This window comes from Nocardia sp. NPDC003999, from assembly GCF_053604885.1.
This window is the reverse complement of record NZ_JBSGIB010000001.1, coordinates 710,948-826,290: the sequence shown is the minus strand read 5'-3', so window position 1 is coordinate 826,290 and position 115,343 is coordinate 710,948. Positions and strand designations below refer to the sequence as shown.

Genomic DNA, 115,343 nt, shown 5'->3' with positions numbered 1-115,343 from the left:
CCGTTGTCAGCCCGGGCGGTGCCTGCGCGGTCGTTGTGTGGATGCCGAGAACGTGCGCCGGGAACCTGCCGCCGAGGACCGTGGTGATCACACCTCCCCAGTCGCCGCCGTGGGCTGCGAACTTGCTGTAGCCGAGCCTCTCCATGAGTTGCACCCATGCGGCCGCGATCTTTTCGGTTCCCCACCCGGTGGTGGCCGGTTTGTCGCTGTAACCAAAGCCTGGTAGCGATGGGGCCACGACGTGGAACGCCGGCGTGTCCGCGTCTTTCGGATCTGCCAGCTCGTCTACTACATCGATGAACTCGGCAATGCTGCCCGGCCAGCCGTGCGTCAAGATCAGGGGAGTGGCATCTGCGCGCTCGGATCGGCGGTGCAGGAAGTGGATTCCCAGATCGTCGATGGTCGTGCGGAACTGGCCGATCCGGTTGAGGCGCGCTTCGAACGACCGCCAGTCGTACCCGGTGCGCCAGTAGTTCACGACGTCGACGAGATCGGCGAGCGGAACGCCCTGTTCCCATCTGCGAGGGTCGGGGGCGGCGCGATAGACCGTCTCGGCTTCCGGTAGCCGCGCTGTGGCCAGTCGCGCGCGTAGATCGTCGAGGACGGCGTCGGTCGCGTGGGCTTCGAATGCTTGCACGTCGACGGGGTCGCGGGTGAAGACCGGATCGAGGTGGCCAAGTGCAGGCATGAGACCTCCTGTTCATCGCGGAACCGGCTTCGGCCTATCGAGAACCGGCTAAGACGGTTCTAGCATGGCTCCGCATCGGCCGGCAACCAGCTAAGGTGGTTCCATGCCTGCTGGGCTCCCTGACTTTCGCCTCGGTAACGTGCTAGCGACCAGCTTCACGGGGACTCTGTCCGAGCGCCATGGCGACCGTGTGGAACGCATTCCCACGCCGCAGCGACTCGTCGACTGGCTGGTCGTGTACGGCCTGGCCGTGGACTCCTGCACTACCGCCCAGCTGGAACTCGCCTGGGAACTGCGGGAATCGATTCACGCCGTCGCGACAGCGGCCGCGCTCGGAGACGCTCTTCCCGCACCTGCTGTCCAAGTCATCAATGACAGCAGCATTCGGGGTCGGGCGGCGGCCGTTCTGACATCCGAGGGCAGGCGTCAATGGCGACTCGGCTCCGCTTCCTGCGTAGAAGATGCCCTAGGCGTGATCGCCGCCGATGCGATCAGCATCGTCGCGGGCGAACGGAACGGAAGACTGGCCTTGTGTGCCTCGCCAACCTGCCGAGCGGCCTTCTTCGACACCAGCCAAAGCCGCACCCGCAAATGGTGTGACATGAACACGTGCGGGAATCGTCAGAAGAAGGCGCGTTTCAATGCCAATCAGCGCAAGGGGCTCCAAGGCTGACTGCAGTCGGCCATAGTATGACTTGAATCGAGAGCGGATCTCCGGCGCGGTGCGGGCCGGTTTCGCACCGTCTCCGGCCGAGTGGAGCACCTCCGCTACATCCTGGCGTCCCATGCCGGCGACTTCGAATCTCGAACCATAGTTTATGGTTCGGTACTCCGCCATAATGGCCGCGCCCGGCATTCCCACCACTGGAGCCAGTCGTTGCGGTGGCGATGAGACACTCTGACGGTGAGCGAGAAACCCGTCGGCGAGATGTCCAGCAGCACATTCGATTACGACGACGAATTGCCGCGACTCCCCATCCCGACGTTGGAGGAGACGTGCGAACGGTTTCTCGAGCGATGTTCGCCGTTGCTGACCGACGAGCAACTGATGGTCACGACAGCGGCCGTGGATCAATTCCTTGCGTTGGACAGTCCGGCCCGGACGTGGCAGGCCGAGATAGAGCGATTCGATCGGACGCCGGGCGTCCACAGTTGGCTCGACGCCTTTTGGAGATCTCGCCATCTCGGCTACCGCGACAGTATCGCGCTCAGTGCGAATTCCTTCTTCTTGCTCACGGACTCGGAGCACGGTCAACTCGAACGCGCCGCCGAACTGATCGCGCGCGCCACCGCGTACAAACTCGAACTCGACGCCGAGATGATTTCGCCCGTGATTCTTCGCGGCCGTCCGGTGTCCATGCACCAGAACAGGTGTCTGTTCTCTACCACCAGAATCCCCGGCATCGAATTCGACGCCGTGCGCTCCGCTCACAGTGCCGGAGAACCAGGCTCGTCAACGGTCCGGCACATCGTCGTCCATTTCCGTCGTCAGGCGTTCCGAATGGATGTCCTCGCAGCGGACGGTACCCCACATCGCATCGAGGATCTGATCGCCGGGCTGGATGCGATCAGGGGAGCCGATCCGGCCGCGGAGCCGTCGCCGGGAGCGCTGACAACACAACCGCGCGCGGCATGGGCGAGGGCCCGCCAGGCTCTCCTCGAAGATCCGGACAACGCCGCCGCGCTGGAGACGATCGAGACGGCACTGTTCTGCGTCGCGCTCGAGGACTTCGCGCCCCGAGACGAACACTCGGCCTGTAACGCGCTCCTGCATGGTGACGGCGAGAACCGCTGGTACGACAAGGCGTTGACATTCATCGTGTTCGCCGATGGTCGCGCGGGCGTCAACATCGAGGAGTCCGGCCTGGACGGAACCACGGTTGCCGGCTTCTGCGACGCGATTCTGGCGAATGCGCCAGCCATCTCGGCGGACCGGCCCGGCCGAGCGCCCGAGATATCGCCCATCGAATTCCGTTTCGATGAGGACCTGCGGCACGAGATCCGGCAAGCCGCCGCCGACTTCGGCAAACAGGCGGGCGAGATCGCCACGGAGGTGGTGACATTCGACGACTTCGGCTCGGACACGGCCAAACGTCTCGGAATATCGCCGGATGCGTTGGTGCAAGTGGCTTACCAACTGGCTCATCAACGGTCCAGGGGATTCCTCGGCAGCACCTACGAATCCGTAGCCGTGCGGCATTACCGCCACGGCCGCACCGAAGCGCTCCGGGCGGTCACCCCCGAAGTCGTTCGTTTCGTGGCATTGATGAACGACTCGACCGCTACGCACACCGCTCGCGCCGAAGCGCTACGTGCCGCGGCGGGAGCACACGTCGCCAACACCAGAGAATGCCAGGCGGGGCGTGCTCCCGAACGGCATCTCGTGGAGCTACAGCGAATTCAGCGTCAGCACGGCGAAAAGCCGCTCGCGATCTACGAATCTCCCGGCTGGCGGATTCTGCGTGACGACTATCTCAGTACCAGTGCTGTGTCGTCGGTCAATGTTCGGTTCTTCGGTTTCGGGCCGCCGACCGCCGATTGCATCGGGATCGGCTATATCCTGCAGCCCGGCAGCTTCGGCGTACACCTGAGCGGTTCCAAAGGCATCGAACAACACATGCTCGAATTCGCACACGCCCTCTCTGTCGCCATCCCGGAGTTGTGCGCCCTGCTCGAGACGACATCCGTCGGCTAGCTTTGCGTATCGATGACTGCTCGTCCGATCGCCAGGAGTAGACATTCCACCCGAAAGTGAGTGGGAGTGAAAGCCTACCGAGAGCTTCTGGCAAATCGGACAGTATGCAATATGGTGCTGATCAGTCTGCTGTTCCGGACTGTTCTCAACTCCCAATCCCTGCTGTTGGTAATGCATGTGCGGCACACGTTGCATCTTTCCTACGGTGCTGCGGGCTTGTTGAGCACTGTGGTCTACCTGTGCATGGCCGGAACCGAGCTGCGGCGCGGCCCGCGTCTCGATCGATTGGGCTTGCGCCCCACCATGGCTCCATCGATCCTGGTAAACGGGATCTGCTGGCTCATCGCGCCATTCGCTCCGTTTCCGGTGTTGCTGTTGCTCGCGGCGTTGGCGGGATGGTTCGAAATACCGGTCATCAATGTCGCGAAACAGGCCATTACGGTCGCCACGACCGAACGGGAGCGAAGGCCGGCGCTCGCCGCGTACGAGGTGACCGCGGACGTGTCGCTGTTGGTCGGGCCGCCGCTGGGCGTCGCGGTGATGAATATCTGGGACACGGCGATGGTGCTGCTCGTGGTCCGGTTGGTGGCCGTGGGTTGCGGTGTCCTGTTGCTGAGACGGAACCCACCGCTGCGAACCGAGACGAGCGAAGTGTCACGGCGGGTCCCACGGCGATCCTGGTTGCAGACCGGCTTCGTGACAGCATGTGTCGGATACGCCGCGGCCGCCGCCGTCCTCTGTGCGGAGGAACTGAGTGTCATCACGGCCATGCACGACTTCCATGCCAAGCATGCGATCGGACTTGTGCTGGCCATCGGCGCAGCCGGTGCGGTGGCCGGTGGGTACGGGTACGGCGCGATCTCCAGAACCATCTCGCCATACGTTCTGCTGGTCGGACTCGGAATCGGCGTGTCGCTCTGCGCCCTCGCGGTCGGGCCGGTTTCGCTGGCCATAGCCGTTTTCGCGGTCGGCGTGCTGGCCGGTGCTGTTTTCCCGGCCTGTACCGATCGGATGAGTGCTGCTGCTTCTGAGGACGCGCTCGGAGAGGCCCTCGGCTTTCATTTCAGTCTGATGTGGGTCGGCGTAGCCATGGGAAGTATCGGGGCGAGTCAGTCCGTCGACTTCGCCGGTTCGTCAGGAGGCATCCTGGCCGCAGCCACGATCGGTATCGGCGCCGGAATCGGGCTGGGCCGAATCGCGGCTCGCGCCGGCCCCATTCCCGGCGCGCCCGGCCCAGTGAATCGAGCGTTCATCGTCACCGCGACCAGGCGGATACTGGATATCGCGCAGATCACCCTTGCTCGAAATACCGATGGTTCACTCGACGTCCGACTCGGCGGAATTTACGCCTTCGAGAAGAAGGTGAAGCAGCCGGTTACCGGACAGTGCAACGGAACCGAATCCTCAGCCGTATCGTCAATAGATTCCGAGGCTGCCGACCCGGGTCGAACCGGAATGCGACAATTCCCGACGCCTTGGACCGAAACTCCTTCATCTCCTCAGCGAAAAGGCTCACCGTGGAGCCGGCCACCCGCTTGAACTCCGCGGTTTCGTCAACTGCTGTGGCTGCCCGGCTATCGCATCAGCATGTAACTAGTATTTCGGAGGTCGACCAACCGTGACACTTATCCGTACGCACAGTTCGAATCATCCGAATCCGCTCGGGCGCACAACCAGCACCACCTACGAGAGGCGTAGTCTCGATCGCGCCGTAAACCTATCGGATGCGCATTGCCGTCAACCGCTGACGCCCTCCCAGATCGAAATTGTCGAACGATTTCCAGAGCTGTTCCACGAGGCGCGAAATCAATCGCAGTCCGAGCTGGAAGAGGCGTTCCTCACCGCCTTTCTGCGCCTGGCGGGCGAGCCGATGCATCAGGATGCATCCAGATATATGCTGTCGTATTCCGCATCATCCGCGATAACAATGGTGGTGAGTTACTGCGCTCGCGCGGGAAAGCGAGTCGCCTTGATCGAGCCGGTGTTCGACAATATCTCCTCGATTTTGCGCCGAGAGAATGTCCAGCTCGTGCCGCTGCTGGAACAGGATTGCACCGTCGAAGACCTGCCTGCGGCGATGGCTCGGCTCGATCCTGCGGTGGTCTGGCTGGTCTCGCCGAACAACCCCACCGGATGGACGCTGTCCGAACCGGGGTTCAGAACGTTGGTGCAGTGTTGCGTCGACCGTCGTTGCACCCTGGTTCTGGACTCGTCTTTTCGATTCTTCTCACCTCTGCCGAGCGGTTGGTCGCAGTACGAGGTCCTGGAGGAATCAGGAGTCTCCTATATTGTGCTCGAAGACACGGGCAAGACCTGGTCCACCAGCGAGATGAAAGTCGGATTGACGGTATGCAGTCCGGATATGTACGCAGATATGTACCGACTGCACGACGATCTGCTGCAGAGTGTCTCTCCTTTCCATCTCCGGGTGCTGACAGAATTCATCGAGGACAGTTCGAAGCATGGCATCGAACACAGCATCCTTCCTTCCGTGCTGGAAAATCGGGCTATCCTCCGCTCGATTCTCGCGGACGGGGGATTGGAATTCGTCACCGAATCGCGATCGCCCGTCTCGGTGGACTGGCTCCGGCTCCCCGAGGGACTCGAGTGTGAGAATTTCGTCCATGAGGCGATCTGGGAGGGAGTGCACGTGCTACCCGGAACGAACTTCTTCTGGAATCAGCCGGAGCGCGGGAGAAAGTTCGTCCGCGTCGCCTTGGCTCGCGATCCGCAACTGATGTCGGAGGGTGCGCAGTTGCTGCGAGACACCGCAGTCCGGCTCGCCGCGAAGGACGCATGACCGTGCGCGGTCGATCGAGCCGTTATCGCGCCTTGCTCACCGGGGCTGAATTGAAGGCAGCCGAGATCGAATGGCTTCGTCAGCGGAATATCGAGGTAGAAGTCTGCCGTCACGACCTGTCCGAAGTCGAATTGGCGCGCGCTCTGCTGGGCAAGGACGCATACATTCTCGGTGGTGTAGAGCGTGCGACCGCTGCCGCGTTGTCCACTGCCGACGACCTCAAAGTCATAGCGTTCATGGGTGTCGGGTATCACGCCTACATCGATACCGCAGCAGCGACCGCGGCGGGAATCGCGGTGACCAACGCGCCCGGAGCCAACGCACGCGCGGTCGCGGAATTCGCGATCGGTCTCATGCTCGATGCCTGGCGCGGCATCACAGACCTGACAATGGAAACGAAGGCCGGTCGATGGCCCGAGACCCGGGCACGCGACCTTTATGGGAAGACGCTGGGCATTGTGGGAATGGGGACCATCGGCACCATCGTTGCCCGGATAGCGGTCGGCGGGTTCGGGATGCGAGTGGTCTACGTGAGTCGAACAGCCAAACCGGAACTGGAAGGAGACATCGCCGCTCGCCGGGTCGAGCTACCCGAGCTGCTCGCCGAGTCCGATGTCATCAGTCTCCATGCTCCATACGGCCCGCAGACAGCCCGGATGATCGGCGAAGCACAACTCGCTGCCGTCAAGCCCGGCGCGATTCTGATCAACACTTCCGAAGCGGAGCTCGTAGATCCGGCGCCGTTGCGAACCGCGTTGCTCGACGGTCGCCTCGCGGCCGCTGCCATGGACGGCTACTACGTCGTGCCCGCGCCCTCCGACCAGAACGATCCCTTCGGGTTGATCGCGTTGGGCAACGACAAGCTTCTCGTCACGCCGCACGCGGCCGGCGCTACCGAGGAGTCCTACCGCGCGATGCTCGCGGCTAATGCCGAGTCGGTCGAGAACATCCTCGAAACAGGAGAAGACCCACGAGTCGTAAACCCTGGCTTCCGCGATCATGCCCGTTGGCTGCCGGTGCGCCACCGCCGCTAGGACGTCGGCACAGCCGTCGGACGGATCCATCATCGACGTGTTGCAGCACACCCCGCCCCTTGCACCCGGGTGGCTGGCGGGCGAAGCGCGCACCGCGGGGCATCCTGCCGCCGCGATGGACAGGTGCTTTCTCCACGGACTTGGGTATCCGGTCGGTGTCCTGCGGCGGTCTCCGTCGTACTACCTGGGACGGAGGAGCAGCATGACTCACACGACTCACACCGGGCTTTCCGGCACCGCCGGTCGCGTCGCCCAGAACAGCGTGTTCGCGCGGTTCGCCCGCGCGGGCTACGTCATGTCCGGCCTCGTGCATCTGCTGATCGGCTACATCGCCATCCGGCTGGCGTTCGGTGGCGGCGGGAGCGCCGATCAATCCGGGGCGATGGCCGAATTGGCCGATAAGCCGGGCGGGGTGTTCACTCTGTGGGTTGGTGTGGTCGCGTTCGTGATGATGGCACTGTGGCGGCTGGTGGAGGCGGTTTTCGGCAGCGCGTCGAAGCCGGGCGCCGACAGCTGGAAGTCCCAAGTCTTCGATCGGGTCAAAGCGCTCTCGCTGTGCGCTGTCTATCTCGCGTTCGCCGTGACCGCGTTCCGTTTCGCCAAGGGCAGCGGGCAACCGAGTAGCAGTCAGAGTGTGGGGCTCACGGCGCGCCTGATGCAGAACACGGCGGGGACGATCGCTCTTGTCGTGGGTGGGCTGGTCATCATCGCGGTCGGCGGCTACCACGTGCACAAAGGCGCCACGCAGAACTTTCTCGACGATCTGAGCGGACACCCGAGTGCTTTCGTGCGGCGGCTCGGCACGGTGGGTTACATCGCGAAGGGGCTGGCCGTCGCCGCGGTCGGGTTGCTGGTGATCCTCGCCGCGACCGAATCCGACCCGAACAAGTCCGCAGGACTGGACGGAGCCATCAAGACGCTCGGCGCGCAGCCCTTCGGTGTGGTTCTGCTCCTGGTCGCCGGCCTCGGCATCATCACCTACGGTCTCTACAGCTTCGTCATGGCTCGCAGCGCCAAGATGTAGCGCCTACCGCTCGGCGGTCAGAAGCCTTGGTTGCCGCCACAGCTCGTCGAGCTCCTCGGGCAGATCCGGGACCGATCGCCCGTAGGACGCGGCGAGTTCGCTCGGACTCTCGCTCCGCACCGACCAGCCGTGTCCGGTCAGCCACCGGGCGGGATCGGCTCGCTCGTCGTCGTAGAACAACTCGGCCGGGTCGATGTCGCCGAACGGGTTGCAGCGGTCGAAATACTTCTTCTCGATGTTCGCGAAGCGCTTGACGTCGGTTCCCGCCACGAAGCTCTCCACGGCCAGCTCGCTGCCAGGGGTGGACCAGCCGTCGATGTGCTCGAAGAGCTTGTCCTGCGCGGCCCCGGGTAGATAGGGCAGCAGGCCCTCGGCGGACCATGCGGTCGGTTCGCCGGGTTCGAAACCCGCGCTGCGCAGCGCGGCAGGCCAGTCCTCGCGCAGGTCGACGGCCACCGGGCGACGATCCGCCTTCGGCCGCGCGCCGTTCTCGGTGAGGACTTTCTCCTTGAATTCCAGAACTTTGGGCTGGTCGATCTCGAACACCGTGGTACCCGCGGGCCAGTCGAGGCGGTATGCCCGCGCGTCCAATCCGGCGGCGACGATAACGGCTTGCCGAACGCCCCGCGCCGCGGCCGACGAGAAGAAGTCGTCGAAGAACTTCGTGCGGAAGCCCATGAACCCGGGTACCAGCGGGATGTCGTCCAGTTGGGAAGGGTCCGCCAACAGTCCGTTGAAATGTCGATGGCCCGAGGCCGCGACGAACAGGGGCGCGTAATCGTCCCGGATCAACGGATCGGGAGCGGATGTCTCCAGCGCCCGGAACGTCGCGACGCCCAATGCGGTGAGTCCGACACTACTGACGATGTCCCATACGTCTCCCTCGGTGCGCATAGGTCAGCCCACCACGGCGGTCTCGTGCTCCAGCACTTCGCTGGCCGCGCGTTCGCCCGAGCGAATGGCCCCGTCGATCCAGCCGCACATGACCGCCGAACTCTCGGTGCCCGCCCAGTGGACGCGGCCACACGGCTCGCGCAGAGCGTGGCCGAATTGGGTGAGCACACCGGTGGGCGCGTGGCTGAGCATCCCGCCGCCGGAATAGCGCTCGGCGCTCCAGTCCTGCTCGATGTAGTCGACGGGTGAGCCGGCCTGCCGGCCGAATCGCTCGACGAGTGCGTCGAGGATCGCGATGCGGCGCTCCGCGTCGTCGAGTCGGGCCAGCTGCCGTGCGATCGGTCCCTCGATGATGACGCACAGGACTCCGGGCCGCCCGGTGTCCGTGCACGCGTCGACGGTGATCGTCGCGGGCGAACCCGGCGCGGCGGACTGTCCCGACAGCCCGTCACCGCGCCAGAACGGCTCGTCGTACACCACGGAGACCTTGATGATCGAACCGCTCGGCATGCGCTGATGCAGGAAAGCGCGATCGGCGGGCAGCATCGGCCGGTACGAGATCTGGCCGGCGATAGCGAGGGGAACGGTGACGATCGCCCGGCGCGCGCGCAGCCGGAGGTCGGTCGCGCGGACGGTCACCCCCGAGTCGTCCTGATGGATGCAGCGGACCGGCTGCGAGAGGTGGATCGCATCGCCGAGCTCGGCCGCCATCGGACGGTAGATCGCGCCCATGCCGCCGACCGGCCGCGCGTCCTGCGCCGCGTCTTTGACGCCGAGGACGAAGCTCGGCCCGCCACCCGAGGCCATCTGGTACAGGACGAACAGCAACGAGACCTCCGAAGCCGCCGAGGTGTAGCAGCCCGCGATGGCGGTCTCGAGCAGATCGTGCGCGGGCTTGGAAAGGACATTGGCTTCCAGCCAGTGCGCCAGGCTTACCTGATCCCATTTGTCGGCTTTCTTCGCCGCCCACGGCGCTTCCAGCGGAACCGACTTGCACATATGTCCCAGCTCGAGGAATACCGCGCCGAGGTTCATCGACGCCCACGGGCTCATCGTCCACGGGATCGTGCCCGTGTAGCGGTGCTGCTTGCCGTCGACGACCATCATGGCCTCGCCGTCGGTGTACTGCTTGTAGCTCGGTACGCCGAACTCGGTCATCAGCGCTTGGATGCGGTCCTGTCCCGGCCCGATCCAGGCGCCGCCGCGATCGATCCACGACCCGTCGTCGCGTACCTGGGTGAAGGTGCGGCCGCCGAGCCGGTCCCTGGCTTCCAGCAGCGCCACCGACCGACCCATCTGTTTCAGCCGCAGCGCGGCCGTCAATCCCGCGAATCCCCCGCCGATTACGCAAAAGTCGACGTCTGTCATGGCGTGCCGTCCTCGGGTTGCAGTTTCGCGCACGGCCGCCGTGCTACTGCGCTCGACCGGCGCACTCGACACAGCGGGTGCGATTCGCCTTCGATCAGGTCAACGCGTCGAATATCGGGGCAATTCTATAGCAACTTGCAGTGAGGGGTCATCTCGAGTCGTTTCCGGTGCAGAGGGCGTGCGAGCTGCTTAGGCTCACGAATCTTGCTGCCCGATCGCCTGGAGCCTCCTCGATGACGACGTCCCCGCCCTCCGCACACAGCCGCGCACCGCACGGTTCGCCGATCGACACCGACGGCCCGCGGATTCCTTTGTTCGCCGCGGAATTCGCCGCGGACCCGCACAGCGCCTATCGCGAGATGCGGGAGCGTTACGGATCGCTGGCGCCGGTGGAATTGGCCCCGGGTGTACCTGCCACCTTGGTGCTCGGGTATCACACCGCCGTGCGGATCTTGAACGATCCGGAGCACTTTCCGGCCGACCCCCGCACGTGGCAGCAGGACATCGCCGCCGACTGCCCGGTGCTGCCGATGATGCAGTGGCGGCCGAACGCGTTGCGCAACGCCGGAGCCGAGCATGCCCGCTATCGGCAGGCCAACGTCGCGGGTCTGGCCAAGGTCGACCTGTACGGCTTGCACGACACCGTGGCGCAGCTGGCGACACCGTTGATCAATTCGTTCTGCGCGGACGGGTCGGCGGATATCGTGCGCCAGTACGCTTTTCCGCTCGCTTTCGCGGTGCTGAACGCCATGCTGGGTTGCCCGGCCGAGATCGCGCAGCGCGCCGCGACCGGTATGGCCGCGATCTTCGAGGGCATCGACGCGGAACGCGGGAACAAGATGCTGACCGATTCGCTGGCCGAGTTGACGGTACTGAAGCGGGCCGATCCAGGCGACGACATCACCACGCGCATGCTCAGGCACCCATCCGGGCTGAACGACACCGAGATGGTCCACCAGCTGGGCACGCTCTACGGCGCGGGCATCGAGCCGCAGCAGAATCTGATCGTCAACACCCTGCTGCTGATTCTCACCGACGAGCGGTTCGGCGGCAGCGTGCTCGGTGGCAGTCTGTCGACCCGGGACGCGCTCGACGAGGTGCTGTTCAACGACCCGCCGATGGCGAATTTCTGCTTCAGCTTCCCGAAGCAGCCGATCCTGATCGACGACGTCTGGTTGCCTGCCCATCAGCCGGTCGTGATCAGCATGGCCGCCTGCAACACCGATCCGGCGATCCGCGCCGAACGCTACGCGGGCAACCGCGCCCATCTCGCGTTCGGCGGCGGGCCGCACGCGTGTCCGGCGAACTCGCTGGCTTACCTGATCGCCCAGGACGCGATCGATCAACTGCTGGACGCGCTGCCGGAGCTACGTCTCGCGGTGCCGGTGGACGAGCTGACCTGGCGTCCCGGTCCGTTCCATCGAGCGCTGACCGCCTTGCCGGTCGTATTCCCTGAGTCGCAGGCGCTGCCGCTGCCGTAGTACCCGGGCCGGGTCGGAAACGCGAAAGCCGGATCGCTGACCATCTCGGTGACGTGCACGGTGGGCCGATATCCGAGCTACTACCCGGACACCGCGCTGGGGGGCATGGTCGCCGCGGTCGGCGGGCTGGTCTGTCAGGCCCGGGTACCTGTTCGCGCCGAGGCGTACGGGCGACGGGTGTGCTTCGGTGCGCGGGTCGGAGTTACCCGGCATCCGCGAGCAGCCGGTAACGGATCTCCAGCCCGTCCAACAGGGATTCCAGACCGACTTCGAAGGCGTCCCGATCGATTCTCTGCTGCCGCTCGGCCAGCAGGTGCGCCTCGTTCAGGTGCGGATAGGCGTCGGCGTATACCGCGACGTCGGAAGGGAAGCCCGCGGCGAACGATCCAAGCGACGCTCCGGTGAGGAAGTAGCGCATGGTCGTGCCGACCGTGGTGGCCTCGCGGCGCGGCCAGCCCGCCGCGACGAGGCCGCCGAAGACCGCGTCGGCCATCCGCAACGCGTTGGGGCGATGACCGGGACCGCTCGCCAAGGCGGGAACGATGTGCGGGTGTGCCGCCATGGCGGTGCGGTAGGAACGGGCCCAATCGCGCAGTGCCGAGCGCCAGTCCCGATCCTCGGCCGACAATCCCTCGAACATCGCGATGTCGACTTCGCCGAGGACGGCGTCCACGACGGCATCGATCAGGTCGTCCTTGGTGCGGACGTGGTTGTACAGCGAGGGGCCCTGCACACCCAGCTCGGTGGCCAGGCGCCGCGTGGAGACAGCGGCCAGACCCTCGGCGTCGACCAGGGTGAGGGCGGTGTCGATGATGCGATCGCGGGTCAGCAGCGGTCGGCGTGGTCGTGCCATGAGCTCTCCTTTCGGTCCTCGCATTCTCGCAGGCGCGGGACACGATACTTGCGCCGCTAGTTTCGGTGCCCTACGGTGAGCGGAAAACTTGCGGTGCTAGTTTTGGAGAGCGATGTCGAGATTCACCAGGCGGTCGGCATGAACGCGACACTGTCGGTAGCCAGCATTCCGGCCGAGCAGGCCAGACGGCGCCCTGACCGGGTCGCCCTGATCGACGGGGCGCGGCGGATCACTTTCGCCGAGTTGTGGCTTCGGGCGCGGGCCCAGGCCGCGGCCTTGATCGGGCTCGGTGTGCGGCCTGGTGACCGGGTGGCGCTCATGTGCCCGAATGTCGTCGACTTCCCGGTCGCCTACTACGGAATCCTCGCCGCGGGAGCGGTGGTGGTGCCGGTGCACCCGTTGTCCACGTCCGCCGAGGCCGAATACATGCTGCGCGACAGCGCGGCGCGGCTTCTGCTGTGCCATCCGGTTTTCGCCGAAGCGGGCCATCCGGCGGCCGCCGCCGTCGGCCTTCCCTGCCGTGCGCCGGATTCCCTTGTCGCGGAACCGATCGCCTCGTTCGTCTCGCGACAACCCGCGGACCCCGCGGTCGTGTTCTACACCAGCGGCACCTCCGGCAGGCCGAAAGGCGCCGAGTTGAGTCACCTGAACCTGGTGATGAACGCGACGGTCAACGCCTTCGACGCGAACGACGTACGCGCCGACGACGTGGCACTGGGCGCGTTGCCGTTGTCGCACGTGTTCAGCCAGACGGTCTCGATGAACTCGATCTGGCGCGCGGGCGCGGCGCTGGTGCTGATGCCGCGCTTCGAGCCGGCCGAGGCCATCCGGCTCATGGTCGAGCACGGCGTCAACACTTTCCACGGTGTGCCGACGATGTACGTCCGGTTGATATCCGCCGCACGCGAGCGGACGAGCCTGCCGCGGCTGCGGCTGTGCATCTCCGGTGGCGCGTCGCTGCCGCAGCCGGTGCTGGAGGCGTTCGAGGAGACGTTCGGCGCGCGAATCCTGGAAGGCTATGGCTTGTCGGAGACCTCGCCGACCGCGGCGGTCAACCAGCCGATATTCGGTTCTCGGGTGGGTACCGTCGGGCATCCGGTCTGGGGTGTCGAGGTGGAGATCGCCGATCCCGCCCTGGCCGAGCGGATCGCGTTGCTGCCGGCCGGGGAACTCGGCGAAGTGGTGATTCGCGGTCACAATCTGTTCAACGGGTACACGGGCAATCCGGATGCCACGGCGGCGGTGGTGGTCGACGGCTGGTTTCGCACCGGAGATCTCGGCGTGAAGGACACCGACGGTTATCTGCGGATCGTCGACCGGATCAAGGAGATGATCATCCGCGGCGGGTACAACGTGTATCCCAGCGAGGTGGAGGCGGCGCTGCTGCGGCATCCGGGTGTCGCCGCCGTCGCGGTCATCGGCATCCCGGACGAGGTCTTCGGTGAGGAGATCTGCGCGGTCGTAGTGCCTTCCGGGCCGATCACCGCCGAGGACGTGCTCGCCTTCGGACGTGAGCACCTGGCCAAGCACAAATCCCCGCGCCGAGTGGAATTCGTCGCGGAACTGCCGCTCGGGCCCAGTCACAAAATCATGAAACGAAAATTGAAAGAACAGTTCGCCGCCCGCTGACCTCAGGTGGGCCGATTCCGGCCACGCGGCGGAATTTTTTGTATCCGGAGCCCAATTATGTCCGGCAACTTATGTGTCGAGCGCAGTGACAGTGCTCCGCAGCTGCTTCAGGATGAAAGTGTTCGTATCAAGAGAATGCGAACACATCTATGGAAGGCTTTGCAATGAAGCACAGGATTCGTCGCGGTCTGCTCGGTGTGGTTGTCGTGGCACTTTCCATGAGCGTGGGAGCGGGTGCGGTACACGCCGAACTCGAAACGCCTACCGTGGAGCAGCAACTCGTCGACGAACTGAACGCGGGCCTCTCGCCCACGCCGGACGGCAGGCAGCCCAAGGCGATCGTCGACTCGGGCAGCAGTTCCGGTTCCGCCTCGCGCAGTTTCGCCTCCGCCGCGGTCGGCGAAGGGCCGGAGATGCCTGCCTACCTGGCCGCCTTCCTGCACGGAGTCGGTCATCCCGACGCATCTCCGCCGGGAGCGAATCGGCCGGACTGCACGCCTTCGGCCGCGCACCCGCGGCCGGTCGTCCTCGTCCACGGAACCTGGCTCAACGCCTATGACTCCTTCGCGTACCTGTCACCGCGGCTGGCACGGGCCGGTTATTGCGTCTACGCCTTCAATTACGGCCGCTCCGGCGTGCTGGAAGGCGGTGGTATCGGTCCGATCCTGCCGGGCCGGTACGGCGTCGGTCCGATGGAGGATTCCGCGCGACAGTTGCGCGATTTCGTCGAGCAGGTGCGCGCCGCGACCGGTGCGGATCGGGTGGATCTCGTCGCGCATTCTCAGGGCGGGCCGGTGTCGAGCCAATACCTGAAATTCGAAGGCGGCGCCGAAAAAGTCGGCAAGCTCGTCACGTTCGGCGCCACCCATCACGGCACCTCGTTGTTGGGAATGGCTACTTTGGGGCGGCTGATCACCAATCTAGGCGTCAACATTCTGGGATTCTATGAACCGGTCATCGGTCAGGCCAATATTCAGCAGGCGGTGGGCTCGGCGTTCTACGCGAAGCTGAACGAACACGGTGACACCGTCCCCGGTGTCGAGTACACCTCGGTCGGCACCAGTCACGACGAGATCTCCAACCCGTACGAATGGACCTTCCTGACTCCGGGGCCGGACGCGACCGTGCACAACATCACCCTGCAGGACGGCTGCGCCCAGGATCTGTCCGATCATCTGACGATCATGTACTCCCCGCGTGCGGCCTCGATCGCACTGCGTGCGCTCGACCAGGAGGCGAACTCGCCGCTGGATTGCGCGTTCAATCCATGGATGATCGGCGGAGCGGATCACTGATCAGCCATGCGCAATGATGGTGTCTCGTGGCGGATTACATGGCGGTCTTCGATCGGGTCAGGGGTTCTCTGCTGGGCGGAGCGGTGGGTGACGCGCTCGGCTGGCCGGTCGAATTCCTACGGCTGGAACAGATTCGGCAGCGGTACGGCTACGAAGGCGTGACGGGCTTCTTACCCCAGCACGCCCAGGACGCGCCGCAACAGATCACCGACGACACTCAGATGACACTGTTCACCGCGGAGGGACTGTTGCGCTCGGGGCCCGGCGCCGATCCGGTGCCGGCCTTGCGCCGAGCCTATCTGCGCTGGTTGCAGACTCAGCGGCAGGAGGCGCCCGCGCCACACGTCGACGGGTGGCTGGCGAGTCTGCCCTTCCTGTACGCGGTGCGGGCGCCCGGGAACGCGTGCATGTCCGGCCTGGGACAGCAGTCCCGCGGATATCTCGCACCGGTCGCGTTCGGTGCGAGCGGGCCGGTGAATCCGCATTCGAAGGGGTGTGGCACGGTCATGCGGTCGGCGCCCTTCGGATTGTCCGGGATGGGGCCCGATCTCGCGTTCACCACCGCCGCCCGGGCCGCGCAGCTGACCCACGGGCACCCCACGGGATATCTCGCCGCGGGGGCGTTCGCGGCACTGGTCGATCGGGTCGTGAGCGGAACCGAACTGCCGATCGCGTTACGGGAGACGATCACCCAGCTCGCCGCCGTCCCTTCGAGTGCGGAGACGGTGGCGGCGCTGACCCGAGCCGCGGAATTGTCCGAGCATCCGGTCTCCGCCGAACAGGTCGAGCACGTGGGGGAGGGGTGGGTCGCCGAGGAATGCCTGGCCATCGCGGTGTACTGCGCCTTGTACGCGGCCAGGACCGGAGATGCCCGCGGCGCGCTGCTGCTGGCGGTGAACCACTCCGGCGATTCCGATTCCACGGGCGCGGTGGCGGGAAACCTGGTCGGCGCCGTCCACGGTGTCTCCGGACTGCCGATGGAGTGGGTTGCGGCGGTCGAGGGACGCGACGTGCTGGTGCAGGTCGCCGACGACCTCGTCATGAATTTCGGGCTCGGCGACCGGTCCGGACTCGCCGCCCGCTATCCCATCGACGAAGGCCTGTGAGCACCCCGCGTACCTGACCGCGAGGACGCGGCGCTCACTCGCCCTTCACGGTCCGGCCGATCGCGCGCACACATCGAGCACGCGGCCGCGCAGCCACCGATGAGCCGGGTCCGCGTCGAGCCGGACGTGCCACAACAACGACACGGTCACCTCCGGAGCGCGGAACGGCAGATCGAACGAGTGCATGCCCTGCCGCAGGATCACGGTGTGCTGCTGCGGGACCGTCGCGACCAGGTCCGAGGCCCTCGCCAGCGCCAAGGCCGCGCCGAAGCCGTCCACGACGGTGACGACGTCGCGCCGGTGGCCGGTCGGGTGTAGCGCCTGGTCCACCAGTCCCTCGCCCATGCCGCGCCGGGAGACGTGCACGTGCCGTGCGGCGGCGTATCGGGCCGCGGTGATCTTCCCCGCACGGAGCGGATGTTCGGCACGCACCACCCCGATGAAGCGGTCGGTGAACAGCGGTCGGCTCACGATGTCGGGCGGCAGCGCGCGCTCGATGACTCCCGTCTCCAGGTCGATGGTGCCGTCTCGCAAGGGATCGGTGTCCTTCTTCGTCTTCCGCACGAACCGCAGTCGCACCTCCGGCGCCGCGTGGCCGATCTCGGCCACCAGTTCGGGTCCGAACCGCTCCACGAACCCGTCGCTGCTGCGCACGGTGAACGTTCTCGAAAGCTCGGCCGGGTCGAGGTGATCGGCGGGCCGCAACACCTCTTCGGCCTCCCGGACCAGGCCGCGCACGCGGTCGCGCAGCTCCACGGCGCGTGGCGTGGGCACCAGCCCCCGGCCCGCCCGTACCAGCAGCGGATCGCCGGTGGCCCGGCGCAATCGCGCGAGCTGACGGCTCATCGCCGAAGGGCTGAGCGCGAGCCGCTCGCCTGCTCGCGTCACGCTGCCCTCCTCGAGTAGAACGTCCAAGGTGAGCAGCAGATTCAGATCGGGCCGCGCCATGGGCACACGATCTCACAGTGCTCCTGGGATATGGCGTTCAGTGCACAGATGAGTTTCCATCTTTGCGTCTTCCGCCAGGTGATAGCGGGGCCTAGCGTCCAGAGCGTCATCCATATCGAAGAGGTCGTCTTGAAATCAGCAGAACCCCGTCTACGGACGTCGTACGCCCGTCGTCCCACCTTGCCTCGGACGCTGCTCGCGCTGTCGTTGTCCATGCTGTTGCCCTCGCTGAGCATCAGCATCGCGAATGTCGCCCTACCGACCATGGCGGTGGCGTTCGACGCCTCCTTCCACCAGGTGCAGTGGGTCGTGATCGCCTACCTGCTGGCCACCACGACACTGGTCGTCGGCGCGGGCCGTCTCGGCGACGTCGCAGGCCGGCGCCGCCTGCTGCTCGGCGGTATCGGGGTGTTCACGGTCGCGACCATGTTGTGCGGTCTGGCTCCGGATCTCGTCTTCCTGGCCGCTGCCCGCGCGCTGCAAGGAGCGGGCGCCGCATGCATGATGGCGCTGACGATGGCCTTCGTCGGCGAGACCGTGCCGAAGCACCGCACCGGCAGCGTCATGGGACTGCTCGGGACGATGTCGGCGGTCGGGACCGCGCTGGGTCCCTCGCTCGGTGGAGTGCTCATCGCGGCCTGCGGCTGGCGTGCGATCTTCGTCGCCGTCGCGCCGCTCGGGTTGCTCACCCTGGTCCTGGCCAGGCGCCTGCCGACCGGCGCCGCACCGGAAATCGGAAGCGCGCGTTCGCGTTTCGACATCTCGGGTACAGTGCTGCTGGCGCTCGCGCTCGGCGCCTACGCCCTGGCCATGACGATCGAAGGAAACGCGGTCGGCCCGCTCGGTATCGGATTGCTGCTCGTCGCCGGAACGTGCCTCGCGTTGTTCGTCCGCACCGAAACCCGCGTTTCCGCGCCGCTGCTCAGGCTCGGGATGCTCCGCGATCCGCTCCTGACCGCGGGCCTGACGACCAGTGCGCTGGTCTCGACCGTCATGATGACCACGCTCGTCGTGGGTCCCTTCCACCTCGCCCGCGCTCTGCACCTCGATCCGGCCGCGGTCGGTCTGGTGATGTCGGCCGGTCCCGCGGTGTCGGCCCTCACCGGCGTGCCCGCGGGACGCGCTACGGATCGCTTCGGAGCGAGGACCATGGTGAGCGTCGGGTTGGGCGGTGTCATCGGCGGCACCGCCGCGCTCGCGCTGCTGCCCGCGAGCGCCGGGGTCATCGGCTACGTGCTGCCACTGGTGGTCACCACCCTGGGCTACGCCCTGTTCCAAGCGGCCAACAACACCGCGGTCATGCGAGACGTCGACCCGCGACAGCGGGGCCTCGTCTCGGGCATGCTGAACCTTTCTCGCAATCTGGGTCTCGTCACCGGTGCGTCGGTCATGGGCGCGGTCTTCGCTCTCGCGGCGGGAACCGGCGACGTCATCGGCGCCGCGCCGGAGCAGGTGGCCCGGGGAACACACGCGACCTTCGCCGTCGCCGCGCTGCTCGCCACTGCCGGTCTGGCGATCGTGACAGGCCTTGGACTCACCCGCTCGAAAGCGTGAATTCCGGCGCGCGTGACGAAGAGGCGTGCACCCGGCACGGAGGCGCCCGCCGCGGTCACGAAGGCGACCTCCGGCGGCCGAATCCTCACGCGGCGAGAGCGTGCGCCAGGTGCGGCCACGACTCGTGGAGGTCGGTCTCGAACAACCCCCAGGTGTGCGAGCCTTCCGCGCGATTCACGTGGACAGCGGACAGCCCGAGCTCGTCGAGACGATCGGCGAAGGCCGCCGTGCAGGAGCTGGCGATCGCCTCGATGGGGGGAAAGGGCAGGCCGCCTCGATCGATGGCACCGGGAGTGCCGGAGGCGGCGGACAAGTAGATGGTCTTCCCGGCCAGAGCGGGCGCGTTGGCGAAAGCGTCGTGCGCTCGCCAGATCACGTCGCCCGGAGCGCCCCACATGTTCGCCGGATTGCCCCCGCCACGGATGACCTGGGCGCTCACCATGGCCGCGCCGACGGCGTCCGCGGCCCATGGGCATCCGCTGTAGGCCGCCACCGCGTCGTACACGTCGGGCGCCTGGATCGCGAGGTCGACCGCGGATCCGGCGCTCATCGACACCCCCGCGATCGCGTTGCGCCCGGTCGTGCCGAGTTCGGCGTCGAGCGTCGCCGGAAGCTCACGCGTGAGATAGGTCTGCCATCGGTTGCGCCCGACCGCCGGATCATCGGCGCGCCAGTCGGTGTACATGCTGTAGGCGCCGCCGACCGGCATCACCACGTTGATGTGCTTGTCCGCGAAGAACTCCCGGACGTCCGTATCGTCCCACCAGGAGATTCCGTCGACGCCGCCGCCGATACCGGTGAGCAGGTACAACGTCGGCGCGGGTGCGCCGCCCGCCGCCCGGATCACCCGGTTGGTGACCACTTTGTCCATCGACGGCGAGTAGACATCGATCTGGGACACCGATCCGCCGAGCGGGGCCTCCCCCACCACGCGCGCCCGCGCGGACTCGGCTTCGGCGGGACGAGCGGAGAAGGAGGACACCGCGACAACTGTCGCCAGCGCGCTGACGAGCGCGCCCAAATACCTAGAAGCACTCACGATTCCGTTGTACCCGGCCGCGCGTGGATCATTCGGCGAAATCGATCCATTTGGAAGGATTGCCTGCGCGAAAGCCACGCTCGAGCAGCATGTTTCGTTCCGGTGCTGCGTCGGGCGGTCGAACGACCGCTCACTCGTGGCGATTCCGGGAAGGCGTGTACCGGAGCTGGAGCCCATGTCATGGCGGTCAGGGCCGGTTCATCTCCGCACGATCGCGTTCGAAGGCGGAGCGCTCGGGCCGTGAGGATCACGGTAAGGGCTGGAGCCGGCAAGCGCACTTCGATCGAGGGCGTTCATCTGACCGGCCTGTCGATGGTCGTCATGCCGCTCACTGTTTCGAAATCACCGCGGTATGGGCGATTCGGTCACCGGTCGCTCGTCGCGGGAAGCGCAGCATCCCGGCGGCCCACAAGGCGACGCCGATGTACAGTGCCTGCTCCGGAACGCGCTCCCACAGTGGCGGTGCGGGTGCGTCGTTGAACGGGATGCCGGAGAGCGCCACGTAGATGTTGGCGGGCAGCATCACGACGAACAGGGCGGTCAGCCCGAGACCGGCGGCGCGGCGAGTGCGGGCGAGGAAGAGGCCCGCCGCGCCGAGTAGTTCCAGTACGCCGGTGAGGTAGACCATCGCGCCGGGGAACGGGACGAACGGCGGCACCATCGGGAGCAGATCGGCGTGGGTCGGAACGGGGGTGTCCGCGAACGACTCCGGCAGGAAATGCGTTGTGCCGGTCATGATCAGCATCACGCCCAGCGCATAGGCGGCGCAGGTGGGCCATGCGGCGAACCGGCGCGCGCCGAGGGCACCCGCAACGCGCAGCGACAAAAGGGTGGTGAACAGAACGATGAGGGTTTCCATCATGCCTCCATGGGGACGGTCCGGCCGGGCGCCGGTGTCGTGGTGAATCGGATGAGCAGGTAGAGCAGCACGCCGATCGGCGCGAACAGGATGGTGAGGACGAGCAGGGGGCTGATCAGCAGCGGCGTGTGGCCGCGCGCGCGACTGTCCAGGTAGATCCAGCGCCCGAGGAACAGGTCGAAGGCCACGAAGTGCGCCCATGCCGCCGCGGCCCCCGACCCCTGGCCCAGTATTTCTCGCAGCCCGGCGAGTTCCGGATCGACGAGCGCCGCTGCGAACGAGCCGAACTCGGGCAAGACCAGCGCCGCGTAGACGAGCAGTGGAGGCAGGCAGATGAGCGGTGAGGCGACGATCGCGCTGGTCCGTCGCCATCCCGGGGCCAGGATCATCAGTGCCCAGAAGGGGGTCGCGAACCAAAAAGTGATGTCGAACAGCAGCTCCGTCATAGTCCCGCTCCTATCGGGACGCGTTGCACGACAAACTTTTTCGTCCGCAGCGCGACAGCGGCCGACAGGGCGGCTCCGAGGGCGATGGCGGCGAGAGCCAGCAGGGTGGCGACGTCGGGATGGACCACCGATTGTCCACGCAGCGCCTGCCAGGTCAGCACCGCGAGCAGTGCGGCGTAGGCCGCCGCGGCGATCACGACGAGCGTTCGCCTGGTGGCCGCCGAGCGCATGGCCGGAATCCGGCGCGACCCGTACTCCACGGCGAGTAGAACCAGCGGAAACACCTGCAACGCATGCATTCCGAGGAAATGCGGGACACGCAGATCGCCTCCGGCCGTGCTCCAGCCGAGGATGGGCAAGCCGGGTCCGCCGTCGGCGAGCCCGACGGTGTGGGCGCCCCTGATCGCGCTGCCCGCCGCCCGTTGTTCGGCAGTCGGCGGCACCATCAGCATCCCCAGCGCGGCGCCCGCGAGCGAGAGCGCGGCGCCGTAACGGATCGCCGCGTTGCGGGCGGGGTCAGCCGTCGGATCGGCGAACAACGCCGCCGAGGCGACCAAGGTGGCGATCCAGACCACCACGATGGACGACCCCATGATCTCCCACAGTGCCGCGTTGAGCGGCGTCGTGAAATTGAAGTGGCTGGTGGTGCCGCGCACGATCTGCGTGGTGATGACGATGAGCTCCACCGCGAGGCCCAGCGCCGCCACCGTCCCCGCCCACCAGGCGACGCGCTGCCATCTGGTGAGCTGGGCAAGCAGCCACGCCCAGGTCAGGGCATAGATCAGCACCGAAAACGCGAACTTGGCGGACTTGGCCCAGATCGGCAACCCGGTCGAGGTGCGGTCGTCGATGATCATGCCCCCGATCGACCAGGCGACCAGGAGCGCCATGGCGACGGCGAGAAGCATCAGTGGCCGATGCCAGGAGAGTGCGGGGAATCGCTGGGAGAAGGCGGTCACGGGGAGACCTTTCGGGAACTTGAAGTATCGATAGTTGTACTATCAGCAGATATTATGGATAGCTGTACTATCGACTGTCAATACGTCGACCGAGCCGAGGAGTCCGATGCGGATCGCCGAACTCAGCCGCGCCAGCGGCGTTGCTCCCGCGACGATCAAGTACTACGTGCGCGAGGGGCTTCTGCCCTCCGGCGTGCGGACCCATCGCAATCAGGCCGAATACAGCGATGCCCACGTCAGCAGACTGCGGCTGATCCGGGCGCTGGTGGATATCGGCGGCGTGTCCATCGAAGCGGCGAAGGAACTGCTCGCGGCGCTCGACAGCGGCAGCCTGTCCGCGCGGGACGCGCTGGGCCACGTCCAGTACGCGCTGGGCGGCCGGAGGTCGCAGGTCGGTGAGGAGCAGCGGGAAGCCGCCGCCGAGGATGTCGCGGCACTGCTGGACCGGCGCGGCTGGCGGATCGATGACGACAGCCCGGCCCGCGACACCCTCATCGATGTCTGCGCCGCGCTGCGTCTGCTCGGCCACGGTGACGTGGTCGCCGCGATGGACGACTACGCGGGTGCCAGCGAGGCCATCGCCGCCACCGACATCGCCCTGGTCCGCAACGAACCGGTCCTCGAGCGGATGACCGAAACCGCCATTGTCGGAACGATTCTGGGCGACACGCTGCTCGCCGCGCTGCGCAGGCTGGCGCAGGAGCATCTGTCCAGCACGCTGCTGTCGGCGGACGACGCCGCGGATCGCGCCTCCGGCGAGGTTTAGCCCGCCCCTCGCGCGGCATGCCGGAAACAGGACCATCCAGAGGCGAAAGGAGAGCGGCTCATGACCGATCAACTGAATGGGACGCGCGTGCTGATCATCACCTCGAATACGGGAGTGGAGCGGGACGAACTGCTGGTGCCGCGCGACGAACTCCGCAAGCGCGGGGCGCGCGTCACCCATGCCGCACCGAAGCGCGAGGAGGTGCAGACCTACCTGCACGACACGGAGAAAGACACCGTCGTGCAACCGGATGCGTCGGTGCACGAGGTCTCTGTCGACGATTTCGACGTGCTGGTCGTCCCCGGCGGCACGGTGAACGCGGACAAGCTGCGGGTCACCGACCGGGCGATCGAACTGGCCAAGGAGTTCGCAGGCGCGGGCAAGCCGATCGCCGCGATCTGCCATGGCCCCTGGCTGCTCGTGAACGCCGAACTGGTCCGCGGCAAGACGCTGACCTCCTACTTCTCGCTGCGGACCGACATCGTCAACGCGGGCGGCGAGTGGGTCGACGAAGCGGCGGTCCGCTCCGTCGAGGGCGGGTGGACCTTGCTCACTTCGCGCAACCCGGGTGACCTATCCGATTTCGTGCACGCGATCACGCGCGAAGTGGTCCCTGCCTCGCGCTGACCTCTGTGGGGCTCGATTCAGTTGCCAGGCAATGATTTTCGCGGATCGAGCGTAATTCCCAGATCGCGCAGCCGGTTGTCGATGAGCAGCCAGCACTCGGTGGTCAGGCGGTCGACCAGGGCGGCTTCGGTGGTGTCGTGGTGTTCCAGCCACCACCGCACCGAGGCATCCACCAAGCCGAGCAGGGCGACCACCACCCGGTCCGCGGCCAGTGGGTCGGCCCCGAATTCCGGCAGGTAGCGGGTCGCGGCGGCGGAGATCTCGGCGGCGAACGCGCTGCCGCCGACGCGCGGTTCGTTGCGGCCGCGCCGGTAGTCGCGTCCGACCAGGAAGCGATAGAGATTGGGATGCTCGGCGGCCCACCGCACGTGCTGGGTCAAGGGTGCACGGATGATGTCCAGCGGCGTGCCGTCCACCGCCAGGCGCGCGCGAATCCGTTCGGTCAGATCGTGGTGCGCGTGCCGGGCGACCGCGAGGTCGAGTTCCTCTTTGCTGGCGAAATGCCGGTAGACGTGCGTGCGGGCCAGTCCGGCGCGGTCGGCGATCCGGCCGGTCAGCGCGTGCGGGCCGTCTTCCTCGATCGCCGCGATCGCGGCTGTCACGATGGCCCGGCGGCGTTCGTCGCGGCCGGGCCGATCACTGGTGGAACGCCGCGCGTCGGCGGTGTCCACCCAAGGTCGTCGTGCCACGCGGCTCAGCGTATCGGCAGGCGAATCGGGTGGTACACCTTGTACCCGGCAGTTCCGTGGTACACACTGTACCCGTAACTGTCGGTATCAGACTTTCGCAAGGACACCCGATGACGACCTACCGGTCCGCCTGGCTCGACGACGACCTGGACGCCCTGCGCGAGCTCGCCCGCTCGTTCTTCGCGAAGGAGTTGGCGCCGAACATCGACAAGTTCATCGAGCAGCACCACGTCGACCGCGACTTCTGGAACAAGGCGGGCGCGCTCGGCCTGCTGTGCGCATCGATCCCGGAGGAGTACGGCGGTGGCGGCGGCACCTTCGCGCACGAGGCCGTGCTGATCGAGGAGCAGGCAAAGGCGTTCGACACCTCCTGGGGCGCCACCCTGCACAGCGGCATCGTCGCGCATTACCTGCTGCACTACGGCACCGAAGAACAGAAGCGGAAGTGGCTGCCCAAGATGGCCACCGGCGAGGTCGTCGGCGCGATCGCCATGACCGAGCCCGGCACGGGATCGGACCTGCAGAGCGTCAAGACCAAGGCGATCCGCGAGGGCGACGAGTACGTGGTGAACGGCTCCAAGACCTTCATCACCAACGGCAGCCAGGCCGATCTCATCATCGTGGTCGCCAAGACCGACACCAGCGAGGGCGCCAGTGGCATCTCGCTGATCCTGGTCGAGGCCGACCGGCCGGGCTTCCGCCGCGGCCGAGTGCTGGACAAGGTAGGGCAGAAGGGGCAGGACACCTCCGAGCTGTTCTTCGAGGACGTCCGGGTCCCGGTGTCGAACCTGCTGGGCACGCAGGAAGGACAGGGCTTCGTCCAGTTGATGCAGCAGCTTCCGCAGGAGCGGCTGATCATCGCCGTCGGATCGGTGGCAGGGATGGAGGCCGCGCTCGAGGTCACGCTGCGCTACACCAAGGAGCGGCACGCCTTCGGCAAGCCGCTGTTCGCCTTCCAGAACACCAAGTTCACCCTCGCGGAGGCGGCCACCGAGACCCGGGTGGCCCGGGTGTTCCTGGACGACTGCATCGTGCGGCATCTACGTGGGGAATTGGACATCCCGACCGTCGCCATGGCCAAGTGGTGGACCACCGATCGCGCGATGTCGGTGGCCGACGAGTGCCTCCAACTGCACGGCGGCTACGGCTATATGAGCGAATACCCGATCTCGCGGATGTGGACCGACAGCCGTGTCCAGAAGATCTACGGCGGCACCAACGAGATCATGAAAGAGATCATCGCCCGCAGTCTGTGAGCCGAGCGGCCGACTGTGTTGGCAAACTGCCAACACCCTGTCGGGCCGCGCCGGTCAGGGCCTACGCTTCGGTGACGTCCACCGAGGTGGCCGTGGCAGAGACAACGAGGTGCCGGCCACCTCCAGCGTGAAGGGACGGTTGCGATGAGCGACGTCGAGACTCCTCCGTTCAAGGACATCGTCAACGGGGCACTGGAATTCACCATCCCGATCGCGCACAAAATGGGTGTGCAGGCGGTGGAGGTGCGGCGCGGTTTCGCGGCGACCTCGGTGCCCGTCGAGGGCAACGGCAACCACTTCGGCGTGATGTACGCGGGAGTGCTGTTCACCGTGGCCGAGATCCTCGGCGGCGCGATCGCGGTCGCCACATTCGACAACTCGGCGTTCTATCCGCTGGTGAAGGATCTGCACGTCTTCTTCCGCAAGCCGGCCAAGACGGATGTGCGCGCGGAGGCGACGTTGTCGGAGGAGGAGATCACGCGCGTCGGCGCGGAGGCGGCGGCGAACGGCAAATCCGACTTCACGCTGCGATCCGTGGTCACCGACGCCGACGGCGTTGTGGTGGCGGAGACCGAAGGCCTCTACCAATTGCGGGCGCACGGCAAGTAGCCTGCCTCGGCGCCGGAGCGGGGCGTTCGGCACGCATCCGGCGCCGGTCGGCCGCGCGCTGTGGCGAGCCGGCGGGGGGCCGACGACGGTGTCCGGCCAGGTCGCCGTGCCCGCGCCGAGATCACGGACCGGTCGCGGGGCACCGGTTCGGCCGCGGCGTCACGCGGATATCTCCGGTTCTTCGATTTGGTAACGGCTCGGTAGCTGATGCCCTGAGTGGCGGCGGGCGAGGCCGGGGTATGCCTACTACCGCAAGTCGTGGACCTGCGAAAATGCGATCCGCTTCACCATATCGCAGTGATCTCGGCCACATAACGAAGCCATAACAGCGGATCTGTATCGGTCGATTTTTCGCGATCGACCTGGGTGAACGGCGCGAAGTCTCGACCAAGGGTCAAACCTATGTCGACGTTATTCGAGCGTGATCTGTCGCGACATCTCCGCTAACGTCGGTCACGGCTCGGGGCAACACCGAGATCGAGCTCGAATCGCAGAACGCCGGAAACCCTGTCCCGCGATTCGAGTGTCCACGAACTTCCCTGGGGACAGGGGCGCGGCGAATTCGCCGAGCCGGTGGGCGCAGGCGGGAAATCTCATGTCGCAAAACCGTAAATTCACCACTCGTGTTCTCGGCTTCACCGCGGCTGTCGGCGCCTTCGTCGCCGTGCCGTTCGGCCTGTCCACCGCGACCGCTTCGGCCCACAACTGGGACGCCGTCGCGCAGTGCGAGAGCAGTGGCAACTGGTCCACCAACACCGGTAACGGCTTCTCGGGCGGCCTGCAGTTCACCCAGAGCACCTGGGAGGCCAACGGCGGCAGCGGCAGCCCGTCCAACGCCAGCCGTGACGAGCAGATCCGCGTCGCGGAGAACGTCCTCGCGACCCAGGGTCCGGGCGCCTGGCCCGTGTGCGGCTCTTACCTCTGATGCGTCGCCGGCGCCTACCGCGAATTCGCGGTAGGCGCCGAGCTATTTACCGGCAGTAATAAATTTCGCGAAATGTCGGTTTATTCGGACAATCGCATCGGTAATTCGATATCCGATCATCCGGTCCGAATTAGGATTCACCGAACGCCGATTCGCCCGCTCTCCAGGGGTCGGATCCACGCGCCAGTCGCTGTCAGGTAACGGTGCTCAGGCCCGCCACAGTTGATCACCGGCGCGCGACAGGACGATGTTCGGCACCACCGCGTTACGCGACAGCCGCGTGACCGCCAGGACCATCTCGGCGATGTCACCGGTGGTGAGCATGGCCGATCGGTCCAGGACAGCACGCTTCCACGCGGTCATGTCGGTGTCGACGTAGCCAGGGGACACCGCCGTCGCGCTGACGCCGTTCGCGGATTCCTCCAGCGATACCGTCTCGCACAGCGAGATGAGCGCCGCTTTGGTGGCCCCGTAGGCGGCGAGGCCCGCTTCTCCGGCGACGCCGGTGATCGAAGCGAGCGCGACGATCTTCGCGCCGCGCTCCCGATCGTCGGCCGCGCTCTTGCGCAGCAGCGGCAACGCGGCCTGGACGAGCGTCAGCGGCGCGCGAAAGTTCACGTCCAGCATGCGTTCGTACGCCTTCGCGGGCAGGTCCGCCACGGCGCCCGCCGTGCCGGTGCCCGCGCTCAGCACCAGCGCGTTCATGCCGCCGAACCGTTCCTCATGCGCCTTGACCAGGGCGCGCACCTGGTCGAGGTCGTTCATCTGCGTGACCACCGGCTGCACCTCGGCTCCCGTTTCCGCGCGCACGCGGGCCGCGGTCTGCTCGAGCGTGTCGAGCGTGCGCGCGGCGAGGGTCAGGTGATAACCCTCGCCCGCCAGGCGGCGCGCCACCTCGGCGCCGATGCCGCGTGACCCTCCGGTGATCAGTGCGGTGCGGACGCTCATCCGAGGCGTTCGATGATCGTCGCGTTGGCCAGGCCGCCCGCCTCGCACATCGTCTGCAGGCCGTAGCGGCCGCCGGTCTGCTCCAGGTGGTTGACCAGCGTCGCCAGGATGCGGGTGCCGGAGGCGCCCAGCGGGTGGCCGAGGGCGATCGCGCCGCCGCGGGGGTTCAGCTTGGCCGGATCGGCGTTCAACTCGTGCTGCCAGACCAGGGGCACGGGTGCGAACGCTTCGTTCACCTCGTAGGCGTCGATGTCATCGATGCTCAGCCCGGCGCGATCCAGCACCTTGCGGGTGGCCGGGATCACGGCTGTGAGCATGAGCAGGGGGTCGTCGCCCACCACGGCGAACGAGTGGAACCGGGCGCGCGGACGAAGGCCCAGTTTCGTGGCGGCCTCCTCGCTCATGATCAGTGCGGCGGAGGCGCCGTCGGTCAGCGGCGAGGAGTTGCCCGGCGTGATCGACCACTCGATCTCGGGGAAGCGCGCGGTGTACTGGTCGTCGACGAAGGCGGGCCGCAACTTCGCCAGACTCTCGCCGGTGGTGGCGGGCCGGATCGTCTCGTCGGCCGTCAGGGCGCCCGCCGCGACCAGTTCGTTGTCGAAGCCGCCCCGCGCCGCGGTGTCGGCGGCGAGCCGATGCGAACGAGCCGCGAACTCGTCGAGCGCGACGCGGTCGAACTTCCACCGGGCGGCGATCACCTCGGCCGCGATGCCCTGCTGGATGAGGCCGTCCGGATAGCGGTGGGCGAGCGGACCGCGGTTGGCGTCCTTGCCCTGGCCGTTGGAGAACATCGGCGCCCGGCTCATGGATTCGACACCACACGCGATCGCGACGTCGTAGGCGCCCGCGATGACACCCTGCGCCGCGAAGTGCGCGGCCTGCTGGCTGGACCCGCACTGCCGGTCCACCGTGGTAGCGGGCACCGAATCCGGGAATCCGGCGGCCAGCGCTGCGGTCCTGCTGATGTTGAACGCCTGCTCCCCGCTCTGCGTGACGCATCCGCCGACCACGTCGTCCACCACGGCGGGATCGAGGTCGTTGCGGGCGACGAGTTCGGCGAGCACACCCGCGAGCAGGGTGGCCGGATGTACGTCCGACAGGCCGCCGCCTGCTTTGCCCTTACCGGACGGTGTACGGACGACATCGACGACGACGGCGGACCTCATGGCCATCTCCGATCAGTTAAGTTAACTGGCATTCGCAGTTAAGTTAACATAGATTCTCCGTCGTGGGCCATGGCGTGCCCAACGGTCTGGCCGCGATCGACCGCAGGGAGTCCCCGTGCCTAGGCCTTGGCCTCACCGGGCGGCCTGCCCGGATACAGGCGCTGAATCGTCAGCGCGGCCGCCAGCAGCCGGGAGTCGTGCGGGTCGGTGGGATCGACGCCCGTGAGTTCGGCGATGCGGCGCAGGCGATAGCTGAACGTGTTGGGATGCACGTGGATCTCGGCGGCCGCGGCCTTACGGTCCGAGCCGTGGCGCAGGTGCGCGTCGAGGGCTTCCATCAGGTGCGGGCTGTCCAGGATCGGGGCGATCCGCTCGGCCAGCCGGGTGCGGGCGGTGCCCGGCCTGGTGAGCTGGTACTCCAACAGCAGATCGTCGAGTTGGTAGACGCCCGCCGGACGGCCGAGCAGGCGCGCGAGTTCGGCGAGGTCGGTGGCTTCCTTCGCGGTGTGCGGAATGGCGTCCTTCGGCACGGACGGATACTCGGCGAGGAATACCGGAACCCCGAAGTTCTCGGCCAGCTCGGTGGCAAGCCCGGTGTGGCGCGCGTCGTCGAGTTCGGCGTCGGAACCGCTGGGCAGCAACGCGATTCCGCTCCAGCCGTCGAAGGTGGCCAGCGCCGTGGTGCCCGCGAGGGCGTCCAGAGCACGGTGCAGCAGGCGGATGCGGCGACGTCCGACGAGTGTGGCGACCTTGCTCGGCTGATCGTCGGGCCGGATGTGGATGGCGAGCACGGTGTAGTGCTCCGCGAGGGCGGTGTCAGCCCGCGCCGCCAGCTCCGCCGCGGGGAACCCGTTCAGCAGCGCCGAGCACAGCGCCCGGCGCGCCTCCCGTTCGGCGTTGTAGATGGACTGCTCGACCTCGGTGTAGGTCTCCACGACCGTGATGTTGATCTGCATGAGCAGGTCGAGCAGTCGGCTGCCGACCAGCACGAGGTCGTCGAGCTCCTCGCGGGAGGCCAGCGCGGCCGCCTCGTGGAGCACCGACTGCGCGGAGCCGTGAATGGCCTCGATCAGCACGGGCAGGGGGAACCGGTCCTCGGCGTGCCGCTCGGCCACCGGGGCGACGAACGTCGCGACTTCGGCCTTGGTGAAGCTGCGCTGTTCACCGATCGCCTGGAGCACGGCGCGGCCGCACGCGTAGATCGCCGGAAGCACCTCGGCGGTGAAATGCCCCTCGGGCAGATCGGCGGCGGGCGAGGTGGTGCCGAGGCCTGCGGCGAGCATGCGCTCGGCGATCTGCGGCCAGCGGGTGAGCAACCGGGCGACGAGCGGAGCGTCTCCGGCCACCGGGGACAACGCGACGGACATGGGCCGATTGTTTCCGACCACAGGAAACCGCGGCAAGGTCGCGGGCCCAGTCGCGCGAATTTTGGCTTCGGGGCCAACATTCCAGACGGAATCTTCTCCTCGGCGTGCAGTGACACCGCCCCGGCGCGAGTCATACATTCGGAAAGCGGCTCGCATCTATGTCCCCGATCACATTCGAATCCGAATGTGGCGTAGGAAACATTCTGTAGCGGTGTTCGATTCACCGCCGGGCCGCCTGTGGTTCGGCGTGAATGGAAGTGAACTCGATGTTGGCAATGATGCACAACGCTCGACGGGCGATTCTCGGGGCCGCGGTGATCGCGGGCGTGACGATGGCCACGGCACTCGGCAACGGACCGGCGCACGCGCGGGAGGAGATCGAACCGACCCAGCAGGCCCTGGCCGATTACATCAGCGCGGGCCTGGCGCCCGCCCCGGACGGCAGGCAACCGCGCGCGATCGTGGACAGCGGCAGCTCGTCGGGATGGCCGACCAGCGTCGCTTCCGACGCGTTCGGTGAAGGCCCGGAGATGTCGGCGTATCTGGCGGCCTTCGCCTACGGCCTGACCCACCCGGACGCCGCCCCGCCCGGCGGCAACCGCTGGAACTGCACCCCCACCGCCGAACACCCGCGACCGGTGGTGCTGCTGCACGGCACCTGGCTCAACGCCTACGACACCTTCTCCTACTTGTCCCCGCGCCTGGCCCGCGCCGGTTTCTGCGTGTTCGCCTTCAATTTCGGGCGTTCCGGCATCCTGGAGGGCGGCGGTCTCGGCCCGATCCTGCCGGGGCGCTTCGGCGTGGGCCGGATGGAGGATTCGGCCGTGCAGTTGCGCGATTTCGTCGACCGGGTCCTGGCCGCGACCGGTGCGCAGGCCGTCGACATCGTCGGTCACTCGCAAGGCGGGACGGTCGCCGACCATTATCTGAAGTTCGAGGGCGGCCAGGGCAAAGTGGGCAAATTGGTGAGCCTGGGAGCGACACACCACGGCACGTCGCTGATGGGTATCGCCACGCTGGGCCGGATCATCAACAATCTGGGCGTCAACATTCTCGGGTTCTACGAGCCGCTGGTCGGACTCGCGAATATCCAGCAAGCGGTGGGCTCGCCGTTCTACGCCAGTCTGAACGCCCAGGGCGACACGGTGCCCGGAGTCGCCTACACGGCGGTCGGCTCGCGGCACGACGAGGTGACCAACCCTTATCAATGGACGTTCCTGCAAGCGGGGCCGGACGCGACGGTCGACAACGTCACGCTGCAAGACGGGTGCGAGCAGGACATGTCCGACCACCTGACGATGATGTATTCGCCGCGGGCGGCGTCGATCGTCCTGCACGCGCTCGACCCGGTCGCCCAGCCGTCGCTGGAATGCACTTTCAATCCGTGGATGGTCGGCGGCAACGGCAGCTGGTGAGCCGCTGTCACTGCATCGGCACGAGAATCCGCGCGCGTCTAATTGGTACCCGGGACAATTCTTTTCCGGGCGCGACCTTGGTTGGGTGAATATGGGCGATCCGGCGCGAGATGCCCGCGATCACGGCCGTGCCGTCGAAAGGAAGAACCGGATGAGTGTGCAACTCGAATGGGATGGCGGTACAGTGCCGCCCGATCCGGCCCCGTTCGCGCAGCGGCCGATACTGCCCGAAGACGATCCGTTCTACGTCCCACCGCCCGCGGTCGGGCGGTTGCGTCCCGGCGCGATCGTTCGCGCGCGTGCGGTGCGGATCGGCTTCTTCGGTCTTGTGCCCCAGCGCATCTCGGCCTGGCAACTGCTCTATCGGACGTGTGATCTGAACGGGGTGCCCGAGGTCGCGGTGACCACCGTGCTGTTGCCGTGGGGCGCGGATCCGGCCGAGCCGCGCCCGCTGGTGTCGTTCCAGTGCGCGATCGACGCGGTGGCCTCGAAATGTCTTCCGTCCTATTCGCTCCGGCGCGGCGCACGGGCGGCGGGGTCGATTCCCCAGCTGGAGCTGCCGCTGATCGCCAGCGCCCTGGCGAGGGGCTGGGCGGTGTCGGTGCCGGATCACGGTGGAACCGCGGGCCGGTTCGGCGTGGCCAGGGAGCCGGGATATCGCGCGCTGGACGCGGTGCGCGCCGCGCACGCCTTCGTTCCGCTGGGACTGGACCCGACCACACCCGTGGCGCTGTGGGGCTATTCGGGCGGGGGATTGGCCACGGCCTGGGCCGCGGAAATGGCCGCCGAATACGCGCCCGAGCTGAATATCGTCGGCGCGGTCGCCGGGTCGCCGGTGGGGGATCCGGCCGCCGCGTTCGTCCGGCTCAACGGCACCCTCTTCGCGGGATTCGCGGCCGTCTTCACCGCCGGGCTGCGCCGCGGCTACCCGGATCTGGACCGCATGCTGCGCGCGCATCTGGACGCGCGATATCTCGGCTGGCTGGCCGAGACCGAGACCACCGCGACGTTCCCGCTGCTGTATCGCTTCGCCCGGCGCGACATCGACAAACACAGTGACGCGGGACTGGCCGCCATGCTCGAGCAGGACGGGCTGCGGCGGATCCTCGACGACATCCACCCCGGCGGCCGAGCGCCCGCGATGCCCATGCTCGTGCTGCAGGGCGTGCACGACGAGGTGATCGCGACCGCCGACGTGGACGGCCACGTCGCGCGCTACGTCGCGGCGGGCGTCCACGTGCGCTACTTGCGCGATCGGCTCAGCACCCATCTGCTGCTGCAATTCCTGGCGCTGCCGGTCATGGTCGACTGGCTCGCCGGTCGCTTCGCCGGTCGTGAGCTGCCCGCGGCCGGTACGCAGACGCGTTGGTCGCTCGCCTTCGCCGGTCCGGCGCTGCGCGGCCACCTGCGATTCGCGGCCTTGCTCGTGCGCATGTGGCTCGGACGGCCGATCCGCGCACCGCGCCCGCCCGCGCTGTCGCGTCCCGGCCCGCGCCGCCTGTCGGTCTTTTCCGCGGCGCTCCGCAATCCGTTGTCCTGATCTTGCTCGGCCACCACCGAGACGTTGCTGAGCTGGCCTGATCGCACACCGTTACGCGCCGGGAACGAGATTCCGGTGTCACGTCACAAAGGTGTCCGTTTTGCTCTAGCGTGAGCACGGTTGGTGCCGAGAGGGGTCGTGGATGCGTAGCGGGATGCTGAGTGTGGCGCAATTGCGGGACCAGGTCGATACGGGTGAGATCGACACGGTGCTGGTCGCCATGACCGACATGCAGGGGCGACTGCAAGGGAAGCGCTGCGCGGCACGCTATTTCCTGGACGAGGTGCTCGAGCACGCCACCGAGGCCTGCGGCTACCTGCTCGCGGTGGACGTGGACATGACGACCGTCGACGGATACGCCCTCTCGTCCTGGGAGACCGGGTACGGAGACGTCGTGCTGCGGCCGGATCTGCGCACGCTGCGGACGGCCCCGTGGTGGCCGGGCACCGCGCTGGTGCTCTGCGACGTCGAGCACGTGGCGCCGGAAGGGCGGGCGGTCGCGGCTTCACCGCGCCAGGTGCTGCGCAAACAGTTGGACCGCTTGAGCGAGCGCGGCCTGCGCGCGTTCGTCGGGACCGAACTCGAGTTCCTGGTGTTCGACGACAGCTACGAGGCGGCCTGGAACGCGGGGTACCGCGGGCTGACGCCGGCCAATCAGTACAACGTCGACTACTCGATGCTCGGCACCGGGCGGATCGAGCCGTTGTTGCGCCGTATCCGCAAGGAGATGGACGGCGCGGGGATGTATGTCGAGTCGGCCAAAGGCGAGTGCAACCCCGGCCAGCACGAGATCGCGTTCCGGTACGACGAAGCTCTGGTCACCTGCGACAACCACAGTATCTACAAGACCGGTGCGAAGGAGATCGCGGCGCAGGAAGGGCGCAGCCTCACCTTCATGGCGAAATACAATGAGCGGGAAGGCAATTCCTGCCATATTCATTTGAGCCTGCGCGGCGAGGCCGGCGAGCCGGTCTTCGCGGGGGACGGCGCGGACGGCATGTCGCCGTTGATGCGGCACTTCATCGCGGGCCAGCTGGACTGCATGCGCGAGTTCACCTACCTGCTCGCGCCGAACATCAACTCCTACAAGCGATTCGTCGCGGGCAGCTTCGCGCCGACCGCGATCGCGTGGGGCCGGGACAACCGGACCTGCGCCATCCGCGTGGTCGGCGAGGACCATGGGCTGCGCTTCGAGAACCGGGTGCCCGGCGGTGACGTGAACCCGTACCTGGCCGTGGCCGCGCTGATCGCAGCGGGACTGCACGGCATCGACCGGCGGCTGCCGCTCGAGCCGGAATTCCACGGCAACGCCTATCACTCCGAGCGCCCCCGTGTGCCGCGTACGCTGCGCGAAGCGGCCCAGCTGTTCGGCGACAGCGCGGTGGCCCGCGCGGCCTTCGGTGATGATGTAGTTGAGCACTATCGCAACGCGGCGCGGGTCGAACTGGACGCCTACGACGCCGCGGTCACCGACTGGGAGCGTATCCGTGGTTTCGAACGACTCTGAGGTCGCGGGAGCCCGTCCCGTGATCGGCCTGCCCACCTATGTGGAGCAGGCCCGCTTCAACGCGTGGGATCTGCCGTGCGCGGTGCTGCCGCACGCCTACGTCGAGATGGTGGCCGCCGCGGGTGGCATCCCGGTGCTGTTGCCGCCCGCCGGCGTCGCGCGTCCCGAGCTGGTGCGACGGCTCGACGGGTTGGTGCTGACCGGCGGCGCGGACGTCGATCCAGCGCGCTACGGCGGCCCTGCCGCCGGAATCCCCGGCTACACCAGGCCGGACCGGGACGAGTCGGAGTTCGGCCTGTTCGAGCTGGCCAGAGCCGCGGGCATGCCGATTCTCGCGGTGTGCCGCGGGCTGCAACTGGCGAACGTGGCGCTCGGCGGCACGCTGATCCCGCATCTGCCCGATGTGGTCGGACACGAGGAGCACTCCGGCGTCGAGGGCGGGTTCACCGCGACCCGGGTGCTGACCATCGCGGGCAGCCGGGTCGCGCGGCTGGCCGGTCCGGAGGTGAAGGTGAACTGCCACCATCACCAGGCCGTCGATCGGCTCGCCGAGGGCCTGACCGCCACCGCGTACGCCGCGGACGGCACGATCGAGGCCGCGGAGTCCACCGACGGGTCGTTCCTGGTCGGCGTGCAGTGGCATCCGGAGGCCGACGCCACCGATCGCGGGCTGGTGCGGGCGCTGGCCGAGGCGGCGGACACCTATCGAAGGGAGCGGGACTCGTGACGACAGCGCAGGTGCTCAACCCGGCGACCGAACAGGTGGTCACCACCGTCGAGCTCGTCGGCGAAGCCGAGACCGATGCCGCCGTCGCCGCGGCGCAGCGCGCGGCGGCCGGGTGGCGCGAGGTGGCGCCCGGCGATCGGGCGAGATTGCTGCGCCGGTTCGCCGAGGCGGTCGACGCGGATGTGGAGCAGCTCGCCCGGCTCGAGGTCGCCAACGCGGGGCACACCATCGGCAACGCGCGTTGGGAGGCGGGCAACGTCCGCGACGTGCTGCACTACGCGGCCGGAATGCCGGAACGGTTGCTGGGCAGTCAGATTCCGGTCGCGGGTGGAGTCGACATCACCTTCCACGAACCGCTCGGCGTGGTCGGCGTGATCGTGCCGTGGAATTTCCCGATGCCGATCGCGGCCTGGGGTTTCGCGCCCGCGCTCGCCGCGGGCAACACCGTGGTGCTCAAACCCGCCGAGCTGACGCCGCTGACCGCGCTGCGACTCGGTGAACTGGCGCTCGAGGCGGGCCTGCCCGAGGGTGTGTTCCAGGTGCTGCCCGGCAAGGGGTCGGTGGTGGGAGAGCGCTTCGTCACCCACCCGGCCGTCCGCAAGGTGGTGTTCACCGGTTCCACGGAGGTGGGCACGCGGATCATGGCGGGCTGCGCTCGGCAGGTGAAGCGGGTGACGCTGGAACTCGGCGGCAAGAGCGCGAACGTCGTGTTCGCCGACGCCGACCTGGAACAGGCGGCGGCGACCGCGCCCTACGGCGTCTTCGACAACGCCGGGCAGGACTGCTGCGCCCGCTCCCGGATCCTTGTGCAGCGCAGTGTGTTCGACCGGTTCCTGGAGTTGCTGGAACCCGCTGTGCAGGGGGTGCGCGTCGGCGACCCGTCCGACGAATCCACCGAGATGGGCCCGCTGATCTCGGCCGCGCACCGGGAGCGAGTGGCCGAGTTCGTGCAACCCTCGACCAAGGTCGCGTTCACCGGAAGCGCGCCCGACGGTCCCGGATTCTGGTATCCGCCGACCGTGGTGCTGCCCGGCGCGCCCACCGACCGGGTGCTCACCGACGAGGTGTTCGGGCCGGTGGTCGCGGTGGTCCCGTTCGAAGACGAGGCCGACGCGCTGCGCATCGCCAACGACACGAATTACGGCCTCTCCGGTTCGATCTGGACCCGCGACGTCGGCCGCGCGCTGCGCGTGGCCCGCGGTGTGGAGGCGGGCAACCTGTCGGTGAACTCGCATTCGTCCGTGCGGTACTGGACGCCGTTCGGCGGCTTCAAGCAGTCCGGGCTCGGGCGCGAACTCGGCCCGGACGCCGCGCTCGCCTTCACCGAGACCAAGAACGTCTTCCTCGCCACGTAGTGACACCCGCACATCCGACAGGAGATACGTTGCAGCGCTTACAGGATCGAGTCGCCGTCGTCACCGGCGGCGGGAGCGGTATCGGTCTGGCCACGGTCCGTCGCTTCGCGGCGGAGGGGGCGAAGGTGGTGGTCGCTGACATCGACGCCGGGACCGGCGAGGCGGCCGCCAAGGAGGTCGGCGGCCGGTACGTGCACGTGGACGTCACCGACGAAGACCAGGTCAAGGCCCTTTTCCAGACCGCGGTCGACACCTACGGCGGGCTGGACATCGCGTTCAACAACGCGGGCATCTCCCCGCCGGAGGACGATTCGATCCTGACCACCGGCATCGACGCGTGGCGGCGGGTTCAGGAGGTCAACCTGACCTCCGTGTACCTGTGCAGCAAGTACGCCATCGAGCACATGCTCGAGCGCGGCAAAGGATCGGTGATCAACACCGCCTCGTTCGTCGCGGTCATGGGTGCGGCGACCTCGCAGATCTCCTACACCGCCTCCAAGGGCGGCGTACTGGCGATGAGCCGCGAACTCGGCGTGCAGTTCGCCCGCGACGGCATTCGGGTGAACGCCCTGTGCCCCGGGCCGGTGAACACCCCGCTACTCCAGGAACTGTTCGCCAAGGACCCGGAGCGCGCCGCCCGCCGCCTGGTGCACGTGCCGCTCGGCCGGTTCGCCGAACCGGAGGAGATCGCCGCTGCCGTGGCCTTCCTCGCCAGCGACGATTCCTCGTTCATCACCGCGTCCCAGTTCCTGGTGGACGGCGGCATCGCGGGCGCCTACGTGACGCCGCTGTAGGACCTACTTCGGCGCGCCCAATCGTGCGCCGCCGTCGACGCGCACCACGATTCCGGTCGTGAACGCGTTGTCCACCAGGAATTCGATCGCGTGGGCCACGTCGTCGGCGGTGCCGACCCGCCCCACCGGCGTGGTCGCGGCGATCTGGTCGAAGACCTCGGTGCGCGCGCCGTCGGGCAGGAAGCTCCACCATTCGGTGTCGATCACGCCGGGGGACACCGCGTTCACGCGCAATGGCGCGAGCTCGACCGCCAGCACCGGAACCATCGCCTCCACACCGGCATTGACCGCCGCCAGCGCCGCGGTGGCGGGCATCGAGCCGCCCGCCGAGGCCGCCGACACCAGGGTGATCGAACCGCCCTCGTTCAGGTGCGGCAGCGCGGCTTGCATCGCGGCGGTGTGCGGGAGCAGTTTGCCCTCGACGTGGCGGCGCAGATGCTCGAGTTCGAGCTCACGGAACGGCGTCGTGCCCGACGGTCCGGTCACGGTCACCACCACATGGTCGATCGGCCCGATCTCCGCGAAGAATCGGGTCAGTTCCGCCTCGTCACGCGCGTCCACGGTACGGCCGGTGACGTTCTCGCCGAGATCGGCCAATGCGGCCTCGAGCCTGCCCTTGTCGCGACCCGCGACGATCACCTCGTGCCCGTGGTCGGCGAGCCTGCGCGCCGCGGCCAGGCCGATGCCCGATGTACCGCCCACGATGACGACCCGGTTGCCCACAACATCCTCCTGATTTTCGAAGCTCTGTGTCTCGAAATATAAACGAGGCATGGTGTCTTGTAAAGTGTCGGCATGACCGGAACCCGTGGCCGCCCGCGCAGCGAGGAAACCAGGCGCGCCATCCTGCGCGCCGCGCTGGAACTGTGTGAACGGGACGGCTACCAAGACCTGACCATCAAGGCCATCGCCGACGCCGCGGGCGCGGGCAGGCAGACGGTGTATCGCTGGTGGCCGGACAAGGCCGCGGTGCTCATGGAGGCGCTGGCCGGGCTCGTCGAGGAGAACCCGGCATTGCGTGTGCGCGCCGAGTCCGCCGACGTGCTCGCCGAGGTCGAAGGCTTGCTCACCGCGACCTACGAGCTCACGCGCGAGCTGACGGGGCAGGCTCTGGTGGGACTGATGGCCGACGCGCAACGCGATCCGGCGCTGTCCGAGCGATTGCAGGACGCCGTGATCGGCCCGCGTCGTGAGGTGTTGCGCACGCTGCTGCGACGAGGTGTGGACAGTGGTCGGTTCACCGGGGCGGTGTCGTTGGACCTCGTGGTCGATTTCGCTTTCGGAGTGATGTGGTACCGCCTGCTCGGGCGGCACGCTCCGGTCGACGGGGCGTTGGCGAGGGAAGTCGCCGCGGGTATCGCCGCCATGCTCGGGCCGAAGTGAGCGCGAGCGCCGTCGTATCGCGACCGTCGTGGAGGCGGTGACCGGTGCGACTCGAGTGCATATGTGACTGGCATCACAATTGCTAGTTGAGTCGCAGGTCAGCGCAGATGTGTTCGCCCTCTTCCTGTTACGTGACTGTTTGCCCGGGGCGAATCCTGGGTATCGGTCTGTTTCGTGCCACACCTTCGGTTCTCGCGGCCGGAGGTGGAACGAACCGAGGTCCGTGACGGACTGGAGAGGACGTGCACGTGACCGATCGAACTTCCGAGAGTTTCCCGCTGCGACGTTCCGTCGCGGCCTCCGCCATGGGCAACGCGACCGAATGGTTCGACTACGGCGTCTACGCGGCCACCGCGACGTATCTGACCGATGCCTTCTTCCCCGGGGAACTGGGCACACTCGGCACCATGCTCGGCTTCGCCATCTCGTTCGTGCTCCGGCCGCTCGGCGGCATGGTGTGGGGCCCGCTCGGTGACCGCATCGGCCGTAAAGCCGTGCTGGCCACCACGATCCTGCTCATGGCCGCCGCCACCGGCGCCATCGGCGTGTTGCCCACCCACGCGTCCGTCGGCGTGCTGGCGCCCATCCTGCTGATTCTGCTCCGCGTGGTGCAGGGCTTCTCGACCGGCGGCGAATACGGCGGCGCGGCAACGTATCTCGCCGAGTGCGCGTCCGACCGCAAACGCGGATTCCTCGGCAGTTTCCTCGAATTCGGCACGCTCGCGGGCTTCGTCGGCGGCTCCGCGACGGTGCTGGCCTGCCAGCTCGCGCTCGGTTCGGACACCATGCACGACTGGGGCTGGCGCATCCCGTTCCTGATCGCCGTCCCGCTCGGCCTGACCGGCTGGTACCTGCGGGCCCGGCTCGACGAGAGCCCGGTGTTCACCGAGGTCGCCGAGCACAAGCGCCCGCCAGGCGGTCTGCGTGAAGTGGTGACCACCTACCGGCGCGAGACGCTGACGCTGGCCGGACTGGTGGTCGCGCTCAACGTGGTCAATTACACGCTGCTGACCTATCAGCCCACCTATCTGCAGAAAACGATCGGCTTGGGCGAATCGGCCACCACCGCGATGATGCTGCTCGGTCAGTTGGTGATGATGCTGGTGCTGCCGTTCTTCGGCCGGCTGTCCGACAACGTCGGCCGCCGTCCGATGTGGTTGTTCTCGCTGACCGGTCTCAGCGTGCTCGCGGTGCCGATGTACTGGCTGATGGGCCAGGGCACGGTATGGGCGATCTTCGGCTTCATCGTGCTCGGACTGTTGTACCTGCCGCAGTTGTCCACCATCAGCTCCACCTTCCCCGCGATCTTCCCGACCCATGTCCGGTACGCGGGCTTCGCGCTGGCCTACAACGTCTCCACCGCGATCTTCGGCGGCACCGCCCCGCTGATCAACGAGGCCGTCATCGAGGCAACCGGTTGGTCGCTGTTCCCCGCCGTCTACATGGTCGGCGCTTCCCTGATCGGCCTGGTCGCCTGGAACTACCTGCGCGAAACCGCCGGAACCTCGCTGCGCGGCACCGAAGTTCCCGACGCGGGTGAGTCGAGTCCGGACCCGAATCCTGACCTCCCCGCCCAGCCCGCGTTCTGAATCACGGCGTCGAAACATCCGGTGGGAGTGTGCGCGGTCGTATCGGCCACCTGAATGCCGAGCCGCCACGAGCCTGTGCGTCGATCGATGACGGAACATCGTTGATCTCAGCGGACACCGCCCGCCAAGTCGGCGAGACGTTCGTACATCAGGGCCAGATCGCGCTGGTAGCCGAGATCGGATGGCGCCGAGCGCACCAGATGGTCGGCGACAGCGAGTCCGCGGCGGAAATGCTGGGCCGCGCCGGCGATATCGCCGGTGTCGCGAGCGAGGCTGCCCAGTTTGTCGCAGCAGGACAGCAGATCGCGGCGATAGCCGAGGTTGCCCGGGTCGGCGGCCGACAGTTCCTCGGCGATCTCGGCCGAGCGGTTGTACCAGTCCCGCGCGGCATGGTGGTCGCCGCTCGCTCGCGAGAGAGTGCCGAGGCGGTCGTAAGTGACCGAGAGGTCGCGGCGGTAAGACGGGTTGGACGGCTGAGAGTCCACCAGAGCGAGATCGATGGTCATGGCGTTCCGGTACGCGCGATCGGCTTCGGCGAGGTCGTTCCGTGCACGGGCATGGTCGCCGAACCGGTGGTAGCAGAACGAGAGATCTCTGCGGTAGGTGCTGTTGTCCGGCGCGGATTCGACCAGGCTCGCGGCGACCGCGATGGCGTGCTCGTACAGTCGCGTCGCCTCTCCGTGATCTCCCTGGGCGGCTACGACTCTGCCGAGCGCGTTGTAGGCCAGCAGCAGATCACGCCGATACCGAAGGTTCACCGGGTCGGCGGCCGACAGTTTCTCCGCATAAATCAGGGCAGGCCTGCAGTGGGTGGCCGCGCCGTCGTAGTCGCCCTGATCCATCGCCAACGAGCCCAGCGCATCGTGGACGACCAAGAGGTCGCGACGATATCGGAGATTGCCAGGTGCGCCAGCGGCCAGTTCCTCCGTGCCCTCCAGCGCACGTCGGTAGAACCGGGCGGCTTCGCCGAAATCGCGCCATTCTCTGGCGATGTCGCCGAGCACATTGCACGTGACGACGAGGTCGCGGCGGTACTGCGGATTGGTGGGGTCGGCGGCGAGGAGTTCCTGTGTGAGAGCGAGGGCGCGATGATAGTGCCGGATGGCCTCGTGTGGATCGCCGTTCGCGCGGATCGCCCCGCCGAGCCGGTCTACGGTGATCGAGAGGTCGCGTCGGTATCCGAGGTTCGAGGGTTCGGCAGCGACGAGCGCTTCGGCGATCCCCATCGAGCGCCGGTACAGGCGGATCGCTTCGTCCAGATCTCCTCGAGTCCGGGCCATTTCGGCGAGCTTGTCGTAGCCGATCGAAAGATCCCGCTGGTACTGGAGGTTGTCCGGATCGGCATCGACCAGTTCTCGCGCCATGCTGATCGCGAGCTGGTAGCGCCGAGCGGCCTCATCGAGGTCGCCGGTGGCCGACGCCAGATCGCCCAGCTTGTTGTAGGACACCGAGAGATCGCGTCGATAGAGCGTATTCCCCGGGTCGGCCGCGGCGAGTTCCTCGGTGAGGAGGAGCGTGACCCCGTAGTGGCGCGCGGCTTTGTCGGCATCGCCCGCGGCGTGGGCGATGTCGCCGATCGTCTCGTTCACGACAGCGAGATCGCGGCGATACACGCGGTTCGCGGGTTCGGCCTCCGCGAGTTCTTCGACGATGGCGAGCGCGCAGTAGTGCAGTCTGGTCGCCGTGTCGACCGCGCCCGCTTTCCGTTCCAGATCGGCCAGTTTGCCGTACGACACCGACAGATCGCGGCGGTAACCGGAGTCGGCCGGTTGCGCGGTGGCGACACGTTCCCCGATGGCGACGGAGCGTCGGTACAGGCGTCCGGCTTCGGCCGCCCCGCTCGCGAGCGGGGTGAGTTCACCGTCGGAATCGCGCTCCTCGGCGAGGGGGCTGTCGAGGTCGTCATCGAGACCGAGGAGGAACGCGCGGCGGTACAGTCGCCCGGCTGCCCGCGTGTCGCCTGCGGCACGGAGACGATCGCCGATCTCGATCAAGGAGAGCGTCAGCTGTCGCGTGCTCCCGGAGTTCGACCCGTCGGCCGGGCTATTCGGTATCGAGCTGAGGAGGAGATGGGTGATCGAGCCGGGAAGCCGGACTTCCGGGTCGCCCTTCGAGGAATCCGCGATGTATTCGGCCAACCGGCGATGATGAGCGGCGACATACTTCGCGCAGGCGGAGGCGATGTATTCGTCTGTCGTGCGGAGCCGGGAGAGGATTTCGAAGCATCGCTCGCGCTGGCGGAGAGAAGCGCTGTGCACGCCGTCGGCCAGCAGCCGTACCCCGGCGTCTGTTTCCGCGCGCAGCGCCTGACCGACGAGCGCGTCGCCGAGCGGGCCGGGCGAGGGATCGAGATACCGCTCGCTCGGGAACTGGGACCGCAGCCACTGGACGAGCGCCACCCGGTCGGCGGCGGTATCGGGTCCATTCCCGAAGACGACTGTCATCAGCTGTTCCGCCTCGGCGGAATCATCCGCGCCGAACAAGGTCGCCACTGCGACGGCACGGCGCAGGTCGGCTTCGGGAACTCCGTCCGGAGCGGTCTCCTGCCACTCGCGAAACGGATCGATCGCTTCCGCGGAGCTCTGCGGGCGGGGCGTCGGAGCCGGTCCGGTGCCTTCGAGCGTTTGATCTTCGAACATGCGATCCCCCAATGGATTTCGTGGGCGAAAGAGCGCCGATCCTGGTGCTCAGGCTAACAGCGGGGTCCGACAGGTTCGGGCTCGTCGTTGTATGGGATCGCGTCGTGGTCGAGCGTCGTGGATGTGGGACTCGGTCACGCCGAGGAGGGTGACTCGTCGTCCTCCGGCCAATCGTCCTCGATGACCAGCGTCCCGTCGCGCAGCGCGGTCGCGTACTGGTCGGCGACCAGGTCGGCGGGGTAGGTCGGCCAATAGGAGACCGCGCCGGTGGGCTTGTCGATGACGCAGACGGAGCCGCCGACGATCACCGGCGGACTGTCCGGGTCGACGTGCGGCGAGCGGGGGAAGGTGGCGACGGCGACGAAGCAGGTGTCGAACTCCGCTAGCTGATAGGTGATGCCTCGATCGGCGTAATCGCCGTTGGTGAGATGCCGCTCGGCGATCCGGTGTGCCTCGGTCGGGTCCACCGGTGTGGTCGCGTCGGTGGGGTAGGCGTGGATGTCCATGTGTCGATGGCAGCGGGGGTGTGGCCGCCTGCTCCTTCCGGGTCTCTGGATAGCACGATGGCGGCTCGGCGCAAGCCGGTTTGCGGTCAGTCGAAATGGATGGTGGACAGCATCTTGCGGGCCAGGATCTCTGGATCGGAGTCGGTGGCCAGTGCTGAATTATGCAGTGCGCCTTCGCGCCACAGCGAAGCGAAGCCGTGCACCAGCGACCACGCGGCGAGTCGGGTCGACAACTGACGGTCCTGACTGTGGCTCGGCTGGATGCTCGAAACGCCGGAGCGCAGCGCCGACCCGGATCGTTCTCGCGCGGCGCGCAGAGTCTCGTTCTCCGCGTGGAGAAGGCTGTGCCGGAACATCACGTCGAAGTGTCCCGGATGCTCGCGCGCGAAGCGAATGTAGGCCACCGCGACCTCGCGAAAGTCCGAACCGGCCTGCGCGAGCTGTTCGGCCAGCAGTTCGAATCCCTCGGTGGCCAACGCGGTGAGCAGTCCTGCTCGATCACCGAAGTGGTGGGCGGGCGCGGCGTGCGAGACGCCCGCGTGCCGGGCCAGGTTGCGCAGGGAGAGCGCGTCGACGCCGTCGGCGGCGATCCGTTCGGCGGCGGCGGTGAGCAGTGCCGCGCGGAGATCTCCGTGGTGATAACCGTCCTTCGCCATACCTCGATGGTGACCCATCATCTAGACATTGACAAGTTCATGACCGCAGCCGTATCTTTCCACTGTCAAGATTTGCTCTTCGATCCACAGGAGATCCCGATGGCACCGCTGGTCGTCCTCGTCGCCGTCACCGCACTCGCCCGGCTCATCGGCTGGCTCACCGGCAACGGCTGGCTCGATTCGTGGGCGCACGCGACCGCGCTCGGGCTGGCCGCGATGCTCGCGCTCACATCGAGCGCGCACTTCCTCCAGCCGCGCCGCGACGCTCTGGTCGCCATGGTGCCGCCCCGGCTGCCGAACGCCCCGGCGCTGGTGACGTCGACCGGTGTGCTGGAACTGGCGGGTGCGGTCGGCGTCCTCATTCCCGCGACCGCCGACCTGGCCGCGGCCTGCCTGATCGCGCTGCTGGTGGCGCTGTTCCCGGCGAACGTCCGCGCCGCCCGCGCCGAACTGGGCATCAAGACCATGCCGCTGCCGCTGAGGGCGCTGGTTCAGGTCCTGTTCATCGCGGCCTGCGTGGTCATAATCGTCGGCTGAGAACGGCGAAAGGCCCGCTCACGCATCGCAATCGATGGGTGAGCGGGCCTTTGCCGGGTCGGCGTTCAGCTGCCCCGCAATGCCTTGGCTATGGTGCGGCGCATGAACGGCCGCGCGATGTCCTCGGGCAGGTTCGCCCAGGCCAGGAAGAACCGCGTGAGCGGGTCGAGCGCGATGTGGTGGCGGCCGCGTTCCAGGCCGCGTACGGCGGCCTCGGCGACGCGCTCGGCAGGCATCGGCTCGATCGACCCGGTGATCGCCTTGGTCTCGACCGGCTTACGGTTGTTCTCCATGGCCAGCCCCGGTGTGTCGGTGTCGGCCGGATAGATCACCGTGACGTCCACGCCTTTCGGCTCCACTTCGTAGCGCAGGCACAACGCCAGCTGCCGGATGCTCGCCTTGGTCGGTCCGTAGGCGGTATACCCGGTGATGCCGAGAAACGCCGACGTGGAGCTGACCAACAGGATCTTTCCCCTGGACCGCTCCACCATGCCGGGCAGCACCCGCCGCACCGCGTGCACCGCACCGAGATAGTTCGCCGACATCTGCGCCTCGAACTCGTCGGGCCGCACTTCGAGGAACCGCCCGGGCAGCGCGAGACCGGCGCAGCAGGCGATGACCTCGCACGGTCCGTTGCGCTGCTCCAGTTCCGTGATGGCCGAGGCGAGTTGCTCCGCGCTCGTGACGTCCGCGGCGGCCCAGTCCGCGCCCAGTCGTTTCGCGGTGTCGCGCAGCGGAAGCTTCCGCCGCGCGATGAGCGAGACCTGCGCCCCACGCCCCGCGAAGGCCTCCGCCACCGCGGCGCCGATCCCTTCCGATCCTCCGGTGACGACGACGTGCTTGCCGACCCAGTCCTTGACCCGTGCCATCGCGGCGACTCAGGCTCGACTGGCGGTGACGATGTCGGCGATCCGGTCCCGCCACAGCAGATAGGTGGCGGAGCTGCCGTCGTCGGGCAGATCATCGAGCGAACTCTCGATCAGCGCGTCGGTCTTCGCCACGGTGGTCCCGCAGAAGACCTGCGCCGCCGCTTCGCTGTGCTCGTTGACGCTGTTGGTCTGCTGCCGGATGCGGGCGACCATGGCCGAGCCCAGCGACAGCTGCGGCCGGAACTCGCCGGCCACGTCCCAGAGTTCCTCCATCGCAGCCGATTCCACGCCGCCCGCGAAGGTGACGGCGATGCCGACGCCGCTCCACAGATCGGCGTGCCGTTTCGGCTCGAACTCGCCGATCAGCCGCACGACACCGGCCGGGCTGCCGCCGCCGATGAACCACAGCGCGCGGCCCATGCCCTGGTCCGCGATGCGCTTCAGGTTGTCGCGGTCGCCGAGCCAGCCGGGGTAGCGGGTCTCGACGTGCTTGTCCCGCACGTAGCGCTGCATCTGGAAGAACGCCTTGTAGAAGCCGTAGCCGTCGATGGCGAGCCAGCGGAACAGCGGGTGCTGCGGGAACAGCTTCTTCCACCGGAACTTCGGGATCTTCGCCATGGCGAGGCCGACGCCGACGTACATGGTCAGCGCGTATTCGCTGGCCGGGCCGTCGATCAGGTCGGCGGCGCGCCGGCCGGGCGAGAGCGAGTCGACAGCGGTGAGGCCGACTGCCGCGCCCTCGTAGGCGAACCCGCGGTACTTCGGCGGCACCCGCAAGAGGGTGGCGATCAGCTCGTCGTTGTCGGAGCTGCGGACCGCGGAGTCGATGCCGCCGACCAAATGCATCGTCACCTGCTCGAGTTCGAGCGCCGTGTGCTGGTCGGGCTGCTCGAACCCGCTGAGCACCTGGCGGACACTGGCCGGACTGGGGACGAACAGGGCCGCGCGCAGCGGACCCAACGGCGAGGGCATGGGGTTCTCCAATCGTCGGAGGAGTGGGGGATCGTCACAGGATCAAGCGACGGAAGCCGCCGTCGAAGAAGGTCAGCGTTCCCGTGGCGGCCAGTTCGGCGTCGCGTTCGGCGTGTACGACCTCGCCGACGACGATGCTGTGGTCGCCGCTGTCGAATACGGCGTCGAGCTTGCACTCCAAGCCCGCGGCCGCGTGCGCCAGCATCGGCGCCGCGGTGTGCGGTCCGGGGAACCACTCGACCTGGTCGAATTGCGCGCTGCCGTCGGGGCGCGCCGAGTCGGCGAAATACCGGGCCACCGGCTCCTGGTCCGCCGAAAGCACCGAAACGGCGAACGCGCCCGCCTCGTGGATCGCCCGGTGCAGGCGCGCCGTATGGGCGACGCACACCAGGATCAGCGGGGGATCCAGCGAGACGGACGTGAACGCGTTGGCGGTCATGCCGTGCGGCCGTGGCCACCCGGTGGTGACCACGGTGACACCGGTGGTGAACGCGCCGAGCACGCGGCGCAGCTCGGCGCGGTCGGTCATGAGCGGGCGGCCTCCTTCTCCGGTTCGGGTTCACCCGCGATGTCGGCCTCCAGGTCGTCGGCCACCACGGGCTGCTCCGCCGCTTCCGGCGCGGCGCCCCGTTGCCGCCACCATTCGGCGATGCCGCGCACCCACCAGTAGACGCCGCGCGCGCCGCAGACGATGACCAGCGCGATGAACAACCCGTAGGAGATGTGCAGCGCGGTGACCACGCCGTACATGATGCCGACCGAGGCGCCGAACATGATCTGCTGCTTCTTGCCCGACGGGGTGGTGCCCGGGTCGGTGACCATGTAGTTGGTGAACAGGACGAACGCCAGACCGGTCATCATGCTCAGGCCGGCCAGGATCGAGATGTTCGGTTCGATGAGCCCGCGCACGATGGCCTGCAGCGCGAACGCGCCCACCCACGCCATGATCAGCGGCATCTTCAGCGTCAGCTTGGCGTTGAGCATGGTGCCGGTCGTGAGCAGGCCGAGCACGATGAGCGCGTCCGCCGGTCCGGTGATGTATTCGGTGAAGTGGTACGGCGGTGCGACCGCGATCATCGGGAACACCAGGAAGCACACCACGACACCGAAGTTCGACGGGTTCATGAAGTGGCGCATCTTGCCGTTGATCTTGGCGCGCAGCACCCACTTCGTGCCGACCGCGACCACGATGCCGAAGATCACCGGCCACAGCTTGTCGTGCGCGAAGGTCAGGAAGTTGAACGCCAAGCCGGTGATGTGCGCGGGCAACAGGAATTCGAACAACCCACGCGGTCCGCGGCCGCGGAAGGCGGGCGCACGCTTGTACGCCCAGGCCGCCAGGACCTCCAGCCCGATTTCGGTGGTGTAGGCGGTGGCCAGTGCGATGAACGGCCAGAGGAACGGCTGCTCGAAGCCGAGCAGCGGGAACCCGATCAGGTTGAAGATCGTGATCGAGATGGCGAAGTTGCGCAGCGCCAGGTAGCGCGGATCCTTCGTCGCCGCGGGCTTTTCCATCCATTCCTTGGCGAATTCGGTGCCCGAGCGCTGCATCGACGAGATGCGTTCGGCGGTGGTCGTCGGTGCGGCCGTGCCGTTGCTTTCGGGAGCGGCGCCGTTGCCGTTGGCCGCGCCGTTGCCGTTGGCCGCCGATGTTTCGTGATGACCGTTCGAGGCGGCTTTCGCCTCGCCCGGATCCTTGTTGTCGTTGTCGCTCATCGCTGCTTGACCTCCTGCGCGTCCGAGGCGAGGTTCACGGTGTGCCAGCCCGGCGCGAGCTGGAGGGATTGATCGTGCGGGGTGCCGTTGGTCTCCCGCCAGCGGAGCGTGACGTTCAACGGGGCGGCCGGATCGACCTCGCCGAGGCCGATGTGCACCTCGGTGGCCCGCTTGCCGGTGTGCCCGCTGCCGCCGTCGAGGTGGCTGGTGAGCAACCGGCCGTCCGGGGTGCGGACCTCGACCTGGGCGTCCACCGCCGGAACGCCCTGCGGGGGCAGACCGGCGACGGTGGTCGTGGCCGCGTTGCCCTCCCAAGCCTGCTTGAACAGCTTCAGGCCGAGGAACTGGCCGCCCTTCGCCTTGTTGTTGTGGTAGAAGGTCGGGTCGCCCCACTGGCGGGCGACGGCGAAGCTGAGCGCGCCGTTGCCGGAGGTGTCGCCGACCGCGATGCCGCGCGAGGGCACCGGGGTGTCCATGCCGAGCGCGTGGGTGAGGTTGGCGAACTTGCCGTCGTCACCGCGGCTGAAGAAGCCGACCGGATTGCTGCCCGCCAGATCGGCGTCCGAGCTGATGATCGGCCAGGCCCAGGGGTACCTGGTCAGGTCGTCGTTCATGGTGCCGAGTTCCTGGATCTGCGGCCACCGGTTGGTCTCACCCTTGATCATGCCGGTCGCCTGGATCAGTTCGTTGCGGCCGTCGTTGTCGAAGTCATCGATCTTGGCGTCCCAGCCCCAGGTCTCCCAGGCCAGCCCGACGTCCGTGGCGCGGTTCTTGAACGGCGCGATGCCCTCGGCCAGTTGACGTGCCGCGTCGGCGGTGTCTTTGGCCGTGTTGTAGAACGCGAAGTGGCCTTCCATGAGCGCGAAGCGCACGGCGATGTTGCTGACGAACAGGTCGGGCATGCCGTCGCCGTTCAGGTCGCCGAAGTCGGCCGCCATGCCCTTGTCCGAATCATGGCCCATCACATAGGACTTCGGCTCGGTGATGCCGCGTTCGCCCTCGGCGTAGCCGAAGCGGATCTGGCCCGGTGTGGACTTGTTGACGAACAGGCGGTCGCGCCCGAAGTCGTTGGCCACGTACAGCTCGGGAAGCTGATCGCCGTTCAGGTCGGCCGCGGCGGCGGCCAGCGCCCATCCGGTGTCCATGCCGATCGGGAACGGGTTGGCCACCTCGCGGTACTCGGCGGCCGGCTCGTCACCCGATTTGGCGGAGGCGAAGGTGAAGATGCGATCCTTGCCGCCGTTGCGCGCGTTGGACAGCGAGTCGGTCATCCACAGCGCGAGCTGGCCGTCCTTGGAGAGCACGTCCATGTCGTTGAAGTACTGGCCCAGGTAGATGTCCGGCTTGCCGTCACCGTCGAAGTCGGACACCGAGACCGCCGCGGTGATCCAGCGCTGGCCCTCGTAGTGCCCGTCCGGGGTGTTCGGGGACGGCACGATGTCGACCGGGCGGAACGCCTTGGCGTCCAGGTGGGTCGCGTTGGCGCGCTGCAGGTACAGGATCGGCGTGCGGCCGTAGTACGACACCAGTGCGTCCATGCGGCCGTCACCGTTGAAGTCGCCCGGGATGCAGCCGGACGGAACCGTGGAGGAGTCGGCGGGCAGCGGCCGCGGATCGAGCACGAAGGGCTCGTACCGGGCGGTGTTGCTGTCCGGCGTCGGCGTGATGAAGGCCGTGTCGGAGCGGGGGTCGACCACGCACAGGTCGTCGGCAAGCCGGTTGCCGTCGAAGTCGTTCATCGCGATGGCCGCGCCGACCGAGGAGATCCAGGCCGACAGGTGCTTGTACGGCTCGCGCAGCTCGCGGATCTTGCGGTCGGTCGGCAGGCCCTTTGGCAGCGCGATCGGCATCGCGGTGAAGTCGAACTTGCTCGCGATGGGGCCGCCCGCCTCGTCGTAGGTGGGCAGCAGCGCCGACCGTGCGGGAATGAACAGCGAGCCCATCAGCAGCAGCGCCACCCCGGGCACCACCGCCTTTCGGAGGAGGGATCGATTGATGGGAATTTTCACGAGTGCTGCTCCTCATGGGCGAGTGTGAATTGCTGTCCCGCGGTGTCCGCGAGTCCGTCGAGCACGTCGCGCAGCGTGGCCAGCGCCTGGTCCATTTGCTGCTCGGTGTGCCTGCAGTTGATGAAGAACCGCAGCCTGGCCTCTCCCGCCGGGACGACCGGGTGGGTGATGGCGTTCACGCTGAAGTCGCGTTGCAGCATGGCCAATGCCGCCAGCACGGCCGGTTCGTCGGCGCCGGTCATCACGGGGATGATCGGCGAACCCTCCGACGTGCCGATGTCGAAGCCGTAGTCCTTGGCGCGGCGGTGGAAGTACTCGCTGTTGTGCCGCAGCCGCGTCACGCGTTCCGGCTCGTCGCGCAGGACCCCGAGCCCGGCCAAGGCGGCGCCGATCGCCGACGGGGCCGGGGCGGCGGTGTACATGCTCAAACCGCCCGCGACGTACTTGAATCCGTCGACCAGTTCCCGGTTGCCCGCGAGGTAGCCGCCGACGCTGCCGAGCGCTTTGGACAGCGTGCCCATCCAGACGTCCACGGCGTCGCCGGGCAGGTCGAACAGCTCGCGCACACCGTGCCCGGTGGCGCCGAGGGTGCCGAACGAATGCGCCTCGTCGATCATGATCGAGCAGTCGTAGCGCCGGGCCACCTCGATGATCTCGGGCAACCGCACCACGTCGCCGTCCATGCTGTAGAGGCCCTCGATGATCACCATGGCCCGGTCGAAGCTGCGCCGCGACATCTTGAGGATCGTCTCGAGCGATTCCGGATCGTTGTGCCGGAAGGAAACTCGCTTGCAGCGCGACCACTCCGTGCCGGAGACCACGCTGTGGTGGATCAGCGCGTCACAGACCGCGAGATCACGCTTGCCGAGCAGGAATCCGACCGCGGCGGCGTTGGTGAGGTAGCCGCTCGCGGTCACCAGCGCCGCCTCGGTGTCGTAGATGCGCGCGATCTCGGCTTCCAGCTCGCGATAGATCGGCAGCTCGCCCGCCACGATCCGGACCGCGGCGGCGGAGGTGCCGTACTGATCGATCGCGTCCTTGGCGGCCTGTCGTACCCGGGGGTCGGCGGCCAGGTCCAGGTAGCCGAAGCTGCTGAAGTTCACCACGTCCCGATCGGCCATCCGGGTCACCGCGCCGCTGATGCCCTCGTGCGGCAGGTAGTACGGGTTGACCAGACCGACCTCGTTGACCCAGGCGTCGAACCGCCCGAACCGCTGCGCGGCCTCGAGCACGCCGGGGTGGTCACGGAACGACGTGTGCGCGACTCCGCGCGACGCGCTGTTGCCGGTCGCCGCGGTAGGGACGGCGGGGCCGTCCGCGGCACGCGCGCCGTTGCCGGTCGCCGGGGCGGTGTTCTCGCCGTTGGCGTGCCTGGCCAGCAGTGCGCGGGCCAGTTCCCTGTTGTTGCCGGTCATTCGTCCTCGCTCCTCGCCGCGCGCTCTTCTTCCTGGACAATCTGCTCGGCAATTCGCGCGCCGAGCCCGCGCAACGTCAGTCCGATCACGGCGAGCACCGACAGCTGGGTGCCGAGCACTTGCACCACGCGGGCGCCGAACTCCATGCCCATCAGCGAATCCATGCCGAGCTCGGGCAGCGGGGTGTTCAGATCGATCGTCTCGGCGTCGACGCCGAGCACCGCGGCCAGCTGCTCGGCGAGCAGGTAGGCCACCACCTCGCCGCGCTGCTCCACCCCCAGTTGAAGGATCTCCGCCCGCAGCGCGCCCGCGCCCGACGCCCCGCCGCCCGCGGCCGCCACCTGGTCGGCGAAACGCGGTGTGCGGGTGGACGGGCGATGCGCCAGCGCCCACTGACTCCAGTCCACGTCGAACAGCACGATCTGCGGCAGGTTCAGCCGCAGGCATTCGCCCAGCAGATCGGTGGCCACGTCCATGTCCACCGAGCGGTAACCGGTCATCTCCGCATATCGGCTGACCGCCTCGTAATCGGCCATGCCGCCGCCACCGCTCATGAAGCCCCAGTTCACCGCGAGTGCGGCGGCGCCGCGGGCCCGGCGGGCGGACGCGATCATGTCCAACACGGAATTCGCTGCCGCGTAGCCGAATTGGGGCGAGATGCCGACGATGCTGCTCGCCGAGGAGAACAGCACGAACATGTCGAGGTCGATGTCGGCGGCGGTGACGGCGGTGTCCAGGTTGACCGCACCGGCGACCTTGGGCCCGAAGATCTCCGCCAGCGACTCGGCGGTGATCTGCGGGACCTCGAGGTTGTTCACCACGCCGGCCGCGTGGAACACCCCGCGCAGGGGATGTCCACTGGCCTGAATGCGTTCGACCAGCGCGGCGACGGCGTCGTAGTCGGCCATGTCGAGACGCTCCTCGACGACCTCCACGCCCGTGGCGGTGAGCTCGGCGACCGCGGCGCGGGCCGCGTCACCGGTCGCGCCGCTGCGTCCGGCCAGCACCACGCGCCGCGCGCCGATCCGCACCAGCCAGCGCGCGGTGGCCAGGCCGAACGCGCCGAAGCCGCCGGTCACCAGGTAGCTGGCCGCGGGGTCGATCGGCAGACTCGGCCGCTTGGCCAGCACGGTCGGTTCCGGCTCCCGCAGATCGAGCACGACCCGGCCGATCTGCTTGGACCGCACCACGGTCTCGAACGCCTCGGCGGTCGACGTGAGCGGGAACGCGGTGTACGGCAGGTACTCGTAGGTGCCGTCGTTCAGCGCGTCCATCGCCCGGCGCGCCGCGCGGCGGACCAGTTCGGGGCGCACGGCCAGGGCGCGGTCCATGTCCACGGCGAAGAACGACAGGTTCCGGTCGAAGGGGCGCAGGTCGATCGCGCCGCCGCCGTAGATGTCGGCCTTGCCGATCTCGATGATCCGCCCGAACTCGGCGGCCGCCCGCAGGTTCTGCTGAAGGATCTCGCCGGGGGAGGAGTTGTAGATTACGTCGACGCCACGTCCCGCGGTCAGGCCGAGTACGTCGTCGACGAAGCTGATCGAACGCGAGTTGACCACCTCGTGCGCCCCCGCCGCCGCGGCCACCGCTCGGCGCTCTTCCGAGCCCGCCGTCGCGATCACCCGCGCACCGAGGCGCACCGCCACTTGGACCGCGGCCATGCCCATGCCGCCCGCCGCGCCGTGGATCAGCACCGTCTCACCCGGTCGCAGGTGCGCGAGCTCGCCGAAGGCGAATTCGGCGGTGAGGAAGGGCAGTACCGAGCTGGAGTGGCACGGGTCGAGCTCGGTGTCCGGGTAGTCGAGTGGCATCGTGGCGCCCTCGTCGGGCCGGAGGGTGACGTACCTGCGAACCAGGTCCCTGGCACACACCGACATCTCGTCCCCGACGGCGACCTCGGTCACTCCCGGGCCGACGCGCTCGACCACGCCGAAACCGTCCATACCCAGGTCGGTGCCGAAATACGTGCCGGCCAGCTCCTTTTCGGTGAGCACACCGAGCACCTTGAGCGCGTCCTTGTAGTTCAGGCCCACCGCGTCCATCCGGATCTCGACCTCGCCCGGCCCCGGCGGCACGCGATCGACCGCGCGCCACGCCAGGTCCGACAGCAATCGGGAGCGCGGAACCTCCAGGCGGAAAGAGGTTTCCGGGTCGGTCAGCGGCGCGGCCTCGTCCCAGACCGCCAGATGGTCGCGCAGGGACTTGCGCAGATGCAGCGCCCAGCACGCGCCCGCCCGCAAGGCGACCTCGTCGGCTCGTCCGTCGCCGAACACCTGCTCCAGGATGTCCGCGGCGCGCGTAGTGGATTCGGTGTCGACCAGTCGCCACTGCACCGCGGGCTGCTCGTTGCGCAGCGTGCGCCGGGCGCCGGTGAGCGCGGCCTGCGCGGGATGGGCGAAGGCGTCGACCGGCAGGCAGAACGCCTGCTCGGTGACCACCACCGCGCGCACCTCGGTCGCCGGGGCGTCGTCGTCCTCCTCGCCGACCACCAGTTCGCCGACCGCTTTGGCGACCTGGGCGAGCCCGTAGGCGTTGGGCACCGCGTCCAGTTCGGCGCCGGACACCACGACGAGGCGACCGCGCGTCACGCCGGGCCGCTCCTGCGCGGCGCGCAGGGCGGCGAGGACACGATCGGAGGCGTCGGCCTCCTCCGGTTCCAGGGTCAGGATCTCCGCCGACGCTCGCGCGCTGGCGATCTCCTTCGCGCGCTGGGAGACGGTGCTGCCCAGGCTGACCACGAGCAGGAACTCCTCCCCGTCCGCGGGTTCGTCGGCGGTCGCGGTGTCGTCGACGATGGACCACACCGGCTCGTAGAACAGCTCGTCGAGCTGGTCGTGCAGATCCGGATCGCCCCCGAGGGCGGCAAATCGAACACCTGAAAGATGCAGTGCCACGGCACCTTCCGGCGAAGCGACGGTGATGTCCGCGCACAGCGGGTCGCCGTCAACGCGGCGGACGAGCACGACGGCCTGCTCGGGCAGCGGGCCGGTCCAGCGGACCCCGGCGACCGAGGACGGCACCACGACGCTCGCGCCGTGCGCGGTCTGCGCGTACAGCGCCGCGAAACATTGCAGCGCGGCGTCGACCGCCGCGGGATGGGCCAGATGCGGCAGGCTCGGCGCGCTCCCGGCCAGCGGCGTGAGATCCAGCCGGGCCAGCACGGAGTCGGAACCCACGCTGGCGGCGGTGATCAGCCGGAAGCTCGGTCCGTAGGCGAGGCCGTGCGCGGCCAGGCCGTCGTAGAGCGTCGCCGCGGACACCTCCACCGCGTCGGCCGCCGGGGTGAGGTCGACGGAGCGCGCGTCGACGTCCGCCTCGATCAGCCTGCCGTACGCGTTGACGGTCCAGGTGGTCGCGGTGGCGGCGCGCGAACGCAGGGTGAACCTGTGGGTGGTCTCCTCGACGGTGAGACGCAATACCGGCACGTCGTGCCGGCCGATCACCAGCGGCGCGACGAACTGGACCGACTCCAGCCCGAAGCAGGCGCGACCGGTCCGCACCGCGACGGCGCTGAGCGCGGCGTCCAGATAGGCCGCGCCCGGCAGCACGACGGAACCGTCCACCACGTGATCGGGCAGCCACGGCAGCGCGGCCACCGACAACTCGACTTCCCACTCCGGCGCGGACGCCGCGGTGCGCTGGCCGAGCATGACGTAGCCGTCGACCGCGCCGACGCGGTCCGCCTCGATCGCCGGGTCCTCGGTCCACAGCGTGCGGCGTTGCCACGGGTAGCGAGGCAGATCCAGATGCGCCACAGGCGTTTCCGTCGCGCCCGGTGCGTGCGCCGTGTCCAAGCCGCCCGTCTGGTACAGCTCGCCGACCGCGCGCAGCAGGTTGTCGCGGTCGTCGGCGTTGCGGGACAGCGTGCTGATCGCCGCGCCGTCCAGGCCGCGGCGCACGAACGCCTCCTTGATGTTGCCGCTGAGCACCGGGTGCGGTCCCACCTCGAGGAAGACCCGGTGGCCTGCGTCGAGCAGGCTGTCCACGGCCGCGCCGAACCGCACCGGCTCGCGCACGTTGCGGCACCAGTACTCGGCGTCCCAGTCGGGGCCGGACAGTTCCCCGCCGGTGACGGTGGACCAGATCGGCACCCGCGCGGGTCGCGGCGCGAGTCCGGCGAGCACGGTGGTGAGTTCGCCGAGGATGGGGTCCATCAGGTGGCTGTGGTAGGGCACCTCGACGCGCAGCGCCCTGGCGAAGACGCCTTCGGCGGTGAGTTCCTCCCGAATACGGTCCAATTCGGCCGAGTCGCCGGACAGCGTCGCCGCGGAGTGGCTGTTGATCGCCGCGACGCAGACGCCCGCAACGCCCGCGAGGCGCTCGCGCAGTTGGTCTTCCGACAGGCCGACGGCGAGCATACCGCCGGTGCCCGCGGTGGTGGCCTGCAATCGGGCGCGGTGATAGCTCACCAGCAGCGCGTCGTGCAGCGACAGCGAGCCCGAGGCGTAGGCCGAGGCCACTTCGCCGACGCTGTGGCCGACCACCGCGGCGGGGTGGATGCCGAGTTCGGCGAATTCGGCCAGAAGGGCGGCCTGGACCAGGAAGTTCGCCGGCTGCGCGTACGCGGTTCTGGTGATCTGCGACTCCGCCTCGGGGCGCAGCAGTTCCTCGACGATCGACCAGCCCGCGATGTCCTGGAAGATTTCGTCGATCGATCGCGCGGCGGCGGCGAAATGCCCGTCGGCCTCGAGCAGGCCACGGGCCATGCCCCACCACTGCGGGCCCATGCCGCTGAAGACGAACACCGGCCGGGTGGAGCCGTCGGTGAGCGCGCGGGCGGGTGACTTGCTCGCGCCCGCGGCGAAATCGGCCAGCTGCGCGCGGAGATCGTCGGTGTCGCGGTAGGCGAACGCCGCGCGGATCGGATGGTGTGCCCGCTGCGTCCACGCCGCCTCGGTCACCGCGTCCGCGGGGATGGTCTCGGTCAGGTCGTGCACCTGGGTGGCCATCGTGCGCAACGCGGTCTCGTTGCGGGCCGACAGCGGCAGCACCGTGATCGGCCCGCGCTTCCGCTCCTGCGCGGGCGCTTCCGGCGCACGGGTGAGGATCGCATGGGCGTTGGTGCCGCCGTAGCCGAAGCTGTTGACCGCCACCGCGGCCCGGCCGTCGTCGTTGGGCAGCGGTTCGGTCTCCAGCGGAATGCGCACTCGCAGTTCGTCGAACCGGATCTCCGGGTTCGGGTTGTCCAGCCGCAGTTGCGGTGCGATGACGCCGTGGTGCAGCGTCAGCGCGGCCTTGATGAGACCCGCGACGCCCGCGGCGGCCTCGGTGTGGCCGATGTTGTTCTTCACCGAGCCGACCGGCAGCGGTTCGTCGCGGCCCTCGACCGCGCCGTACACCGCGCCGAGGGCGGCCAATTCGAGCGGGTCGCCGACGGGCGTGCCGGTGCCGTGCGCCTCCACATAGCGGACGTCGTGCGCGTCGATGCCCGCCAGCCGGTGCACCCGCCGGGCCAGCGCCTCCTGCGCGGCCGGGTTGGGCACCGGGATGGCCAGTGTGCGGCCGTCCTGGTTCACGCCGCTGCCGCGCACCACCGCGTAGATCCGGTCGCGGTCGCGGACCGCCGCGTCGAGCGTCTTCAGCACCACGGCGCCGGCGCCCTCACCGCGCCCGTAGCCGTCGGCGGCCGCGTCGAAGGACTTGCACCGGCCGTCGACCGCGAGGAACCGGCCCTTGCACATGGAGATGAACGCCTCGGGTCGCAGCATCGCGTTGGCGCCGCCGACGATCGCCGTCTCGCACTCGCCCGACTCCAGCGCCAGCACCGCCTGGTGCAGCGCGACCAAGGAGGAGGAGCAGGCGGTGTCGATGGTCATGGTGGGCCCGAGCAGATCCAGCAGGAACGCGATGCGGGCCGACAGCAGCGTGTGTGACGAGCTGGTCGGGCTGTGGCTGTTGATCGAGGCCCTGGCCACCGAGCCGCTGCGCACCAGCGCGTTGTCGTTCATGAAGCCGCCGACGAACACGCCGACCTCGCGGCCGCCGACCCGGCCCGCCATCCCCGCGTCGTCGAGCGCCTCCCAGGCGACCTCGAGCAGCAGCCGCTGCTGCGGATCCATGATCGACGCCTCACGCTGGGAGATGCCGAAGAACTCGGCGTCGAAGTCCCACAGCGACTGGGTCAGGAATCCACCATGCCTGGTGTACATCCGCCCCGGGGCGTCCGGGTCCGGGTCGTAGAACTTCGCGAGGTTCCAGCGGTCCGCCGGTACTTCCACGATCCCGTCGCCCTTGTGCACGACGAGATCCCAGAAAGTGTCCGGTCCGTCGATGCCGCCCGGAAAACGGCAGCCGATACCGACAATTGCTACATTGGGCATGAAAATCCCCTGATGCTCGGGCATTCGGAAACGCAGACGGTTTCACGTCGGCGTCGTCGAATCAGCGTGGAGACAGCCGGAATCGCGGCGCCGGTAAACCTGTTCGGCCATGGCGTCGTCCGGCGGTGAAGTGGTTCCGCGGTAGGAGGTCAGTGTCCACCCATGGTAGGAGCGGCGATTCGCGAAGGTCAATACGGAATCGTGCGGGCGGTTACCGAAAACCATTGCTGGGCAAGTAATGCCGAATTCGTCATCAACGCAGTTCAGAGGGGGTATGACGGGATTATTCCGGCGTTATTACAGAGTTATCGAGCGGTGGAGCCGGTGTGAATTACATCGTTATTCCGATGTTATTCCGTACCGTCCGGCTCCGGAGTGCCGGAAGATGTTGAGCGCGCGGTCCATTCGTGGCTACGATGGTTCGTCGAAAAGCACTGGCTGAAAGGCGATGGGCGTGGATTCGTACAACACCGGGCAGTTCCGTATCGAGGCGGAGGCCGAACCCATCGAAAGCCTGGAGTGGCTGCTGGCGTTCACCGAGCAATACATCGCGGGGTGGAACAGCGGTGACGGCGCGGCGGTCGCGAAATGCGTCACCGAGGACACGATCTGGCACGACCCTTCGCTGGACGCGCCCGCGCACGGCCGGGCGGGTGTGGAGAAGTTCGTCGCCGACACGGTGCGCTCGTTCCCGGATGTCGCCTACGCCAACCCGTTTCCGCCGGTACTCGCCGCGGACGGCCGGCTGGCCTTGGTGCCGTGGCGGATGACCGGCACCCATCTCGGCCCCATCGACCCGCCCGGTTTCGGCCCGACCGGCAAGAAGCTCGATCTGCTTGTCATCGACGCGTGGCAGTTCCGTTCCGGGCTGATCTGGCGCAGCCAGGCCACCTGGGATCTCACGGAGATGCTGCTGCAATTGGGTCTGATGCCGCCGCGCGGAAGCGCCGCCGAGCGCGCGATGGCGCGGGCCCAGCGATTCCGGTCCAAGCTGCCCTTCTGATCCGGGCGGGGGCTCACTCGCCGAACAGCGTGGCGAACCGCTCCACCGCGAGCAGGACCGAAGCGCCGACGGATTCCAGCTCGGCGCCCATGCCGACGAGCAGATTCACGATCGCGGGCACGAGCACTTCGAGCAGACCGTCGTCGCCCAGGTGACCGGCCATCTCCAGTTGGACGAAGCCGAACAGTCCCATCCACAGCTGCGCCGCGGCGGACCGCACGTCCGGGGTGTTGATCAGCCCGGCGTCCTGCGCGCGCTGCACCGCCCCGACCACGTGGTCGAAGGTTTCCGCGTAGTGCTCGAACTCCGAATCATGCCCGGCCACGAGCACATTGCCGCGGTTGATCTTCAGGTCGATGCGCGTCCCGGTGCCGAACATCAGCTGGAAGAGTTCCGGCCGCCGCTGGGCCTCGTCGCGGAACACCAGGCCGAGCACGAGCAGGTCGGTGATCGGCTCGTCGCTCACCCCCGCCGCGATCATGCGCTCGGCCAGTTGCGCGAAGCCCGCGGAACCCGCCGCCCGGATCAGGCCGGGCATCCCGCCGAAGTTGGAGTACACCGCCATCGTGGAGACCCCGCACATACGGGAAACGCGGCGGACGGTGAGCGCGTGCAAACCCTCGGTCGACACCACCTCGACGGTCGCGTCGATCAGGCGATCGCGCAGCGCGGTGTTCATCGTGTCCGTCCCGGCGGCCGGGCGCACGGCTAGTTCGGTTGTTCCGGCAGTCTGCTTGCTCATCGCTTCCGTTTCCCCCGGCGCCATCACGCCGTGACGCATAGATGCACTGGTGCGCTGTCTTCCGGAAGGCGGTATCGCCGCTCGACCGAGGGCGCCCCGATCCTGATGACCGCGCGGGCCACCGGTCTCGGCGCCGGGGGAACGAAGTCGATTTCGATCGATGCACCATCGATTCGCTCGGGCCGGAAAGCTGATCGTGGTTCATCGCGCACAGATATCTCCGTTCTTGCCGCACGAACGGGCGGGCAGAGCATGAGGTAGAGCCGCGTTCGCGGGCTACGAAGAGCAGGCGCACCCGCCGGGAGGTGCGTGTCGGAGGTGAGTGTCGTCACTGAAACTCTATGTGATACAGCGTAACATCCACAGCGATTCCGCCGAATGTTTTGTGTCCTTATGGAATTGGCTGTTCGGCACGCTGTTGTGACAGTCGCCGACGGCGCGGCGGAAGTTCTGGGGCCGGTGACAAACGATGTCCGCCCCGCGCTCGGCACGCGATGTCGATAATTGGACAAATAAGACATCGGTTCGGTGCATGCCTCGGCTATCGGTTGCCGCCGATTCTTGTTCCGCGTGGTCACGAACACGCGACAACGTTATCGTTCGCAAAGGACAGTTTCGTGGGTGGGGAGGTCGGCCGATGGCGGCATCGATTCCGGGAATCATCGCGTGGCCGGTCGTCGGCTTCGTCGCGGCCGTCTTCGCGGGCCGGTGGTTGCTGGTACGCGACACGATCGTCGACCGGCTGCTGAACAAGCTGTTCGGGTGGGGATTGCTGAGTCTGCTGCTGTATCGCTGCGGCATGACGCCCGGCATCGCGAGTCTCGCCCATCAGCTCGCGCTGGGTTGCACGGTGATGTCATCGATGTGCTTGCAAGGGATCGTCCGCATCTGGGCGTTGGGCGCGGAACCGGCCGCGATCCGGTGCAGGCACCGCGTCTGCTGCACGCTGGCGGTCGCGTCCACCGCCGCGATCCTGCTGGCGGGCACGTCGGCGCGACAGGACGGCAGGCTGGTCGAGCTGACCCTCGACACCGAGGGCGTGGTGGTGTGGACCGCGTTCGGCCTCCCGCTGCTGCTGAACGTCTGGCTGCTGGCGCGCATGTGCGCGCATGAACTGCGGGCCGGTGGCATCGGATTGGCGGGAAAGCTGGTGTGTGGCACGCTGATCTGGGCGGCGACCCTCTTCGGGGCGAATCTGGTGCTGTCGACGGTGTGGGTCGTCACCGGATGGCAAGGCTTGGGCGCGCAGATGGTCAGGGTCGAAACGACGGTCACCCTGTGCCTGTTGGTCGACGCGACGTTGGTCGCGATTCCGCTGGTCCAGACATTGCTGGCGATGGCGGAACTGGATCGGGCCGGACGCGCCGGTCGCAGGCTGCGCCCGCTGTGGCGGGATCTCACCACCGCGGTGCCCGAGATCGTGCTGCGGCCCGCGGCCGGTGAGCAGGCCGACCCGGAGACCCGGCTGATGCGCATGACCGTGGAGATCCAGGACGCGCTGCTGCAACTCGGCCGCTACGCCCCGACGTCGGCGATGGCAGGCTCGGGATGTCCGCTGACCGACTACGCGCACCAAGTGGCGTACGCGGCGCTCGCGCGCGAGGCGGGAGCGGCCCCGATCGGATCGTCCCCGGCCCGGTTGCCGGTCCCGGCGCCGGATTTCGACGCCGGGCTGCGGCAACTGCTCGATCTCGCCCGGGTGTGGCCCGTGGCCCGCGCGGCGGCGGGCGAGCGAGTCCCCTCGGCCGTCGGCGTCGGCTAGAGCACCGCTTGGGTCTGGGTGACCTTCGCGACCAGCTTGTCCGCGTCGTCCCGGATCACCGTCTCGACCACGACGAACGAGCGTCCGGCGTGCAGCGGCATGGCCGACGCGACGGCGTATCCGGAACGGACCGCGCGCAGGAAGTTCGTCTTCGACTCCACCGTGGTGGTGCCCTGCTTGCCCTCCGGCAGGTTGAGGAACGCGCAGACCGCGCCGGTGGCGTCGGCCAGCGACATCAGCACCCCGCCGTGCAGCACGCCGCCCAGCGTGCACAGCGATTCGTCCCAGGCCAGGCGGCTGCGCACCAGCTCGGGCCCGTGCGCGAGCACCTCGACGCCGAGGCGTTCGGTGAACGGCATGGTCTGGTGGAACAACTTCGTGCCCGTCTCATCGATCATGTCCGCGATCCTGCCTGCCGCGGGTCACGGAGTCGATTACCTCGCGGGTAATCGACGTTCTTCCGCCGCCGTTGCCGAACGGTGACCCGCACATCGGTTGCGTATCGGTCCGCGTGCGGCGAAACGCGGCGGCGGCGCGCGGGTATCAGCTGATGAACCCGATGAACAGGAGAAACGCGATGACCAACCTCCAACCGTTCTATCGGCAGGTGCAGGCCCACTACGACCTCTCCGACGAGTTCTACGCACTCTTCCTCGACCCGACGATGACCTACAGCTGCGCCTGGTTCGAGCGACCGGACATGACGTTGGAGCAAGCGCAGCGCGCGAAGATCGACCTGGCCCTGGGCAAGCTCGACCTGCGGCCGGGGATGACCCTGCTGGACGTCGGCTGCGGGTGGGGGTCGACGATGCTGCGCGCCGCCACGGCCTACGGCGCCACGGTCGTGGGTCTGACGCTCAGTCGCAACCAGTACGACTACGTCAGGGACGAGATCGAGCGCGAGCGCATCCCCGGTGTGCAGGTCCGGCTGCAGGGTTGGGAGGAATACGAGGGCGAAGTCGACCGGATCGTCAGCATCGGCGCGTTCGAGCACTTCCGGCGGTCGCGCTACGAGACGTTCTTCCAGCGGTGTCACCGGATGCTGCCGCCGGACGGCAGGATGCTGCTGCACACGATCGTGGGGTGGACATTGAAAGACATGCGGCGCATGGGCATACCGGTGACCCGGGACGACGCGCTGTTCCAGATCTTCATCAAACGAGAGATCTTCCCCGGCGGGCAGCTGCCGCATCCTGCCGAGGTCACGCGCCTGGCCGGGCGCGCCGGGTTGGGCACGGAGAAGATGCAGGAATTGCGGCCGCACTACGCGCGCACCCTCGACTGCTGGGCCGAGGCGCTGCGGGCGCATCGGGAGGAGGCGGTCGCCCTGGCATCCGAGGAGGTCTACCAGCGGTACATGAAGTATCTGACCGGATGCGCGGCGCAATTCCGTGCCGGTCGCATCGATATCGTGCAGTTCACGCTGGTCAAGTGACGCTCATTCAGAGCCGCCCCGGCGGGGGCCGGTTCAGCTCATCCGCGCCACCACGGCGTCGGGGAGATGGGGGAGCGCGAGGTCGATCAGCCGCCACGGCCACCCGGGGACGCAGGCTCGGCGTCGCTCCTGCTCGATGGCGGCCACCATCGCCGCCACGCCCTTGTCCAGGGGCGCGACCATCCGCGCGTCGCCCGCCTTGGCCGCCATATCGGTGGCGATGAAACCCGGCAGCAGGGTGGTCACCCGGATCGGCGAGCGTGCCAATTCGGTGGACAGTGCCTCGCCGAGCGCGGCGAGCCCCGCCTTGCTCGCCGAATAGGCCGCCTTCCTGCCGGGCAGCCCGCGCACCGCGCTCATCGACGCGACGAGTACCAGGTGCCCCGCCCGCTGCGCGCGGAAGATCTCCAGCGCCGCTTCCGCCTGCGCGAGCGCGCTGACGAAGTTCGTGGTGGCCGTCGCGAGATTCGCGTCGGCCCGTCCGGTGCCGATCAGCGCTCCCTTGCCGATCCCGGCGTTGACGATCACCCGGTCCAAGCCGCCGAGTTCGTCGCGCAGTTCGCCGAAGACGGCCGGCACCGCCGCGTGGTCGTCCACGTCGAGCGCGCGCACCGCGACGGTGATTCCGGGATGACTCGCCACCAGCTCGTCGCGCAACTGTGTGAGCGCGTCCAGCCTGCGGGCGCACAGCGCGAGGTCGCGGCCATCGGCGGCGAAATCGCGCGCCATGGCGGCCCCGAGGCCCGCGCTCGCGCCGGTGATCAGAATCCTTTTTCGCGACATGCGGCTGACCTTATAAGGCACAGTCGGACGTCGTCCGTCGAGTGCGCCTCCGTCGTTTCAGTCGCCGGAGGAGCCGGTCGGCGGCGCCGTCGACAGCAACCGCCACGGCCCGCAGTTCTCGGTCTTGAACCCGACGTCGGTCGGCTTGATCCGCACCCGGACCGGGCCGAGCCGGGTGTAGTTGTTCGCGATGATGTACTGCATGTTCGTGTTGTCGCCCTCGACCTTCCACAACCTGCGCCAATCACACGCGTAGGCGGGGTCGCTCGTGCCGGGCGCCTCCCAGAGACCGGGGACGATATCGACGCCGACCGAATAGACGCCATCCTGCGAGATGGTGTTCGCGGGTTCGGCCGTCGCCGTCGCCGCCGCGAGCAGGGTCACCGCGGAACTCATGGCTCCCGTGAGGAGGAGCGCGCTAGCACGCATACCGGTTCTCCTTGACTTGTACTCCCGCCGCGTCCACGGGTCGTCGTGCTCCCGCCGTCGCGGCCGACTCGAGAGATCCCCCGCATCTCCGCGGCAAGCATTACCAGAACCGACCAGGTGGTGTGCCGGAATCCGCGTTTCCGGACCGGACCACGCGGACCTCGCTATCGCCGAGAAAATTCCGGGCAATCCTGACGTATCGGGAAGTCGCCACGGATTTCGGCGTGCCGATCGAGACAGTGCCGACCCGCGTGCATTACGCTCTGCTATCTCTGCGCAAACCGCCGGGGCGGATCTGACCGCCGGGCGTCGCGCATGCTGTAACACTTCGATCACGCACCTTGCTTTGCTGATACATGCGTTGCCAGAGTGACCATTGGGTTTGGTGTTACAAGTGGGAAGGGAGGGGTGCCCCATCCCGGGGCACCGACCGCACTATGAAGCCAAGCATCGTCAAAGCCGGTATCTGCACCGCGGTCACGGCCGCGGTAACGGTGACGTTGTCCGGATTGCTTCCGGCCAGCGCGCAGGCGGCGCCGTCGCCGCTGGACATGTCGAAGAAACTCGCAGGCAAGACCGTATTCCTGGACCCCGGCCACCAGGGGTCCAGCCACTCCCAGGACTTGGCCAGACAGGTCAGCGATGGTCGCGGCGGCACCAAGGACTGCCAGACCACCGGCATGACCACGATGAACGGCGTTCCCGAGCACACCATCACCTGGAACGTCGCGCAGGTCGTCAAGACATCGCTGGAGACGCTCGGCGCGCACGTCGTGCTGAGCCGCCAGGACGATATGAACTGGGGCGGCTGCGTCGACGAACGGGCCCGCGCGGCGAGCCAGTCCGGCGCCGACGTCGCCGTGAGCATCCATGCCGACAGCGCGCCCGCGCAGGATCGCGGATTCCACCTGATCATCCCGGAGCTGCCCATCCCGAATCTGATCGTCGATCAGGTCCAGGCGGGAGCGGGACTCGCCGCGTCCAAGTCGGTGCGCGACGCGTATCGCGATGCGGGATTCCCGCCCGCCAACTACGGCGGGGTGGTGGACGGTCTGCAGACCCGCACGGACATCGCCGGGCCCGCGTTGACCACCGTTCCGCTCGTCTTCCTCGAGATGGGCAATGGCGCCAATCCCGAGGACGCGGCGTCGCTGGAGACACCGGACGGGCAGCTCAAGCACGCGATCGCGCTGACCACCGGCGTGGTCGGTTACCTGCTCGGCACACCGCAGCCGAGTGCCGCGCCGAATCAGCAGGGCGGCCAGAGCACCCCGCAGGGTGCGTCGTTCGACCATCCCGCGGTCGCCCCGGAAACGCCGCAGGCTCCGACGCCGGGAACGCCGCAGGCCCAGACGAACCCGTTCGCCCCCCAAGCCCAGACGAACCCGTTCGCTCCCCAGGCTCAGACGAACCCGGCGGTACCGCAGGCCCAGGTGATTCCCGCGGTGCCGCAGAGTTACACGACTCCCGGTGTGCCGCAGAGCCCTGCGGCACCGGCGGTGCCGCAGGCGCAGTCGGTTCCCAGCACCACGACGCCGAAACCGGCTCCAGGAACCGCGACACCGCAGTCACCCGGTGCGTCGGCGGCGCCGAAATCGCCGGGTACTTCCGGAACCCAGTCGCCGGGCACGCCGAACGCACAGCAGTCCCCCGGGGCCGCCGGGGGCAACGCTTCGATCATGGAGTTGCTGATGCCGTTGGCGAAGATGCTCGGGCTGGACAACAACGCCATCAGCACGGAGTTGATCAATCTCGGTTACAGCCTGGCGGGCATGCTGCTGGGCCCCGCGAAATAGTCCGCGCACCGAACCCACCGGACGCCACCCTCACCACGGCGAGGGTGGCGTCCGGCTTTTCCCGCGGGTCTCGCGGCGCACTAGGGTGAGCGGAATGGCTGACCGGATTCCTGTTGTGCTCGTCGCGGGGTTTCTCGGTTCGGGGAAGACCACGCTGCTCAATCATTTGCTGCGAAACAACCGGGGGACCCGGATCGGCGTGGTGGTCAATGACTTCGGGGCGATCAACGTCGATTCGATGCTGGTCGCCGGGCAGGTCGACGCGATGGTCTCGCTCGGCAACGGCTGCGTGTGCTGCGCCGTCGACGTCACCGAACTGGACGAGCTGTTCACCCGGCTGACGCAGCCGCGCGCCGGAATCGACGTGATCGTGGTGGAGGCCAGCGGCTTGGCCGAGCCGCGCAATCTCATCCGGATGGTGGTCGGCAGCGACAATCCGCGCCTGCGCTACGGCGGCCTGGTCGAGGTGGTCGACGCCGAACAGTTCCCGGACAGCAGTGCCCGGCATCCGGAGCTGCGCACTCATGTGCGGCTGGCCGACCTGGTGGTGGTGAACAAGGCCGATCGGGTGGCGCCCGAGCAGCTCGCACGGCTGCGTGCGGACATCGCGGCGCTGGTCGGCTCGGTGCCGGTGTACGCGACCACCCACGGCCGGATCGATCCCGGACTGCTGTTCGACCGACCGCGACGCGAACGCCAGCTGGTGGCCGAGCAACTGAGCTTCGACGAACTGCTGGTCGAGCACGAGCACCACGACCACGCCGGGCACCGCCATCTGCACGACGACTACACCAGCGTCTCCTTCGCCAGCGACCGGGAGCTGGACCCGCGCAAACTGATCGGCTTCCTGGAGGACCCGCCACCGGGATTGTTCCGGGCCAAGGGCTTCGCCGCCTTCGGGGTGGCGGGCGAACGCAGGAAATTCGTCCTGCACATGGTCGGCCGCCACATCGTCTTCGAGCCGGGCGGCTGGTCGCGCGGCGAATCGCGGGGGGCGCAGCTGGTGCTCATCGGTGCCGGTCTGCACACCGACAAGGCCATGGCGCGGCTTCGTGACACGGTGCACGACGACGCCGAACCGCTCGATTCGCAGAGCATGCTCGGGGTATGGCGTTATACGCCGCACTGAGCGCGCAGATTGGCGCGTTCGGTCGCGACATGTCGTGTTCGGTGCTGGTGACAGAGCGGTCTTTTCATGAGACTGGATGCGTGTCCGCCGGTCGGTGGGCACCGGGAGCGTATTGCCGCGCGCGGCGCCGCTCGGCAGCCGATCCGTTACCGACCGAATCGTCCTGCGACCGATGGGAGTTTCCCGTGTCAGATTCCATGGAGAGCGCCACCGCGTACGTCATCGAGGTGCTGGAGGCCAAGGGCACCGCCACCCGCGAGGACTTCGACGTTCCCGCGATCGTCGCCGAGACCCACGCACTCACCAACAGCTGGGATTTCCGGGCGATCGAGGACGCGACCTTCTGGTCGATCGCCGCGCGTTTCCTCAGGCCGTGAAGCTCCGCTCGGTGCGCGGCGCGTGGGTGGCCAGCGACCAGCGCCGAGCCGCGCGCCGCAGCGATCCCGGGTCGGAGTAGCCGAGGATCTCGGCTTGGCGCGAGGGGCTCAGCGGCCCTGTGGCGGTCGCGGCGACCAGCCGCGCGCCGCGCGCCCGGTCCAGCTCGGCGCGCCACGTGGTACCCGCCTCGCGCAACCGCCGCTGGAGCGTGCGCGGGCTGGTGGCCAGCCTCCGCGCCACCCGCTCCAGGGACGCGTCGCCGTCCTCCAGGCAGTCCGCCAGGGCGGCCGCGACGCGTTCGGGCCATGCGGTGGCCAGCGGCGGCGGTGGCGGAAGCGCGGCGGCCAAGGGTTGCAGGATGCCGGCCAGGACCGGATCGCTGGTGGTCAGCGGCAGATCCATGTCCGAGGCGCGGAAGGTCATAGCGTCCACCGGCGCGTCGAACTCGATCGCGGTGGTGCCGAACACCTCGATGAAGGTGTCGATCTTGGTGGGCGCGTGCTGGCGCAGCGCGACCCGCACCGGGGCCAGCGGTTCACGCACCACGCGCCGCGCCCGGCTGAGCACCGCGCTCAGCCCCCAGAGTTGGGTGAGATCGCGGCCGCGGCCTTCCCCGTCGATCATGTCCAGATACAAGGTGACTTCGTCGTCGTTCTCCGCGACCAGGTCGAACCGGTGGTTGGTAGTCACCGCGGTGACGTACGGACCGCAGGTCGCCAGTCCGGCCCCCAGTGTCGGCGCCGAGGAGAACAGATAGTCGTAGAGCCCCAGGCAGGTCAGTTCGTAGCGGCTCGCCACGTTCAGGGCGACGTCCGGATCGCCGAGTTCGAGTTCACCGATCTCCCACAGCCGGGAGAACATCTGGCTGGGCAGGTGCAGGTCCTCGCCCGCCATGGTCCACTCCGGCAATCCGGTTTCCCGGAGCAGCCGGTCGCGGTCCACCCCGGCCGCGATGAGTTGCGAGATGACGAACCGGTGGAGCAGAACCTGATCGGTTCCCATCGCGTGCTCCCTTCTGCCACGCGACCGATCGGCGCACCGTCGGTCTCCGAGTGAAGCGATACCGCGCGCACACGCTATACCGGACGTGTTGATTCGTCATGAGATTCACGTCACGGTCAGATCACCCGCAGGCGTTCACCCATTCCGACAGTCCGTCGGCGAACAGCTGGCGCTTCCAGATCGGAACTTCGTGTTTGATCCGGTCCACCAGTTCCGCGCACGCCGCGAACGCCGCGCCGCGATGCGCCGCCGCCACCGCGACGACGATCGCGCGGTCACCGATGTCGAGCGAGCCGACGCGGTGCACGGCCGCGACCGGCAGGCCGTGCGTGGCGGCGAGTTCGGCGCAGACGGTGTGCAGGAACCGCTCCGCCTGCGGGTGCGCGGAGTATTCCAGGGCCGAAACGGCTTGTCCGCCATCGTGGTCGCGGACTTTCCCGGTGAACACCACGACAGCGCCGTAATGCGATCCGGACACCGCCTCCTCGACCTCCGCTGGGTCCAGCGGCTGGTCGCTGATCCGGGCGAGCCGGACCGTAGCCTCAGCCGTTGTCATGACTTCCACCTCCGGCGACTTGTGCGAGCAGATGATCCAGCAGCGGTTCCAGCACCGCGATGCCGTCTTTCACGCCGCCCGGCGACCCGGGCAGATTCACGATCACCGAGCGTCCCGCGAGTCCCGCCACGCCGCGGCTCAGCGCCGCCAGCGGGAACTTCGCGGTGCCGCGCTGCCGGATCGCCTCCGCCACACCGGGTAGTTCGCGATCGAGCAAGGCGAGGGTGGCCTCCGGGGTGGCGTCGGTGGGGGAGGCGCCGGTCCCACCGGTGCTGATGACCAGTGCGGGTTCGAAGCGCAGCGCGTCGGCGAGTCCGAATTCGATCTCGGCGTCGGCGTAGACCAGCGGGCCCCGCACCGAGAAGCCGAGGCCGGACAGCCAGTCCACGAGCACCGGACCGGTGGTGTCGACGCGGGTGCCCGCCGCGACCCCGGTCGACGCGACCAGCACCACGGCCGAGCGTTCCTCCTCGTCGAATTCGGGCTCGGCGTAGTCGGCGGTGACCGGCTCGTCCTCGCTCTCGTCCGAGGCCGCGTCGTCGGGGCGCTCCCAATGACCGTGTTTGCCGCCTTCTTTGGTCAGCAGGCGCACGCCGGTGAGCACTGCCGCGGGGTCGACCGCCTTCACCATGTCGTGCAGGGTGAGACCCGCGACCGCGACCGCGGTGAGCGCCTCCATCTCGACACCCGTCGGACCCTTGGTCTTCGCGGTGGCCTCGATGGTGATGGCGGTGTCGGTGAAACCGAACTCCACCCGCACCGACGACAGCGCCAGCTGATGGCACAGCGGGATCAACTCGGAGGTCTTCTTCGCCCCCGCGATGCCCGCGATGCGGGCGGTGGACAGCACGTCCGCCTTCGGCATGTCGTCGGCCCGTACCAGCGCGACCACCTCGGCCGTGGTGCGCAACTCGCCTGCCGCGACGGCGATCCGGGTGGTCTCGCTCTTCGCGCTCACATCGACCATGCGGGCGCGACCTTCGTGGTCGACATGGGACAACTCGCTCATAAGGTCCACACTCGCACAACCGCGCCCGCGGGCAGAGCGGTGACCTCGGCGGGTACATCGATCAGCACGTCGGCTTTCGCCATGGCCGCCACGAGATGCGAGCCCGGACCGGACACCACCTCGACCGCACGCGGCCGTCCGGACGCGGCCGACTCACTCGAGTGCCCACGGATCAGCCTCCCCCGCAGGAACTGACGCTTGCCCTCCGGCGAGCGCGGCACGGCGTTGAACAGGGGGAGCTCGTAGGTGTCCACCTCGGGCAGACCGGCGAGGCGCCGCAGGATCGGGCGGGCGAACACCTCGAACGACACCATCGTGCTGACGGGGTTGCCGGGGAAACTGAGCACCGGCACACCGTCGACGACGGTCAGCCCTTGCGGGCCGCCCGGTTGCATCGCGACCGAGCCGAACCGTCCGCCCATCGGTTCGAGCACGTCCTTGACCACCTCGAAGTCGCCCTTGGACACACCACCGGAGGTGAACACCACATCGGCGCGCTCCATCGCGTCCGACAGCAGCCCGCGGAAACGCGCCGGATCGTCGGTACTGTGCGCCACCGAGACGACCTCGACGCCGTTCGCGGTGAGCGCCGCGGCGAGGGCGACGCCGTTGGAGTTGTAGATCTGGCCGGGGCGCAGCGGCTTTCCGGCCGCGACCAGCTCGTCGCCGGTGGTGATCACCGCGCCGCGCACCGCGCGGAAGACCGCCACCGCGGACAGCCCGACCGCGGCCAGGGCGGCGACATGCCGGGGCGCGAGCGTGATGCCCGCCCGTGCGAGCAGGTCACCGGTCCGGACGTCCGTGCCCGGTTCCCGCACGAATTCCCCCGCGCTGCGGCCGCGCTCGATGGTCACCGTGCCGTCGCCGACGCGGGTGTCCTCCACCGGCACCACGCAGTCCGCGCCGGGCGGGATCGGCGCACCGGTCATCACCTTCATCGCCGCACCGGGCGGCAGCGGCGCGCGGCCGGCGGCTCCCGCCGCGACGACGCCTGCCAAAGGCAGGGTGACCGGCGCGACCAGCACCGATTCGGCACGCACCGCGTACCCGTCCATCGCGGAGTTGCGGAACACCGGCAGATCGATCGGCGAACGGACGTCTTCGGCCAGCTGCCTGCCCAGCGCCCGCGGCACCGCGACGGACTCGACCGCGCGCGCGGCCAGTGGCCGCAGCAGCTGTTCGATGCTGTCGCGATAGTCGTCGACGGGCCTGGCCGAGACGCCGGCGGGCCGAGGGTTCATGCGAGTCAGCCTAATGGGTGCGGTCGGACGTAGTCCGTCCTCAGCCTGCGCATGGCCGGAGCGAAGGCGGAGGTACGCCTAACGCCCGGTCCGGGCGGTTCTCCGCCTCTGCCGCCATGCGCAGGTCGCCGGACGCCGTGGCAAGGCCTCACCGCCTGTCCGCGGCCGAAGTGAGCCGAAATCGAGCATTCCGCCCGCGAACGAATTGGGGCAGGCGGTCATAATGGACGTGTGACTCTGGTCGAGATCGGGATTCCGGCCGTGCGTTCCGGGCGTCCCTCGCTCGCCGGCCGTCCCGACACCCCCTATTTGCTGGATCGTTTCGGACGCGTCGCCCGCGACCTACGTGTGTCCATCACCGAGAAGTGTTCGCTGCGCTGTACCTATTGCATGCCGGAGGAGGGGCTGCCGGAGATTCCCCGGCACGAACTGCTCACGGTGGACGAGATCGTCCGGCTGGTGCGCCTCGCGGTGCTGGAGCTGGGGGTGCGCGAGGTCCGCTTCACCGGGGGCGAGCCGCTGATGCGCCGCGACCTGGAACAGATCATCTCGGGCTGTCATGCCGAGGTGCCGCACATCCCGCTGGCCATGACGACCAACGGCATCGGGCTAGAGCACCGCGCGATCGGCCTCGCCGCCGCCGGTCTGCACCGGGTGAACGTCTCGCTGGACACCGTGGATCGGGCCGGTTTCGCGCGGTTGACGCGCCGCGACCGCCTCGAATCGGTGTTCGCGGGCATCCGCGCCGCCCGCGCCGCCGGGCTGGCCCCGGTGAAGGTCAACGCCGTCTTGATGCGGGAGACCCTCTCCGGCGCGCCCGATCTGCTGCGCTGGTGCCTGGACGAGGGCTGTGAGCTGCGTTTCATCGAGGAGATGCCGCTGGACGCCGACCACGAGTGGGCCCGCGCCAACATGGTCACCGCCGCCGAACTGCTCGACGTGCTCGGCGCCCGGTTCTCCCTCGACGAGGTGGGCCGCTCCGATCCGTCGGCGCCCGCGGAGAAGTGGCTGGTCGACGGCGGGCCCGGCACCGTGGGCATCATCGCCACGGTGACCAGGAAGTTTTGCGACACCTGCGACCGCACCCGGCTCACCGCGGACGGCATGCTGCGCTCCTGCCTGTTCAGCGACCAGGAATTCGACCTGCGCCAGGCACTGCGCTCCGGCGCCGACGACGAGGAACTCGCGACGCTCTGGCGCGGTGCGATGTGGAACAAGTGGGCCGGTCACGGCATCGACGCCGAGGGCTTCGTCCCGCCGGAGCGGACGATGGGAGCCATCGGTGGTTGAGATCCGCTACTTCGCCGCGATCGCCGACGCCGTCGGCAAGGACGGCGAGACGCTCGACCTCCCGGCCGGAGCGACGGTGGCCGACTTGCGCGCGACCCTGGCGGCGGCCTACGGCCCGGACCTGGACAAGATGTTGTCGGTGTGCGCCTACCTGGTCGGTGACGAACTCACCCGAGATCCCGCGGTCGCGCTGAGCCCGCGCGTCGACGTCCTGCCACCCTTCGCGGGCGGCTAGGCGGCGCGTTCACATCCAGCGCCGCCACGACCAGCTGTGCCAGGTGTCGATGAGGTGCGCGGTTTTCGTGAGCGACGACGCTGCACGGCGGCGCTCCTCGCCGGACGCCGAGGTCCCCCCGAAGGGCTAGCGCCACCAGGTGTCCAGCGGCGTCACCGGGACGGTGCGCTTGTGACGGGTGTTGTGGAAGATGCTCTCCAGCCGTTCGGCGACCTCGGGGGTCACCTCCTTGCCCTCCAGGTAGTCGTCGATCTCGCTGTAGCGCAGACCGAGCGCTTCCTCGTCGGGCAGGGCGGGCCGGTCGTCCTCCAGATCGGCGGTGGGCACCTTGGACCAGATGCTCGGGGGCGCGCCGAGTTCCTGGAGCAGGGCGGCGCCCTGGCGCTTGGTCAGACCGGTGAGCGGGGTCAGGTCGACGCCGCCGTCGCCGTACTTGGTGAAGAATCCGGTGACCGCCTCGGCCGCGTGGTCGGTGCCGACCACGAGCAGATTCTCCTGCCCGGCCAGCGCGTACTGGATCACCATGCGTTCGCGCGCTTTGATATTGCCGCGCACGAAGTCACGCAGCTGGTGGACCTGCAAGGCGGACGCCGCCTCGGCGGCCGCGGCGTTCGCGCTGGGCCGGACGTTGACCACGACCTGCCGGTCGGGCCGGATGAACGTCAGGGCGGTGCGCGCGTCGGCCTCGTCGGCCTGGACGCCGTAGGGCAACCGCACGGCGAGGAAGGTCGCGTCCACGCTGTCCGCGCGCAGTTCTTCGGCCGCGAGCTGGCACAACCGGCCCGCGAGAGCGCTGTCCTGTCCGCCGCTGATGCCGAGGACGAAACCTCGTGCGGGAGTCGCGTTCAGATAGTCCTTGAGGAAATCGACCCGGCGGCGGATCTCTTCCTTCGGTTCGATCGTGGGCCGGACGCCCAATTCACTGATGATCTGTGCACGCAGGTTCCCCATGGCGCCCGAGTCTACTGGCGGCTCAGCGGGCGACGACGCGCCGAACGACGAGCTCCCAGTTGTCGCCGATCTGCTCGCGGGTGAAGCCGAGCACTTGCATCTGGTGCATGACCAGCGCTGCGCCGAGCATCGCCAGCAGCCAGTCGGCGACCAGCGCGACCTCCCCGGGCATGTCGGCCTGCCGCAACAGCATCACGACGTGCGCGCGCTGTAGTCCGTACGGTCCACCGGAATAGCGTTCGCTCGCCTCGCCGAGCTCGGCGGCGCGGTGTAGCTCGCCTGCCACCTCGATGTCCAGGAGCCTGGCCCGCCCGAAGGCGACCAGTCGTTCCACCGGGGGCGCGCCCGGTCCGAGCGGCGGCGGCCCGAAGATGAACGACTCCTGGTACTTCCGCTCCGAGTGGTCCAGCAGCGCGAGCAGCAGGCCGGATCTGCTTCCGAACCGCCGGAACACCGTGCCCTTGCCGACCCCGGCGCGTTTGGCCAGCGCGTCCATGGTGAGGCTGTCGACGCCGTGCTCTCGCACCAGTTGCTGCGCCGCGTCCAGGAGCAGTTGACGGTTGCGCGCCGCGTCGGCGCGCTCGGCGGGCTCCGAGGTGCCCGGCAATGGCGTGCCGACGTCGAGCAGCCGAGGTGCGCCATCGGTCGACGCGTCCGGTGTGGGGTAGTTCACAGCGCTCACGCAGGCTCCGCGGGAAGTAATCGGACCATGGTCCGGTTAGTGTGTGGTGAACGTACGGACACCACCTCATCAGTACACCAGGAGTCGTCATGAGCCAGACCCGCATTCTCGCACTCGTCGGCAGCCTGCGCGCCGCGTCGGTCAACCGGCGGCTCGCCGAGGCCGCGGCGCACAGCGCGCCGGAGGGTGTCGAGGTCACTCTCTACGAAGGGCTCGCCGACATCCCGTTCTACAACGAGGACATCGATGTCCCCGGCTCCGTCCCCGCGGCCGCTCAGGCGCTGCGCGACGCGGTCGCCGAGGCGGACGGCCTGCTGGTGGTGACCCCGGAATACAACGGCACGCTGTCGGCGGTGCTGAAGAACGCGATCGACTGGGCTTCCCGTCCCTACGGCGCGGGAGCGATCAAGAGCAAGCCCACCGCCGTGGTGAGCGCATCGATCAGCCCGAACGCCGCCCAGTGGGCGCACGGCGACGCGGTCAAGGCGCTGGGCGTGGCGGGCGCGCGGGTGGTCGAGTCCGCGCACCTGCACTTCGGGGTCATCGGCGAGCGGTTCGGCGCCACGCATCCGCGTGACGATGCCGAGGCGCTGACCCAGCTGGCCGGTACGGTGCGCGACTTGGTGGAGGCCACGCGCGGCGAATTGGCGTCGGTGTAAGCTCCTTCTCCGGTCTGAACGAGGGCCATCGCTGCGGGGCGCAGCGGTGGCCCTCTTCGTTTGCCGGAAAGTTTGCTGAAAGTAAGCTGACGCGCCGTGGAGTGATCTGCGCCACTGTTTTGTGTCGGGGTGAATCGAGCGTACTGGTACTTCTCTCGATGGAATTTCATCAATGTGACTCGCTACATGTCGTGTTGTAGGAATCTGTCGGCCACTAGGTGTAGTGTCTTCGGTACTGGAAGACGGCGAGAGACCTCACTCGGCACGAGTCGGCCACAGGTGGCTGATCAGGGGATTCGAGCTCGGATCCAGGAGTTTGCGCAGCATACGTCGGATCGTGAATTGCAACGGATCACAGGCTGTGGATCAGGCACAAGGAGAGAGGGACATCAATGACCGTCACCGTGTACACCAAGCCCGCTTGCGTCCAGTGCAACGCCACCTACAAGGCCCTCGACAAGGCCGGGGTGGACTACGAGGTCATCGACATCTCGGAGAACGACGAGGCGCGTGACTACGTCATGGCACTCGGGTACCTGCAGGCGCCGGTCGTGGTGGCGGGGGACGATCACTGGTCGGGCTTCCGTCCCGACCGCATCAAGTCGCTCGCGACCGTGGCGGCCTGACGCTTCCACCGCTTCCGGTTCATCCGAGGGCGAGCGCTACGGCGCTCCCGAGAAGAGGAAGGCGACCATGTCGGAGACGACGGCGCTGGTCTACTTCTCCAGCGCTTCGGAGAACACGCATCGCTTCGTCGAGAAGCTGGGTCTCCCGGCGACTCGCATACCACTGCACACCGCCGACTCGCTGCGCGTAGACCATCCGTACGTGCTGATCGTCCCCACCTACGGGGGCGGTCGGCACGTACTGGGGGGCGATCGTTCCGACAAGGACTTCGTGCCGAGGCAGGTCGCCAAGTTCCTCAACGACCCGCACAACCGCGCGTTGCTGCGCGGGGTGATCGCGGCGGGCAACACGAACTTCGGCGACACCTTCTGCTACGCGGGCGAGCTCATCGCACGCAAGTGCGGGGTGCCGTACCTGTATCGCTTCGAACTTATGGGAACCGCTGAGGACGTCGAGCGCGTCCGAGAGGGATTGGGATTGTTTTGGCAACAGCAACGACAGCACCGGCCGGAAAGACAGCTCGCTTAGAGCAGCCCCCGGTCCGCGGCGGCGAGGCGGGCGAGGTCCTCGACTACCACGCCCTCAACGCGATGCTGAACCTGTACGGCCCGGACGGGGAGATCCAGTTCGACAAGGACCGTGAGGCCGCCCACCAGTACTTCTTGCAGCACGTCAATCAGAACACCGTCTTCTTCCACAACCTGGACGAGAAGCTGGACTACCTGATCGAGGAGAACTACTACGAGGCCGAGGTTCTCGAGCAGTACAGCCGCGCGTTCATCAAGAAGCTGTTCAAGCAGGCCTACGCCAAGAAGTTCCGGTTCCCCACCTTCCTCGGTGCGTTCAAGTACTACACCTCGTACACGCTGAAGACCTTCGACGGCAAGCGCTACCTGGAGCGGTTCGAGGACCGGGTGTGCATGGTCGCGCTCACGCTCGCCGCCGGTGACGAGGCGCTGGCGGGCCAACTGGTCGACGAGATCATCGAAGGCCGTTTCCAGCCGGCCACCCCGACCTTCCTGAACTCGGGCAAGAAGCAGCGTGGCGAGCCGGTGTCGTGCTTCCTGCTGCGCATCGAGGACAACATGGAGTCGATCGGGCGCTCGATCAACTCCGCGTTGCAGCTGTCCAAGCGCGGCGGCGGAGTGGCGCTGCTACTGAGCAACATTCGCGAGCACGGTGCGCCGATCAAGAAGATCGAGAACCAGAGCTCGGGCGTCATCCCGATCATGAAGCTGCTCGAGGACTCGTTCTCCTACGCCAACCAGCTCGGCGCGCGGCAGGGCGCGGGCGCGGTCTACCTGCACGCGCACCACCCGGACATCTACCGGTTCCTGGACACCAAGCGGGAGAACGCGGACGAGAAGATCCGCATCAAGACGCTCTCGCTGGGCGTGGTCATCCCGGACATCACCTTCGAGCTGGCCAAGAAGAACGAGGACATGTACCTGTTCTCGCCGTACGACGTGGAACGCATCTACGGCAAGCCGTTCGCCGACATCGACGTCACCGAGAAGTACTACGAGATGGTCGACGACAAGCGCATCCGCAAGTCGAAGATCAAGGCGCGCGAGTTCTTCCAGACCATCGCCGAGTTGCAGTTCGAGTCGGGTTATCCGTACATCATGTTCGAGGACACGGTGAACCGGGCGAACCCGATCGCGGGCAAGATCACCCACTCCAACCTGTGCTCGGAGATCCTGCAGGTCTCCACGCCGTCGGAGTTCAACGACGATCTGTCCTATGCCAAGGTGGGCAAGGACATCTCCTGCAACCTCGGGTCGCTGAACATCGCCAAGACGATGGACTCACCCGATTTCGCGCAGACCATCGAGGTGGCCATCCGGGCGCTGACGGCGGTGTCGGACCAGACCCACATCTACTCGGTGCCCTCCATCGAGCAGGGCAACAACCTCTCCCACGCCATCGGCCTCGGGCAGATGAATCTGCACGGCTACCTGGCGCGCGAACGGGTCCACTACGGGTCCGAAGAGGGCATCGACTTCACCGACATCTACTTCTACACCGTGGTCTATCACGCGATCCGGGCGTCGAATCGGATCGCGATCGAGCGCGGTACGTACTTCGGCGGCTTCCCCGAATCGAAGTACGCCAGCGGTGAGTACTTCGACAAGTACACCGATCAGGTGTGGGAGCCGAAGACCGAGCGCGTCCGGCGACTGTTCGCCGACGCGGGCGTGCACATCCCGACCCAGGACGACTGGCGCGAGCTGAAGGCCTCGGTCATGGAGCACGGCATCTACAACCAGAACCTGCAGGCGGTGCCGCCGACCGGATCGATCTCCTACATCAACCACTCCACCAGCTCCATCCACCCGGTGGCGTCGAAGATCGAGATCCGCAAGGAAGGCAAGATCGGGCGCGTCTACTATCCGGCGCCCTACATGACCAACGACAACCTCGAGTACTACGAGGATGCCTACGAGATCGGCTACGAGAAGATCATCGACACCTACGCCGCGGCCACCCAGCACGTGGACCAGGGCCTGTCGCTGACGTTGTTCTTCAAGGACTCCGCCACCACCCGCGATCTCAACCGCGCCCAGATCTACGCCTGGCGCAAGGGCATCAAGACCCTCTACTACATCCGGCTGCGTCAGATGGCCTTGGAGGGAACAGAAGTCGAAGGTTGCGTCTCCTGCATGCTGTAGTTCGGGTTGCGAACAGGGCCTCCGGAAGGGGGCCCTTTTCGCATTCTGCGGCCGCTGAGATCGCGCACTCGCCTACGCTCGAAGCGCAACCCCATCCTGCGCTCTTCCTCGCATCGCGTGCGGTAGGCCGTCAGCGCCTGGAATAAGCTGGGGCAGAAGCGATCCGGTAGTGATGGGAACGACGATGACCGATCTCGGCGGCAATGGGAAGCCGCTCAGGCCGATTCATGACGCGAGTGTGCCGAGCAGCGCTCGAATATACGACTATGTGCTGGGTGGGAAAGACCACTATCAAGTGGATCGGGACGCGGCCGAGAAAGTGATCGCGGCGTTTCCCACCACCAGGGTCGCGGCTCGGCAGAACCGGTCGTTCATGCACCGTGCGGTGAACGCGCTGACCGAGTTGGGCGTGACGCAGTTCCTCGACGTCGGCACCGGCATCCCCACCGAGCCGAACCTGCACCAGGTGGCGCAGGCGCCGACGCCCGAAGCGCGGGTGGTCTACGTGGACAACGACCCGATCGTGCTGACCCATGCCCGCGCCCTGCTCACCGGCACGCCGGAGGGCCGCACCGCGTACGTCGACGCCGACCTGAAGGACCCCGCGGCGATCTTGTCCGCGCCCGAACTCCGCGAGACCCTGGACCTGGAGCGCCCCGTGGCGCTGAGCCTGGTCGCCGTGCTGCATTTCCTGGCCGACGAGCAGGACCCCTACGGGATCGTCGAGACATTGATGGATGCTCTCGCGCCGGGATCGTTCCTCGTGGTCTCGCACATCACCGCCGACCTCGAACCGGAGATGATGACCGACGCACTCGACGTGTACCGGCAGAGCGGGGTCTATGCCCAGACGCGCACGCGGGACGAATTCGCCCGCTTCTTCACCGGGTTGGAACTATTGGACCCGGGAATCGTCGTCACCAATCAATGGCGTCCGCAGGGCGAGTCGCCGTCTTGGCTCGACTCGCAAGTGAACTGCTGGAGCGCGGTCGGCCGTAAGGTGTGGTAGGCGGACCTTCCCGGGGCAGGAATCACGGAGGCTCGGTGCTCGTGAGTCCTGCCCCGCGTGATCAGCTCAGGGCCGGGAGCACTTCGCGTTCGAAGAGTTCGATGCCGGAGGTGTCGTAGGCGGCTTCGGGGAAGTTGAAGATGGCGTAGCCGAGGCCGAGGTCGCGGACCCGGCGCAGGTTCTCGGCGATCTGCTCGGGGGTGCCGGTGGCGGCGCCGCTGTTGTAAAGCTGCTCGAAGTAGGACTTGGCCGCGTCGGCGCCGATGACGGGCGTCAGGCGGGCTTTCAGCGCCTCCAGGCGATCCTCTACTTCGGCCTGCGTGGAGCCGATGACGACATTGAAGTTGGAACTGCGGACGATCGCGTCGAAGTCGGTGCCGACGTCGGCGCAATGCGCGCGCAGCACCTCGGACTTGTGGGTGAACTCGTCGGGATTGCCGCTGAAGTTGGTGTACTGGGCGTATTTCGCCGCGATGCGCAGCGTCTTCTTCTCGCCTCCACCAGCGATCCACAGCGGAATCCCGCCCTGCTGGAGGGGAAGCGGGCGCACGATCGCGCCGTCCACCTGGTAGTACTTGCCGTCGAGGGTGGCCGAACCGGTGGTCCACGCCTGCCGGAAGATCTGCACGCCTTCGTCGAGGCGGCCCAGCCGTTCGCCCGCGGACGGGAATCCGTAGCCGTAGGCGCGCCACTCGTGTTCGTACCAGCCACCGCCGATGCCCATCTCGACGCGTCCGCCGGAGATCAGGTCGACCGTCGCGGCCACCTTGGCCAGATAGGCCGGGTTGCGGTAGCTGATCGCGGTACACATCTGGCCCAAGCGGATACGCGAGGTGGTCGCGGCGAACGCCGACATCAGCGACCACGCTTCGTGCGTCGCCTCCTCGGTGGGCACCGGAACGGTGTGGAAGTGGTCGTACACCCACAGCGATTCCCACACCGGGTTCGCATCGGCGCGCTGGGCGAGGTCTCGCATCACCCCCCATTGGTCCGCCGGATCGATGCCCACCAGATCGAGCCGCCAACCCTGCGGGACGAAGATGCCGAAGCGCACGAATATCTCCTTCGTGTGTACCCGAAACGGCCGCGGCGAGCGCCGCGGCCTCTACCTCACTGTTACCAGTGCGCCGCGCGCTGGCAACCGTTCGGCGCTCGACGCATCGAATTGATGCGATCGCCCTAACCGAATGGGTCATTCCGGAAGGCTGCTCACCAACAGAATTCGCTGGCGATATATGGAGGGCGAATGTCGCACGCTGGAACAAAGAAAACGCAGCCTCGGCTCGGCGTCGATTTCGGCCGGGTCATCCAGGGGGCCGCTCTAGCGCCCGGGGACGAGGACACGGTGTTCCTCTCCGGCGGGCTCGAGGAGGCGCTGCGCACGCCGCCCAGCGTGGGCGCTTTCGAGGTACTGCCGCGCCTGGTCCGGCGGTTCGAGGGGCGCGCCTGGGTGATATCCAAATGTGGCCCGCGGATCGAGCAGCGCACCCGCCAGTGGCTCGATCACCACGACTTCTACGACCGCACCGGGATCGCCCGGGAGAACGTGCGCTTCTGCCGTGCCCGGGCGGACAAGGCGGTGCACTGCGCCGAACTCGGCATCACGCACATGATCGACGATCGCGTCGACGTTCACCGTGCGCTGCGTGAGGTAGTGCCGCACCGATTGCTGTTCGGCGCGCAGTCGGAGCCGGTCCCCGAGTGGGTGCGACACGTCCCGACCTGGGAGGACGCGGAGCGGGCCGTGCTGGAGACGACGGATCGGTTTCCGCGGGCGCACCTGTAGTCCGGTGCGCGGGGCCGGGAGCCGGTTTCCGGTTCGAGCGCTTCGGCTCGCGTGCTGTGACCGCACGAAATCGGCCGGGAGCTCGCGCGCTCGGCCGATCGCGTCTGTTCGATCCCTACGCGCCGGTGAACTTCTCACCGGCGACGGACTTCGACGGCTCACCGTCGACGCCGACCGGGATATCGCCCTCGAGGGTGGTGCGGTACAGCACCCGGGTGACATCGAGGTGGTCCAGATCGCTCGGGGCGAGATGCGCGGTGACCCGGTTGTCCCAGAACGCGATGCTGCCCTTCTGCCAGCGGAAGCGGACCGTGTAGGCGGGGTGGGTGACCTCGTCGAACAGCAGCTTCAACACCGCGTCGCTCTGGCTCGGGGTGAGCCCGACGATCCGGGTGGTGAAGCCGGGGTTGACGAACAGCGCCCGCTCACCGGTCACCGGGTGCACCCGGACGACCGGGTGCTCGGTGACCAGCGGCGCGGCCGCGACCTTCTTCGCGTAGTCGCTGTCGGAGTTCCAGGCCGGCCTGTTGCCGCCGAAGCGGTGCTCGGCGCGCAGCCCTTCGGCGAAGCGCTTGAGCGACTCGGGCAGGTTCTCGTAGGCGGCGACGAGGTTCGTCCAGCCGGTGTCGCCGCCGCGCTCCGGGGCGATCTCGGCGCGCAGAATGGAGGCCGCGGGCGGGTTGATCAGCGCGGAGACATCGGTGTGCCAGTGGTTGGTGTAGCTGTGCTTGCGCACACCGAACCGCTTCTCGTACAGCCGGCTGTCGACCGCGAGGATCTCCGGGTACTCCGTCGGCGCGTCGTCGTCGTACGGGTGCGACGGCGTGACCGCGCCGAAGCGGCGGGAGAAGGCGATCTGCTGTGCGTGATCGATGTGCTGATCGCGGAAGAACAGCACCTTGTAGGTGTGCAGCGCGTCGGTGATGGCCTCGACCTGCTGGTCGGTCAGCGACTCACGGAGATCGACGCCGGAGATCTCGGCGCCGATGTGCCCGGCGACGGGAGCGACGTGCACCGCGCCATCGGTAGCGGTCGAGACGGGGGATTCGTGTACAGCGGTCATCGGAAGAACTCATTTCGGATCAGAGGATCGGGCCGGCGGCAACCGGAGATGCGGGGTCTGCGGCAAGGCGACAAGCGCTGCCGCAGACGCGCATGAAGTCGACGACGCGACGTTTGGTCAGCGCCTGCACGACGACTGCCTTCCGAGCGCGGGGTGGGCGGGCACGGTTATCAGGCGTTCGCCGGGGCGCGCCACCGCGACAGGCGGCGTTCCAGGGCGACCAGCAGGCCGTTGAAGGCGAGGCCGAGCAGCGAGATGGCGAGGATGCCCGCGTACATGTTCGGGATCGCGAAGTTCTGCTGCGCGGCGGTGATCAGATAGCCGAGACCGGCCCTGGCTCCGAACATCTCGGCGGCCAGCAGCACGAGGATCGAGCTGGCGGCGGCCATCCGCAGGCCGGTGAAGATGGACGGCAGCGCCGCGGGCAGGATCACCTTCTGGAACAGCCGCAACGGCGAGAAACCGAGGGAGGCGGCGGATTTGACGAGCAGCGGATCGACGGTGCGCACGCCGGTGATGGTGTTCAGCAGAATCGGGAAGAAGCTCGCGTAGACGACGATGGCGACCTTCGAGGTCTCGCCGATGCCCAGGATCAGCAGGAACACCGGCAGCAACGCCAGCGCCGCGGTGTTGCGGAACAGTTCGAGAATCGGGTTCAGGAAGTCCGCGACCGGCTTGTACCAGGCGATCGCGATGCCCACCGGAATGCCGGCTACCAACGCGAGCGAGTACCCGGCCAGCGAACGGTTCAGGCTCGCGGAGATGTGGGTCCACATCTCCCCGCTCGCCACCAGGTCGGCGAACGCCTGGGCGACCACCGAGAACGGCGGCAGGAATACCTCGTCCACCAGGCCGAGGGTCGGGGCGAGCTGCCACAGCAGCAGGAACAGGGCGATGACGACGGTCGGTTTGAACACCCGCCAGGCCAACCGGCTCACCGCGCGGATGGCTTGTGTTCCGGCGGAGGGCGCGGTCTCGGCCCTGCGCACCTGGGCGGGCCGGGCCTGCGCGGCCGCGCTCTCCCGTACCGGCCGCTCGCTCAGCTGAATGGCACTAGACATTGGCCGTCCTCTCGGTGGTGGATTCGACGTCGGCCGTGTGGTCGGACAAGGACTTCAGTTCCAGGCTCGCGGCCCGCTGGACCTCGCTGTGCAGCAGCGTCCAGATCTCGTGGCGGTAATCCCGGAAGCGTTCGGAGGAGCGGATGTCGTCGTCGGTTTCCCGGTCGATCTCGACGTCGACGATGGCCTTGATCCGCCCGGGTCGTGAGGTCAGCACGGCCACCCGCTGGCCCAGGTACACCGCCTCATCGATGCCGTGGGTGATGAACAGGACGGTCTTGCCGGTGGCCCGCCAGATGCGCAACAGTTCGTCCTGCAACGACTCCCGGGTCTGCGCGTCGAGCGCGGCGAACGGCTCGTCCATCAGCAGCACCTCGGGATCGAACGCGAGACTGCGCGCGATCGCGACGCGCTGTTTCATGCCGCCGGACAGCTCGTGCGGGTAGCGGTCGCCGAAACCGGCTAGCCCGACCAGCTCCAGATAGTGCTCGGCGAGTTCGCGGCGCGCCTTGCGTCGTAAACCCTTGGCCTCCAGCCCGAATTCGATGTTGGATCGGGCCGTCCGCCATGGCAGCAGCGCGTACTGCTGGAAGACGACGCCGCGATCCAGGCCGGGGCCGGTGATCGGCTTGCCGTCCAGCAGGATCTCACCGGAGCTGGGCTTGCTCAGCCCGCCCAGCAGGTCCAGCAGCGTGGACTTGCCCGAACCACTCGGGCCGACCAGCACCAGGAATTCGCCCTCGCGCAGCTCCAGCGAGATGTCGTCGAGCGCGGTGAATCGCTCGTGCGAGCCGCGCACCGCGAACTGCTTGCTCACTCCGGTGAGCGACAGTTTCGTCGCCGTCGTGGTCATTTCGCGGCCACCACCTCTCCGGTCGGCCCGGCCTCCGGCTTGTACTTGCCGTTGGCGTAGGGGTTGAACTTGTTGGTGAACAGATCCGCTGCCTTCAACTTGCCGTTCGGCAGTTCGCCGTTGCGCACCAGCCAGTCGATCCAGATCTGCAGTTCCTTGTCCGCGACCACCGCACCCGGCACCGGGATTCCGGAGCTGAGCCAGTACGGCACCAAGTTGGTGTTCTCGTTGCGGCCGCGCTTGTTGATGATCTGGGTGAACCGCTCGCGCACCTGCTCGCGGGGCGTCACCTGGAGCCAGCGGATAGCGCGTGCGGTGCCCTGCACGAAGTCCTCCACCGCTTCGGGATTCTTGGCGATGTAGTCGTTGCGGAAGACATAGGTGCCGTAGTCGAACGTGCCGAAGATGGCTTTGTCGGTGTAGAGCGGGTGGATGCCGCCGCGCTGGAGGGCGGTGTCCCGGAAGACGCTACCCAAGGCCGCGACGTCGACCTGTCCCTTGCGCAGCGCCTCCTCGGTGTTGGCCGGCGGCACGACGATCAGTTGCACCTGCTTGATCTCGTCTTCGGTCAGGCCTTGCTGATGCAGCCACTCCCTGGTGATGAATTCGTGGTGCGCGCCGAGGGTGTTGACCGCGACCTTCTTGCCGATCAGATCGCGCGGCGAGTTGATGCCGGAATCGTCACGCACGTAGTAACCGGTGAACGACTGCTCGTCCGCGCCATAGGAACTGAGCACGGAGGTGACCTTCGCGCCGCCCGCGATCAGCTTGACCACCGCGCCGTTGAACGCGCTGCCGAACTCGACTTGGTTCGTCGCCGCGGCCTGGATATTGGCGGGGCCACTGGTGGTGTCGCCTTCCCAATGCAGGCTGACCTTGCTGAAATAGCCTAGGTCGTCGGCCAATTCGAAGGCGCTCACCTGCCCGGTGGAGCCTTGGTAGCGCAGCACGGTCTTGCCGTCCGCGGTCTTGGCGGGTGCGGACTCGCCGCAGCCGGTGAGCACGGACAGCCCGGTGAGCACCGCTACGGCGGCGGAGAGAGCGCGGGCGACGCGCCGGGACGAGGTGGGGAAAGGCATTGTTGTTCTTTCGAAGACGAGAAGACGCCGTGCGATTCGACGCTCGGCGTCCGGAGACACCACAGCGGGAGCGATGCGGCGGTGGACGACCGTGCGGGATCCGGTCGGAAACGAGGGCCGCGTTGCCTCAGCGGCAACAGATTCCGTGCGGAACGCGCATGAAGTCGACCGCGCGACGGCGGATCAGGGCGGTGGCTGTCGACACTTCGAAACTTTCGTGAGCTGTACTGGTGCCTGCGTGCGCCGATGTTGTTTCGGCACTTGCCTGGCAAACACTGTCCCGGTTCCCAAGCGTGGGAGCAACAGTTCGACGCCGACTGCGTATAACCCTGTTTTACGGCGGCCGATGGACTACGAAGGGGTCAGGCTGACGCGCGGTAACGCATCGCCCGGTTCCGGTCGTCCCGGCGGTCGTCGCTTGCGCTGCGGACGAGTCGCGTCGCGGTTTCCCGGTGCGGAGGTCTCGTATGACGCGCGGACCCCGGTGTGGAGCGGCTTCGGTCACAACACCCTGTCGTAAGGTGATCATCGTCTACGAAGCGATGTAAGCTGCACGAGGACATTTTCGTGTCCGTGAGATGTTGATCCGAACGGTGCGGATATCCGAGTTCCGCGGCGGCGACGAGAGGGAGGTGGGGTAGCGATGCGCAGCGAACCTCCCAGTCGAAGGCCGCGCGGCGCCGCCCCTTCGCATTCCTAGTCAGGTCGCGACGGCAGGGGCCGGCGCCCGCGGTGTGAATTTCGAGCTCTCCGTTCACTCACGCATGTGCTGAGGTCCTCTCATGTCGCAGACCGACATCATCGAAGTACGTCCGACGCTGTCCGAATCCCTCCAGGACATCGTCGAAACCCGCCGCGTGGACGCCGCGCTGGACTGGCTCGGCAACCACCCGCCGCACGTCATCGCCGATCAACTCGCCCGGATGGATGCCGTGCGGGCCGGGATGGCGTTCCGCCTGCTCGACAAAGACCTGGCGCTGGCCGTCTTCGAGGAACTCGAGCCGGTGGACCAGCAGCAGATCCTGCAGGGGCTGCGCGATCAGAGCTTCCGCGACCTGGTCGAGGGCATGGCGCCCGACGACCGCGCCCGAATGCTGCGCGAGGCGCCCGCCAAGGTCGCCAAGAAGGCGCTGGCCGGGCTGAGCCCGCGCGAGCGGCGGATGACCGCGAGCCTGCTCGGCTACCCGGAGGGGTCCGCGGGGCAGTACATGACGCCGGAGGTGGTGGCGCTGCCGCGTGACCTCACGGTGGCCGAAGCGCTCGGCATGGTGCGGGCCAAGGGCGGCAACGCCGAGACGGTGTACACGCTGCCCGTCGTCGACGCGGGCAGGCGGCTGACCGGCATCGTCGAGCTGCGCGAACTGGTGCTCAGCAAGCCGGAGACGATGGTGTCGGAGCTGGTCGTCACCGAGCCCGCCTTCGCGCGCGCCACCGACGCCGCGGAGAAGGCGGCCCGCTTGATGCGCGAGACGAACGACATCAACCTGCCGGTGGTGGACAGCGAGGACCGGCTGGTCGGCCTGCTGACCATCGATGACGCGGTCGAGGTGATCGAGGCCGCCGACAGCGAGGACGTCGCGTTGCAGGCGGGTTCCGCGCCGTGGGAAGGCCACTACATGGCCGCCGGGGTGTTCCAGCTGGCCCGCTACCGCGCGCTGTGGCTGCTGCTGTTGCTGTTCGCGGCGACCCTCACGGTGAGCGTGACCGACTTCTTCGAGGGCACCTTGCAGCAGGCGGCGCATCTGGCGCTGTTCATCCCGCTGCTGATCGGCGCGGGCGGCAACGCGGGCGCGCAGGCCGCCACCGCCTGCGTGCGGGCGGTGGCGGTCGGCGAGGTCCGGGTGTCGGACCTGTTCCGGGTGATCTGGCGGGAATGCCGGGTAGGTCTGGTGCTGGGATCACTGCTGGCGTCCGTCGGCCTGGCGATCGGGGCCTTGTTCGTCGGTCCGCGCATCGCACTGGTCGTCGGGATCACACTGGTCCTGATCTGCGGCTGGGCCGCCACCATCGGCGGCACCATGCCCCTGCTGGCCAAGAAACTGCGCATCGACCCCGCGGTCGTCTCCGCCCCGATGGTCACCACCCTGGTCGACGCCACCGGGCTGATCATCTACTTCACGACGGCCAAACTGGTCCTCGGTATCTGAGGGCGCGGTGTGCTCGACGATCGCCCTACGGAAAGAGCGTGAGTACTTGGCGCACAACATCTTCGAGGGCCGCGTCAGCCTTGCCGGTGAGCGAGATGGCGGGTAGGCGCGGCCCGAGCGAACCGCGGTTCTCCGATGCGAGCGGCGGTCCGACCGCGACGTTGTAGAACCGCAGTTCGTCGGCGGCATCTCGGTAGACGGTGCGGTCGCCGACGGTGAAAGCCGGACTGCCCGCGGTGACCAGCGACTCCGCGCTGTATTCGTACGCGAGACGAATCTCGTCGCCGTGATACGAGAACGTACAGCTGGAGACTCGCTGTTGCGCGGGTTCCGCCGTGACGCCGAGCCGCGGCAGCACCGCGCAGGGGTCGGCGCCGGTCAGCACGGTGGTGATCGTCTCCGCCGCGCTGCCCTGACGTGGCTCCCGCTTCCATTCGGATACCGCCGTGGTGATCAGTGACTTGGCGATCGGGCACGGCTCGACCCCCAAGGGCGTGTCCACCCACAGGCCGATCGCGGCGAAGGAGGGGAAGCGTGCGGTGGCCGAACAGGAGCGCTGGACGAGTTGCCCGGCCTGTTCGGCGCTCAGTGTGTCCTTGTCCGCCAGCAAGGTGATGGTCACGTCGCCGAGTCGCTCGGTGGTACCCCGATCGTTCTTCACTTCCGGCGCCGGTCCCCCCATGGCCCAGCGGACGGATTTTCCCTTGTAGCGTTCCGAGCTGTCGAGTTCGGCCCTGCACGAGTTCAGCCCGTCGGTGCCGACGGTGCGCAATTGCCCGACTTCGGCCAGTTCGGCTCGAGGCAGCAACGCGCAGGTGTCCATCGCGCGCATGCGGCGCAGCACTTCCAGACGCTGGTCGTCGGTCTGCGGCACGGTCGACCAGAAGGATCCGTCACCGGTCTGCGGAGTCTCCGCCGGACCGTCGTCCTGACACGCGGCAGCGGTCAACAGCACCGCCGCGATCAGAGCCAGTCGTCGGTACATCGAGAACCCCCCTCTTCGGATCGAAATACAGTTGTGGCGCGGAGTCTTCGCCGCCGGGTCGGCGATCGGAGACAAGGCGAGGGCCCGGCATCGCTGCCGGGCCCCGTTGTCCCACACCATAACTGATGGTTCAGAACTCCCAGTCTTCGTCCTCGGTGTTGACGGCCTTGCCGATGACGTAACTCGAGCCGGAGCCGGAGAAGAAGTCGTGGTTCTCGTCGGCGTTGGGCGACAGCGCCGAGAGGATGGCCGGGTTCACCTCGGTTTCGTCCTTGGGGAACAGGCCCTCGTAGCCGAGGTTCATCAGCGCCTTGTTGGCGTTGTAGCGCAGGAACTTCTTCACATCCTCGGTGAGGCCGACCTCGTCGTAGAGATCCTGGGTGTAGTCGACCTCGTTGTCGTAGAGCTCGAACAGCAGCTCGAAGGTGTAGTTCTTGAGCTCGTCGCGCTCGGCCTGGGTGACCTGCTCGAGGCCCTTCTGGTACTTGTAGCCGATGTAGTAACCGTGGACCGCTTCGTCCCGGATGATCAGCCGGATCATGTCGGCGGTGTTGGTGAGCTTGGCCCGCGACGACCAGTGCATGGGCAGGTAGAAGCCGGAGTAGAACAGGAAGCTCTCCAGCAGCGTGGAGGCGACCTTGCGCTTGAGCGGATCGTCGCCCCGGTAGTACTCCAGCACGATCTCGGCCTTGCGCTGGAGGTTGCGGTTCTCCTCCGACCAGCGGAACGCCTCGTCGATCTCGCGCGTGGAGCACAGCGTGGAGAAGATCGAGCTGTAGCTCTTGGCGTGCACCGACTCCATGAACGCGATGTTGGTGAGCACCGCCTCTTCGTGCGGGGTGAGCGCGTCCGGGATCAGGCTCACCGCGCCGACCGTGCCCTGGATGGTGTCCAGCAAGGTCAGGCCGGTGAAGACCCGCATGGTCAGTTGCTTCTCGTCGGCGGTCAGGGTGTTCCACGACGGAATGTCGTTGGAGACCGGGACCTTCTCCGGCAGCCAGAAGTTGCCGGTCAGCCGGTCCCAGACCTCGGCGTCCTTTTCGTCGGGCACCCGATTCCAGTTGATGGCCGACACCCGATCGATCAGTTTCATCCTGCCTCCACGCCTTTCCCGAGCACCTGTCGTCACGGAATGTCTACCCTCGGGACACTACTCCTTGTGGCCGACATGTCCGCTCAGCACAACACCTTGTGTCGCCGCGGCAGGCGTCTACGTCGGGAAGAACGCTGTGACGCGCCGCGCGCGGCCCCCTATTGTGCGGCAAGCGGTGAGCCGCCGTGGCTCGGCCCCTGGCACGTGGCGGTGGGGCACGGGGGCCGCCGGTCACCGCGGCGGGCGACCGCCGGGTGCGCCGCCGCCGGGTCCGCCGGGCGGGCGCCCACCGGACTGCGGCCCGGCACCGTTGTCCGACTGCGTGTTCTGTGATTTCTCGGCGACGCCCACGGTGAGCGCCACCCGCAGCCCGGAGGACGGCGTGCCCGTCACGGTGGCCAGTTCCGCGTCCCAGCCGTCGCCGAAGACGTTGTCGGAGGCCAGCGTGACCTGCGAAAGGTTGGTGACGCTGCGCGCGTAGCCGGAGTCGTGGGCGAACACCGCCTCGCAGATGTCCTGGGGCAGGGCGATCTGCGAGGTCAAACGGGCGTTCTGGCCCGCGACCGCGGTCTGCAGCGAGTCGTAGACCTCGAAATGGATGTGCGGCCACCGGCCCGAGTAGCAGGCGGGGAAGATCGAGGTGAAGGTCACCTTGCCGTCGTCGCCCGCCACCTGCACGCCGCGCAGATAGTTCTGCTCGGTGATGCCGCTGCTGTAGAGCGAGTAGCTGCCATCCCGGTCGCAGTGCCACACGTACACTGCCATGCCCGCCCCCGCGGCGCCGTTCTTCGCCAAGTCGCGCAGCGTCAGCTCGAGTGTCATCGGGACGCCCTGCGCGACATCGGAACAAGAGCCGAACGAGGTCGTGATGTCACTGCGCACCACGCCGGATTCGATGAGGATGTTGGGTCCGTTCGATCCGTCGCCCGGGTACGGACCCGCGGTCTCCTGCGGGGCGGCGGTGGCGCCGCCGAATTGCGTGGCGGTGGCGGACGCCGTCGCAGTGGCCGTGGCCGCGGTGTCGTTCGAGCCCGACGCGCAACCGGCCGCGACCGCCGCCGCGCCCGCGGTCGCCCCGAGGAAGAACAGGGCGCGGCGGCGCGACACCATCACCTTCATGTCATGTGCGAGGCCGAGATCGTGCTCGTGCGCCTCGCCGCGTCGTTCGCCCACTGTGTGCCCTTTCGTTCGTCGACATCGTCCTCGGCGACGTTAGGAACGGGCGCTGCTGTCCGGCTGGGTTCACGCTGGGAGTTCGCTGTGCGGCTCAGCGCCTGCTGGCCCTGCGATAGCCGATGCTCGCGGGCACCGCGAACACGACGATCGCGCCGAGCGACCACACGGCGGTCAGGGTGAGCGGGCGGGCGAGCGGTCCCCCGTAGGCGAGCGCGCGCATGGCGTCGACTCCCACCGACATGGGCTGGTTGTGCACCACCGGCTGGATCCATTTCGGGAACGCGACCAGCGGCACGAAGCCGGTGCTGAAGAACATCATCAGTGAGGTGAGGATCGTGATGCTCTCCACCAGAGTCGATTTCGCGGTGAACACGGCGACCGAGGTGACGATGGTGGCGAATGCCACGCCGAAGAACGTCGGGAGGACCAGGAAGACGATCGTCGCCGCGACACCCTCGTGGAAGCGGAACCCGAGCACGAAGCCCACCAGCACGACGGAGACGGTGCACGCGAAGATGCGGCAGCCCTCGGCGAGCACCCGCGAGGCGAGTCCGGAGGCACGGTGGACGGGCAGCACCCAGAAGCGGGCCAGCAGGCCCGCGTCACGTTCGCGGCCGAGCAGGACACCTCCAGCGACCGCACCGGAGAGCGCGCCGACCAGAGCGACCAAGGGCACCGAGCCGTACAGCGCGCTCTCGCCGGTGAACTTCCGGATCTGCCCGCCGATGACGGTGTTCAGCATGATCAGCAGTAGGCACGGGATGATCAGCGTCTCCAACAGCGTGACCGGGTTGCGCGCCCAGCGCAGCAGCAGTCGATGGGTCTGGATCAGCGTGTGCCGCACCAGTGCCGACCCCGATATCTCCGAGCCGGTGAGCAACTCGTCCGAGTGTTCGGTCAACAGTGCCATCACGCCCTCCTCGAGCTCAGTCGCATCGACAGCAGGACGGAGGTGGCCAGATAGCCCAGCGCCCAGACCAACGGCGGACCCATCAGCGACCAGGTCACCTCACCCGCGTTCGGTCCCTTGTCCCCGGCCAACGCCCGCAAGGCGATGGCCCACTGCGACACCGGCTGATTGCGCACGAACGGCTGCACCCATTCCGGGAACTGATCGGCAGGCGCGATGCCGGTGGACAGCATGCCCAGGATCAGCGGCGGCAACACCAGCGCCTGTGCCGTCGCCTCCGGGTTGTGCGACAAGGTGCCGATCACATCCCCGCCCCAGATCAGCGCGATCCCGACGAGCACCGAGAACAACACGAAGCCGACTGTGTGGGCGGGGCTGAGGTAGAAGCGGAACCCGATGACGTATCCGCAGATCAATCCGCTGATCAAGGCGATGATCAGGCGGAAGACGCTGCCGGCCAGGCGCGCGGTGACCGGGACCAGCGGGCCGATCGGCATCGAGCCGAAACGCCGGTTCAGCCCGGCCACCGAATCGGTGGCGGCGCGGAATGCCGCCGAGACCGCGGTGAACGCGGCGGCCTGCAGGATGACCAGCGGCATCATGTACTGCGCGTAGCTGCTGAATCCCGTGCCGATGACGGTCATGATGGTCTTCAGCGGGATGAAGAAGCTGGCGGTGAACGTCACGGGCGCGAGCACCGAGGTGAGCACCTCGCCGGTTCGCATCGACGGTGCGATCAACCGGGTGGTCAGCACCCACCACTGCTGCGGCCGCAGCGGCGTCGCACGGGTCTGGCTGAGCCAGGTCGCCGCCGCCGTCACGACGCGGCCTCCCGCCGTGCGATCTCTTCCGTCGTCGCCAGATGCCCGGTCAGCTGGAGGAATACGTCGTCGAGCGAGGGCCGACGCAGTGCGACGTCCACGAGATCGAAGCCCGCGCTGTCCAGCCTGCGCAGCGCCTCCAGCAGTGTCTTCGCACCGTCCGGGGCCGGTATGGCGATCCGATCGGAATCGGGACCGAGCGCGTCCCGATTCTCCTGCGGCAACAGGTGGCCCAGCGCGGCGGCGATAGCGGGCAGGTCCCGCAGATTCAGTGGCACCACCTCGCAGTAGCTGCCGCCGGTGCGCGCCTTCAGCTCGTCGGCGGTCCCCTGGGCGATCACCACGCCGTGATCGATGACGATGATCCGGTCGCTGAGCGCGTCGGCCTCCTCCAGGTACTGGGTGGTGAGCAGGGTGGTGATGCCAGCCTTCTTGAAGCCGGCGACCAGATCCCACACCCCCTGCCTGCTGCGCGGATCCAGGCCGGTGGTCGGCTCGTCCAGGAACACCACGTCGGGCCGCACGACCAGACCGCAGGCGATGTCGATGCGCCTGCGCATGCCGCCGGAGTAGGTGCCGACCCGGCGGCCCGCCGCGCGTTCGAGGTCGAACTCGGCGAGCAGTTCGTCCGCGCGGGCGCGGGCGGTCCGCTTGCGCAGGCCCATCAGCCTGCCGAACATCACCAGGTTCTCGTAGCCGCTGAGCATGTCGTCCAGCGCGGCGTACTGGCCGGTCAGCATGATGCTGCGGCGGACAGCCGCGGGATCGGCCAGCACGTCGTACCCGGCGACCGTCGCCCGGCCGCGATCCGGCCGGACCAGTGTGGACAGCACGTTCACCATGGTGGTCTTGCCCGCGCCGTTCGGTCCCAGAATGCCGAGCACCTCGCCCGGCTCGGCCGCGAAGTCGACTCCGCGCAATGCCTTGACCGCGCCGAAGGATTTCTCGATCCCTTCGACTACGACTCCTTGGTCGGAATTCATCCTCGGCCTCCCAGATGTGCATCGAGCACGCGCGCGACGACCGGCAGCACGTGCGGCGCGGTCAGTTCGTCGTGGGTCGCCTCGATGTCGTGGTTGATGATCTCGCCGGTCACGTACGGCCCCCAGCCGTCCGGACCGAAGATGTCGGAGGTGTCGACGATCGCGCTGAAGTACACGATGTCGCCGTCGAACACCGGGCGGCGGTAACCGGTTCTGGTCCGCGCGGCGGCGTTGTAGGACGCGGCCATGCGCTCCAGCGTCGCGGCGTCGATCAGCGACACGCCGAGCCGTTCGCGGATCAAATCGGCCGCCTGCTGCGCGGTCGCGTCCGCGGGGACGTCGTGGATGCCGAACACCGCGCCGAAGGTGTTCACGAACGAGCCCGCGGTGAGCCGTTCGATACTGTCGCCGTCGATGTCGGCGGTGTCGGCGTCCAGCAGCGCGACCACGCCCACCTCGGCGCCTTCGGCCTTCAGCTTCGCTGCCGCCGCGTGGGCGATGAGACCGCCGAACGACCAGCCGAGCAGGTGGTACGGCCCCTCGGGTTGCAGGGTCCGGATCTCCCGCACGTACCGCTCGGCGAACTCGTCGATGGAGCGCGCGGGCGGTTCGTGGCCGCCGAGGTCGGGCGCTTGCAGCCCGTAGATCGGGCGGCCGGGTGCGAGCGCGTCGGCGAATCCCAGGTAGGTCCACGACATCCCGGACGACGGGTGGATGCAGAACAGCGCGGGTTGCTCGCCCCCGAGCCGGATCGGCAGCACCACGTCCAGCCCGAGGCCGCCCGCCGCGGGCACGGCCGGAGACGCCGTGGCGGCCGCTTCTTCCTCGGCGGCGGTCCGCGCCGCCGGGGTATGGGCGAACCGGGCCGCGGCGCTCAGGGCGTCGATCCACAGATCGGCCAGTTCGGCGACCTCGTCCTGGTCGAGCAGCGTGGACGGGAAGCCGAAGCTCGCCCGCAACCGGTCGCCGATCACGACCGCGTTCACGTCGATCGCCGATTGCAGCGGCACGCCGGGGTCTTCGGCGACGTGCACGTCGCCCAGTTCGTCGGTCGGCAGCCAGCCCAGGCCCTCGAGTCCGGCCGGGATGTCCCCGGTGGAGTAGCGGCCCAGGTAGTTGAAGCCGACCCGGCCCGGCAGCCGCCGCGGCAACTGGCGCGCGGTCTCGGCGTTGAGATAGCGCAGCAGGCCGAAGCCGATGCCCTTGTCGGGCACCGCGAGCAACCGGTGCTTCACGGCGCGGATCGCGGCGCCCAACGCGGGTCCACCGGCCAGCGCGTCGTCGATGTCGATCTGTGCCAGATCGAGGCGCACCGGATAGATGCTGGTGAACCAGCCGACGGTGCGGGACAGATCGGCGCCGGGCACCACTTCTTCCTGACGGCCGTGACCTTCCAGGCGCAGCAGCGCCGACGGGTCACCGGCGCGCCAGCGCACCAGGGCCAGCGCCAAGGTGGCCAGCAGCGTGTCGTTGACGCTGCCCCGGAACAAGCCGGGCAGGGTGGTGAGCAGCGCGGTGGTGACCTCGGCGGACACCTCTCGCTCCACCATGCGCAGCGTGCCGGTCCGGTCGACGGCGGGATCGAGTTCCCGGCCGCCGATCAGCGGATCGGGTCCGGCGAGCACGTCGTGCCAGTACGCCAATTCGGCGACCCGCTGTTCGGAGTGCGCCTCCTCGGTCAGCGCGTGGGCCCACCGGCGCATCGAGGTTCCGGTCTCCGCCAGCACCGGGGTGGCGCCCGCCGACACCTGGGCCCACGCGGCCACCAGGTCCGGGATCAGGATGCGCCAGGACACCCCGTCGATCACCAAGTGGTGCGCCAGCACGATCAACCGGCCCGATCGGGTGCGCGAGCCCGCGTCGCCGACCGGGTCGAGCCAGATGAATTGCAGCACCGTGCCGTGGGCCGGGTCGAGCCGGTCGGCGGCGGCGTCCAGCTCCGTCATGGCGAACTCGTGCAGTTCGATCGGGTCTACGGAGGTGAACTCGACGCGGTGCACCAGCGCGTCCACGTCGACCGATCCGGGGGAGCCGACCAGTATGCGCGGGCCGTCCGCGCCGTCGGTCACCAGCCGGGCGCGCAGCATGTCGTGCCGGTCCACCGCGGCGGCGAGCACGGTGACGATCTGGGACCGCTCGATGCCGACCGGTAGCTCCAGGACCGCCGTCTGGGCGAAGCGGTCGTGGTTTCCGCCGCGCTCCAGCATGTAGTGCGCGATCGGCGTGAGCGGCAGTTCGCCGACGCCGCCGCCGGGCAGCTCGTCCAACGTCACCGCGGCGCCCGCCGCGTCGACGGCCGCGGCCAGCGCCGCCACCGTGCGGTGCTCGAACACCTGCAGCGGGGTGCAGGTGATGCCCTGCTGCTTGGCGCGCGACACCAGCTGGATCGCCAGGATGCTGTCGCCGCCCAGCGCGAAGAAAGAGTCGTCGGCGCCCACCCGCGCCACCCCCAGCAACTCGCCGAAGATCGCGGCCAGCTGCTGTTCGGTCGGCGTTTCGGGCGCGCGGTACTCGGTGCGGTCGGCGCGGAACTCCGGCGCGGGCAGCGCCTTGCGGTCCAGCTTGCCGACCGCGTTGAGCGGGATCTCGTCCAGCACGACGAACGCCGAGGGCACCATATAGCCGGGCAGGATGTCGGCGGCGAAGGCGCGCACCTTCGCCACGTCCAGCTCGGAGCCGGGCGTGCGGACCAGGTAGGCGGCCAGCGCGGTGGCCCCGGTGGGGCCGGGTACGCCGAGCGTCACCGCGAAGTCCACGCCGTCGGCGCGGCCGAGCACCGCGTCGATCTCGCCCAGCTCGATCCGCTGTCCGCGCACTTTGACCTGGAAGTCGGTGCGGCCCAGGTACTCCAGTTCGGGTCCGGAGTCGCCGCGGATCCAGCGCACCAGATCGCCGGTGCGATACATCCGTTCACCCGCCGTGCCGAAGGGACCGGCGACGAAGCGGGCAGCGGTCAGACTCGGCCGCGCGTGGTACCCGCGCGCCAGCGACGGCCCGGCGAGATACAGCTCGCCCGCCACGCCGAACGGGACCGGGCGCAACCGGTCGTCGAGGACCAGCACCTGCGCGCCCTGCACCGGCGTGCCGATGGTTACCGGGGCGCCCACCGCCAGCGGCGCGGAACCTGTTGCCCAGATGGTCGATTCGGTGGGTCCGTACAGGTTGACCATGGTGCGTCCGGTGGCCCAGCGCTCGACCAGTTCCGCGCCGACCGCCTCGCCTGCCACCGCGAGCACCCGGACGCTGGTCACCTCGGCGGGGTCGAGGGTCGCCAGCGCGGATGGCGTGATCACCATGTGGCTGACCTGTTCGGTGTCGATCAGCTCCGCCAGCGCGCCGCCGCCGAACACCTCCGGCGGTGCCACGACCGACGCGCCGCCGGAACCGAACGCCATGATCGCCTCGAACACCGACGCGTCGAAGCTCGGTGACGCCACCTGCAGCACCCGGGATCGCTCGTCCAGGCCGAGTGAATCCCGTTGCGCCGCAACCAGATCGGCGATACCGCGATGGGATACCGAGACGCCCTTCGGTGTGCCGGTTGAGCCGGAGGTGTAGATCATCCACGCCGCGTTGTCCGGCCGGATGGGGCCCGGCAGCTCACGCTCGCCCAGCGGCCGGCTGCTCGCGGCGCTCCACCGCTCGACGAGCGCGAGGTCGTCGAGCACCAGCCAGTTCGTGCTGTCGGGCAGCATGGGCCGGAACGCGGCGAGGGTCAGCCCGAGCGTCGCGCCGGAGTCGGTGAGCATGTGATCGATGCGCTCGACCGGGTGCTTCGGATCGACCGGAAGGAACGCCGCGCCCGCTTTCGCCGCGGCCCACATGCCGATGAGCAGTTCCGGCGAACGCGGCAGCCCCAGCGCGACCACGGTTTCCGGGCCGCCGCCCGACTCGAGCAACACTCGGGCCAGGCGATCGGCGTGCGCGTCGATCTCGGCATAGGTGGTGGTCTGCCCGTCGGACACCAAGGCGATGCGGTCCGGGTACCGCCGCACGGTGTCGGCCAGCAGGTCCGGCAGGATCGTGGTCGCCGCCGCGGCGGGGCCACGCACGGGTACCAACGTCGCCCGTTCGGTCTCGTCGAGAATGTCGATATCGGCGATGCGTACCTCGGGCCGCGCCAGCACCGCCGCGAGCACGCGCCGCCACCGGGAGGCGAACGCGGCCACCGTCGCCTCGTCGAACAGATCCGTGGCGTAGGTCAGCACGGCCTCGATGCCCGCCGGACCGCCGGCGGCGAAGCGCTCGCGCAGATCCAAGGTCAGGTCGAACTGGGAGGCGTCGCGCTCGAAGTCCTCCACCTCGAACCGCAGGCCGGGCAGTTCCAGCACGGGTTCGACGAAGTTCTGCAGCGACAGCGAGACCTGGAACAGCGGGTGGTGCGCGGTCGAACGAGCCGGATCCAGCACCTGGACCAGCCGCTCGAACGGCACGTCCGCGTTGGCGAAGGCGTCCAGGTCCGTGGACCGGACGGTGTCCAGGAACGCGGCGAAGCCCGCGCCCGGATCGACCGGGGTGCGCAGTGCCAGGGTGTTGACGAACATGCCGACGAGCTGGTCAAGCGCTTCCTCGCCGCGTCCGGCGACCGGGGTGCCGATCAGCACGTCGTCGGTGGTGGCGAGGCGCGCGAGCAGCACCGCGAGCGCCGCGTGCACGACCATGAACGGGCTGACGTGGTGCGCGGTGGCGAAATCCACCAGCGCTCGGTGCGTCTCGGCGTCGACGGTGAAGCCGAAGTCGGCGCTGTGCATGGTCTGCACCGCGGGGCGTGGCCGATCGGAGGGCAGTTCCAGCACGTCGGGCGCGCCGGCCAGGGTCGCGCGCCAGAACTCGATCTGCCGTGCCGCCAAAGAGTCCGGATTCGCCTCGTCGCCGAGCACCTCGCGATGCCACAGCGCGAAATCGGCGTACTGCACCGGCAGCGGGACACGGACGGCGTGCCCGCCCGCGGACCGTTCGGAGTAGGCGGCGACCAGGTCGGCGGCCAGCGGCGCCATCGACGCGCCGTCGGCGCTGATGTGGTGCACGACCAGCACGACGACGTGCACCGGCGGCGTGGCGGCGGCGACCTCGGCGGAACTCGCGGTGTAACTCGATGAGACCGGTGCGGTCGCGCTCACGGGCCCGGACGAGATCGGCGCTTCGCCGGTGGAAGGGGCCGACGACACCGGTCCCGCACTCGCGGAGGGCTCGACGTCGCCGTGGATCCGGAAAAGGCCGACCCGCAGCGGCGGCTGGGTGGCGAGATCGAAGCCTGTTCCCGCCAATTCGGTGATCCGTTCCCGCAGTTCCGCGCCGTCCTCGGTGTCGCTCACCGGCATCGCGGGCACGGCCACGTCGGCGTCGACCACTACTTGACGCGGCCCTTCCGCGTCGGCGGGGTAGAGCGTGCGCAGGCTCTCGTGCCGGTCCACCACGTCGACGAGCGCCGCGCGCAGCGCCTGGACGTCCAGCTCTCCGGTGAGCCGCAGTGCCACCGCGATGTTGTAGGCGGCGGAAGCCGGATCCATCCGGTTGAGCACCCACATGCGCTGTTGCGCGGGAGACAGCGGAACCCGGTCCGGCCGGATGCGGGGCGCGAGGCCGAACCCGCCCGGCGCGGCGCCGGTGGCGGGCACCACCCGGGCCGACAGCTGGGCCACGGTCGGCGCGTCGAACAGATCACGCAGCGCGATCCGCGAGCCGAGCGCCGCGTTCACTCGCGCCACCACCTTGGTCGCGCTCAGCGAGTTGCCGCCGAGTTCGAAGAACGACTGGTCGACGCCGACGCGGTCCCGTTCGAGCACCTCGCCGAACACGGCGGCCACCGCCTCCTCGACGGGCCCGCGGGGCGCGAGGTAGGGCCGGTGGCTGTCGGAGAAGTCCGGCACCGGAAGGGCTTTGCGATCCAGCTTGCCGACCGGGGTGAGCGGGATAGTCTCCAGCACGACGAGGTAACCGGGCACCATGTAGCCGGGCAGTTCGGCGGCCACCTGCGCGCGCAGCCGCTCGACGTCGAGCCGCGCGCCTTCGACGGGCAGCACGTAGGAGACCAGCACGGTCGTCCCGGCGGGGCCGGTGCGCCCGATGGTCACCGCGTATTCGACCTCGTCGTCGCGGGAGAGCACCGCGTCGATCTCGCCCAGCTCGATCCGCAGGCCGCGGATCTTCACCTGGAAATCGCTGCGGCCCAGGTACTCCAGCTCGGGACCGGCGCCGTTGTCGACCCAGCGCACCATGTCGCCGGTGCGGTACATCCGCTCGCCGGGTTCGCCGAAGGGGTCGGCGACGAACCTGCTCGCGGTCATCTCGAACCGGTTGAAATAGCCGCGCGCGAGCGCGGGACCCGCGAGGTACAGCTCACCGGGCACTCCCATCGGCACGGGACGCAGCCAGGCGTCCAGCACCACGGTGTCCGCGCCGCGGATGGGGCCGCCGATCGTGATCGGCTCGCCGCTGACGAGTTCGCCCGGCCCGGTCGCCCAGATGCTGAACTCGGTGGGGCCGTATAGGTTCACCATCCGCCTGCCCGGCGCCCACCGCTCGATCAGCTCCGGCGTCGCCGCTTCGCCCGCGACCGCGAGGACGCGCAAGTGTTCCAGCCCGGCGGGTTCCATGGTGGCCAGCGCCGACGGCGTGATCACGGCGTGGGTGACGCGCTGGGTGCGCAGCAGCGTCTCCAATTCCGTCCCGCCGTAGACATCCGGCGGCGACACCACTAGCCTGCCACCCGCGCCGTGCGCGATGAGCAGTTCGAACACCGAGGCGTCGAAACTCGGCGAGGCCACTTGCAGCGCGCTGGTGGTGTGGTCGAGCGCGAGCGTCTCCCGTTGCGCGGTCACCAGATTCGCGATGCCGCGGTGGCTGAGCAGCACGGCCTTGGGCTTGCCGGTGGAGCCGGAGGTGTAGATCAGGTATGCCGTCTGATCGAGGTCGATCGGCCCGCCGCGCTCCTCGTCGGTGATGGGCGCTTCGGACACCGTCATCACCCGGCGGATGGTGTTCAGGTCGTCGAGCAGCAGCCAGTCGATCGTGCCGGGAAGCGTCTCGCCGGTCGCGGTGACCGTCACGCCGATCGGGGCCTTGGAGTCGGTGAGCATGTGCTCGATGCGTTCCACCGGGTAGTTCGGGTCCAGCGGAGCGAACGCCGCGCCGGTCTTGGCCAGCGCCCACACGGCGACCACCGACTCCAGCGAACGGGTGAGCGCCAGCACGACGAACACCTCCCGCCCGACGCCGCGGCGCAGCAGTACCCGGGCGAAGCGGTTGGACCAGGCGTCGAGTTCGGCGTAGGACATGGTGAGTTCGCCCGCGGTGATCGCGATCGCGTCCGGATCGATGCGCGCGCCCGCGGTGAGCAGCTCGGGCAGCGTGGCAGGCGGCACGGACGCCGGGCCGCGTACCGGCGCCAGCGCGGCGCGCTCGGCGTCGTCGCAGTATTGCAACTGGGAGACCAGCGCGTGCGGGTTGTCCGCGAGTTGGGTCAGCAGCCGGACGAAGCGATCCAGCAGTGGCCGGGCCTCCTCCGCCGGAAGCTGGTCGGCCATGTACTTCAGCGTGATCCGCAGCGTGTCCCGGCCGTCGTCGCCGCGCAGCGGGATCACCATGAGGTTGAGCGGGTACGGCGTCGCGTCGGTGCCCTCCACGTCGAGCACCCGCATGCCCGCGATGTCCAGCGCCTGCGACAGCGCTTCGCGGTCGATGGGATAGGACTCGAATACGGTCAGCGTGTCGAACAATTCGGCGAGGCCGACCGCCTGGTGGATGGCGGCCAATCCGACGTGCTGATGGTCCATCAGCCGCGCCTGCTCGGCCTGCACGCGCGCGAGCAGGTCGGCGACCTTTTCCGCCGGATCCAGCCGCACCCGCACCGGCAGCGTGTTGATGAACAGGCCGACCATCTCCTCGACCCCGGCCAGCTCCGGCGGCCGTCCCGAGACCGTGCCGCCGAACACCACGTCGGTGCGTCCGGTGAGCATGGCCAGCAGCATCGCCCACGCGGCCTGCACCAGGGTGTTCACCGTCGCGCCCGCTTCCCGGCCCGCGGCCTCCAGCCCGGCGACGGTGTCGCGGGTCAGGTCGACGGAGGTCATGCCGGTTTCGGTCGATTCGATCCCGGCGAGGGTGGGCACCGCGCGGGTCGGGGTGTCGATACCGGCCAGCGACTCGGTCCATGCGGCGAGGGATTCCGCGTCGTCGTTGGTCTCCAGCCAGGTAAGGAACTCACGATAGGAATGCGCGGGCGGCAGGGCCGCGGCGTCACCGTCGGTGACGTAGAGGGTGAGCAGTTCGCGTACCAGCAGCGGGGTCGACCAGCCGTCCAGCACCAGGTGGTGGTTGGTCAGCACGAAACGGTAGGTGTCCGGGGCGATCCGGATGAGCGTGCAGCGCAGCAGCGGGGGCCGGGTGAGCTCGAACCGGGTGCGGGCGTCCACCGCGATCAACCGGTCGACTTCCCCGGCGCGCTCGGCCTCGTCGGCGATGCCGGTGAGATCCGCTTCCCGCCAGTCGATCTCGGCGTCGGCCAGGACGAGCTGGCGCGGACCGTCCTCGGTCTCGACGAAGGCGACGCGCAGGTTCTCGTGGCGGGTCACCAAAGCCTGTGCGGCACGGCGCAACCGGGCCGCGTCGACGGTGCCTGCCAAGGTGAGCAGCGACTGCACCGTGTAGCCGTCGGCGGTGTCGGAATCGTAGAGCGCGTGGAAGAGCAGGCCGTACTGCAGTGGCGAGAGCGGCCACACGTCGGCGAGGTTCGGGTAGGCGCGCTCCCAGTCGTCGATCTGCGCCTGTGTGACGGTGACCAGATCGAAGTCCGACGGTGTGCGTCCGCCCGCGCTCGCGGACGCGACGTGCCGAGCCAGCGCGCCGAGCGCCTGCTCCCACAGCGCGGCGAGTTCGCCGAGATCCGTCTCCTCGAAAAGCCGTCCGGCGTAGGCCCAGGTCACCTCGAGTCCGGCATCGGTGAGCACGGCGTTGATGTCGACCGCGGCGGCCAGCGGCGCGCGGTCGTCCTGGGTCGCGGCGAACCGGCGCGGCAGCCACGGTTCCGCTTCGCCGCCGGTGGACGCCCGCCCGAGGTAGTTGAAGCTGATCTGCGGGGTGGGCGCGTCCGCGAGCGCCGCCGCGGTGCTCGGGACCAGGTAGCGGAGCATCCCGAATCCGATGCCTTTGTCCGGCAGCGCGCGCAGCTGTTCCTTGGTCGCCTTGATCGCGGCGCCTGCCGCGGCCCCGCCCGCGAACGCGTCCGCCACGTCGATGCCGGTCAGATCGACCGCGACGGGGTAGACGCTGGTGAACCAGCCCACCGTGCGCGCCACGTCGGCGCCCGGCAGGACGGTTTCCGCGCGGCCGTGGCCCTCCAGCGTGAACAGCGTGGAGCTGCGCTCGCGCCACCGTGCCACCGCCAGCGCGAGGGCTGCCAGCAGCACGTCGTCGGCCCCGCAGTGGAAACGATCCGGCCCGGTGGTGAGCACGGACTGCGCGATGTCCGGCGGTACGACGGTCGCCAGGTGCGCCATGGAGCCCACCACATCGACGGCCGGGTCCATCGGCGCCGAGCCGAGCGCGGGGTCGGGTGTCGCCAGGACGCGTTGCCACAACGGCAGTTCGCCGGTGCGCGAGGCCGCGTGCTCGCGCTGGCCGTGCGCCCAGCGCCGGAACGAGGTGCCGACCGGAGCGAGCTCGGCGCCCAGCGCGGCGGTGGCGAGGTCCGGCAGCAGGATCCGCCAGGAAACGCCGTCGGTGACGAGGTGGTGCAGCACAAGCCACAGCAGCGGCGCGGCGTCGGCACGCTCGATCCACACGAATCGCGCGACCACGCCGGCCTCCGGGTCGAGCAGGTCGGCGGCGCGTTGCAACGCACGCTCGCAGGTCGCGTCGAGATCAGCGTCCGCGGGCACGATTTCCAGCAGGGCGCCCGCGTTCACCGCACCGGGCTCGGCGACCACCCAGTTCCAGCCGTCGCCGGTGCGGCGCAGCGTCGAACGCAGCAGGTCGTGCCGGTCGAACAGCGCTGCGAGCGCGGCGACGAGATCCGTGCGTTCCATGCCCGACGGCAACTCGATCAGCACCGCTTGGGCGAACCGCCGCCAGGTGTCACCGGTCTCGAGCATCGCGCGCACGATCGGCGTCAGCTCAACGTCGCCGACTCCGCCGCCGGGCAGCTCGTGCACCACTCCGGTCGGCACATCGGTGGCCACCGCGGCCAGCGCGGCGACGGTCTTGCGCTCGAAGACATCCCGTGCGCCGAACCCGAGCCCGGCCGCCTTCGCCCGCGACACCAGCTGGATCGAGACGATGCTGTCGCCGCCGAGCGCGAAGAAACTCTCGTCCACTCCCACCGATTCCAGGCCGAGCACCTCCGCGAACAGCGCGGCGAGCGTCTCCTCGCGCGGTGTGGACGGCGGCCTGCTCGCGGTGGTGCGCGCGCCGAATTCCGGTGCGGGCAGCGCCTTACGGTCCACCTTGCCGAGCGGCGTGAGTGGAAGACGGTCGAGCACCATGATCACGGCGGGCACCATGTAGGCCGGAAGCGACTCTCCTACCGCGGCTTTCAGCGCCTCGGGGTGGATCTGCGCACCCGGCTCCGGCAGCACGTACGACACGAGCGCGGTGGCGCCCGAACCGGTTTCGACACCGAGGGTGAGTGCGAAGTCGACGTCGGGCTGCCGCTGCAAGGCGGCATCGATCTCGCCGAGCTCGATGCGGAAGCCGCGCACCTTCACCTGGAAGTCGCTGCGTCCCTGGTACTCCAGTTCGACGCGGCCGTCGTTGTGCACCCAGCGCACGAGATCGCCGGTGCGGTACATCCGCTCGCCCGTGCCGTACGGGTCGGCGACGAAACGGTCGGCGGTCAGCCCGTTGCGCCGGTGGTAACCGCGCGCGACGCCGGGACCGGCGAGGTAGAGCTCGCCGACGGTGCCCGGCGGCAGCGGACGCAGCCACGGATCGAGGACCACCGCCGACACGTCGCGGGCCAGACTGCCGATGGTGACCGGACCGTCCGGCGTCAGCGGGGCGCTGAGGGTGACGGTGATGGTGGTCTCGGTGGGCCCATAGCCGTTCAACAGGGTCCGGCCCGCCCATTTGGTCACCAGCTCGGGCGGGCAAGCGTCGCCGCCCACGATCACGGTGCGCAGCTCGGGCAGGCTCGCCGGGTCCAGCGAACCCACGACGGCCGGGGTCACGTTGAGGTGGGTGACGCGGTGGGCGCGCAGTACCTGGGCCAGCTCCTCGCCCGCGTACGCCGACGGCGGCACCACGGCCAGCGTCGCGCCCGTGGCCAGGGTGACCAGGATCTCCTCGACCGAGATGTCGAAACTCGGCGACACGGCGTGGGCGACGACGGACTCGGCGTCGATGCCGAATCCGGCGCCGGAGCTCGCCACCAGGTTGGCCAGCCCTCGGTGCGGGACGAGCACGCCTTTCGGGAGCCCGGTGGAACCGGAGGTGTAGATGATGTACGCGGCCTGGTCAGGGTGCGTCGCCGCGGTGCGGTCGGCGTCGGTCAGCGGCGCGGCATCCTGCTCGGCCATCGCCCGTTCGGTGCCCTCGTCGTCGAGCGACAGCCAGGACACCCGGCGCGGCAACGACTTTCGCGCGGCCGCCGTCGTGATGCCCGCGACGACGCCGCTGTCGCCGACCATGTGCTCGATCCGGTCGGCGGGGTAGGTCGGGTCGATCGGCACGAACGCCGCGCCGGTCTTGGCCACCGCGATCGTCGCCAGCACCGACCCGATGGACCGCGGGATGGAGATCGCCACGGTGCGCTCGGGCCCTGCGCCCGCGGCGATCAGCACCCGGGCCAGCCGGTTGGTGTAGTCGTCGACCTGACGGTAGGTCAGCGCGGTCTCGCCCTCCACCAGCGCGGTCGCCAGCGGATCGCGGGCCGCGCCTTCGGCGAGGAGGGCGGGCAGCGTCCGCGCCGCGACGCCAGCGGGTCCCCGGGCGGGCGCGAAGCCGGTGCGCTCGTCGTCCGACAGCACCGGCACACTCGCCAGCGGCGCGTCCGGCCCGGCGGCCAGGAAACGGTGCAGGAACGACAGGAAGCGGCGATGCTGGCCGGTCAGCTCGGCCTCGGTGTAGAGGTTGCCGTTGGCCTGGAAGTCGATGTGCGTGCTCTCGCCGCCGACGCCCGGATACAGGTTGACGAACAGGTCGTCGATCAACCCGGAGGTCAGCACGTGCAGCCGCCCGGTCACCGGGCCGAGCTGGATTCTGGTGTCGACCATCATCAGGTTCACCGACGGGCCGAACGACCCGGCCTCGTCCATCGGCCAGCCCAGATCGCGGAAGATGTCCTCCTGCCGGTAGCGCTGGCGCCGCAGCGCCCCGGTCAGCTCGCCCTGGGCCGCCCGGATCACCTCTCCGACGGTCGTGGCGGGCGTCAGCCGCAGCCGCAGCGGGACCACGTTGGCGATCATGCCGCCGGAACGCCGCAGCGTCGCGGTGGTGCGCGCGGACACCGGCAGGCTCAGCACGACTTCGGGCGCGCCGGTCATCGCGGACAGATACGCGCCGAAGGCGGCGACCACGGTCGGCGCGACACCGGAGGACACCTGCTCGGCGAGGGCGTCCAGCAGGGTGCCGGTGTCGGCGGGCAGCGCGCCGGTGACCCGCCGCGGATGCCCGTCCACGCCCGCGGTGCGGCCGGCCAGGCTCACCGGATCGGCCATGCCGTCCAGATGCGCCTGCCAGTGCTCCCGGTCCGCGCCGAACCGCTCGGAACTGCGGTAGGCCAGATCGGCCTCGACGATCTTGCGCAGGTCCTCGGCCTTCGCGGGCGACGCTTCGCGGCCCTCGACGGCGGCGTTGTACAGCTCTCCGGTGCGCTGCACCATGGTCAGCGCGCCCATGCCGTCGAGCACGATGTGGTGGATGCGCGAGTACCAGAACCAGCGGTCCGCGCCGACGCGCAGCATGGCGATGCGCACCAGCCGGTCGCGGGTCAGCTCCAGCGGGGCCTCGTACTCCGCGCGCATCCACGCGTGCGCGGCCGCCTCGGGATCGGGTTCGGAACGGAAGTCCAGCGTTTCCAGACTGTCGTCGAGCGTGGGGTCGACGAATTGGAACGGATGTCCCTCCACCTCGACCAGGCGCAGGTAGCCGGTGCCGAACTCGCGCCCGGCCTGCCGCGCCGACCGCGCGAGCAGGTCGAGGTCGATCGGACCGTTCAGTTCGACGTACTGGGCGATCGAGATCGGAGTATCACCGGCGACGTGCTGGGCGAACCAGATGCCGCGCTGTGCCGCCGATAGGGCGAAAGCCCCATCGGGAAGAACTGTGTCGGAATCTTTCGCCGAAAGGGAAGGCTGTTGCATGACGTGTCCTACGTTCTGACCGCGATCCGGCCGATCGGCAGTGACCGCCCGTAGCCACCGCGGTAGCGGTAGTACCTGCCGCCGCACAGCACGCGGCAACTCAATTCTGAACCGGCGCGGTCGACGCTGCGGGGGTATTGGGCACACTGCGCGACCCGAACATCGCTGTTCGGGTCGCGGGGGAGGGGTTGTGTCCGGTCAGGCGGCTTTCGGGAGAAGATCCAGGTCGGCCGCGCCCAGCGGGGCGGCGGAGCTGGTCAGGTAGCGCTGCAGAGTGGAGCGCTCGTCCAGCACCAGCCAGGTGATCGCTTCCGCGGACTCGGGCTGCTGGTCCTTGGTGGTGACGCCCACCGAGGTGCCGAGCGCGTAGGAGCCGTCGTCGGTCACCGGCACGGCGATGGCGCCGATCTTGGTGGCGGCCCGCTCGGCCACGACGGACTCGATCGCCTGGTCGATCGCGACCGCGATCCGGGTGCCGGGTCCGGCGCCGAGGCGCAGCAGCAGCCGGGCCAGGCGATTGGACCAGCGGTCCAGCTCGGCGTAGGTCAGGTCGCAACCGGCGGTGGATGCCACGACCGCGTGCGGATCGACCTCGGCGACGGGCTGTGCCACCGGCAGGGAGTACAGGTTGTCGGCGAGCGAATCGGTCAGCGTGTGCATGTCGTGTCCTCGGGGTCGATTGAGAGGTTCTCGGCGTACCTCTGAATCTCGTCCTCGAGCGGACTTTTCGACAGCAACCCCAGCGCTGGTCCGCGCACTCCAAGGGTGCGGGAAACCTCACCCAAGGGGTGGGCGGTCAGTCGGTCACGTAACCGTTGAGCGTGTTGCGCAGATCGGTGAGCAGGGCGCGGGCGGCGGTGAGGCCGTCGCCGTGCCAGACGCTGTCCTCCACGGCGAACACCCGGCGATCGGTGGCGGCGCCGAGTTCCTTCCACTCGTCGGTGCGCAGCACCGCTTCACCGTGTTTCTTGCCCTCCTGGCCCGCGAGGATCACGTAGATCAGGTCGCCCTCCGCCTTGGTGGCGAACTCGCTCTCGCGCACGTCGAACGAGGCGCCGCGCTGCGCGGCAGGACGCTGCACGCCCGCGTCGGCGAGCACCTGGCCGGAGAAGCTGTCACCGCCCTGTACCCGCTGGGCGTCGCCGGTGAACCGGAGGATCGATGCCTGGGTCTGGCCCGCCGCCAGCGTGGTGCCGGTGTCGCGCGCCTCGGTGCGGTAGTTCTGCAGTGCGGTCTCCGCCGCGTCGCGCCGTCCCATGCCTGCCGCGAACGCAGCGAACTCGGCTTGCCAGCTGTTGTTCGAACCGACCAGCACGGTCGGTGCGATGGCTTGCAACGCGCTGAAACTCGCTGTGCCGGTGGGGTTCTCGCCCAGAATCAGATCGGGATGCAGGGCTGCGATCCGGGCCGGGTCCGGCTGCGCGGCGGTGCCTACGCCGGGGATCTTCAGTACGCCGGTGCCCAGATAGGCCGGTTGCGGGCTCGGGCCGTCGAGGGTCACCGTCCCCACGACCCGCTCCCACAGGCCGACCGCGCAGACGGCGTCCAACGCGGAGGTGCTGAGCACGACGATGCGCTGCGGGTCGGCGGGGACCTCGGACACGCCCGCCGCATGGGTGACGCTGCGGGTGTCCCCGCCCGCCGGGTCGGGCGCGCTCGGCAGCGCGCACGCCTTGGTGGTGTCGCGCTCCAGTCCCACCACACCCGCGCCCGCGATGTTGGTGGTGGTGCGCACGATGGAGGCGGAGTCGTCGGTGGCGCCGCCGCAGCCCGCGAGCACGAGCGCGGCACACCCGGCCACGACCGCCCGGAACCGATGACCGGCCGCGCCGTTCCGATGACGAATCGCGCGAATTCGGGTGCGTACCTGCATCACGTCACTCACCGGCATGCGAGTGAGGGTACATGTCGGCGGTGGCGGGTCCCTGGCAGAGGTCGCGGCGGTTGGCGGCAGGCGTGCTGGTGCAACGGGTTCCGCTGTTTCGGCGGCTCCGATCGTGCTTTCCGGACGCCGACCGTTATGTTATTGTCTCGGCAAGGTCGCGAACGGGGAGTTGCGCGACATCGCAAGGGGGAATCATGAGATTGTATTTCGGTCGGTTCGCGCTGTTCTTGTTCATGGTCGTCTGTACATTCGCTGCGGGCGCGACGGCATCCGCGACGCCTCCGCCGGGGTCGAATTTCGACTATCAGAAATTCGCGGCCGATATGGCGGCTTGTGATGCGGACGGCAGCACGATGAACGAGAACCAGGTCCTGTACGGCGCCGTTCATCCGAACGGATCCAAAATGCAGTTCCGATGCTACGCGTTGCGCCACATGGTCGACGGTGGGCACGATCCGTTCGTCAACCCGAAGGCCTTTCTGGACTGCATGGATCGTTTGGTGAGCTTCGGATTTCCCCGGGATGGGAACAAGCCGGGTCATAAACAGCATATTTTGCAGTACAACGGCACCAGCAGTCGAGCGAAGCTCGCCTACGACACGAACCGCGGCAACGACATCCTGACTGTCTATACTGAGCCGCGGGACAACGAGTGGCTCGCCTGCGCGACCATGTAATTCACTCGAACGGGGGTGCTGAACGCAGATGGGCATACGCCGACGTGAGCTGGTCGCCGCTGCCAGGCGTGATGAGGACGAGATCGAGGAACCGCTGGCGCGTTTGCGGATACACCTCACGGAGATGGTCCGTTTCTGTGGGCGGGTATACTGCGGCGAATCCTCCAGCCACGCTCTAGCGGTCCATGCCATTCGTGCACGCGACGCCATAGGGTTTGTCGATTCGATGGAGGCATTGACCGAGTTCGATCGCCTGCGGCTGGCGGCGTTGGAAAGCGTTTCCGGTGAGATCGAAGGTTTGGACGCCGATACTGTCGACTTGGCGAACGCGGACCGGTTGGCAGACGGGGTCACGCGGTTCTTCCGGCAGAAAAAAGTGACGGAACGCGCGATGACAGGGATTTTCCTGATCTGTCTGAACGAGGCGTACGCTGTCGCCGGAGGATATCGGGATCCCTATCTCGGGGCGAGGAACATCGCCGAGATGAGGTTGTTCACCGATTCCGAAGACGAGCCGTTCGTCGCGTCGTGCGACGAATTGGCGGCCCGATTCGAAGAATCCGCCGGCGACAACCCGGAAGTGGTCGCGCGGATCGAGGACCTTATGGCGGCGTACACGCGCGCGAATCCGGTGTGAGCGTGCCGTACGCCGAGGCGACAAGCGGCCCGTCCGAAAATGTTCGCCGGTCCAGGAACTCTTCGTGCGGGCCCGCCGGGCTCAAAGCCGATTGCCCCCGATGCTGAAGCGGGCGCCGGTGGCGTCGGTAACCGCGGCCATCCGGCCGTAGGGCGTGTCCTGGGGCGGCGAGAGCACCGTCCCGCCCAGTTCGGTGAGCCGCTCGACGGTCTTGTCCACGTCGTCGGCGCCGAAGTAGACGATCCAGCCCGCGGGTGCGCCCTCGGGCAGGAAGGCCGACGCGTCCATGACGCCGCCGAGCATCGGGCTCTCGGCGTGGATGGTGGAGTAGCGGAACTCCGGGGCGTCGGAGACGGTGAAGACGTCCGACCAGCCGAAGACCTCCCGGTAGAAGGTCAACGAGGCGTCGTAGGCGCGGGTGTGCAGCTCGAACCAGGACGGCGCGCCCGCGTGCTCACGCCACTGCCCGCCGGAGACCAGACCCATGGTCTCGAAGCCGGGGAACGTCCCGGCCTGCCAGATGCCGACGCCCGCACCCCCGACGTCGCCGAGCACGGCCATCGTGCCCAGCTCGCCCACCGCCATGGGCGGCACGACCAGCGACGCCCCCGCCGCCGTCGCCGCGTCGGCGGTGGCCTGTGCGCCGGAACTGGCCAGATACACCGTCCACTGTTCCGGGCTGTCGGTGTCGCCGGGCATCCTGGCCATCGCGCCCGCCACCGCGCGCCCGTCCTTGCGGAAGGTGACGTACCCGCCGAACTCCTCGCCCGCGCTCTCGGCGGTCCAGTCGAACAGTTCGCGGTAGAACGCGATACTCCGATCGAGGTCGGAGCTGTACAAATCGACCCAACAGGGATCGCCGATCTTCGTGCGGTTGGTTCCGGTCATCGCTGCTCTCCTGGCCTGAGGTGAACTCGTGTCACCTCTACAGACGCCCGCCACCGACAGAACTCATCGGTCCCGGAAAACAACACAGCTACGACAGAGAGTAGGACCCGTTCGGTCGGGCGCATCTTCACGGGTTTACGATTCGGAGAGCGCAAGCGAACTGTCGTCTGTTCCGACATCGGGATGGATGCGATCAGCGGAGCCTGCGGAGCGACCTAAAGGCACCTTTCAGGAGGATCAGTGACTGCCGTAGAGCCCCAGCCAGTCCCTCAGTTGGAAGCGACTCGGCCTTATCCGGCTCGGACCGGGCCGAAGGGCTCGTTCATCTACAAGATGGTCACCACCACGGACCCGAAGGTCCTGGGTGTCATGTACCTGACCACGTCGATGGGCTTCTTCCTCATCGGTGGCCTGATGGCCCTGCTGATGCGCGGTGAGCTGGCCCGGCCGGGCCTGCAGTTCCTCTCGACCGAGCAGTTCAACCAGCTGTTCACCATGCACGGCACGATCATGCTGCTGTTCTACGCGACCGCGATCGTGTTCGGCTTCGCGAACATCATCCTCCCGCTGCAGATCGGCGCCCCCGACGTCGCCTTCCCGCGCCTGAACGCCTTCAGCTACTGGCTGTACGCGTTCGGCGCCAGCATGGCGACCGCGGGCTTCATCACCCCGGGCGGCGCCGCGGACTTCGGCTGGACGGCGTACGTGCCGCTGACCGACATCCTGCACTCCCCGGGCGTCGGCACCGACCTGTGGATCCTGGGCCTGGCGGTGTCCGGTCTGGGCACCATCCTCGGTGGCGTGAACATGCTGACCACGGTGGTCTGCCTGCGTGCTCCCGGTATGACCATGTTCCGGATGCCGATCTTCACCTGGAACATCGCCGTGACCAGCGTCCTGGTGCTGCTGGCCTTCCCGCTGCTGACCGCCGCGCTGTTCGGCCTGGCCTACGACCGTCACCTGGGCGGCCACATCTACGACCCCGCGACCGGCGGCATCCTGCTCTACCAGCACCTGTTCTGGTTCTTCGGCCACCCCGAGGTGTACATCATCGCGCTGCCGTTCTTCGGCATCGTCTCGGAGATCTTCCCGGTCTTCTCGCGTAAGCCGATCTTCGGTTACACCACGCTGGTCTACGCCACCCTGGGCATCGCCGCGCTGTCGATCGCGGTGTGGGCGCACCACATGTACGCCACCGGCGCCGTGCTGCTGCCGTACTTCTCGTTCATGACCTTCCTCATCGCGGTCCCGACCGGTGTGAAGTTCTTCAACTGGATCGGCACCATGTGGCGCGGTCAGCTGACCTTCGAATCGCCGATGCTGTTCTCCATCGGCTTCATCGTCACCTTCCTCTTCGGTGGTCTTTCCGGCGTCATCCTGGCCAGCCCGCCGCTGGACTTCCACGTCACCGACTCGTACTTCGTCGTGGCGCACTTCCACTACGTGCTCTTCGGCACCATCGTGTTCGCCACCTACGCGGGCATCTACTTCTGGTTCCCGAAGATGACCGGCCGGATGCTGGACGAGCGCCTGGGCAAGTGGCACTTCTGGACGACGTTCATCGGCTTCCACACCACCTTCCTGGTCCAGCACTGGCTGGGCGCCGAGGGCATGCCGCGCCGCTACGCCGACTACCTGCCCAGCGACGGCTTCACCACGCTGAACACGATCTCCACGATCGGCGCCTTCGTGCTCGGCGCGTCGATGCTGCCGTTCCTGTGGAACGTCTTCAAGAGCTACCGCTACGGCGAGGTGGTCACCGTGGACGACCCGTGGGGCTACGGCAACTCGCTGGAGTGGGCCACCACCTGCCCGCCGCCGCGGCACAACTTCTACGAGCTGCCGCGCATCCGCTCGGAGCGTCCCGCGTTCGAGCTGCACTATCCGCACATGGTCGAGCGCATGCGCGCCGAGGCGCACGTCGGCTGGGGCGCGGGCAAGCACGCCACCGACCTGCACGAGCCGAACGTCCTCGCGCAGTAGGGCGCTTGCCCGGCGGGGCCGGACGGGCGACGTCCGGCCGCGCCGTAGGATTCATCGCGACGAGTGTGCACCCGCTGGTCACCAGCGGGTGCACACTCGTTTGTGGAGATCAGTACGCACCGTGCGTTGCGACAACGACGTCCAGCACAGCGACGGCGAACATCGAACATGGAGCGCATCAGTTGGCCGACACCACCGTCCTCGTCACCGTCACCGGGCCGGACCGCCCCGGTGTGACGTCCGTGCTGCTCGCGGCCATGTCCCGGCACCGAGTGAGCCTGCTGGACGTGGAGCAGGTCGTGATCCGGGGCAGGCTGACCCTCGGTGTCCTGGTGACCTGCCCGACCGACGCCGAGGCGTTGCAGGACGAGCTCGAAGAGGCCATGAACACCGTCGGCATGAACGTCGACGTGGAGGTGGACGCGGCGATCGGCAGGCAGCCGATGTCCACCCACGCGGTGGTCATTCTCGGCAGCCCGGTCACCGCGCGCGCGTTCAGCGCGGTGTCGCGGCAACTGGCCGCGCTGGGAGCCAACATCGACACCATCCGCGGTATCGCCGACTACCCGGTGACCGGCATGGAGTTGATGGTCACCGCGACCGACTCCGGCCCGGACACCGATTCGCGGCTGCGCACGGCGCTGGCCGAGGTCGCGGTGGCCGAGCAGGTGGACGTCGCCGTGGAACGTGCCGGGCTGGCGCGCCGGGGCAAGCGGCTGATCGTCTTCGACGTCGATTCCACCTTGATCCAGGGTGAGGTCATCGAGATGCTCGCCGCGCACGCGGGCGTGGAGGACGAGGTCCGCAAGGTGACCGAGGCCGCCATGCGCGGCGAGATCGATTTCGCCGAATCGCTGCGGCAGCGGGTAGCGACGCTGGCCGGGCTGGACGAGTCGGTGATCGAGGAGGTCGCCGACCGGATCGAGCTGACCCCCGGCGCCCGCACCACCATCCGCACGCTGCGCCGGATCGGTTTCCGCTGCGGCGTGGTGTCGGGCGGTTTCCGGCAGGTGATCGAACCGCTGGCACACGAGCTGGAACTGGACTTCGTGCAGGCGAACACCCTGGAAGTCGTGGACGGCAAGCTGACCGGCCGCGTCGTCGGCGAGATCGTCGACCGCGCGGCCAAGGCGACCGCCCTGCGCAAGTTCGCCGCCGACGCCGGGGTGCCGATGGAACAGACCGTCGCGGTGGGTGACGGCGCCAACGACATCGACATGCTCAACGCCGCCGGGCTCGGCGTGGCCTTCAACGCCAAACCGGCGCTGCGCGAGGTCGCCGACGCCGCGCTCTCCCATCCGTATCTGGACGCGGTCCTGTTCATCCTCGGGGTCACCCGGCACGAGGTGGAGGCCGCCGACGCCAGGGACGGCCTGCTGCGCCGCGTCCCGCTGGGCTGAACATCCGCCCGGTTCCGCCTCGGTAAACGCTGTCGGACGTAGTCGGTCGATAGCTTCGCGCAGGGCGGGAGTGAAGGGCGCAGGTACGCCTGGATGGGTGCTGTCGGACGTAGTCGGTCGGTGACTCCGCGCAGGGCGGGAGTGAAGGGCGGAGGTACGCCTGGATGGGTGCTGTCGGACGTAGTCGGTCGGTGACTCCGCGCAGGGCGGGAGTGAAGGGCGGAGGTACGCCTGGATGGGTGCTGTCGGACGTA

General features: G+C 68.2%; 93 protein-coding genes (1 of these 93 cut by a window edge). 44 read left to right on the top strand and 49 right to left on the bottom strand.

The annotated features are described in order from the left end of the window. Positions 1–688, bottom strand: partial view of an epoxide hydrolase family protein gene (locus ACWESM_RS03915; RefSeq protein ID WP_452490922.1) — the 5' portion only. It extends 515 nt beyond the left edge of the window; only the first 688 of its 1,203 coding nucleotides appear in the window; its start codon is at positions 686–688; its stop codon lies beyond the left edge, outside the window. 103 nt (positions 689–791) lie between these two features. Between ACWESM_RS03915 and ACWESM_RS03910 the strand changes: the two genes are divergently transcribed. The 6 genes from ACWESM_RS03910 to ACWESM_RS03885 all read left to right on the top strand — a co-directional run bounded on the left by ACWESM_RS03910 (position 792) and on the right by ACWESM_RS03885 (position 8,241). Further along, positions 792–1,361, top strand: a complete 570-nt coding sequence (locus ACWESM_RS03910) for a CGNR zinc finger domain-containing protein (RefSeq protein ID WP_452490921.1) — start codon at positions 792–794, stop codon at positions 1,359–1,361. Between the two features lie 231 nt (positions 1,362–1,592). Continuing rightward, a complete protein-coding gene (locus tag ACWESM_RS03905; RefSeq protein ID WP_452490920.1) occupies positions 1,593–3,383 on the top strand; it encodes a choline/carnitine O-acyltransferase in 1,791 nt (596 codons plus the stop codon). Between the two features lie 66 nt (positions 3,384–3,449). After that, complete coding sequence (locus tag ACWESM_RS03900; protein ID WP_452490919.1) at positions 3,450–4,922, top strand: MFS transporter; 1,473 nt, start codon at positions 3,450–3,452, stop codon at positions 4,920–4,922. Between the two features lie 79 nt (positions 4,923–5,001). Continuing rightward, entirely contained in the window at positions 5,002–6,183 is a 1,182-nt protein-coding gene (locus tag ACWESM_RS03895; protein WP_452490918.1) for a pyridoxal phosphate-dependent aminotransferase, read from the top strand. Continuing rightward, positions 6,180–7,217: a 2-hydroxyacid dehydrogenase gene (locus ACWESM_RS03890; protein ID WP_364429535.1), complete on the top strand. Its 1,038-nt coding sequence runs from the start codon at positions 6,180–6,182 to the stop codon at positions 7,215–7,217. The genes ACWESM_RS03895 and ACWESM_RS03890 overlap by 4 nt, the downstream gene beginning before the upstream one ends. A gap of 202 nt (positions 7,218–7,419) precedes the next feature. Next, complete coding sequence (locus ACWESM_RS03885; RefSeq protein ID WP_364429532.1) at positions 7,420–8,241, top strand: DUF1206 domain-containing protein; 822 nt, start codon at positions 7,420–7,422, stop codon at positions 8,239–8,241. Positions 8,242–8,244: 3 nt separating this feature from the next. Here ACWESM_RS03885 and ACWESM_RS03880 read toward each other — a convergent pair whose 3' ends face one another. Beyond that, positions 8,245–9,135, bottom strand: a complete 891-nt coding sequence (locus ACWESM_RS03880; RefSeq protein WP_452490917.1) for a class I SAM-dependent methyltransferase — start codon at positions 9,133–9,135, stop codon at positions 8,245–8,247. A gap of 3 nt (positions 9,136–9,138) precedes the next feature. Then, complete coding sequence (locus tag ACWESM_RS03875) at positions 9,139–10,503, bottom strand: flavin monoamine oxidase family protein (RefSeq protein WP_452490916.1); 1,365 nt, start codon at positions 10,501–10,503, stop codon at positions 9,139–9,141. A gap of 233 nt (positions 10,504–10,736) precedes the next feature. Here ACWESM_RS03875 and ACWESM_RS03870 point away from each other — a divergent pair, with 233 nt between their 5' ends. Beyond that, entirely contained in the window at positions 10,737–11,984 is a 1,248-nt protein-coding gene (locus ACWESM_RS03870; protein WP_356961010.1) for a cytochrome P450, read from the top strand. A gap of 202 nt (positions 11,985–12,186) precedes the next feature. Here ACWESM_RS03870 and ACWESM_RS03865 read toward each other — a convergent pair whose 3' ends face one another. Further along, positions 12,187–12,837, bottom strand: a complete 651-nt coding sequence (locus ACWESM_RS03865) for a TetR/AcrR family transcriptional regulator (protein WP_355077793.1) — start codon at positions 12,835–12,837, stop codon at positions 12,187–12,189. 138 nt (positions 12,838–12,975) lie between these two features. Between ACWESM_RS03865 and ACWESM_RS03860 the strand changes: the two genes are divergently transcribed. From ACWESM_RS03860 to ACWESM_RS03850, 3 genes are all read left to right on the top strand, one after another. Further along, positions 12,976–14,466 (top strand): long-chain-fatty-acid--CoA ligase, encoded by a 1,491-nt coding sequence (locus ACWESM_RS03860; protein ID WP_452490915.1) that lies wholly within the window; start codon positions 12,976–12,978, stop codon positions 14,464–14,466. A gap of 164 nt (positions 14,467–14,630) precedes the next feature. Further along, a complete protein-coding gene (locus ACWESM_RS03855) occupies positions 14,631–15,761 on the top strand; it encodes an esterase/lipase family protein (protein ID WP_452490914.1) in 1,131 nt (376 codons plus the stop codon). 26 nt (positions 15,762–15,787) lie between these two features. Continuing rightward, complete coding sequence (locus tag ACWESM_RS03850) at positions 15,788–16,867, top strand: ADP-ribosylglycohydrolase family protein (RefSeq protein ID WP_397276925.1); 1,080 nt, start codon at positions 15,788–15,790, stop codon at positions 16,865–16,867. A 45-nt stretch (positions 16,868–16,912) separates the two neighbouring features. Here the strand turns inward: ACWESM_RS03850 and ACWESM_RS03845 are convergent, their stop codons facing one another. Next, the gene (locus tag ACWESM_RS03845; protein WP_364429512.1) at positions 16,913–17,815 is read right to left on the bottom strand and encodes a LysR family transcriptional regulator; all 903 of its coding nucleotides are present in this window, start codon (positions 17,813–17,815) and stop codon (positions 16,913–16,915) included. Between the two features lie 48 nt (positions 17,816–17,863). Here ACWESM_RS03845 and ACWESM_RS03840 point away from each other — a divergent pair, with 48 nt between their 5' ends. Continuing rightward, a complete protein-coding gene (locus ACWESM_RS03840) occupies positions 17,864–19,369 on the top strand; it encodes an MFS transporter (RefSeq protein ID WP_452490913.1) in 1,506 nt (501 codons plus the stop codon). Between the two features lie 85 nt (positions 19,370–19,454). On the opposite strand, the gene ACWESM_RS03835 is transcribed toward ACWESM_RS03840, so the two are convergent. The 4 genes from ACWESM_RS03835 to ACWESM_RS03820 all read right to left on the bottom strand — a co-directional run bounded on the left by ACWESM_RS03835 (position 19,455) and on the right by ACWESM_RS03820 (position 22,672). Beyond that, positions 19,455–20,408, bottom strand: coding sequence for an alpha/beta hydrolase (locus ACWESM_RS03835; RefSeq protein ID WP_452490912.1), 954 nt, complete (start codon positions 20,406–20,408; stop codon positions 19,455–19,457). Between the two features lie 328 nt (positions 20,409–20,736). Further along, positions 20,737–21,270, bottom strand: coding sequence for a DoxX family protein (locus ACWESM_RS03830; protein ID WP_452490911.1), 534 nt, complete (start codon positions 21,268–21,270; stop codon positions 20,737–20,739). Continuing rightward, the gene (locus ACWESM_RS03825; protein ID WP_355077779.1) at positions 21,267–21,713 is read right to left on the bottom strand and encodes an ABA4-like family protein; all 447 of its coding nucleotides are present in this window, start codon (positions 21,711–21,713) and stop codon (positions 21,267–21,269) included. Before ACWESM_RS03825 ends, ACWESM_RS03830 begins: the two co-directional genes overlap by 4 nt. Further along, positions 21,710–22,672, bottom strand: coding sequence for a hypothetical protein (locus ACWESM_RS03820; RefSeq protein WP_412805823.1), 963 nt, complete (start codon positions 22,670–22,672; stop codon positions 21,710–21,712). The genes ACWESM_RS03825 and ACWESM_RS03820 overlap by 4 nt, the downstream gene beginning before the upstream one ends. A gap of 106 nt (positions 22,673–22,778) precedes the next feature. Here ACWESM_RS03820 and ACWESM_RS03815 point away from each other — a divergent pair, with 106 nt between their 5' ends. After that, positions 22,779–23,438, top strand: a complete 660-nt coding sequence (locus ACWESM_RS03815) for a MerR family transcriptional regulator (RefSeq protein ID WP_397276936.1) — start codon at positions 22,779–22,781, stop codon at positions 23,436–23,438. 60 nt (positions 23,439–23,498) lie between these two features. Beyond that, a complete protein-coding gene (locus ACWESM_RS03810) occupies positions 23,499–24,065 on the top strand; it encodes a type 1 glutamine amidotransferase domain-containing protein (protein WP_364429493.1) in 567 nt (188 codons plus the stop codon). A gap of 17 nt (positions 24,066–24,082) precedes the next feature. Here the strand turns inward: ACWESM_RS03810 and ACWESM_RS03805 are convergent, their stop codons facing one another. Next, positions 24,083–24,754, bottom strand: a complete 672-nt coding sequence (locus ACWESM_RS03805) for a TetR/AcrR family transcriptional regulator (RefSeq protein ID WP_355077771.1) — start codon at positions 24,752–24,754, stop codon at positions 24,083–24,085. Positions 24,755–24,864: 110 nt separating this feature from the next. Here ACWESM_RS03805 and ACWESM_RS03800 point away from each other — a divergent pair, with 110 nt between their 5' ends. The 3 genes from ACWESM_RS03800 (at position 24,865) to ACWESM_RS03790 (ending at position 27,544) form a co-directional block, all read left to right on the top strand. Next, a complete protein-coding gene (locus ACWESM_RS03800) occupies positions 24,865–26,010 on the top strand; it encodes an acyl-CoA dehydrogenase family protein (protein WP_452490910.1) in 1,146 nt (381 codons plus the stop codon). A 144-nt stretch (positions 26,011–26,154) separates the two neighbouring features. Then, positions 26,155–26,619 carry a PaaI family thioesterase gene (locus ACWESM_RS03795; RefSeq protein WP_355077768.1) on the top strand — a complete coding sequence of 155 codons (465 nt, stop codon included), beginning with the start codon at positions 26,155–26,157 and terminating at the stop codon, positions 26,617–26,619. Positions 26,620–27,214: 595 nt separating this feature from the next. After that, complete coding sequence (locus ACWESM_RS03790) at positions 27,215–27,544, top strand: transglycosylase family protein (protein ID WP_355077766.1); 330 nt, start codon at positions 27,215–27,217, stop codon at positions 27,542–27,544. A 207-nt stretch (positions 27,545–27,751) separates the two neighbouring features. On the opposite strand, the gene ACWESM_RS03785 is transcribed toward ACWESM_RS03790, so the two are convergent. The 3 genes from ACWESM_RS03785 to ACWESM_RS03775 all read right to left on the bottom strand — a co-directional run bounded on the left by ACWESM_RS03785 (position 27,752) and on the right by ACWESM_RS03775 (position 31,025). Continuing rightward, on the bottom strand, positions 27,752–28,492 hold the full coding sequence (locus ACWESM_RS03785; protein WP_355077765.1) for an SDR family NAD(P)-dependent oxidoreductase: 741 nt from the start codon (positions 28,490–28,492) through the stop codon (positions 27,752–27,754). Continuing rightward, complete coding sequence (locus ACWESM_RS03780; RefSeq protein WP_397276940.1) at positions 28,489–29,658, bottom strand: thiolase family protein; 1,170 nt, start codon at positions 29,656–29,658, stop codon at positions 28,489–28,491. Before ACWESM_RS03780 ends, ACWESM_RS03785 begins: the two co-directional genes overlap by 4 nt. 119 nt (positions 29,659–29,777) lie before the next feature. Further along, entirely contained in the window at positions 29,778–31,025 is a 1,248-nt protein-coding gene (locus ACWESM_RS03775; RefSeq protein WP_356961039.1) for a PucR family transcriptional regulator, read from the bottom strand. A gap of 275 nt (positions 31,026–31,300) precedes the next feature. Between ACWESM_RS03775 and ACWESM_RS03770 the strand changes: the two genes are divergently transcribed. The 6 genes from ACWESM_RS03770 to ACWESM_RS03745 all read left to right on the top strand — a co-directional run bounded on the left by ACWESM_RS03770 (position 31,301) and on the right by ACWESM_RS03745 (position 38,363). Next, the gene (locus tag ACWESM_RS03770) at positions 31,301–32,440 is read left to right on the top strand and encodes an esterase/lipase family protein (RefSeq protein ID WP_355077759.1); all 1,140 of its coding nucleotides are present in this window, start codon (positions 31,301–31,303) and stop codon (positions 32,438–32,440) included. Between the two features lie 151 nt (positions 32,441–32,591). After that, a complete protein-coding gene (locus ACWESM_RS03765) occupies positions 32,592–33,980 on the top strand; it encodes a lipase family protein (RefSeq protein WP_452490909.1) in 1,389 nt (462 codons plus the stop codon). Positions 33,981–34,122: 142 nt separating this feature from the next. Further along, the gene (locus ACWESM_RS03760) at positions 34,123–35,487 is read left to right on the top strand and encodes a glutamine synthetase family protein (RefSeq protein ID WP_452490908.1); all 1,365 of its coding nucleotides are present in this window, start codon (positions 34,123–34,125) and stop codon (positions 35,485–35,487) included. Beyond that, positions 35,468–36,214 (top strand): gamma-glutamyl-gamma-aminobutyrate hydrolase family protein, encoded by a 747-nt coding sequence (locus tag ACWESM_RS03755; protein WP_364429475.1) that lies wholly within the window; start codon positions 35,468–35,470, stop codon positions 36,212–36,214. The genes ACWESM_RS03760 and ACWESM_RS03755 overlap by 20 nt, the downstream gene beginning before the upstream one ends. Further along, positions 36,211–37,569 (top strand): aldehyde dehydrogenase family protein, encoded by a 1,359-nt coding sequence (locus tag ACWESM_RS03750; protein ID WP_355077752.1) that lies wholly within the window; start codon positions 36,211–36,213, stop codon positions 37,567–37,569. The genes ACWESM_RS03755 and ACWESM_RS03750 overlap by 4 nt, the downstream gene beginning before the upstream one ends. Next, positions 37,569–38,363, top strand: coding sequence for a 3-oxoacyl-ACP reductase (locus ACWESM_RS03745; RefSeq protein WP_397276950.1), 795 nt, complete (start codon positions 37,569–37,571; stop codon positions 38,361–38,363). Before ACWESM_RS03750 ends, ACWESM_RS03745 begins: the two co-directional genes overlap by 1 nt. 3 nt (positions 38,364–38,366) lie before the next feature. Here the strand turns inward: ACWESM_RS03745 and ACWESM_RS03740 are convergent, their stop codons facing one another. Then, positions 38,367–39,086 carry an SDR family oxidoreductase gene (locus ACWESM_RS03740; RefSeq protein WP_364429470.1) on the bottom strand — a complete coding sequence of 240 codons (720 nt, stop codon included), beginning with the start codon at positions 39,084–39,086 and terminating at the stop codon, positions 38,367–38,369. A gap of 72 nt (positions 39,087–39,158) precedes the next feature. Here ACWESM_RS03740 and ACWESM_RS03735 point away from each other — a divergent pair, with 72 nt between their 5' ends. Both ACWESM_RS03735 and ACWESM_RS03730 read left to right on the top strand, forming a co-directional pair. After that, positions 39,159–39,746 carry a TetR/AcrR family transcriptional regulator gene (locus ACWESM_RS03735; RefSeq protein ID WP_355077747.1) on the top strand — a complete coding sequence of 196 codons (588 nt, stop codon included), beginning with the start codon at positions 39,159–39,161 and terminating at the stop codon, positions 39,744–39,746. A 305-nt stretch (positions 39,747–40,051) separates the two neighbouring features. After that, a complete protein-coding gene (locus tag ACWESM_RS03730) occupies positions 40,052–41,335 on the top strand; it encodes an MFS transporter (RefSeq protein ID WP_397276993.1) in 1,284 nt (427 codons plus the stop codon). Between the two features lie 107 nt (positions 41,336–41,442). Here the strand turns inward: ACWESM_RS03730 and ACWESM_RS03725 are convergent, their stop codons facing one another. The 3 genes from ACWESM_RS03725 to ACWESM_RS03715 form a co-directional block, all read right to left on the bottom strand. Beyond that, positions 41,443–43,974 (bottom strand): tetratricopeptide repeat protein, encoded by a 2,532-nt coding sequence (locus ACWESM_RS03725; RefSeq protein WP_452490907.1) that lies wholly within the window; start codon positions 43,972–43,974, stop codon positions 41,443–41,445. A gap of 134 nt (positions 43,975–44,108) precedes the next feature. Further along, complete coding sequence (locus tag ACWESM_RS03720; protein ID WP_355077744.1) at positions 44,109–44,480, bottom strand: hypothetical protein; 372 nt, start codon at positions 44,478–44,480, stop codon at positions 44,109–44,111. An 86-nt stretch (positions 44,481–44,566) separates the two neighbouring features. Then, the gene (locus tag ACWESM_RS03715) at positions 44,567–45,136 is read right to left on the bottom strand and encodes a TetR/AcrR family transcriptional regulator (protein ID WP_355077742.1); all 570 of its coding nucleotides are present in this window, start codon (positions 45,134–45,136) and stop codon (positions 44,567–44,569) included. Positions 45,137–45,235: 99 nt separating this feature from the next. Between ACWESM_RS03715 and ACWESM_RS03710 the strand changes: the two genes are divergently transcribed. After that, entirely contained in the window at positions 45,236–45,673 is a 438-nt protein-coding gene (locus ACWESM_RS03710; protein WP_364429461.1) for a DoxX family protein, read from the top strand. Between the two features lie 65 nt (positions 45,674–45,738). On the opposite strand, the gene ACWESM_RS03705 is transcribed toward ACWESM_RS03710, so the two are convergent. The 7 genes from ACWESM_RS03705 to ACWESM_RS03675 are packed head-to-tail and all read right to left on the bottom strand — an operon-like array spanning position 45,739 to position 58,974. Next, positions 45,739–46,542 (bottom strand): SDR family oxidoreductase, encoded by an 804-nt coding sequence (locus ACWESM_RS03705; protein WP_452490906.1) that lies wholly within the window; start codon positions 46,540–46,542, stop codon positions 45,739–45,741. Positions 46,543–46,551: 9 nt separating this feature from the next. Beyond that, the gene (locus ACWESM_RS03700) at positions 46,552–47,514 is read right to left on the bottom strand and encodes a DUF1702 family protein (protein WP_356961059.1); all 963 of its coding nucleotides are present in this window, start codon (positions 47,512–47,514) and stop codon (positions 46,552–46,554) included. Between the two features lie 34 nt (positions 47,515–47,548). Beyond that, positions 47,549–48,043, bottom strand: coding sequence for a flavin reductase family protein (locus ACWESM_RS03695; protein ID WP_355077734.1), 495 nt, complete (start codon positions 48,041–48,043; stop codon positions 47,549–47,551). After that, the gene (locus tag ACWESM_RS03690; RefSeq protein WP_355077732.1) at positions 48,040–49,230 is read right to left on the bottom strand and encodes an enediyne biosynthesis protein; all 1,191 of its coding nucleotides are present in this window, start codon (positions 49,228–49,230) and stop codon (positions 48,040–48,042) included. Before ACWESM_RS03690 ends, ACWESM_RS03695 begins: the two co-directional genes overlap by 4 nt. Continuing rightward, positions 49,227–51,239, bottom strand: a complete 2,013-nt coding sequence (locus ACWESM_RS03685) for a CRTAC1 family protein (RefSeq protein WP_452490905.1) — start codon at positions 51,237–51,239, stop codon at positions 49,227–49,229. The genes ACWESM_RS03690 and ACWESM_RS03685 overlap by 4 nt, the downstream gene beginning before the upstream one ends. Continuing rightward, positions 51,236–52,654, bottom strand: a complete 1,419-nt coding sequence (locus ACWESM_RS03680; protein ID WP_452490904.1) for an aminotransferase class I/II-fold pyridoxal phosphate-dependent enzyme — start codon at positions 52,652–52,654, stop codon at positions 51,236–51,238. Before ACWESM_RS03680 ends, ACWESM_RS03685 begins: the two co-directional genes overlap by 4 nt. Beyond that, on the bottom strand, positions 52,651–58,974 hold the full coding sequence (locus ACWESM_RS03675; protein ID WP_452490903.1) for a type I polyketide synthase: 6,324 nt from the start codon (positions 58,972–58,974) through the stop codon (positions 52,651–52,653). The genes ACWESM_RS03680 and ACWESM_RS03675 overlap by 4 nt, the downstream gene beginning before the upstream one ends. Positions 58,975–59,428: 454 nt before the next feature. Here ACWESM_RS03675 and ACWESM_RS03670 point away from each other — a divergent pair, with 454 nt between their 5' ends. Then, positions 59,429–59,977, top strand: a complete 549-nt coding sequence (locus ACWESM_RS03670; protein WP_356961064.1) for an ester cyclase — start codon at positions 59,429–59,431, stop codon at positions 59,975–59,977. Positions 59,978–59,990: 13 nt separating this feature from the next. On the opposite strand, the gene ACWESM_RS03665 is transcribed toward ACWESM_RS03670, so the two are convergent. Then, a complete protein-coding gene (locus tag ACWESM_RS03665; protein WP_452490902.1) occupies positions 59,991–60,719 on the bottom strand; it encodes a TetR/AcrR family transcriptional regulator in 729 nt (242 codons plus the stop codon). A gap of 637 nt (positions 60,720–61,356) precedes the next feature. On the opposite strand from ACWESM_RS03665, the gene ACWESM_RS03660 reads away from it, so the two are divergent. Then, positions 61,357–62,481, top strand: a complete 1,125-nt coding sequence (locus tag ACWESM_RS03660; protein WP_364429441.1) for an MAB_1171c family putative transporter — start codon at positions 61,357–61,359, stop codon at positions 62,479–62,481. On the opposite strand, the gene ACWESM_RS03655 is transcribed toward ACWESM_RS03660, so the two are convergent. Then, positions 62,478–62,879 (bottom strand): PaaI family thioesterase, encoded by a 402-nt coding sequence (locus ACWESM_RS03655; RefSeq protein WP_355077719.1) that lies wholly within the window; start codon positions 62,877–62,879, stop codon positions 62,478–62,480. The genes ACWESM_RS03660 and ACWESM_RS03655 overlap by 4 nt on opposite strands. Before the next feature lie 179 nt (positions 62,880–63,058). On the opposite strand from ACWESM_RS03655, the gene ACWESM_RS03650 reads away from it, so the two are divergent. Then, positions 63,059–63,916 (top strand): cyclopropane mycolic acid synthase family methyltransferase, encoded by an 858-nt coding sequence (locus tag ACWESM_RS03650; protein ID WP_364429436.1) that lies wholly within the window; start codon positions 63,059–63,061, stop codon positions 63,914–63,916. 33 nt (positions 63,917–63,949) lie between these two features. On the opposite strand, the gene ACWESM_RS03645 is transcribed toward ACWESM_RS03650, so the two are convergent. Beyond that, positions 63,950–64,699, bottom strand: a complete 750-nt coding sequence (locus ACWESM_RS03645) for an SDR family oxidoreductase (RefSeq protein WP_452490901.1) — start codon at positions 64,697–64,699, stop codon at positions 63,950–63,952. 57 nt (positions 64,700–64,756) lie between these two features. Continuing rightward, complete coding sequence (locus tag ACWESM_RS03640; RefSeq protein ID WP_364429430.1) at positions 64,757–65,128, bottom strand: hypothetical protein; 372 nt, start codon at positions 65,126–65,128, stop codon at positions 64,757–64,759. A 437-nt stretch (positions 65,129–65,565) separates the two neighbouring features. On the opposite strand from ACWESM_RS03640, the gene ACWESM_RS03635 reads away from it, so the two are divergent. The 3 genes from ACWESM_RS03635 (at position 65,566) to ACWESM_RS03625 (ending at position 68,430) form a co-directional block, all read left to right on the top strand. Beyond that, positions 65,566–66,924 carry an N-acetylmuramoyl-L-alanine amidase gene (locus ACWESM_RS03635; protein WP_452490900.1) on the top strand — a complete coding sequence of 453 codons (1,359 nt, stop codon included), beginning with the start codon at positions 65,566–65,568 and terminating at the stop codon, positions 66,922–66,924. Positions 66,925–67,018: 94 nt separating this feature from the next. Beyond that, on the top strand, positions 67,019–68,053 hold the full coding sequence (locus tag ACWESM_RS03630) for a CobW family GTP-binding protein (RefSeq protein WP_355077712.1): 1,035 nt from the start codon (positions 67,019–67,021) through the stop codon (positions 68,051–68,053). Positions 68,054–68,238: 185 nt separating this feature from the next. Beyond that, positions 68,239–68,430, top strand: coding sequence for a hypothetical protein (locus tag ACWESM_RS03625; protein ID WP_452490899.1), 192 nt, complete (start codon positions 68,239–68,241; stop codon positions 68,428–68,430). On the opposite strand, the gene ACWESM_RS03620 is transcribed toward ACWESM_RS03625, so the two are convergent. The 4 genes from ACWESM_RS03620 to ACWESM_RS03605 form a co-directional block, all read right to left on the bottom strand. Beyond that, a complete protein-coding gene (locus tag ACWESM_RS03620; RefSeq protein ID WP_364429425.1) occupies positions 68,420–69,433 on the bottom strand; it encodes an AraC family transcriptional regulator in 1,014 nt (337 codons plus the stop codon). The two genes, ACWESM_RS03625 and ACWESM_RS03620, sit on opposite strands and share 11 nt — an antisense overlap. Positions 69,434–69,554: 121 nt before the next feature. After that, positions 69,555–69,989 carry a molybdenum cofactor biosynthesis protein MoaE gene (locus ACWESM_RS03615; RefSeq protein WP_355077707.1) on the bottom strand — a complete coding sequence of 145 codons (435 nt, stop codon included), beginning with the start codon at positions 69,987–69,989 and terminating at the stop codon, positions 69,555–69,557. Further along, complete coding sequence (gene moaCB / locus ACWESM_RS03610) at positions 69,976–70,998, bottom strand: bifunctional molybdenum cofactor biosynthesis protein MoaC/MoaB (RefSeq protein ID WP_356961076.1); 1,023 nt, start codon at positions 70,996–70,998, stop codon at positions 69,976–69,978. Before moaCB ends, ACWESM_RS03615 begins: the two co-directional genes overlap by 14 nt. Beyond that, a complete protein-coding gene (locus ACWESM_RS03605) occupies positions 70,995–72,239 on the bottom strand; it encodes a molybdopterin molybdotransferase MoeA (protein WP_397276972.1) in 1,245 nt (414 codons plus the stop codon). The genes moaCB and ACWESM_RS03605 overlap by 4 nt, the downstream gene beginning before the upstream one ends. Before the next feature lie 231 nt (positions 72,240–72,470). On the opposite strand from ACWESM_RS03605, the gene moaA reads away from it, so the two are divergent. Beyond that, positions 72,471–73,529, top strand: a complete 1,059-nt coding sequence (moaA, locus tag ACWESM_RS03600; RefSeq protein ID WP_356961080.1) for a GTP 3',8-cyclase MoaA — start codon at positions 72,471–72,473, stop codon at positions 73,527–73,529. Continuing rightward, positions 73,522–73,764: a MoaD/ThiS family protein gene (locus ACWESM_RS03595; RefSeq protein WP_356961082.1), complete on the top strand. Its 243-nt coding sequence runs from the start codon at positions 73,522–73,524 to the stop codon at positions 73,762–73,764. Before moaA ends, ACWESM_RS03595 begins: the two co-directional genes overlap by 8 nt. 126 nt (positions 73,765–73,890) lie before the next feature. On the opposite strand, the gene nadE is transcribed toward ACWESM_RS03595, so the two are convergent. After that, on the bottom strand, positions 73,891–74,715 hold the full coding sequence (gene nadE, locus ACWESM_RS03590; protein WP_355078740.1) for an ammonia-dependent NAD(+) synthetase: 825 nt from the start codon (positions 74,713–74,715) through the stop codon (positions 73,891–73,893). A gap of 22 nt (positions 74,716–74,737) precedes the next feature. Then, entirely contained in the window at positions 74,738–75,343 is a 606-nt protein-coding gene (locus ACWESM_RS03585) for a TetR/AcrR family transcriptional regulator (protein WP_452490947.1), read from the bottom strand. Positions 75,344–75,486: 143 nt separating this feature from the next. Between ACWESM_RS03585 and ACWESM_RS03580 the strand changes: the two genes are divergently transcribed. The 5 genes from ACWESM_RS03580 (at position 75,487) to ACWESM_RS03560 (ending at position 80,364) form a co-directional block, all read left to right on the top strand. After that, positions 75,487–76,056 carry an NAD(P)H-dependent oxidoreductase gene (locus ACWESM_RS03580; protein WP_355078741.1) on the top strand — a complete coding sequence of 190 codons (570 nt, stop codon included), beginning with the start codon at positions 75,487–75,489 and terminating at the stop codon, positions 76,054–76,056. A gap of 392 nt (positions 76,057–76,448) precedes the next feature. Continuing rightward, a complete protein-coding gene (locus tag ACWESM_RS03575; protein WP_039799742.1) occupies positions 76,449–76,682 on the top strand; it encodes a redoxin NrdH in 234 nt (77 codons plus the stop codon). Positions 76,683–76,749: 67 nt separating this feature from the next. Beyond that, positions 76,750–77,211 (top strand): class Ib ribonucleoside-diphosphate reductase assembly flavoprotein NrdI, encoded by a 462-nt coding sequence (gene nrdI, locus ACWESM_RS03570; RefSeq protein ID WP_355078742.1) that lies wholly within the window; start codon positions 76,750–76,752, stop codon positions 77,209–77,211. A 62-nt stretch (positions 77,212–77,273) separates the two neighbouring features. Further along, a complete protein-coding gene (nrdE, locus tag ACWESM_RS03565; RefSeq protein ID WP_355078830.1) occupies positions 77,274–79,355 on the top strand; it encodes a class 1b ribonucleoside-diphosphate reductase subunit alpha in 2,082 nt (693 codons plus the stop codon). A 184-nt stretch (positions 79,356–79,539) separates the two neighbouring features. Next, the gene (locus tag ACWESM_RS03560) at positions 79,540–80,364 is read left to right on the top strand and encodes an SAM-dependent methyltransferase (protein WP_355078743.1); all 825 of its coding nucleotides are present in this window, start codon (positions 79,540–79,542) and stop codon (positions 80,362–80,364) included. Between the two features lie 61 nt (positions 80,365–80,425). Here the strand turns inward: ACWESM_RS03560 and ACWESM_RS03555 are convergent, their stop codons facing one another. After that, positions 80,426–81,418 (bottom strand): LLM class F420-dependent oxidoreductase, encoded by a 993-nt coding sequence (locus ACWESM_RS03555; RefSeq protein WP_355078744.1) that lies wholly within the window; start codon positions 81,416–81,418, stop codon positions 80,426–80,428. A 192-nt stretch (positions 81,419–81,610) separates the two neighbouring features. Between ACWESM_RS03555 and ACWESM_RS03550 the strand changes: the two genes are divergently transcribed. Further along, the gene (locus tag ACWESM_RS03550) at positions 81,611–82,150 is read left to right on the top strand and encodes a hypothetical protein (RefSeq protein ID WP_364429403.1); all 540 of its coding nucleotides are present in this window, start codon (positions 81,611–81,613) and stop codon (positions 82,148–82,150) included. 115 nt (positions 82,151–82,265) lie between these two features. On the opposite strand, the gene ACWESM_RS03545 is transcribed toward ACWESM_RS03550, so the two are convergent. The 4 genes from ACWESM_RS03545 to ACWESM_RS03530 all read right to left on the bottom strand — a co-directional run bounded on the left by ACWESM_RS03545 (position 82,266) and on the right by ACWESM_RS03530 (position 86,206). Next, a complete protein-coding gene (locus ACWESM_RS03545) occupies positions 82,266–83,213 on the bottom strand; it encodes a TauD/TfdA dioxygenase family protein (RefSeq protein ID WP_364429400.1) in 948 nt (315 codons plus the stop codon). 170 nt (positions 83,214–83,383) lie between these two features. Continuing rightward, positions 83,384–84,274: an ABC transporter permease gene (locus ACWESM_RS03540; protein WP_355078747.1), complete on the bottom strand. Its 891-nt coding sequence runs from the start codon at positions 84,272–84,274 to the stop codon at positions 83,384–83,386. Next, positions 84,267–85,127: an ABC transporter ATP-binding protein gene (locus ACWESM_RS03535; protein WP_355078748.1), complete on the bottom strand. Its 861-nt coding sequence runs from the start codon at positions 85,125–85,127 to the stop codon at positions 84,267–84,269. The genes ACWESM_RS03540 and ACWESM_RS03535 overlap by 8 nt, the downstream gene beginning before the upstream one ends. Then, positions 85,124–86,206 (bottom strand): ABC transporter substrate-binding protein, encoded by a 1,083-nt coding sequence (locus ACWESM_RS03530; protein WP_355078749.1) that lies wholly within the window; start codon positions 86,204–86,206, stop codon positions 85,124–85,126. Before ACWESM_RS03530 ends, ACWESM_RS03535 begins: the two co-directional genes overlap by 4 nt. 782 nt (positions 86,207–86,988) lie before the next feature. On the opposite strand from ACWESM_RS03530, the gene mgtE reads away from it, so the two are divergent. Then, the gene (mgtE, locus tag ACWESM_RS03525; RefSeq protein ID WP_355078750.1) at positions 86,989–88,353 is read left to right on the top strand and encodes a magnesium transporter; all 1,365 of its coding nucleotides are present in this window, start codon (positions 86,989–86,991) and stop codon (positions 88,351–88,353) included. A 25-nt stretch (positions 88,354–88,378) separates the two neighbouring features. Here mgtE and ACWESM_RS03520 read toward each other — a convergent pair whose 3' ends face one another. From ACWESM_RS03520 to ACWESM_RS03480, 9 genes are all read right to left on the bottom strand, one after another. Next, positions 88,379–89,338 (bottom strand): hypothetical protein, encoded by a 960-nt coding sequence (locus tag ACWESM_RS03520; RefSeq protein WP_452490898.1) that lies wholly within the window; start codon positions 89,336–89,338, stop codon positions 88,379–88,381. 130 nt (positions 89,339–89,468) lie between these two features. Then, positions 89,469–90,431, bottom strand: a complete 963-nt coding sequence (gene nrdF, locus ACWESM_RS03515) for a class 1b ribonucleoside-diphosphate reductase subunit beta (RefSeq protein WP_355078753.1) — start codon at positions 90,429–90,431, stop codon at positions 89,469–89,471. A gap of 231 nt (positions 90,432–90,662) precedes the next feature. After that, positions 90,663–91,550, bottom strand: a complete 888-nt coding sequence (locus tag ACWESM_RS03510) for a dioxygenase (protein WP_452490946.1) — start codon at positions 91,548–91,550, stop codon at positions 90,663–90,665. Between the two features lie 148 nt (positions 91,551–91,698). Then, complete coding sequence (locus ACWESM_RS03505; RefSeq protein WP_355078754.1) at positions 91,699–92,517, bottom strand: ABC transporter permease; 819 nt, start codon at positions 92,515–92,517, stop codon at positions 91,699–91,701. Next, complete coding sequence (locus ACWESM_RS03500; protein WP_355078755.1) at positions 92,517–93,338, bottom strand: ABC-2 transporter permease; 822 nt, start codon at positions 93,336–93,338, stop codon at positions 92,517–92,519. Before ACWESM_RS03500 ends, ACWESM_RS03505 begins: the two co-directional genes overlap by 1 nt. Beyond that, complete coding sequence (locus ACWESM_RS03495; RefSeq protein ID WP_355078756.1) at positions 93,335–94,321, bottom strand: ATP-binding cassette domain-containing protein; 987 nt, start codon at positions 94,319–94,321, stop codon at positions 93,335–93,337. Before ACWESM_RS03495 ends, ACWESM_RS03500 begins: the two co-directional genes overlap by 4 nt. Beyond that, positions 94,318–107,619, bottom strand: coding sequence for an amino acid adenylation domain-containing protein (locus ACWESM_RS03490; protein ID WP_452490897.1), 13,302 nt, complete (start codon positions 107,617–107,619; stop codon positions 94,318–94,320). The genes ACWESM_RS03495 and ACWESM_RS03490 overlap by 4 nt, the downstream gene beginning before the upstream one ends. 198 nt (positions 107,620–107,817) lie before the next feature. Further along, entirely contained in the window at positions 107,818–108,279 is a 462-nt protein-coding gene (locus ACWESM_RS03485) for an AMP-binding protein (protein WP_355078758.1), read from the bottom strand. A 136-nt stretch (positions 108,280–108,415) separates the two neighbouring features. Beyond that, positions 108,416–109,510: an ABC transporter substrate-binding protein gene (locus ACWESM_RS03480; protein WP_452490896.1), complete on the bottom strand. Its 1,095-nt coding sequence runs from the start codon at positions 109,508–109,510 to the stop codon at positions 108,416–108,418. A gap of 188 nt (positions 109,511–109,698) precedes the next feature. Between ACWESM_RS03480 and ACWESM_RS03475 the strand changes: the two genes are divergently transcribed. Both ACWESM_RS03475 and ACWESM_RS03470 read left to right on the top strand, forming a co-directional pair. After that, on the top strand, positions 109,699–110,181 hold the full coding sequence (locus ACWESM_RS03475) for a hypothetical protein (RefSeq protein WP_397275363.1): 483 nt from the start codon (positions 109,699–109,701) through the stop codon (positions 110,179–110,181). Positions 110,182–110,209: 28 nt separating this feature from the next. Next, the gene (locus tag ACWESM_RS03470; RefSeq protein ID WP_397275365.1) at positions 110,210–110,818 is read left to right on the top strand and encodes a hypothetical protein; all 609 of its coding nucleotides are present in this window, start codon (positions 110,210–110,212) and stop codon (positions 110,816–110,818) included. Between the two features lie 81 nt (positions 110,819–110,899). Here the strand turns inward: ACWESM_RS03470 and ACWESM_RS03465 are convergent, their stop codons facing one another. After that, the gene (locus ACWESM_RS03465) at positions 110,900–111,706 is read right to left on the bottom strand and encodes a VOC family protein (protein WP_397275367.1); all 807 of its coding nucleotides are present in this window, start codon (positions 111,704–111,706) and stop codon (positions 110,900–110,902) included. A gap of 240 nt (positions 111,707–111,946) precedes the next feature. Between ACWESM_RS03465 and ctaD the strand changes: the two genes are divergently transcribed. Both ctaD and serB read left to right on the top strand, forming a co-directional pair. Continuing rightward, a complete protein-coding gene (ctaD, locus tag ACWESM_RS03460; RefSeq protein WP_355078763.1) occupies positions 111,947–113,689 on the top strand; it encodes an aa3-type cytochrome oxidase subunit I in 1,743 nt (580 codons plus the stop codon). Between the two features lie 182 nt (positions 113,690–113,871). After that, the gene (gene serB, locus ACWESM_RS03455) at positions 113,872–115,089 is read left to right on the top strand and encodes a phosphoserine phosphatase SerB (RefSeq protein ID WP_039795339.1); all 1,218 of its coding nucleotides are present in this window, start codon (positions 113,872–113,874) and stop codon (positions 115,087–115,089) included. The last annotated feature ends 254 nt before the right edge of the window (positions 115,090–115,343 follow it).

Excerpts from the sequence above, each read along its gene's own strand:
- ACWESM_RS03910 (WP_452490921.1), top strand. The coding sequence starts at position 792 with ATGCCTGCTGGGCTCCCTGACTTTCGCCTCGGTAACGTGCTAGCGACC.
- ACWESM_RS03890 (WP_364429535.1), top strand. The coding sequence starts at position 6,180 with ATGACCGTGCGCGGTCGATCGAGCCGTTATCGCGCCTTGCTCACCGGG.
- ACWESM_RS03885 (WP_364429532.1), top strand. The coding sequence starts at position 7,420 with ATGACTCACACGACTCACACCGGGCTTTCCGGCACCGCCGGTCGCGTC.
- ACWESM_RS03880 (WP_452490917.1), bottom strand. The coding sequence starts at position 9,135 with ATGCGCACCGAGGGAGACGTATGGGACATCGTCAGTAGTGTCGGACTC.
- ACWESM_RS03875 (WP_452490916.1), bottom strand. The coding sequence starts at position 10,503 with ATGACAGACGTCGACTTTTGCGTAATCGGCGGGGGATTCGCGGGATTG.
- ACWESM_RS03870 (WP_356961010.1), top strand. The coding sequence starts at position 10,737 with ATGACGACGTCCCCGCCCTCCGCACACAGCCGCGCACCGCACGGTTCG.
- ACWESM_RS03865 (WP_355077793.1), bottom strand. The coding sequence starts at position 12,837 with ATGGCACGACCACGCCGACCGCTGCTGACCCGCGATCGCATCATCGAC.
- ACWESM_RS03860 (WP_452490915.1), top strand. The coding sequence starts at position 12,976 with ATGAACGCGACACTGTCGGTAGCCAGCATTCCGGCCGAGCAGGCCAGA.
- ACWESM_RS03855 (WP_452490914.1), top strand. The coding sequence starts at position 14,631 with ATGAAGCACAGGATTCGTCGCGGTCTGCTCGGTGTGGTTGTCGTGGCA.
- ACWESM_RS03845 (WP_364429512.1), bottom strand. The coding sequence starts at position 17,815 with ATGGCGCGGCCCGATCTGAATCTGCTGCTCACCTTGGACGTTCTACTC.
- ACWESM_RS03840 (WP_452490913.1), top strand. The coding sequence starts at position 17,864 with ATGAGTTTCCATCTTTGCGTCTTCCGCCAGGTGATAGCGGGGCCTAGC.
- ACWESM_RS03830 (WP_452490911.1), bottom strand. The coding sequence starts at position 21,270 with ATGATGGAAACCCTCATCGTTCTGTTCACCACCCTTTTGTCGCTGCGC.
- ACWESM_RS03825 (WP_355077779.1), bottom strand. The coding sequence starts at position 21,713 with ATGACGGAGCTGCTGTTCGACATCACTTTTTGGTTCGCGACCCCCTTC.
- ACWESM_RS03815 (WP_397276936.1), top strand. The coding sequence starts at position 22,779 with ATGCGGATCGCCGAACTCAGCCGCGCCAGCGGCGTTGCTCCCGCGACG.
- ACWESM_RS03810 (WP_364429493.1), top strand. The coding sequence starts at position 23,499 with ATGACCGATCAACTGAATGGGACGCGCGTGCTGATCATCACCTCGAAT.
- ACWESM_RS03800 (WP_452490910.1), top strand. The coding sequence starts at position 24,865 with ATGACGACCTACCGGTCCGCCTGGCTCGACGACGACCTGGACGCCCTG.
- ACWESM_RS03795 (WP_355077768.1), top strand. The coding sequence starts at position 26,155 with ATGAGCGACGTCGAGACTCCTCCGTTCAAGGACATCGTCAACGGGGCA.
- ACWESM_RS03790 (WP_355077766.1), top strand. The coding sequence starts at position 27,215 with ATGTCGCAAAACCGTAAATTCACCACTCGTGTTCTCGGCTTCACCGCG.
- ACWESM_RS03785 (WP_355077765.1), bottom strand. The coding sequence starts at position 28,492 with ATGAGCGTCCGCACCGCACTGATCACCGGAGGGTCACGCGGCATCGGC.
- ACWESM_RS03780 (WP_397276940.1), bottom strand. The coding sequence starts at position 29,658 with ATGAGGTCCGCCGTCGTCGTCGATGTCGTCCGTACACCGTCCGGTAAG.
- ACWESM_RS03775 (WP_356961039.1), bottom strand. The coding sequence starts at position 31,025 with ATGTCCGTCGCGTTGTCCCCGGTGGCCGGAGACGCTCCGCTCGTCGCC.
- ACWESM_RS03770 (WP_355077759.1), top strand. The coding sequence starts at position 31,301 with ATGATGCACAACGCTCGACGGGCGATTCTCGGGGCCGCGGTGATCGCG.
- ACWESM_RS03765 (WP_452490909.1), top strand. The coding sequence starts at position 32,592 with ATGAGTGTGCAACTCGAATGGGATGGCGGTACAGTGCCGCCCGATCCG.
- ACWESM_RS03760 (WP_452490908.1), top strand. The coding sequence starts at position 34,123 with ATGCGTAGCGGGATGCTGAGTGTGGCGCAATTGCGGGACCAGGTCGAT.
- ACWESM_RS03735 (WP_355077747.1), top strand. The coding sequence starts at position 39,159 with ATGACCGGAACCCGTGGCCGCCCGCGCAGCGAGGAAACCAGGCGCGCC.
- ACWESM_RS03730 (WP_397276993.1), top strand. The coding sequence starts at position 40,052 with ATGGGCAACGCGACCGAATGGTTCGACTACGGCGTCTACGCGGCCACC.
- ACWESM_RS03725 (WP_452490907.1), bottom strand. The coding sequence starts at position 43,974 with ATGTTCGAAGATCAAACGCTCGAAGGCACCGGACCGGCTCCGACGCCC.
- ACWESM_RS03720 (WP_355077744.1), bottom strand. The coding sequence starts at position 44,480 with ATGGACATCCACGCCTACCCCACCGACGCGACCACACCGGTGGACCCG.
- ACWESM_RS03715 (WP_355077742.1), bottom strand. The coding sequence starts at position 45,136 with ATGGCGAAGGACGGTTATCACCACGGAGATCTCCGCGCGGCACTGCTC.
- ACWESM_RS03710 (WP_364429461.1), top strand. The coding sequence starts at position 45,236 with ATGGCACCGCTGGTCGTCCTCGTCGCCGTCACCGCACTCGCCCGGCTC.
- ACWESM_RS03705 (WP_452490906.1), bottom strand. The coding sequence starts at position 46,542 with ATGGCACGGGTCAAGGACTGGGTCGGCAAGCACGTCGTCGTCACCGGA.
- ACWESM_RS03700 (WP_356961059.1), bottom strand. The coding sequence starts at position 47,514 with ATGCCCTCGCCGTTGGGTCCGCTGCGCGCGGCCCTGTTCGTCCCCAGT.
- ACWESM_RS03695 (WP_355077734.1), bottom strand. The coding sequence starts at position 48,043 with ATGACCGACCGCGCCGAGCTGCGCCGCGTGCTCGGCGCGTTCACCACC.
- ACWESM_RS03690 (WP_355077732.1), bottom strand. The coding sequence starts at position 49,230 with ATGAGCGACAACGACAACAAGGATCCGGGCGAGGCGAAAGCCGCCTCG.
- ACWESM_RS03680 (WP_452490904.1), bottom strand. The coding sequence starts at position 52,654 with ATGACCGGCAACAACAGGGAACTGGCCCGCGCACTGCTGGCCAGGCAC.
- ACWESM_RS03675 (WP_452490903.1), bottom strand. The coding sequence starts at position 58,974 with ATGCCCAATGTAGCAATTGTCGGTATCGGCTGCCGTTTTCCGGGCGGC.
- ACWESM_RS03665 (WP_452490902.1), bottom strand. The coding sequence starts at position 60,719 with ATGAGCAAGCAGACTGCCGGAACAACCGAACTAGCCGTGCGCCCGGCC.
- ACWESM_RS03660 (WP_364429441.1), top strand. The coding sequence starts at position 61,357 with ATGGCGGCATCGATTCCGGGAATCATCGCGTGGCCGGTCGTCGGCTTC.
- ACWESM_RS03655 (WP_355077719.1), bottom strand. The coding sequence starts at position 62,879 with ATGATCGATGAGACGGGCACGAAGTTGTTCCACCAGACCATGCCGTTC.
- ACWESM_RS03650 (WP_364429436.1), top strand. The coding sequence starts at position 63,059 with ATGACCAACCTCCAACCGTTCTATCGGCAGGTGCAGGCCCACTACGAC.
- ACWESM_RS03645 (WP_452490901.1), bottom strand. The coding sequence starts at position 64,699 with ATGTCGCGAAAAAGGATTCTGATCACCGGCGCGAGCGCGGGCCTCGGG.
- ACWESM_RS03640 (WP_364429430.1), bottom strand. The coding sequence starts at position 65,128 with ATGCGTGCTAGCGCGCTCCTCCTCACGGGAGCCATGAGTTCCGCGGTG.
- ACWESM_RS03635 (WP_452490900.1), top strand. The coding sequence starts at position 65,566 with ATGAAGCCAAGCATCGTCAAAGCCGGTATCTGCACCGCGGTCACGGCC.
- ACWESM_RS03630 (WP_355077712.1), top strand. The coding sequence starts at position 67,019 with ATGGCTGACCGGATTCCTGTTGTGCTCGTCGCGGGGTTTCTCGGTTCG.
- ACWESM_RS03620 (WP_364429425.1), bottom strand. The coding sequence starts at position 69,433 with ATGGGAACCGATCAGGTTCTGCTCCACCGGTTCGTCATCTCGCAACTC.
- ACWESM_RS03615 (WP_355077707.1), bottom strand. The coding sequence starts at position 69,989 with ATGACAACGGCTGAGGCTACGGTCCGGCTCGCCCGGATCAGCGACCAG.
- moaCB (WP_356961076.1), bottom strand. The coding sequence starts at position 70,998 with ATGAGCGAGTTGTCCCATGTCGACCACGAAGGTCGCGCCCGCATGGTC.
- ACWESM_RS03605 (WP_397276972.1), bottom strand. The coding sequence starts at position 72,239 with ATGAACCCTCGGCCCGCCGGCGTCTCGGCCAGGCCCGTCGACGACTAT.
- nadE (WP_355078740.1), bottom strand. The coding sequence starts at position 74,715 with ATGGGGAACCTGCGTGCACAGATCATCAGTGAATTGGGCGTCCGGCCC.
- ACWESM_RS03580 (WP_355078741.1), top strand. The coding sequence starts at position 75,487 with ATGAGCCAGACCCGCATTCTCGCACTCGTCGGCAGCCTGCGCGCCGCG.
- ACWESM_RS03575 (WP_039799742.1), top strand. The coding sequence starts at position 76,449 with ATGACCGTCACCGTGTACACCAAGCCCGCTTGCGTCCAGTGCAACGCC.
- nrdI (WP_355078742.1), top strand. The coding sequence starts at position 76,750 with ATGTCGGAGACGACGGCGCTGGTCTACTTCTCCAGCGCTTCGGAGAAC.
- nrdE (WP_355078830.1), top strand. The coding sequence starts at position 77,274 with ATGCTGAACCTGTACGGCCCGGACGGGGAGATCCAGTTCGACAAGGAC.
- ACWESM_RS03560 (WP_355078743.1), top strand. The coding sequence starts at position 79,540 with ATGACCGATCTCGGCGGCAATGGGAAGCCGCTCAGGCCGATTCATGAC.
- ACWESM_RS03550 (WP_364429403.1), top strand. The coding sequence starts at position 81,611 with ATGTCGCACGCTGGAACAAAGAAAACGCAGCCTCGGCTCGGCGTCGAT.
- ACWESM_RS03545 (WP_364429400.1), bottom strand. The coding sequence starts at position 83,213 with ATGACCGCTGTACACGAATCCCCCGTCTCGACCGCTACCGATGGCGCG.
- ACWESM_RS03540 (WP_355078747.1), bottom strand. The coding sequence starts at position 84,274 with ATGTCTAGTGCCATTCAGCTGAGCGAGCGGCCGGTACGGGAGAGCGCG.
- ACWESM_RS03535 (WP_355078748.1), bottom strand. The coding sequence starts at position 85,127 with ATGACCACGACGGCGACGAAACTGTCGCTCACCGGAGTGAGCAAGCAG.
- ACWESM_RS03530 (WP_355078749.1), bottom strand. The coding sequence starts at position 86,206 with ATGCCTTTCCCCACCTCGTCCCGGCGCGTCGCCCGCGCTCTCTCCGCC.
- mgtE (WP_355078750.1), top strand. The coding sequence starts at position 86,989 with ATGTCGCAGACCGACATCATCGAAGTACGTCCGACGCTGTCCGAATCC.
- ACWESM_RS03520 (WP_452490898.1), bottom strand. The coding sequence starts at position 89,338 with ATGTACCGACGACTGGCTCTGATCGCGGCGGTGCTGTTGACCGCTGCC.
- nrdF (WP_355078753.1), bottom strand. The coding sequence starts at position 90,431 with ATGAAACTGATCGATCGGGTGTCGGCCATCAACTGGAATCGGGTGCCC.
- ACWESM_RS03510 (WP_452490946.1), bottom strand. The coding sequence starts at position 91,550 with ATGAAGGTGATGGTGTCGCGCCGCCGCGCCCTGTTCTTCCTCGGGGCG.
- ACWESM_RS03505 (WP_355078754.1), bottom strand. The coding sequence starts at position 92,517 with ATGGCACTGTTGACCGAACACTCGGACGAGTTGCTCACCGGCTCGGAG.
- ACWESM_RS03495 (WP_355078756.1), bottom strand. The coding sequence starts at position 94,321 with ATGAATTCCGACCAAGGAGTCGTAGTCGAAGGGATCGAGAAATCCTTC.
- ACWESM_RS03490 (WP_452490897.1), bottom strand. The coding sequence starts at position 107,619 with ATGCAACAGCCTTCCCTTTCGGCGAAAGATTCCGACACAGTTCTTCCC.
- ACWESM_RS03485 (WP_355078758.1), bottom strand. The coding sequence starts at position 108,279 with ATGCACACGCTGACCGATTCGCTCGCCGACAACCTGTACTCCCTGCCG.
- ACWESM_RS03480 (WP_452490896.1), bottom strand. The coding sequence starts at position 109,510 with ATGCCGGTGAGTGACGTGATGCAGGTACGCACCCGAATTCGCGCGATT.
- ACWESM_RS03475 (WP_397275363.1), top strand. The coding sequence starts at position 109,699 with ATGAGATTGTATTTCGGTCGGTTCGCGCTGTTCTTGTTCATGGTCGTC.
- ACWESM_RS03470 (WP_397275365.1), top strand. The coding sequence starts at position 110,210 with ATGGGCATACGCCGACGTGAGCTGGTCGCCGCTGCCAGGCGTGATGAG.
- ACWESM_RS03465 (WP_397275367.1), bottom strand. The coding sequence starts at position 111,706 with ATGACCGGAACCAACCGCACGAAGATCGGCGATCCCTGTTGGGTCGAT.